Here is a 100146-nt window from a genome sequence, read left to right as displayed (position 1 = left end):
TCGAATAAATCTTTCCAATTCTTCCCACGTATGTTTACTATTTGAACGCATAAAAACTCCCCCAAAAGTAGTTTTACTTTTTCAGCGTCTACTTTAGGGGGAGCATATCAGAAGGTATTGATTTAATTTTTCAACTAATCTATATACATAAGTTACTGGATATCTAGTTGCTGGTGGATCTTCATCCTTGTATTGTTCAGCTAATTTTCTAGCTAGTTTAAGCGCATTTTGTTGTTTTTCATTTGATAACAGTCGATAAATTTCTTCACTGTTTTTTGTGTAAGTTATACTAAAATTTTGTTGAAATATTTTGTCTAATTTTTCAACATATTGATTTCTGTGAATACCTGTATTAAGATACTCAAAATGTAGTAAGTACCAAAGTTCAAATGACTCCACACTATATGCTAATTCAATGTCCTTGTTTTTTGCTAACCTACAGGCCTCATTGAAATTGGAATTGGGAAAGCTATCTTTATCAAATACACACCATACGGAATCATATTCTTGTTGATCCTTTTTATAAATAGCGTACTCTACTAAATCTATCGTATTACTCCCACGTCCATCAACTTCAACTTTTAAGTTAGAGACTGGAAATTTCTTAAAATAGTTGGGTTCCGTCTTTTCTCCTTCACAAACAATCAATATACTTTCGGTAACTTCTACAGTTTGAGTATCAATATCTCTAGAAATGCGAGAAAAGCGAGATTCTTTTGTGTCTGGCATTAGTCATCACCTAAATACATTTTATTTGAAATTTTTAGCAATGGAATTGCGCCAAATTTTCCTTGTAAATAATTTTTTTTAAAATTGACATCTTTCCTAATTATCTCACCATTTTTTCTATAATTAATTAATGAAGTTAGATGACTAGCCTCTTTAATATCCTTTTCGACAAACCAGATTTGATCTCTTCTTAAGATTTCATTGTCTAAAATTTCAGGATTATGACTACTGATGATTAATTGTGCATTTTTTTTATTTATATTAGAGTGAAATAAAGCAATTATGTAGTTAGTCATTAATGGATGTAATTGAGCATCCATCTCATCAAGAATCAAAACCCTTCCATTTTCCAAAGTATCTGCTATTGGACCAGCAATACGTAAAATTTCATTCGTACCACTTGATTCATTTAAATCTGAATCAAACATAATACTATCTACTACCTTTCCATGATCATCATAAATATTATGTTTTGTAAGTAACTGCATATCGTGTAACTTAATTTGTTCGATGATTTCCTCTGGAATATCCTGTTCACTGAGACTTTTAATTTCAAATTCCTTTTCATTTTCTTTTGTGTCCAAATCTATAATATTTATATCAGCTTCTTTTAGTATTCTTAATACTAAAGGAATTAGCGGGCTGTTACTGTTGACTAATTGCTTAGTGTAGTTAGCAGATCTAGAACCTAAGCATTGAAGAACATTTAATTGTTTTCTAAAATATTCCAGAATAAAATCTATAAATTCTGTATTTGTTTTAGCCAAAATTGTTATGAATAAGGTTTTTTCATTCTTAATTTTCCATTTTATTTTTGTTTCTTCAGCATCAAAATAAGTTTCATTTGTATAAATCAATTCTCCTTTTAATATAGTAAAAATCAACTCATTGTCTATAAACAATTGTTCAGAATTAAATTTTTCTCTTCCTACTCCAAATGAGTATCTTACTAATTTATCGTTTGATAAAAATAAAATCTCAAATGAAGAATCAATTTCTTTGTATTTGGGATTTAATTTAAAATAATTGTCCGAAAATTTATTGTCTGAATCATTAAAAGATCTCAAAACTGCTCTTCGCATAAACCGAATTGCTTCAAAAAGATTAGACTTCCCACTACCGTTCGCACCAAAAAGGCTAGCCGTTTTTAATACAGAGAAATCATTGTCAACTTTAAACATATTTTCTTTTAACTCTGAATATTTTTGTAAAGCTACCATACTAAATGTTTGCTCATCTCTAAATGATAAGAAGTTACTTACTTTAAATTCTATTAACATTCACAACCATCCTTTCTCGAGGTTTATTCTCGATTGCACCTCAAGATTAACATTTTTTAACTGCTATTTCAATCAAATGCCTCAAAAAACGTGAATTTTCCTCGAGATAACCAACATTGCTTCTATATTTATTTTTTTACTTTGCACGTAATGAAAATATTTATCTTCTATAATCGTAGTCATTTTGTAAGAAGCGATCTTCATTTTCTTTTTCAATTTGGTTTCTGTTATAGTTTATCTCATTTAAATAATCTTGCTTATTTTTGTTAAATAATTGAGAAAGATTGTAAAGTAAATTTTTGTTTTGATATCCTAATACTTTCAATTCATAATGCAAAGTATTTGATTTTTTATAAGACTCTTTAGGGAATGCAGAATTCATATTTCGTAATAACGCATTTCCCATCATGGCATTTAATTCTAATAATTTATTTTCTTTATAACTTTCTTTGCTTTCTCCATATATTTGTTTCCTAAACCTTTCTTCATCATCTAATCTTATTTCCAATTCTTTAAAACTGTTAGGGTCATTCCGATTAATAATTTCTTTTGTAATATCGTCAACACATGGTCGTTGCTTTTTCAATACGTTATTGTTGTATTTCCAAAGTCGACGATCTGCAGGAAGTTCATTCATTAATGTATTTATTTTTTTGATTGTTAAAATATCTTTTCCTAAATTTAATTCTTTAATTTGCTGATTTAATTCTAGTCTCATTAAATCATTGATACGATTTAGTTCATAGTTTCGATCGATCATTGAATTAATAAATTTGCTTTTGACTTGCTTCATGATTCGTTGAGGAACTTTTGCTTTTCGTTGACCAGCATATTTACCTGATTCAATAATAGGTCTACTCGATTCTTGCTCCACCACTGCAATATGTATATGAATATTGTCTGTGTTGTAATGAATAGCACCAACCCATTCCATCGTGTCGTTAAAATTCATTTGATCCTTGAATTCTTTCATTGATAATTTTGTCGCATTTTTTAAAGGTTCTTCATATAATTTTCCGTCATAAGCAAGCAAACCATTTTCTTTTAAAAAATTATTATCGAAACTAAATACTTGTTGCCACATAGGTGATTCGTTTTTTTGTGACTCAACAAAACTTTCTTTTATTTTTTTAATTTCATCTTTCGATAAACTCTGACTTCCTTCATTAAAAACATTGTTTGTTTTTAATGGATTCTCCATATACTGAATGTAAGTATCATTTTTAATAGAGTCCGATACTTTATTTAATTCCTCTATCTTCTCTTCCATTTTTGTATCTTCGCGATCCATGTAGTCAACATAAAATCCATAATTATTTGTACCACCAGTTGAATTTAAAATGACATTATTATGAAGAGAAAATTTATTTTTAAAAACAATGGCAGGACTACTCATCTAAATTTTCTTTCTCCTTTTGTTTTTTATTATAGGCGTTCATCTGATAGTGCTTCATTTGCTCGTCATATTTTTCTAAGGCTTGTGTATAGATAAGTGTTGGAGCATTTGAAATAAGTGCTGGAACATCAGCACTACTATTATCTAAATCATGCTTTAAGATATGATTATTTATCATGTCTAAGATTAATTGCGTATGCTTACTTGTGTAGCCAGTTCTTAATCTTAAAATGTTGAAACGCTCATTCATAACCGTTTCGTATTCCTCAAATTGTTGCTTCACTTGATTTGCAACATAATTTCCTACAACGTTTGAAATATTATTTGCGGTTGATACTTCTTTAAAATTTTCAACCAGATACTCTATTGCTTCTCGATATGAGTTATACCCTCTTTCCAATCTGATTTGATCTAATTCATTCCAAGTCTCCAGTTTCATCGGAATTGTCTTTTTTTTCATTCGATATTCCCCTCTCAACATCAACATGACTTAATATCAAATTTATTACTTGTGTGTTTCTATTAACTATTTCAATCAATGTATTTTGTCGGTCAGTATATTCTTTAATTGTACTTTGAAATTCATTTTGGGAAGCGTAATTTTCTAATGCTGCTACCATAAATTTATTAAATGAAGTTTCGGTTGAACTATGATACATTTCATTTAATTTAATGAAAACAAAATCAGGAACATTTCTTATTTTAATTTCTTTAGTCACACAATCACACCTTGATTATTTTAATCTTCATATAGCTGCTTTAATAGTTTGGTTATTGCTTCAGTATTTTCTTTTACAGCATTTATTAATTTTTTTTCATGTTTAATCATTCCTAATTTTAAATTTCCAGTTAGTTTATTTTCAATATGACTATCAATGACATGTAGTAAGTATGAATTAAGAGAGGGAAATTCACTTTCTTTCTGAAATTCTATTAACATACTTTTGTTAATCTCACTTATATTTCTTACTAAAATATTTCCTATTTGACTCAACTCCTTTTTGCTTTTTCTTTAAAATAATTCGCGACAGCGAATTCTCACAATCCCCCTGTATTTTAGGGAGATTGTGGTTAGAGCATAAGGGGGAATGATATCACTTGAAGTGATATACCTTGCAGAGCAAGGTTTCCTAATGGGGACAGAAAGTTTGTGAAGCAGTCTGAATAGACCGCCTTCTTAATCTTAAATTCTTTTGCATTCATCACGTATTAGGTGTATTACGCTGCCTGTTACACCGCCTTACACCACTAATAACACTGCCTCGAAATTTAATATTAATTCCTATATTTACCTTTTCTAACTCTCATTTCTTGAATTTTCATATTGAATTTTGAGTTCTTCATATTTTTTATTTAATAATTCTTCTCTTGCGAGTAACTCGTTTTGTTCAAATTTATTTTGTGTGTACGAGCTTTCCAACATAATAATTTGTTGTTCAATCGATCTAATCTTTTGATTGGTTTCATTAATTTGTTGTTCCGTTTGATACTCTTTTTCCACTTCGAGATCAGGAATATTTGTTTTCAAATCTTCAATTTCAATCAAAATGGTTTCCGCTTCTATTTCCTTTTCATCTAATCTTTGTCTCCGCAGAGTTTCGATTTCATAAAGTATTGACCTTAGTTCAACTTGATTATTATTAAAGACCATATCATCAGTTAACAAACTATATTTATCAGTCACTGCTAATCGATTAAACATTAACACTACTGGTTCATTACCGGATTCCGAAATGGATAAACGTAGTGCGGTCCATTCTTCTGGTATATTATGATAAACAATCTCTAAATACTCTGCACTTCCTTTATAAATATTCATCTTCATATCCTTTGATGAAGCTCCTCTTAGCTGTGAACTCACTTCAATATTAAGAGTATCTGTAACGCTAAATTGGTTAGAGTCAGTGTTCAAAATTAAGACTAACTGGTTTTCTTCTTCGTTCAATTTCTTATCCATTATCGAAAACTTTAAGTTACCAGTCGCATAGAGTTCATTTAATCTTGATTCTGAAACGACTTGAACTGGTTTAAAAATAATTCCAAAACCAATTAAAAGTAAAAATATAACAGATATAGAAATGACAAAACCTTTGTACATACTTGAGACATTTTGATTCAATGACTCTCTCATTAATTCTAATTTACTTACTTTTGAATGTTTATTTTGAGTCACAATTATTCAACTCCTTGTTGCGTTTTTAACTTTTCTATATCGGGACGAACGATAAAATCATAACCACGCATAGGGTGAATACCGATAGGATTTCCCGGTGTACTTGATTCTATTAATTGATTATCACCAATATACATTGCGACATGATACGTCGTAGGTTCTCCCCAAAATAATAAATCTCCAACTTGTAAATCAGATGAAGAAATTCGTTGTCCTGATGTTTTTTGAGGTTCAGTCCAATCTCCAATATCTACTCCGTAGGCGGTGTAATAAATCCATTGCATAAAACCAGAGCAGTCAAAGCCAACAATATTTGTTGCGTCTTGTACAGCTGGGTCATAAATTCCAACGGTAGGTCCTTCTTTTCCACCGCCACCCCATGAATAAGGAAGTCCTATTTGAGTCTTAGCAATTTCAACTAAATCTCCACCCGCTAAATTTGATTGAGTACCATTTTTAAATTTTCCAAATAAAATGCGATAGTTTGTTGTGGTTGCTGTCATTGATCCGCTAGCACCACTTAAAGCCATCTCCCTTATTTCATCTAAACTATATCCTAAATTCCACATCAGCATCGGGACGTAATGAAAGTTCCCACCATTCCAATAATAGTATGGAATGTTATAACTCATAGAAACATCATTAACATAGGGAGCTTGTTCCCTCGTTGTATTTCCTAAACTTGGCGCAACAACTGTCGCTGAATATTCTTTTGCAACTTCAATCGACCAATCTTGATCCGTCCGATTTAAATAATCTAAAAAAGCATGACCGAAGTTATAGCCAGCTACTGCTGCCCAAATACTTTTGCCATACTGATTTGTTTTATTTAATGTATTTTTAAAATGTTCTACTCCAATTTCGATAGATTGGTATTCATCTTGTATCGTATTCATTGCCCACCCTCTCGACTCCGAAGATTGGAAAATATCTTTTACGCCACCACCACCTGATTCATTTGCTAGAATACCTAAAAGAATTGGAAGATATTCAGTAGGTACTCCTTGTTTTTGCATTTCACTTTCAATGGCAGATTGCCAACTTAAAACAAGAAGTGTTAGTCGTGTATTACTTAAATCAATTGAACCAACCGAAGTATTATTTGAAGACATTGAGGTTGAAGACACCGTTCCTTCAATTCTTCCGTCAACTATTTCTGTGGGTAAAGCGTGATTCTTTTTGCGGACATTATCAGAGATATCATATCCAAATGCTTTCAAGGTACCCCAAAATAAACTTTTGAAGTCGTCATGATTGTTATAACCGTATGGATCATTTTGTGGTGAATATTTATCTAGATAATCTTTATAGCGAACTTGACCTGTATCAATATAATTGGTTCTTGCTAAATGAAAATATGATTCAATGCCTGTTTCTACAGTAGGGTAGTCTTGAAATGCTCCATATTTCGTATCAACACCTGGATAATTTGCTCCTTCGTACCATCGGATACAACCAAAGTTGAATTCCCCTCCACAACTTGAAATACCAAATGTAGTCTCTAAAGCTATTTGACCTAAAAATGCTCCAGTAGCTACACCGTAATAATCAGCATAACGTTTAATTTCATTTCCATATCCAATTAATTTGGATTGAGGATAATATGTACTTAAAAATGTATCTATGTATTCTCCTGTAACATAAGGTGGGTCTGCTGAATTAATATAAAAGTTATCGACCCAAGATTCATTCCAAACTGTCGTTACAATTGGACCTGCCTTTTCTTCCTTGCTAGTGTCATAGAGACTTGCGGTAGGTTGAGAAGTATTTCCATAGTTCCCGCCCCCAGAATCTTCACTTGTAAATATACCAATTCCAATAACAACAACCAAGAATAGGACAATAAATATACTAGCCAGTCCACCACTTATAAATAACCATTTAAAGACTGTTTTAGCTTTAATATTCATAGCTAACCCTCTTACCTATTTAATTGTTCTAAAGTCGTTATTTTACTGTTATTTTCGTCAAACTTAATTATATAAATATGTGTTACATTAATAACTTTGTCATTTTCTGTAATAATTCCATTTACTGTATATGTGATAGATAGTGGTGATACGACGTTAATTTCAAATGAAATATTTTCTACTTCTTTTGTGGTTTCTCTATTATTTTGTTGTTCGATCCTTTTAGCTTGTGCTAAAGCTTCAGCAACTTCTGGTGTTGTATATAATTCATAGTCTGCGGGATCTACAATTAAATCCTTATCAAGATTAAAGAAAAGTGTTATTAAATCTTGTCCTAACATTATTTGTTCTTCGAATGCATAAGTTATATCAATTTCATTGTAAAATTCTTCTGGTGGAATTGAGTCGGTTTCAGAGGCTTCCTCTGATAGTTCTAATCCGGAAGACATATCGTCAATTTCAGACTCTAAAACGATTTGTTCTATTATCGTCGTATCGATTGTTTGTCTATCGAAAAAAACAAAAATGGCTGAAATTACAACTACTAATACAATGGCGATAAACATTCCGTACTTAAATTTTCCTTGCATTCCTATGCTCCTTATTACTTAAAAATGACCTAATAGCATTTTCAGTCTCTTCTTTGTATATTTCCTCTACTTTATCTTGCAAAAAGTTTAAAAACTTTTCTAATTCTTTTTTATCTACTTCTACTAGCATATTTTCACCTCATATTTTTATAGAAAAAATACACCATCAATGTTTGATAAGATTTTCTTAATGTTTTATTAATCAGCTCTTTTACCACCACCGCCGAATAATTCTAATTCTCTATTGCTGGCTTCAACATTAAATTCGATATTTGTTCCTGAAAAACTAAGTAAGCAACGTCCTTGCGGATAGCGCGCTATACGTTCTACTTGTCCTGCTGTAACTTCATTATTTGAGAGTCGTTTCAAATGCTCTATATTTGCAGTCGAAATTTGAAAGTAAAATCTATATTGACTAAACGTATAGATTTCTCGTAACATTTCAGAAGCTTCACTTCGTATCACTTCTGGTGCTAAACTAGATAATGATTGAGTTGCTAACATAACACCAATAAACAGTTTCCGCCCTTCACGCTGCATAGTATTGATGAATTTAGTAAGTCGTGGGTTGTCTTGATTAATTAGATTATGACATTCATCGATAACTAGCATTGACCGCTTTATTTGGTCAAAGCTCACTTCTCGATTATTGTATTGTCTCACTTGTTCTTTGCCATGGTTAACTAAACTAGCCCAAAATAAATTTAAGGCATTAAATAATTGAGCATCAATAACAGTTTTATTATCCATAGCCATTAAATTATCAATATTGAAGAATAAAATTTGTTCGGTAATGACATCTCCTAATGATGTATATTGATTAAATAACTGACCGTATACGCTTACTAACTTGTCAAGCGTCAAATGTATCATCTCTAAGTTAGTGCGGACTGTAGCGGTGTTGTTTGGCTCGTTTAACATCGTTTCTACTGTTTGAAGGAACTCTTCTAACAATGGATAGTCTGAATTATGTCTCTGTGTGTAATTAGGTTTTTCTTCATCTTGATCATTCCAATAGTTTTGATACAGCCTATTTAAAGCTAATTCAAAAATTGCTAATTCTTCGTTAGTTACTGATGGTTTAATAATTCCATACCATGTCGCTATTTTACTTTTGTGTTGCGTAAAACTAGAGATTTCGTCAATTTCATTGGTTGTATTATTTAAGACCGTTGGGAAAACTTGAAAGATATTAATTGTTCCGCTACTACCATCTAAAGCGACGATCTTACCATCTAGATAGTCAATCACTTTAGTAAATTCACCAGATTTGTCAAATCCTCTTAAATGCGTTCCTTTTGCCCCCATATTAACTAATAGTTTCTTCATCAAAGTTGATTTGCCAGATCCCATTTGACCTAAGATGATTACATTATAATGTTGTCGATAAACCCCATCGAGTTCGAAACAATCAAAGAAGATATTTCCATTTGTTAAACTATATCCTAAATGCAATCCTCTGCGGTCATGTAAATAAACATGATTAGCAGGAAAGGTTAAAGCAATTTGAGAACTTGGAATATCTCTACCTACTCTTTTATTTGGAAGATAGGATTGGGAAGAGTGGTCTAAAAACATTGCTTGATACTCATGTTCTTGTTCCATCACTAAAACAGTTGCTCCGAATTGATTCTTCTCTAAATATTTTCTGACTTCAACAACTCTCTTTTCTAATTCTTGTTTGGTATCTGCATATAAAACGAGTCTCAATGTGAAATATTTCATTACTTCTTCGGTTCGTCTTAACGCTTTACCGAGATAATTTAAATCCACATATTCTTCTTGTGCAATTTCAGCGTCATATGCTTCTTTTTCTTCTATCATTCGATTGTATTGTTCTCTTATCGCTCGTTGAACTTTTTGTAATACTTCTCCTGATTCTTGATTGGCAATATCTGTAATCACAAAACTATTTTCTATATTATGTATCAATGCCTGCCATAAGCCTTCTGGTTGTGATGGATAGCGATAAAAATACAGGCTAGCCATATAGGCATTACCTGTTTGTGTCATATTATCCAAAAATCTTATGTTTCCTACTGGCTGAGTATCTAATATGAAGTCAACATCATAACCTTTTTCTTTTAGTAAACTTATGTTGATTTTCTCCACCGCCTTTTATTATAGCTATTGATATTATTAAATTGGATTTCTCTTATCTGAATTTCTTGTAACTAAGGTTAATTAAATATTTTGCTAGTTGGGTTATTAAACTTAAATAATATTGCTCTTTTCTTCTCTAAGGTAATTCGACTAACAGAAAGAGCCCCTTTATACTGCATAAAGTCATTTCTGCATTCTCTTAATTCTTCTAACGTATCAGCATAAATCATAAAGTAAAATTCTTTATTATAGTTATTATCTTGAAACCACTTCATTTCATAATAGGATTCCATCAATAGTTTTTTATGCTTTAAGTTTGTCGTTTGATTAATTAAATCCAAATAATATTTTTGTTGCAAACTCGTGTCTAGAGGACTATATAAAGTTACTAATTTAAATGGATAAACATACATTTTAACTAATGACTCATACTGATAAATAACATGCAATAAATCATCATTATCCATTCCTGCCATGTTGTATCCTTTCAATTCTAATATATCCATAAAGCCATCATTTAGCTGTAATACGTTATCTTCACCAACAATTGTTTTATATGGCAAGATATCTAATGTCGTTAAATTTTTTTGCCCTTTTACTTTTACATTCTTTTTTACTTTTGAAAAATGTTTTTTTCTTTTTGTCCCCTCTTTTTCCGGAATAAATTTCTTCTTAATTAATTCTTTTTCTTTCTTGCGAGTGTCAAATTTCAACTCTAGCGCACCCCCTTTAAAATCGACTTCTTGCTCTTTATCAGGAACTCAAAGACTTTAAATGTTATATTTTTGTGTAGTATCAAATATTGGCGCTTCTCGTTGGAGCTCTTCATCTTCATAGAACAATATTTCTTTTTTATTTACCATATGATAAATACTTTTATTTCTTTTAAATGCAAATGCTACTACTTGATAATTCCTTTTGAAAGGATTGTTTCTTGGCCTAATTACAGACCAAATAGCAATTATTGCAATTACTATTCCATATACAACTTTTAAAAAAAGATAGCCAAAAAGCTCGTGAGTTAATATAAAAATGGCCAACCCTAATAAAATCGCAAACAAGTCAGTAAAATATAGCCAAGATCCTATTTTAGCTTCAGGAGACAAAGTGGTAATTAATCTTCGATTATTCATTCTCATTTCCTTTCATTAAACTTCTTGCCAGCTTGGCAAGAAGTTACTATTTGTATCTATATATTTCTTTCATCCATCGCTTCACTTAATATTTCATTATGTTTACGTTGTTCTTCCATTCCTTTAATAGAGTTTGTATTTAATTGTTTTTCGCTCGTTTTTTGGTTTGGATGACTTCCTTGTGATGTTGTTGTGTCTTGTTGTGTGCTTTTCTCTGTTTTGAAATTTATGTTTGTAGAAGGAATCTGGTTCGGATTAACTATTTGGTTAGTTAAATTTCCTCTTGCTACTTCTTGGCCCACATTCGGCGCTATCGGTACATTTGGTGAGCTTCCGATTGAGCGTTTAGCTGATTGACTTAAATCAGTATCTTTACCTGATAAGGATTTACCGAGATCCGCTTGTAAATGTTGTTGACTGCTAAGAGGTTTTTCATCCTTAATTGAAGATTCTTTATCTTGTTTGTTACTGCCTAAGCCTACACCAAGGTTACTATTATTAGCCATTCCTGAATTTGCTTGCGTAGTAGGTTTTTGAATGTTAGGCACTGAATTAGAACCTCGTTGTTTATGTACTGATAAAGGTTCTTTTTCAGCTGATTTAACAGGTTGAGTGTTATTTGGTGTTGAGCCAGTATGTGACTCATTGCCACTCATAGTATGTTGAGTACCTAAAGGACTATTTCTCATTTCACTTTGAATTTCTTTATCTCGATCATTTGGAGAACCATTCGAACTTGATTTAGTTTGAGTCGAACTAGCATTAATTGCGTCATTATCACGTTTTAAGTTATTCATGCCTACACCTAAGTCCATAGCTTTAGAGCCGATACTCTTTCCAATGTTTCCTAATGTATTACCACCTTTACTCATACCAGTTATTGCACTTCCTGCTCCTTTTGCAACCCCGAACATTGCAAGACCTGTTGATTTAAGACCAGCGTCATTACCCGTCACTTCTTGAGCTATTTTTGGTCCATCAATTACACTGATTGCTAATGCAAATTGAATGATAATTTGCGTAAAGACTCCGATATCCAGCGAAACGAGAAATACTTGTGCGATATAATATGCCTTTAAGACCATTGATATCATAATCATAGATATAATCGCATTTTTAATATTATTCAAAATCATTTTTAATATTTTAGCGCCATTTAAATCACTAAAAGCAAAAAGTGGAAGGAGCGTTTGGTTATACACAATTTCAAACATTAACTGTACAAATTTAAAGGCTGTTAAAATATAAGCTAAGATTGAGGTTATAAGGAAAAAAACAATCACCCAACCATTAAAGACATAGCGGGAATAGTTTTGTTCAATCCCAATAAATAAGTAATCGTTAACTTTTTTTAGCGCCAATGAGCCTTCTGTCTGCATATGAACTTTATGTTCAATTGCCTTTTGAGCTACTTTATCGTTTAAATCATCTTTTTTGAGGGTTTCGTTAATATCTATATAGTGGATATTAGTTTCATTTATGTTTGCCTTCGCTTGTTTTGGTTCAACTCCATCATTTAAAACACGATACATATCTATCGTATTGCTATTTAATACCTCGTAAGCAAAACTGTTGTTTTGATCATTTGTTAAAAAGGACTCTGCGATTTGAATGCCTACCGTGGTTAAGTTTCCGATAATGAGTGTTCCTAAGAGTAGTGTTCCTAAACCAAGCAAAAAAGAGTCAAAGAGTGTTTTTATTCTCACTCTATCGTCATACATATAACGCAACCCCCATAGAACTAAAGCCAATGTTCCAATTGCCCAAGCAACTGTACTGTATGTTGTTAAAAATTGTTGCATATATTCATTTTGAAAGATTCCTGAAAAATCAAATACATCTAACACAATTTGCTGGACTGAATTTAAAAATTCCATCAGACCTTTTATAATCGTCCAAGCAATACTTCGGAATGGTGAAGTAAAGACATTATCTAACTGTAAATACTCTTTATAATCCATTAGTAATTGTAATTCTGGTTCGATTAGCCAACACCTATCCTTTCTAATGAATGGTTATGTTTTTCTACAAATTCTTCAAATTCTTTTGCATTACTTAATTGATTAAACTCAACAATTAAACTTGGCATTGAACCTAGTATTTGTTTCTTAATAATCTGGAATTCTTCTGTCTCATTGAAAGCTGGTTTACTTAGTTGTGCATGATACTGACTTTCTTTGAGAGGAAGAGGTTTTAGTTTTTCACCTACATTATTATTTGAACGAAATTTATTTTTAGTTATATCCGATAAAAAAGTTCTAAAATTTGATTTTATAGTGCCATCTAAAATATTATTTTTTATACTTAGTTCCTCAAAATCTGTTTTGAAAAAGAAATCTCCTAAATAATCATAGGCCATTTTGAAACGGTTCTCTCCGATATTTCGAATAGGGTTAGGTACTACATCTTCTCCGTTCTCACCTATTCTTTTTGACCTAATAACTACATTTTCTCCCTCTAATAAATTTTTTAGTTCGGATGGTCTCATCAAGTATCGGTCAATAACTGATTCTGAAATTGATTGATTTAAACTATATTTTTTTCCTGATCTACTTTTTTCAATCACTTCATATTTACCTAACATATCAGCAATTTTCTTATTCGTTTCTTCGCTAGTTGACGATAAATAATGAATTGTCATAATTTGTGATTCTACGAAACTACCTACTTCTGGACCATAAATCATTTTAAATTGTAAGAAATCCTGTACATAAAAGTTAAATAACATTCCTCTCCCTGCACCGACGGAAATCATAGACTCTAAGGATTTAATTTTAGGTAAATTGCCAAATTCATCTAACAGAAAGAATATTCGTTTTGGTAATCTATCGTTACTTTGGCTTGCAACAATCGAAAGATGATAATAGACTTGTTCAATCCATGTGGAAAAGATAATATTATTTGCGTTCGTATAGTCTGGCATAGTCAGAAAGATAACTTGTGGTTTTTCTTCTTGTGCTAATTTATCAAATGGCAGAGTATTTGCCGATAACAGAATCTCAATGTCAGGAGAGATAAATAGATTTAATTTTGAAATTGCAACAGCGACAATTGAACTTCTCATTGTTTTTTCAGAAGCCTTCACAGTTGTAAATTGCATTCTAGCTGGATTATCCATATCTAAATTTTCAAAATAAATATCCATTAACTGCGTTTCCTTTTTGGCAGTCTTTGTTAAAACTTCTAGAAATCGCAATACATTTGGTAAAGTAACATATTCTGGTTTATGATTTGATACATCAATATGCTTTCCTACTGATTCATGACATAAAGCTAATATCAAACCATTGACTAATGACATTGCAGCTTCTTCCCATAGAGGATCTTTACTTTTTGGATTATGGTAAAGACTATGCGTGAAGCTTTTTGTTAGCTCTACTGCTTTTCCAATCTTTCCATCTTGATAGTTTTTAGTAATAAGATCTAAAGGGTTATATTGAATCCCCTTGGTTGGATCAATTAGATTAAATATATGAACTTCATATCCTCTTACTTCTAACTCTAATTTTGTCATTTCTACGAGTTCATACTTAGCTGATGATATTATTAAATGTGGCTTTTCTTCACTTCTTGAAAGTAAATCAATATCAGGAAGTGTTTTTGTTTGTGATTTCCCACCTCTCGTCCTTGCTACGATCAACCCATGTGAGTCAGATGTATCAATGAACGCTTTATCATTGTTTCGGTGGATTAAAATACCGCCAGATCCTTCATAGTCTGGTACACTTAAACTTAAATCCTTCTTAGGAACATAATCTACTTTTTTATACGATACTTCTATTTCTTCTTTGGAGGCCCAATTTGAGCTTGCTTTGTTACCTTGTCTTAAATCGCCGAAATGAGTTTGATAAAATTCTCTAAACCTTAAAATAATAAAACCGAAAGTGATACTGAATAAAAGATAGAAGATAATAAATTTAATTGATGGTTTTATTAACCATAAAAATTGATTACTTAGTTCACCAGTTAAAATATTTGAAATGTTTTGTAAAAAGTTACCTAAAAAGTTTGAAGAAATATAAGCTAACAAAAACACGACCATTAAATTTTTTTTCTTATCTGTCATCATTTCACCTCTTTTTATCTACACTTTTAATAGTTAAATACTCTGTTTGATACCACCTTTTATAATCTTTTTCTATACTTGTTTCTGGGTCTGGTGGGTTCATACCGTAAAATTTCCAACCTAATTTCCATTGAAGTTTTGTAATTTCATAATGTGATGCATTTTCACTATCATCAAAGTTTCTTTCTCTATATATTTCAAAGTTTTCGGAAGAATTAGTTGAAATAATACCCGCTTGAAACAAGACCATCTTTGCGATATAGGCGGAACCAGCGTATATAATGTATCTTTGAAAATTATGTTCACTTTCTATATAAGCTTTTCCAATATATGCTTTCATTAATTTGCCCCCTTTAACTTCTTGCCAGTGTGGCAAGAAGTTATCTTTCAGGTTGGTACGCGATTTTCTTGGTTATTTTTTCATTATTAGGTTCATTTATTTTATTGAAGTCCTTTTTTTCTATTTCTTTATTTTTTTTAAGATTTATTAAATAATCGTCAATCCCTTGTGTAATCTCTACTGCAGTTTCAATTGTATCTTTCATTAAATCATATTTTTTCTCGTCACTAAGTGTCGTGCCGTAGCTTTTTATATACGATAGGCTACCTTCGGTATGTTCAACACCGTAAAATTGTAAGACTATCGAAGCGGTTGTTTCAGCTTGAACTTCTTTTTCTTCACTGGTTAATATGTTTCCCTTTTGATGTAATTGACTGTGAGCTAATTCATGAATCAATGTTGAAAAATAATTTTGGCTATCTAGTTGATTACTCATTGTAATGCTGTGAGTATTTGGAGTATAAAAACCATTTGCAATACCTTCTACTTTCTTATCAACAATGGGTACATTATTATTCTTGGCGAATTCCTTTGCACCTTGAATAAAGTTTTCATAAGTCCGATCAGAGTCAGATATTACTAATCGTTTAATAATTGTTGGATATTCTGTGATCGGTACGTTTGTTTGACTAATATCGAATACATGTCCGATTTTCGAACCGACATACTCATTTTTTATCGTTATTTTATTTTCTTTTATCAACTCTTTTTCTTGTGGCGTGGCTTCATAAATTGCGTACCAGTTTTTATTAGCTCTTTGAAATACTTTTTTTGTAACAGGTTGAAATATTTTTAATCCTTTCTCACCTTTATTCACACCATAACCTTTATTCTTCCAATCAGTGAAACTTGCTACAAAGGCAGAAGCAGGCATTTGATCGTAAATGAGAAGTTTATTATTGAAACTATACTGATAAAATTTTCTACTAAAAGTTACAAATTCAGCGATATTCTCTGGTTTTTCAATATACGCATTAACTTTTTCTTGAAGTTTCTCAGTAATTAATTTTAGTTCATTTTGTTTTTCTTCTTTTGTTTTTTTATTATAGGCCATTTGTTTTCACCTCAATTAATTCATATTCAATTGAAATGTTCGAGCTGTCTGCATTTTCATCAAAATATATTTTCTTGTTTGAGCTATCTATAAAAATAATTCGTTCATAATTTATAATGTTATTTAATAAGTTATTTGAGAAGTCTGTTTCACTAACTTTAACTAGCATGTCGCTATTTTCTAAAATTATTTTTAAAACATTTGGTTTTTCATACTCAACATATCCTGGTCTTTTCATAGTTACTCCTTTCAAAAAATACCACCTCGCTTTATGCAAAGTGGTATTTTTTATCTAATCTGTTATTCAGCTGATGTCTCAATAATTAATTGACTTGATTCTACTTCATAAATGATACTTTCTTCTGTTTCATTAAATGACTTTTCGTATAGGCTGAATTCGCCCTCTGTACCAACATATTCAAAGCCATTTTCAATGAAACCATCATGAATTTCCTGTTCTACTAAACTATCGACATTTTCAGTTTCTTCTGTGTCTTTACTTTCTTCAAAATCAGTTGCGTCTTGGGTTTCGTCTAGTGATTCTGTATCAGTTGTTTCTTCTACTTCTGCTGATAAGTCAGATTCATCTATTATGTTCACTTCTTCTGATTCTTCAAGTTCTATAACATCGTCCATCTCTTCTGCAACATCTAAGTCATTTTCTGTTTCCACTGGTAATTCAGTATCAATAGTTTCTTCTGTTTTATAGCTAAAAGATAACAAGAAATAAGCGTTTCCGTCTTTACCTATGGCTGTATGCACTTCATAGTTTTCGATGTCAGAATTACCGTCTTTTACTTCTTGTGCTTTTGCAATAGCTTCATCAAGTGAACTAAATCCATATTCAGGAGTATTAGGATTATATACTACTGTTTCATCAGGGTTTAAGTGTAATGAAGTTAATACGACATATTTTGTTACCCCATCACTATCAATAATTTCAACGACTTCATAACTATGCACTTGTGCATTTGACGCTTTGTAATTTGAAGCGTAATTTTCTGCTGATTCTAAAGTTGAAAACTTATAATCGTAATCATAGAAATAATTGACTCCGTAATACGGAGTGCCATCTGCTAACGAACCAGCGGTAAACACTTGATAATTAGTTGAAGCTTTAGGGAAATTACTTGAACACCACTCTAAAGCTTTTTCCATACTTTCAAAATATCCTTCTGGAATCGGCTCTACTTCAACTTCTGGTTCAGGCTCTGGTTGTGGTTCAGGAGTCGGATCTGGCTCTGGTTGAGGTTCTGGTTCTGGTTCTGGAGTCGGATCTGGGATGTTTGGTTCTTCTGGTTCTTCTGGTTCTTCTGGCTCTACTGGATCTGTGGGTTCTTCCGGTTCCGGTTCTGGTCTTTCTGGTTTTTCAGGCTCTGGTTCTTCTGGGTGAATACTTGAAATATCTTCTAGCGTTTCATCATCAGTGTCTTCATCAAGAATACTAGCGATGTCACTTAAGTTTTGATCTCTTTCTCTTTCAGCAGCTGCTTTATCCTCTAATTCAAACACAAGAGCAAATTCTCCTAAATCTTTAGTTGTAAATTCCACAATTTCGTTATTATTACTAAATTCTAGTGTTTTATAAGTTTTATCGTCTGTAAGAAATAGAATTTTATCTAGTTTACTATAATCTGTTTCTGAATTAATTGTAACTTCTGCGTTTACTTTCGTAACTAGGTTACCGTCTTTATCTGTAATTCGGATAATCAATAAATCAAATACGCTATCTTGGATAGCATTCGGAACACCTTTTAGTCTTTTTTCAATTTCTTCTCGGTCAGTAATGATTTCAATTTCTACCTTCTCGATATTCTCTGTTTGTTCTTCTGGAATTTTAACGACTACTCCATATTGTGAGTTCTCATAAACAGTATATGCGTCCATTGAGGTCACAATAGAAGATGATTCATTTGCTAATGCTGTAAGTATTTCAACGGGAGCAAGATTCATTCCTAATAAACTTAATGCGACCACTTTTGTTAAGGTTTTCTTCATTTTATATTTCCTCTCTGATTTTTGAATAATAACTTCTTGCCACCATGGCAAGAAGTTTGGTTAGAATAAATAGAAGAAATTATTTATTTCTTCTATTAGCTTTTCTTTCTGTTTATTTAAAGATTCAATTTCTTCTTCGCTAATCAAATCAACCTGCAATAACTGTTCTTCTATTGCTTCTATTTGTTGATTAGCTTCATCTAATAGATTAAAGTATTCAGTTACTCTAGGATTTTGTAAATAAACCTGTTCGCTTTTTGCTTCTTCAATTTTTCCATCTTTAATCATATTAATTAAGTTACGATTTTTTGCAGTTTCTATTTGTTCTGTTAGTTTTGAAACTTGCAATCTATCGTTAATTTCTTCTGCTTCATTAAGTAGATTGAGATTGATATATGCGACCGCTAATTGCGTTAACCTTTCGTCACTGTCAGCTTGATCTTTTAATTCTACTACTGTTTGAAATTCTTTCTTTAAATATGCTAAATCGAATTGTCCTTTTAAATATTCAGACTTTTCTTGTAAGAAAGTTTCTAAATATGGTATTCCATCAAGACCTAAGTAAAAGATTTCTCTTTCAATGTAAGGGTATTCTTGTGGATATTCTTGCAAAGCTTCTTCAAATCTTTTTTCTGATAACAACTGATCTAGGTAGGTTAAATCATAAGTACTTTCTTCGCTCAAACTAGCAACTTCGGTAATTTGACTACTCGTTTCAATATTTTCAGTTGCAAGTGTTTCTTCTGAATCACCCTTGAATAATTTATATCCAACAAATGCTAATAGTAAAATAGATATTGGTAATATAATCATTTTCAATACTTTTGATTTATTAAATATTATTGGATTTTTAAATTCCCTTTTTGCTTTAGGTTCTGACTCTGGTATTAGTGTTGCATTATACTGTTCTGCATAAATTTCTTGAAGGGCATTGATAAACATTTCAATTTCCTTTTTCTTACTTTCAAAATCCATATCATCTTTATGTAATTCAAAAAGTCTCTTTTCTAAATATATAAGATAATCAATCCCTTCCCCCTCTCCAAGTTTTATGGTGTCTGCGCTAATTTGTTGATTTTCATTCCAAATTAATACCGTTAAATCAGCTGTTTTTTGTTCACTTTTTATATCATTATCCAAATTTTTAATAAGTTCAACAGCTTCGTAAACTGAATATTTTTTTGAACGCTCAAACTTTTTGTTTAATTCCGAGCTACTACTTTTGAATTTAAAAAGCACTAATTCTCACCTTCCTATCCCCAACCCCCTGCTTGACTAGTAATATAACCAACTATACTAGCAGCTGTTATTACAATAATGTACCCACATACTACACGAATAAACCATTTCTTGATTTTTGAGGTATCTTCTTGCCCAGCAACCATGAACCAAACTCCTAGTCCTGCAAACATCATGACAGCTACACCAGATGCAATCGCAACAAATGTAGATGTTGCACTTGAAGTAAACCCATCAATAATACTATTAATACTACTTTGTCCTATAACCGGAACAATTTTTAAAAAGTTCATATGTAATTTGTCACTCCTTCTCTTTGTTCGTATCTTGAATAAGTAACCCAAAGTTTTCAGATACTATTTGCAAATGAATTTGATACCAGTATTCTTCTGGATTCAGTCCTTTTAACTCTAGAATTGTATTCGCATTTTTCTCCATTTGTTTCATATCAGTTTTTGAAACTGAAATTATTAAATCTGCCATTTGTACCTCCTTTGACTTCTTGCCACGCTGGCAAGAAGTCTATTTTGAGTTTTTTTATTCTTCTTCTTTCTGTTTCTTTAAGACTAAAGACAATCCGATTGTTAATAACACTATTGCAGTTGACAAACCAATAATTGAATTTTTCTCACCAGTATTCGGTAATTGTGGTCCGCTAGGAGTGACTGGTGGTGAAGAAATTGTTACGGTTTGTCTTTCATTGTCGATATCTTGATGTTCTACAATAATATCGCCTTTTTCACTTATCAATTCTTGGAAAACGACTAATGATGTATCCCAGAAGACTTCGCCATTTGGTAAGTTAAATGTCATAATTACTTCGCCATCTTTTGTTTCTGGTACAAGCTCAAGTGAAACTATTAATTGTTCTCCATCAACATAAATAGGTTCTCCAGTTGCTTTATCAACTAACCAACCATTTATTGTGTACTTTTTGCCAGGGATTAAATCGAAATATTTAATTAAGTCTTCGATTGTAAACGCACCACTACCAATAATGATTTTCTCACCATTAACCGTAGCGTCTGTTTCAATTCTAGGGTTATTTACAATGACTGTTTGTTTTTCATCTTCGATATCTCTGTGGAAGGCTAATTCTTGACCTTCTCTAATTAAATCTTCAAATACTACGATTTCTTTTCCGCGTAATAAATATGCAGGTATATCAAACTTGATTTCTACTGTTCCGTTAGCTTGCGTAGCAGTGAAAGTAAGAGTAGAACGAATTTCTTTTCCATCTACTAATAAAGGTTTGTTAGTAGCTTTATCCATTAAGATACCTTCCACTGTATATTTCTTGCCAATAATTAAATCTTGGTATGACACAGTATCGATGACCGTCGCAACCTGATTAGGGTCAGTTTCCTTTAATCCATCATCATATTTTGCTTCTGTCTGTAATAATAGTTTTGTTACTCTAACTGTTTGTCCTTGATCGTTAATATCTTTATGAGTCGCAATTTCTAATTCTTCATTTACTAATGATTCAAAAACAACGATTTCTTTGCCTTTTAAAGCTGACGCATTAAACACAAATTCTAAGTTTACGAAACCACTTGCTGTTTCAGCGATAAACTCTAATGTACTTGTTATGTTTTTTCCGTTGATTAATAGTTCTAAACCAGTGGATTTCTCCATTAAAACACCATTGATGACATATTTCTTTCCTACAACTAAGTTGTTATATGTTACTTTATCAACTAATGTGACTTCTTTTAATGGATCAACTAGTTTACCGCCATCTTTAGAGGTTGCTGTTGTTCCAATTTTAGGATCGTTAACGATGACAGTTTGTTTTTCATCTTCGATATCTCTGTGGAAGGCTAATTCTTGACCTTCTCTAATTAAATCTTCAAATACTACGATTTCTTTTCCACGCAATAAATGCGCTGGAATATCAAACGTAATTTCTATTGATCCGTTCACTTGTTTAGCAGTGAAAGTAAGAGTAGAACGAATTTCTTTTCCATCTACTAATAAAGGTTTGTTAGTAGCTTTATCCATTAAGATACCTTCTACTGTATATTTCTTGCCAATGATTAAATCTTGGTATGACACAGTATCAATGATTGTTACTTTTTCTAATGGATTAGTTTCCTTTAATCCATCTTCATACTTAGCTTCTGTTTGAAGTTTTGGTTTAGTGAATCGTACAGTTTGTCCTTTGTCGTTAATATCGGCATGGCTCGTCAATAGAGAACCTTCTCTGTATAAGTCTTCAAATACTATTACTTCTTTACCTTGTAAGGCAGAAGCATTGAGTTTAAATAACAAATCAATCACACCTGATGTTTTTTCAGCTTGAAATTTAATACTTGATGTGACTTCTTTACCATCTACCAACAATTTATTTACTGTGGCTTTATCTCTTAAATGTCCTACTATTTCATACCATTTGCCTACGATTAAATCTGTATAAGATACTGAATCCTTAATAACAACCTCTTCTAAAGCGTCTAGAACCTTATTACCATCTTCGTTATTTGTTGCTGTTGTCCCCAGTTTAGGGTTAGTGAATTTAACGGTTTGTCCTTTGTCGTTAATATCCGCGTGGCTTGCAACTAGTACTCCGTTTCTGAATAAATCTTCAAAAACGACTACTTCTTTACCTTGTAAGGCAGAAGCATTGAGTTTAAATAACAAATCAATCACACCTGATGTTTTTTCAGCTTGAAATTTAATACTTGATGTAACTTCTTTATCATCTACCAACAATTTATTTCCTGTGGCTTTATCTCTTAAATGTCCTACTATTTCATACCATTTGCCTACGATTAAATCTGTATAAGATACTGAATCCTTAATGACAACCTCTTCTAAAGCGTCTAGAACCTTACTACCATCTTCGTTATTTGTTGCTGAGGTTCCAATAGAAGGTGGTAAGTCAGCATTCAATAACGTAAGTACCAAATTAACAATTGTAGTATTTTGATCTTGATAGGCTAATTCGAAATCAACAGGAGTTGAATCTAATTGATAGCCTTTAGGTGCTGTTTTTTCAATTAATTTATAATGACCCAGTGCCAACAATTTTGTAAACGCTGTACCGTTTTTATCAGTCGTTACAGTATCAACAACATTTCCTAATGAATCTACAACATCAAATATAGCACCTTCTAAGCGTACATTTGTTTCGTGATCTTCTTTAACAATCTCTAAACGTCCTTGTGCTAAAGCATTGATAAATTCAACAATTGATTTTTGACCGTCTTTAATAATTGCTTGAACGGTTTCGGAAGAAATAATATAGCCTTTAGGTGCTGTTTTCTCACGAATAGTGTAAGTTCCTTCGGCTAAATCCTCAACCAGTAAAACACCTTTTGAATTTGTTTTTTGAGTTGCAACAACTTTACCTGTTGAATCAAGAATTTCAAATTCTGCTTCGGCTAATAAACTACCATCTTCACCTTTTTTAACTAATTCAAGCTCTCCATTACTAGGCAATATATTGAAGTTTAATAGAGCTCTTATCGGATCTAAAAAGTTTAAACTACTAAATGTTTGCTGTCCTGGACTCGTGTAAATCAAAGATACAGCATCAGGTAATTTTGATAAATCTGGTAAGAAATTATAGATACCACCAACTGCATTTTCACTTGCTGTTACTTTCAATTCATTAGCATTGATTTTTTCAAAACTGAATCCATTCCAAGTGGCTGGTATAATTAATTTATCAAATACATTGTATGTATCGTTTAAAGTAATAGACTCTCCTTTTTTTAGAGATACGTTACCGTTGTTCCAAGAAGGAGTAGATTTATGATTTGCGATTTTTGTATCAACTTGAGACTTCCAAGTCGAATAGGTATTATAATTTTCTGCTAAATAACCTTGTCCTGTATTTAGATTTACTCCTAATACTTCCCAAATATAAAGTTGAGTAAAAGCATAGTTTTGATTCGATAGTTGTTGTTTATATCCAAATTCAACTATTTGTTCGATTTTCAGTCTACTTGTTTTATCGATTTCAACTTTTCCACCGGCATCAGAAGGATAGAACGGGGCTAAGTTATCAAGTATGACGGTTTCGTCCGGAAATTCAGTACCTTCGTAGTATGTACCACCAATCCAAGAAGTCATCGGTTCAATACAAAATACGACATCACCATTGATAGATAAAACATATAAATCATCCCAATAATTTGTTAATTGTTCTCTACCGTAATATACAGTTCCTATTTTTGTGCCGGAAACATTGGTTAAAATGCCATTACTGGTGGTGCTGCTCATAACTTCGGCATATTTTCCGTCAGAACTTCTTACAAGTTTTAAGTTGTCTAAGGATATGTTAAATTGTTCAGAATATTTTTCTAATATTTCTTTATCTTTTTTATCTTGTTCTTCTTTAGCAATTTTATTAGCTTCCTCTGCTAACCTTGCTTCTTCTGCAAGTCTTTCTTCTTCCGCTAATCTTATTTCCTCTGCCTTTCTCGCTTCCTCTGCTAACCGTTGTTCCTCAGCCAAACGTTCGGCTTCAATTTTTTCAGCTTCCTCTGCTACTCTCTTTTCTTCGGAGATTCGCTGTTCCTCAGCTAATTTTTCTTCCTCTGCTTTTTTCGCTTCTTCGGCTAATCGTTCGGTTTCAGCTAGTTCAGCCTCATCTTTTAGCCTTAACTCTTCGGTTTCATCAACTAATGGATGTTCCTCGGTTATACTAACATCTTCATCGATAATCACTTCTAAATCAGCAACTTCTGGTGGTGATTCTACATTTTCAATCAATTCAGTTTCAATGATTGATTCACCTATTTCGTCGTTTGTTACAGCATTAACAGAATTAGGCATAAAAAATAGTCCTGAACTTAAAAGTGTCAGAACTAATGATTTTTTTATTTTATTGTATTTTTTCATTCTTTTATCCTTTCCTTGTTTAATTAGCAACGCTTTTTTCCATTTCAAACTATGGTGGTATTACTAAATATGTAATGTTTAACTCCATTTTTAACCTCCTAAATACAAAAACGACTTATAAAAAGTCGTTTAATTTGTTAATTTCCATAATAATAATCTACACCGTAATAGGGTGTGCCATTTTGTAGAAAACCAGCAGTGTAAACTTGATAATTGGTAGCCCCTTCTGGAAAGTTATATGCTCCCCAAGACAGGCCTTCGTCCATGGAAGCAAAGTATCCAACAGGTATTGAAGTTGGAGCGTTTGGATAAATTACCTCTGGTTGCGGAATAGGCTCTGGATCTGGTATGCTTTCTGGTTCTGGTTCGGGTTTAGATTCGAGTTTAGATTCTGGTTCTGGTTTTGGTTGAGGTGTTGTTACGTGGTTATTATTCTGATTTGATGAAGATACTTCTGTATAAGTTTCTCCATCACTATTCTTAGAACTACTCACTCCTTGTGAAACATTATTTTCTTCTTTTGTTGTTTCTACACTCTTATTTGTTTCTTCATTAGCGAAAAGGCTATTAAAGAATGCTGTTACTTTTGCTTGCTGCGTTTCGTTTGTAATATGAATAGTATCTGTTGTTTGAAGCATTATACTTTCAGCAGAAACAGTTTTACTACTTTGAAATATAAAAATTGTACTTAACAACATAATTCCTAGTGTTATTTTTTTCATTTTATAGTCACCACTCTTTTCTAGTTTAATATCTTAATTTTATGAAACATGGACTAGTTATCGGAATTGCGATTAAAAAAATCAATAATCGGAATTTCAATATGATCGTATCTTGAATCGATAGGTTTACCTTCGCGAGAATATCTCATTTTTAATCCTTTTATGAAGTATTTTGGATAATCTCCAATACTACTTATCCGTTCTTTTTGCTCACACCATTTTAGTTGTTCTTCGATTAACTTTAAATTTTGCAACTCATAGTGGTTTTCAAGTTCAAGTAATATTTTTTCTCTATCAGGTTTCAAGACTAAATTTTTTTTTAATAGTTTTTCAATCTCTTTTAATTCTTTTGTCATTGTAGGTAATAAAATTAAAGATTTATTTTTTTCTTTGTTATTAATAAATATATCTTCTTCTTCATCTTTGTCTTTATAGTAAATCTCTTTATTAGTTAATTTACTAAGTGTTGATTTTCGACTGTCCATTTTGGACTGTCCAAAATCAACATTTGAAGAAACGTCGCTATAATCATGTTTTTTGGACTGTTGATTTTCGACAGTCCAAAACCGACAGTCCAGCGTATCTTTATTATCTGCGAAAATATAATCCGTTAATTCTAAGTTGTTAAAGTTTTTTTGTTTCATGGATTTGTGATATAAAACAAAATTTTCATCAAAATTTTGCCATAATAACTCTTGAATTTCATCTAATTTAAATGGTTCAACGTTGTAAAAGTAACGGTATTCATAAGACTTACCTGTCCGCTTCCTAAATTGTATAATATAATTATTTTCTACTAACTCATCCCAAATACGGTCTATAACAGTACGTTTATTTTTCGGGAATCGCTTCTGCAATTCTGTCTTTCTTAGTATCCATGTATCAGGATAACTAGAAATATTAGCGATTAAGCCAATCGATTCTAAAGACAAATCTGTATTTTGCAGTAATTCTCTGGGTAAACTTTCGTAACCTTTATGCTTACTATATCGTTTTATGGTATCGCTCATGACATCACTCCCTATTAACTAAATAATTCAAACACAAAGTTCATCACCGTAAAGTAAAATTTTTCTGCTAGTTCAAATACAAAATCTGGTATTAATTCTAAAATAAAAGCAGAAATATTATTTGCCTGTTCAGGCTGGTAGGATGACATTCCCCAACCAATAATAAATAATAAAATTAACGTAAAAATCATAAAACTAATGATTCTTAACATATACATTATTATTTTGTATATGAGATATTGTTTAATGAACATGATTTTCACCTACTGTTAACTTAATAAAATCTACTATAAGACACTGCTCGATACCGTCATTAAATACGTTAATGAGTTCTATTTGTGGAATTTTTTTTTGACATTTTATTCCTCGCATTTTATTCCTCCAAAATATCATTTAGTAAAGATAAAAGTGCTCCCTATTTTTATGAAAAGGAGCTTCAAGATGGATTGTATCTTCTTTACATTCCATACAATAAACTGTTATTTCTTGAAATATTTCTTTTTTTTCACTGTTTCTTCGTGGGATTATCCTTTTGCAACCGCAAATTCGGCATAGTAGTTCTGCTGGATACGTCTTTCTTTTTATAATGTACATTGATTTAATCCTCTTAATTCTCTCTCTTTGTTTGATTGCGCTCAAAATAGATTCCTATGGACTCCTTAATGAGTGGAAGTAAGTATCCAGAAGCTAGTATTAATAGAGTACCTAGAATGAACAAAAACTTATCAGCTGTTGGAAATGAAGAATCAAATCCTAACAATAAAATAAAAAGAAGAAACAACGTTCCGATTACTCTTGAAAATAAAGCTAACAGGTTCGTTAAAGGAGTAATAAGCACCAACAGTATGTAAATACCATATAATACAACGTCTATAGTTATTTTAAGTATGAACACTATAAATTGAAACATTGCTTCCACTTCCTTTCGTTTAAAAACTTCTTGCCAGCGTGGCAAGAAGTTGAGGTTTGATTTAGTCATAGTTTGATAGTTAAATTTTTTAAAAGATTTCACCAAAATTTTCTATGAGTTTCATCTTTGAATTCTTCTGCTTCGATAAAGTCCATTTCTTTTTTACAGTTGTAGCAGTACATTGTCTTGATGTGAAATATTTCTCGCCTTCGTGTGAATGTTCTCGGCAGTTCCATTTTGCAACCGCACTCCTTACATAAAAAAGTTGAAATATAAGATCTCTGTTTCATATCTTCACCACTTATTCTATGACTGGATTTTTTAAGTACTTTAAGTCATTTAGAATTTCGAGAAAATCCTCAATGACATCATCATCTAGCGTAATATCCTTATTAACTAACGCATTTTTTACTTTACTTATTTCTGTTAATTTTTTTGGAGGTACTTTTGTTAAAATAGTCAAGATATCTGATTTAGTTATTTCATTATTATTCTTTTCTAATTCATTTAATGATTTTGCTTGATTAGTGGTAAGTTTGACGTTTTCACTTGCTATTATTTCTACTAAATTATTCTGATTGCTACTTGATAGCCCTGCAATCAATTCAGCAGTTGGTAATGAGAGTTCTCCTTCATCAAATTGATCCATAAGTTCAGGAACTAGCTTTGTTGTCTTGATATAGCGAGCAATAGTTCTGCTTGATTCTTTTTCTGTTTTTGCTATTTCTTCTAAAGCGTGTAGTTTGTTTTCCTTACGTTTTCCTTGTGATTTCAATGCTTCATTTCTCATTTTAAAGGCTTCTGCTTTTTCTCGATTGGATAATTCTTGTCTTTGAAGTAAGTTTGATTGAACTAAAATCAATTTGGCTTCATTGTCTGTGCAATCTTTAATAATTGCTGGAACATTTACTTCACCATTTAACTTCATAGCATTTAAGCGATTATGCCCAGAAAGTACCTGATACTTTCTACCTTCAATTGTTCTTACAATTAATGGATTTAAAAGACCGTTTTGTTTAATATCTTCCGAAAGTTCTTCTAATTTTTCTTTGGAATACATTTTAAAAGGCTGATTAGGGTATGGTTCAAGTTGTGAAATTGGAAGTAAAATAATGTTATTTAGTTCAGTATCTGGTTGGCCTAATCCAAACATCGATTCAATCGATAACATCACTTTTGCCCCCCTTTATTTGAGATTTCAGTTGCTAAATTTGCATAATCAATAGCTAATCGACTTTGATTCATTTGTTCAAGTGGAACTCTATCAGCATATGATTTTCTAGCTTCTGTCAGTTCTTTAATTTCAATAGATAGTAGTAAACCAGGATACATTTTTCGAAGCTTTTCTCTTACTTCTTTACTAATTTTTGTATGGTTAACTTTCGTATAAACAATTCCTTCAATTTTTAACTCTCTATTCAAACGTTTTTGAACCATCTTTACATATTCAAACAGTTGTTCTAATCCTTCAAATGCACCATAACTTGCTTCGACTGGAACGATAATGCTATCAACCGCTGTCAATACATTAATTAGCAACATGTTTAACGCAGGCATACAATCTATTAGTACATAATCGTAAAGTTCTCTGATTTTCAAGTTTGTTAAAATATCCGTCAAAATATATTCTCTTGCATTTGTCATTACAAGCTTTAACTCAATAGCAGATAGTGACAAATTAGTAGGGATATAGTGAAGTGTTTCGTTATACTTTTGAATTAAAGATTTTACATACTCTGTTTCTCCTACTATTTCTTGCCCTATGGCTTCCGAAATTGTAAGAACATGTTCTTCTCCTTCGAGATAGTTTGTTAAATTGTGTTGTGGATCAAAGTCTATTAGAAGTACCTTATATCCTTGTTTACTTAGCGAGTAGCCAAGATTCATAGTTGTCATTGTTTTACCAACGCCACCTTTTTGGTTGGCGATAGCAATTACTTTACCTAACTTCTTGTCACGCTGGCAAGAAGTTGCATTCTGTGTGTTTTCCATTTATTTACACGTCCTTTTATTTTTTCAAACAAAAAAAGACCTACTAATCATTTCGATTAGTAGATCTTGAAATTTATATTAATTATACATCAATTAACTATCGTAATATTTAACTCATTTATAATTAAAATATCATAGGTAATGTTGAAATAAACATACATGTTAAATTTACTATATATTATGTAAACCCATATAATATTTAAGATATTATCTGATTTATTTAATGATCAAATGCATCACTCTCTTCCTTTCACTTTATGTGCAATTCAAAAGACAATTTATCAAAAGCTGTTTAGTTGCTTAAGAAAAATTGTCTTAGACTAATTCTTGTTACTTATGCCGGTAATGCAATACATGTTCGTTATACTCCTCATTAAAGCCTACTTCTTTAAAACCTAGACTAATTAGCAGATGCTTCATTGGCTCGTTTCCTTGGACATAATCTGCTACTAATATGCGTTCTGGATAATTGTTTTCTGTATATTTAATAATTTCCTTTATAGCTTTTCTACCATATCCTTTGCCTTGGAATTGTTGGCCAATCATAATACGCCAGATCATGAATTCGTTGCTATCGGCTTCAATTTCATACAATACAAAGCCAACCACTTTATCATTCCAATATATAGCATTAGGAAATGAATCATTATTATTCCTATATAACCAACATTGTGCCAAAGAAAAGACATTATCGGACACCCATTTAGCAGCTTTTTGTTTTTCGGTTAGTTCTAATTGTATGACATTGTTAAAATTTGATTCATCTACTGCTTTTATCTTAAGCATTTTGTTCCTCCGTTTAATTCATTTTTATTTGATTGATTAGCTAAATTGAAGTGTTAAGCGAAAATGTTTAACGTATTTGTCTCATTAAATAACGCCGAACCATAAGAAAATCATCTTATGGTTCTAGTACGTGTGATTTATTCTTTTTATATGAAAGTGTTTTACATACACATCCATAATCTATGGTCATACTGTTACAATTCCAGAACACAAAGTTCCTTAAGCAAGTGCTTAAAGCCACCCATTCGCCAAACAACACTCCTACTCACCGTATGCTACTTAAAATTTTTCAAACTCCTTCTTTGCTAAAACAATTTTATATAATTTATCACCAAAGACAAATAAAACACTGCTCTTTACAATCACAGAACAGTGTTTTTCTAGTATTATTTATCTAATTGTTCGCTAGGGCTTTTTACTAAGAAATTCAGTAGTAAAGCACCGACAAAGCCACCAATTAACCAAGATAAAGCGTACATTAATGGATTCGTTACCCCACCAGCTAAGACCGCGAAAATACCACCGTGAGGTACAAAGCTGACACTTCCGAATACCATTGAGAGAGCACCTGCTACCCCACTACCAATGGCTAGTGAAGGGATAACACGTAATGGGTTAGAGGCAGCGAATGGAATTGCTCCTTCAGTAATGAAGGATGCTCCCATGACATAGTTAACGAGCGCACTGTTTCTTTGTTCAGGTGCCCATAAGTTTTTGTTGAAAGTTGCTGAGATGGCGATGGCTAGTGGCGGTACCATACCACCGACCATAACCGCAGCCATAACATCTGAACCCGCGCCATTAGAGGCTGTAACTAAGGCTGCTCCTGTAACATAAGCAGCCTTATTGATAGGTCCACCCATATCGATTGACATCATCGCTGCTACAACAAAGCCTAAAACCACGGATAATTCAGAGGGAATGCTTGTTAATAGGTTTTGAAGTCCTGTCATCACCGCGCCCATTGGGGCATTGACAACAAAGAACATTATTAGTCCCATAGCTAAGACACCTAGTACAGGGTATAGGAAGATCGGCTTCATACCTTCAATCGACTTCGGTAACCAGCTTAATCCTTTACGTAAGCACCATACTATTCCTCCCGCTAGGAAACCAGCCACTAAAGCACCTAAGAACCCTGATGCTTCAGCATTTTCAAAGATTCCTGCCCCACTGAAAGCTGATAAGGTAGAAGGATTTGCGAAGACCCCACCCATGAAACCAATTACCAAACCTGGACGGTCTGCAACAGATTGACCGATGAATCCTGCTAGAACAGGTAACATCATTCCAAATGATAGGCTCCCAATTGTATTTAATACATGAGCAATTTGGTTGTAAGAAGGATCTTCTGGATTAGATGAGTTAATTCCCCAGAAAAAAGACAAGGCAATAAGTATTCCACCTGCGACAACGAATGGTAACATATGAGAGACGCCATTCATTAAGTGCTTGTAAAATTGACGACCTAATGATTCATTCTCATCAGAATCTGAAGCCGTTGTGTGCTCTTCTCGGTTAGCGCGATAAATCTTGGCATCCGCTTTGGCTGCGCGTCCTACTAATTCATCGGCTTTATTAATTCCGTCAGCTACTTTCGTAATAATAACCGGCTTACCATCAAAACGAGCCATCTCAACCTGCTTGTCAGCTGCTACAATAATTGCAGTCGCCCTTTCGATATCAGCTGAAGTTAAGCGATTCCCAACACCTGTTTGTCCATTTGTTTCAACTTTAATATCATAACCAGCTTTTTTAGCTGCCTGATTCAATTTCTCTTCGGCCATATAAGTATGGGCAATTCCTGTTGGACATGCAGTTACTGCAAGTAAGTAAATATCTCCAGCAGTTTGAGCTTTTTCATCAATAGAAGATACTGCCGCTTGTACTTTTTCTTCTTCTTTTTCTGCTTCAAAGCTGGCAATAATATCCACAATTTCTTTTGATGTTTGGGCGTTCAATAAAGCTTCCTTAGCTTGAGGATTCATTAATATACTTGAGAGACTTGCTAGGGCTTGAAGATGTTCTCCACCCCCTTCAGGAGCAGCAATCATAAAGATTAACTTAGCTGGTAGCCCATCGAATGATGCCCACTCGACCCCTTCATTAGAACGTGCAAAGACGATTGCTGCTTGCTTAATGGAAGCATCTTGTGCATGAGGAATCGCAATCTCATCCCCGACACCCGTAGTCGATTGAGCCTCTCTCGCTTCTAATTTCTTAACGTAACTATCTACATCACTTACTCCACCGGCTTGTGCAAAACGCTCAGCGAGATAACGTAATGTACTTTTTTTGTCTGTGTTTTCTAGTGATAGATCCATCGCATCTTTGACGAATAACTCTGCTAATTTCATTATCTTAAACTCCAATCTTTGTAATTTTTATCTCATCTACTAATTGATTCACTGTATCTAACTGTGCAATACCTATTGAAAAAGCGGTGCTACTTCCGCAAGCTGCCCCTTGACGAAGGCTTGCTATATAATCTTGACTCTCTATATATTTGGCAGTAAATCCAGCAACCATAGAATCCCCTGCACCGACTGAATTAATCACTTGACCTTTAGGCACTGAAGATTGATAAATCTCTCCATGTTCTGTTAATAAGAAGGCGCCATCTCCACCCAATGAGATGATGACATTTCGTCCACCTCGCTGTTGCAATTCCCTAGCGTAATAAATCACTTCTTGGTGACTTTGAATTTCGACATTGAATATTTCAGCTAGTTCATGAATATTAGGTTTAATCAAGAACGGTTGATAGGCCAAACAAGCAGTTAATAAGTCTTTATTAGTATCCAGAACGAATCTAGCGCCTTTTTCCTTGCATAACTTAGCTATTTTAACATAATGGTCACTCGTCATACCGGGAGCTGTATTCCCTGCAAGAAAAACAACATCTTCCCCCGTAAGCTTAGAATCAAAATATTGGAAAAGTTGATCAATATCAGCCTGATGAATCACTGGTCCCTTCGCATTTATCTCCGTTTCCTCAGCTGCTTTCAGCTTGACATTAATACGTGTAATCGCATCAACCTCAACGAATTCTGGTTGTACGCCTTCCGTCAATAATTGTTGTCGAATAAATTCACCAGTAAAGCCACCTAGGAATCCGGTTGCAATATTGTCGTGACCAAGACGTTTAAGTAAGACAGACATATTAATCCCCTTACCTCCAGCTACATATTCATCTCGTTGGACACGGTTCAATTCACCTAAGGTCACATGATCTGTACTCATTACTAAGTCAACGGCTGGATTGAATGTAATTGTATATAACATGATTTATACTTCCTTTACTTTCGTTAATTTACTAAACTTCTCACGCACTCTATCCGTTAAGGTATTGGTTATAACCATTGCATCATCCAATTCAACAATCTTACAAAACGATACCTTATCAAACTTACTACTATCTGAGAGCATATAGACTTGGTTAGTTTGATTAATAGCCGTCTGTTTCACATGTGCTTCTTCACGATCGGGTGTCGTAAAACCATATTGACTATCAATTCCATTCGTTCCCATAAATGCTTTCGAGAAATGATATTGTTTCAATTGACTGACTGCATCCGCACCAATCATCGCACGTGTCTTTGGCTTAATGAAACCTCCAATGAGAATCGTCTCAATATTAAGGTCGCTTAAGTAAGTTGCAATCTCTAATCCATTGGTTACCACCGTAATATCTTCTGCTTCGATAAAAGGCAACATAAAAAAGGTTGTCGTTCCAGCATCAATATAGATAAAATCATTCACTTGAATTAATGAAGCCGCATACTTTCCGATACGTTCCTTCTCACTACGGTATTGTTCTGACTTTTCTTTGACACTTGGTTCGTAATCCACTGAGAATATCCGCTTAGCACCCCCATGAACTCTAACTAATTCACCCGCTTCTTCTAGTTGTGATAAATCACGTCTCACAGTTGACTCAGAAGCACCTGTTGCTTCAATAATCTCATAGAGTTTGACAATGACTTCTCGTTTGAGCAAATTTCTAATGGCTTGGTGCCGTTCTTCTGTAAGCATTCACATCACTTCCTTGAATAAAGAATACACCAAAAGCTACCACTAATCAATCACTTTCATTTATTTGTAACTAAAATCAATCAAATCCACTCAAAATGCAGATTTTGATCATATAAATAATTTGTTTCTTTTTGCAAATAGTGGTTGAACTAATTAATGGAAATCCTAAAAAAAGCTCGAAACACTTTAATATAAAGGTTTCAAGCAATGACTTAATTGTTACCCCACAGACCCTTCCATCTCAAAACTAATTAAACGATTCAATTCAACCGCATATACTAAAGGCAGCTCTTTTGAAACAGGTTCAACAAATCCCATGACAATCATTTCCGTAGCTTTTTGTTCACTTAGGCCTCTACTCATTAGGTAATAAAGTTGTTCTTCTGAAATTTTAGATACTTTTGCTTCATGTTCTAAATTAACATGCGAATTATGAATTTCATTATATGGAATCGTATCTGAAGTTGACTCTCCATCTAAAATAATAGTGTCACACTCAATATGGGAATCTGAATTGAGTGCATTCTTTGCAACATAAATTTGACCGCGATAATTTACAGATCCACCATCACGCGCTATTGACTTTGAAATAATGTTACTTGATGTATTTGGTGCAAGATGATAAATTTTTGTTCCCGTATCTTGTACTTGTCCTTTTCCTGCCATTGCCATCGTTGTCACTGTTCCTTTGGAACCTTGACCTTTTAAGAAAATACTTGGATATTTCATTGTTATTTTTGCACCGATGTTTCCGTCAATCCATTCAACCGTTGCACCTTCTTCAGCAACTGCTCTTTTTGTGACTAAATTATAAACATTATCGGACCAATTTTGAATGGTTGTATATCTACAATATGCATCCTTTTTAACAATAATCTCTACAGTTGCTGCATGTAAGGAGCTCGCTGAAAATGTAGGGGCTGTACAACCTTCAACGTAATTTACACTCGCCCCCTCTTCCACTACAATTAAAGTCCGTTCAAATTGCCCCATCGACGCTTCATTTATACGAAAATACATTTGAACGGGTACTTCTACACGGACATTTTTAGGGACATAAATAAAAGTTCCACCAGACCAAACGGCTGCATTTAAAGCGGCCAATTTATTATCATCATAAGGTACAAGCGTTCCAAAATATTCTTTAAAAATTTCTGGATATTCTTGTAATGCAGTATCTGTATCCATAAAAACAATTCCTAATTTTTCATATTCCGTTTTTAAGTTATGATAAACAACTTCAGATTCATATTGTGCACCCGTCCCTGCAAGATAAGCACGTTCGGCCTCTGGAATTCCTAGTCGATCAAATGTCTTTTTGATTTTTTCTGGTACTTCATCCCATGTACGTGCTGGTCCTGTAGATGGTTTTCTATAAAATGTATAATCGTCAAAATCAATATCTGATAAGTCAGCTCCCCATGTGGGCATTGGACGGTCTAAAAAATGTTTATAAGCTTTTAATCGATAGTTCAGCATCCATTCTGGTTCATTTTTTCTAGCTGAAATATCCCGAACAATCTCTTCAGATAAACCTTTCCCTGTATCATACAAAGATTCAATATCATCATGAAAACCATATTGGTATTCACTTCTAGTTGGTACATTTTCATGCATCTCTACGCTGACTCTCCTTCTAGCTTTATTCTTTTTCTACTTCCTCTATTCCTTCTTCTAATGCATGCCAAGATAGCGTTGCGCAACGAATTCTTGTGGGAAATTTAGATACACCCTGTAAATAAACAGCATCTTTCAAAGGTTTTATATCGATTTCTTCATTTCCTTTGACTAAATCATAAAATGTATTGATTAAGTTTTGGGCTTCAACCAAAGTTTTTCCCTTCATGATTTCTGTCATCATACTAGCACTAGCTATTGAAATCGCACATCCTTGTCCTTGAAAGCTAACATCTGTAATAACTCCACCTTCTAATTTGAATTGGACGAGGACTAGGTCTCCACAAGACGGATTAAACAGTTCGAATTCTCCAGTGGTATCTTCTAATGTTCTTTTATTGCTTGGATTTTTAGAATGCTCTTTTATCAACGTTCGATAGAGCATCTCTAAGCGTTTAGGTCTCATCCGTTGAAAAACTCCTTTGCATTTCTTAAAGCTTGTATCGTCTGATTAATTTCTTTTTTTGTATTATAAAAATATAAACTTATACGAGAAGTTGCGACAACATTTAACTGTCGCATTAAAAGCTGTCCACAATGATGCCCTGCTCTAATTGCGATCCCTTCTAAATCTAGAGCCGTCGATAAGTCATGAGGATGAATATCATCTAGATTGAATGAAATAACTCCTGATCGTTCACATAAATCATCAGGTCCATAGATTTTAAGGCCATCAATATCTAGCAAACTTTCATATAAATATTTAAATAAACTATCTTCATACGCTTTAATATTTTTCATACCTAATGTATTTAAGTAGTCAATAGCTGCTCCTAATCCAATTGCGCCCGAAATGTTCGGCGTTCCCGCTTCAAATTTCTTTGGAATTGCTGCCCAAGTACTTTTGTATTCTTGTACAAACTCAATCATTTCTCCACCAAATTCCGCTGGTTCAATTGCCTCTAACCATTGCATTTTTCCATATAGAACACCTATTCCAGTTGGCCCTAACATCTTATGTCCCGAAAACACATAAAAATCTACATCAAGTGCTTGAACATTTACTTCAAAATGAGGAACAGCTTGAGCTCCATCTACAATTACGATGGCCCCTTTTTCATTAGCAATTTTTGTCATTTCTTGAACTGGATTTATCGTACCTAAGATATTTGAAACATGAGTAAAAGCAACAATTTTTGTTCTAGTATTTAATTTTTTTCTATAGTCTTCTATATCTATTTTTCCGTCATTGGTTAATTGAACATAAACTAAATTAGCATTTTTTTCCTTTGCTAATTGTTGCCAAGGAATAATATTGGAATGGTGTTCCATATAGGTGAGTAAGATCTCATCACCCGCTTTGATTTTTGAAGCTAGACTTTTAGCTAAATAATTTAAGCTAGAAGTTGTACCTCTTGTAAAAATAATTTCTTCTTTTTGTTTAGCTCCGATAAATTTAGAAACTTTTTCGCGAACATCTTCATAGACTTGCGTAGCTTCTCCTGAAAGAGTGTGTACACCACGATAAACATTTGCATTATAGTTCTGATAGTAATTCGTTATTGCATCTATTACTTGTTTTGGCTTTTGAGTAGTCGCCGCATTGTCAAAATAAATTAATGATTGATCATTTATTTTCCGTTTTAAAATTGGAAAATCTTCACGTACGTTAGTCCAATCAATCGTCATATTTAGCCAACTTTCTTTCAATAGTATCGATTAATTCTTGTCGAACTTCTTCAATTGAAATTTCGGATAATACGATGCCTAAGAAACCACGAATCATTAACTTCTCAGCTTGTTTTTTCTCAAGTCCCCTACTCATTAAGTAATAGAGTTGTTCTTGATCCACTCGACTGACAGAAGCAGCATGACCGGCTTGTACCTCATATTCATCAATTAATAATATCGGATTAGCATCCGCCCTTGCTTCATCAGATAACATCAAGACACGTGATTTTTGTTGAGCATCACTATTTTTCGAATTTCTCAATATATTTCCGATACCATTAAAGCTTAGAGTTGATTTATCTAAAGCTACGCCATGTTGAAAAATATTTCCCTCAGTATTTCTACCAATATTTGTAATGTTGATATTTAATCCTTGGGTTTGGTTTTCATAAGTGATAGCAACTGTTTTTACATCTGAAGATGACCCTTGGCCATCTAGATTTACATACACATTTTCAATAACATTTCCGTCACTCATTGCACCTAATGCCCAATTGACAACCGCATCTTTACTTATTTTTGCAGTTCTTTGAATAAATGCTGTTGTATTCTTTCCAAACTGATCTAAAGCAGAATATTGAACGTTTGCTCCTGTGTCTGCTAGTATTTGAATAAATATATTTGCTTTAAAATCTACTTCGTTTTCTCTATTTATATATTTCTCAATGATTTCTACTGATGAGTTGGCTGTTGCATAAATCAATACTTGTCGATTAGAAATTTCGTTATTAAGAATAAAAGATAACTCAAGAGCCTTATTTGAATGATAATTTTCAGGAATGTAAATAAATAGACTATCTGTCAAGAATGCCATTGTGAAAGCATTAAATAAATTGTCGTTTTTGATAAAATCAGACTTCCTATAAATCTCTTTAAACAAATCTTTATGATTTGAAAAAGCTTGTTCAAAATCTAGAACTAATATCCCCTCGTCACTTTGAGAATGTCTTTGCTTTTCAATTGCAAAATTCCATTCATTAAATTGTTTTTGGACTATTGAAGCATTCCATAAATCCCAATTTGAGTAGTTAATACGCTCGATTTTTGGAAGATCCAATTCATCTATCGCCATAAGTGCATTGAGTCGATAGTTTAGTAGCCAGTCTGGTTCATTTAATTTCATAGAAAGGTTGCTTACTATTTTTTGGTGTTTGTCAAAAGTATTAATTTCTGTCATGTTCCCCTCCTCACTCTTCCATCGCAACATTTAATCCTAAGTCATCAGCAATTCCTTTATATCCTTCTTTTTCAAGTTGTTTTGCAAGGGAAGCATCGCCACTTTTTACGATACGTCCATCCATTACAATATGAACAAAATCAGGAATGACAAAATTTAATAGTCTTTGATAGTGTGTGATAATGATTGAACCAAAATCATCACCCCGCATTTCATTTATTCCTTTTGAAACGACTTGTAAAGCATCGATGTCTAATCCTGAATCAATTTCATCTAAAATAGCAAACTTTGGTTCAATCATTAATAACTGTAGAATTTCATTCCGCTTTTTCTCCCCACCAGAAAAACCTTCGTTTAAGTATCTTTCAGCCATTTCTTCCGGCATGTCTAAAATCGCCATTTTATTATCTAACTTTTCTATGAAATCTCTAATACTGATCTTATCCCCTTCATCACGTCGTGCATTAATTGATGCACGTAAAAATTCAGCATTAGTTACACCAGGAATTTCACTTGGGTACTGTACAGCTAGAAAAAGACCAGCACGAGCTCTTTCATCCACTTCTAACTCTAAAACATTCATACCATCAAACCAGATTTCTCCTTCCGTAATTTCAACGGATGGATGTCCCATAATAGCAGCTGCTAAGGTTGATTTTCCCGTGCCATTTGGTCCCATAATAGCGTGAATTTCACCTGTTTTTACAGTAAGATTGAAACCCTTTAAGATTTTTTTATCCTCAATTAAAACGTGTAAATTTTTGATTTCTAAAGTTGTCACTCTACATCCCTCTTATCTATTTATTTTGATTAAATTATTCAAACACAGTTGCCACATCAGCTATCATTTGTTTGTAAGCTTGAACACCACGATTACTTAAATACCATGAATCTGGAGTTAAATAATGAATCTGATTATTTTGATATGCTGTAATTTGTTGAATTAATGGATTTTTGTCAAAACTTGAAGCATTTGAGCTCCTATCATTTGTTGATATAGCAGTTGAACGTTCTAAAACAAAGATGACATTAGGATCTTGTTCAACAGTATATTCATATGAAATCTGCATTCCATGATTTGAGACCTAAATATTCTCATCAGTGACAATAAACCCAAAATCATCGTATACATGGCTAAAGAGTGGGCCATTACCAAAAACCGGTAATAATCCTTCATTGTACATCGGCATTATGGCTCTCATCCCAGATTCATCGGCTTTTAGGGTTAATTCATTTTATACTAGGTGTAAGTATATGATTTTCCGTCATTGTTTGGAAGGGAATAGTTGCAATACTAATGCAGATTGCAACTAGAAAATAAGCTGCTGAAAATCCCTAAAAATAACAAAACTGCAAGTATGACATAAGAATTATTTCTCCTTTTCATGAAAGTTCACCTCTCAATAATAGATAAATGAACAATGCACTACCAATTATTCTAACAATAACGCTTACCGGAATTTCATAAGGAAAAAGTATAATTCTTGATAAGATATCACACACTAAAATGAAAATAGCATCGTAATTTGTTACATAAAATAAATTATGTTTAAAGTAGTCGCCTTTAAACAAAGAAACCATATTAGGGATGATTATCCTAAGAACGGAATAGTCCCAACGGTTAATAAAACAACTGTTGCACCAAATGAAATAAAAAAAACACCAATAAATATAATCTTTCCATAGGTATCCCCTAATTGAATAACGAAATTTTTTCCTAAACCCATAACTGAAAAATAATATGCACCAATAATATTTCCAATCATAGACAGTAATGATAATAAAATTAGCTGATGATTATTAGAACTTATTAAAGAAAAATTGACTTGCAACCAAGCTAATATACTTTGTACTAAATCCCACTGTAATATAGGTTCCTAAAGATGAAATAATATTTCCAAACATAATACCAATAATTGGTACAACAATAGATTTTTAAGTCGAACTCAATATAAAAGAACGACAAAAATGAGCGTACCTACTATCGCAAAAACTAAAGCAAATGTCGCTCGGTTAAGGATCGATTCCTTTGGAAAAACAAAAATGATACCAAGAGGCCTAAACGAGCACTTTGCATTGTTCCAACAGTTGATAGAGATGTAAATTTGTTTTGTGTTAATTGTTGCATCAATAGTCCTGACAAGGCTAGTGTTGCTACTGCAAGTATTAAACTTATCGTTCGAGGCAATCGAGTAGTTACTATAATATTCCATTCTATTGAACTAGTTTGCAAAAAATCACCAATCGATAGTTTATTCACACCAACAAATATCGATAATATACTCAACAGCAAAAGAAGCAGAATGACGAGATTATTTTTCATGAATAATATTTTTATCATTATTTTCTCTACACTACTTTTTTAGATACAATATAGATTATACACTCCTTCACAATTAATATGAATTTGTTTCTCAATATAACTAATTTGTATTTTTTTAATTCCATATAACACTTCTACATTCATGTTATAAATAAATAATCTGTAAATGAATTATATTCAACACATAATATACATCAGTGAATTTTTTAGTAATTTAAGATATCTCTTCTTGATGTACTTTTTGTGCGGTTATGATGATTTAATAGATGTGAATAAATCCCATAAAGTTTTGTGGTTTTATGTTATGAGTATAAAAAAATACTAGCAATAAAAAAGAGCCACAAAGTGACTCAGAAGATATGATGTTGAAAGTTCTCCAGGTGTAATAGATGCCTCGAATTTATTACGTGATAAAAATGAGGACTTCCCTTTCATTATGTTTGGACATGGTGAAACAAAAAGGGCTCTTAAAGTAGATGATTATGTTTACAAAGATTATTATTTCGCTTTCTTTGATATTTATAAAGAATTAATTATAGGGCTAAGTTAATCATAATTCTAAATATGATATTTATTAATGAAGTTACCCTACTCTTTTATTAAAAAAATGTGCTAATGGATTCATTCCCCATTAGCACTTTTTTATTTGTTATTTAGTTTGACTGATTCTTAATAAATTCAGCAAGTTCTTCTGGTGTTGGTAAACCTTCATTATCAGAAATATGACTTACTTGAATAGCTCCAATTGCATTGGCTCTTTCTAAAATTTTATCAAGAGAAAGTCCTTCAATTAATCCTGTAACGACACCAACGGCAAAACCATCTCCAGCTCCTACAGTATCTACAATTTTATCCAGTTTAAATCCAGCAGATACTGTTTTATGAGTTACATCATTTTCCTTGGTATAAGCTAAACATCCATCCGAACCATTTTTGATAATAATTCCAGTAACACCATGACTTAAATAAAACTTCGCAATTTCATCTGGATTATTTGATCCTGTTAAGATTTCCCCTTCACTAATACCAGGTAATACATAGTCTGCGAGAAAGGCTATGTCATTGATCCCTTTGATCATTTTTTCAGTTGAACCCCATAAAACAGGTCTTAAATTAGGGTCAAATACGATTGTAATTTCTTTTTCTTTTGCACGTTCAATTAAGTTTTTAGCGAATCGATATGTTTCATCGTTAACTGCTAAAAATACGCCTGAAATATGCAATACATCTACATCATCTAAATTCACTTCGTTACTTAATTCAAAAGGTATTTTTGATGCAGCTGAATTTTTTCTCATATAAAATACTTCCGGGTCATTTTCAGTATCTTTTGCCTTTAATTGAAGTCCAGTTGGTGCACCGTCATAAAAACGACTATAGCTTGTGCCGATACCTTCTTTTTCTAGAAAAGCAGCAATATGTTTTCCAAATGGATCGTTACCTATTTGTGTCACATATTCAATGTCATGTCCTAAACGATTAACGCCAACCGACACATTAATTTCAGCACCTGCAATATACCTAGTATATGAATTAACAGATTCTAATGGACCTTCCTCATTTGCTACAAATAATGCCATTGGTTCTCCAACGGTTACAACTTTACCCATAATAAAACGCCTCCTAATTTTATATTATTTATTTCACTTTATGTTTACCGGTTAACTAACAGTTTAAAATATATCCATCAGAGGGAATCTCTAAGATGGATGTGAGATGGAATATAGATGTTTTCATTTTTATGACTTCCGCCTATAATATCCAATAATTCTTCTATTGCTTTTTTACCAATTAATTCAGGTTTTTGGCTTATAACAGTTAAAGCTGGTTCAATCACTTCTCCAATCATTAAGTCATCAAATCCACAAATGCCACAGTCTTTCGGAAATTTAAATTGATATTTACGTAATGATTTAATAATTTCTGATAAGATCGTACCGTTAGCTCCAAAAAAAACTGTTCGTTTTTCAAGAGGATTAAAGTTAGCCATAAAATCATTAATAAAGTTATTTTTATCTAATTTTTCTAATGGAATGAATTCTAATTGATTTTCAAATGCAACTTGTTTTAACGATTGATAACGTTCCAAACGTGGACTTACATCAAATATCGCTTCACTTACATGAATAATTCTTTCATAGCCTTTATGAACAATTTCCAAACCTAATTTTCGCGTCATTTCAAAGTTATCAGACATGATTGCTGGCCATAAATCACTATGGATGGTTCGATCAATTAAAACTATCGGAATATTCGTATCCACTAAGAATTGATATTGGTTTACATCCATGGTCACTGCTTGTAACATTAGGCCATCGATATTTTGGTCTAATAGTTTTAGTAGATTATTTCTTTCTTTTTCAATCGAATTATTCGAGGTCATAATCATCAATTGATAGTCAGTATTTGCCAATGATTCTTGCATGGCTTTAATCCAGTAACCAGAGTAAGGATTTTCAATGTCAGCAACGATCAATCCAAGTAAATAACTTTTCTTCGATTTAAGTGATTGAGCTTGACGATTTGGACGATAATTTAATTCTTCGATGACTGCTTTTATATGTTGTTTAGTTTCAATACTCATATTAGCAAAATGCCCATTTAAATAACGGGATATAGTTGTTTTAGAAACGCCAACTTTTTTAGCAACATCTTGAATCGTTATATCTTTTGACATATTTTCCTCCTTCATGGAAACCGGTTAACTAAATTGTAACGGTATTCATAAAATAAGTCAAACAAATATTTGATAATTATCATGATACCGCAAGAAAGCTTTATTCATTAAATGAATTATTTATTTGTAGTTAATTCTAAACCTTCTAGTTCCAATAATTTAATCTTTCTATCTATGCCACCTGCATAACCAGTCAGATCACCATTACTTCCAACGACACGATGGCAAGGTATAATAATAGATATAGGATTATGGCCTACAGCGCCCCCTACTGCCCTAGCTGAACTTGCACTTCCTATTGAATCATTGCTTAACTTTTCATTTATCTCTTTATATGTAATTAAGTGTCCAAAAGGAACCATCTTTAAATTATCTAGGACTCTTTTGCGATAAGCGGTTGTTTCAGGAGCTAAATTTAATTCTTCGATTGATGGATTATCTCCATTAAAATACAAATCTAGCCAGTTTTTAACCTTTAAAATGGTTTCATTTTCTTCTTCTTTAATTTCATTTAAATCATATCTAGCACCCATGTATTTTTGATCAGAAAACCATAATCCACGAATAAATGCATCTTCAACTAGTAAAATTATTTCACCTAATGGTGATTCGTATGTTGATTTATATAACATTTTGAAAGTCTCCTTTAATTATCTATACTATCCTAGCTATATAAACAAATATATCATATCAAACAATAGCAATTTCTAACACTATTAACTTATTAATAGAAATAAATAGATTTCCCTTACAATTTCTTTTTTTTATAATTTTAATTAATATCAAATTTAATAACGCTTTCAATTATTTGATGTTAAATCTAACTAAAAGAGGTGAGAAAGCAATTTTATATTTGTCTTTATTAAGCTATTAGGTTACAGATTAACATAAGAAAGATTAAATAACAAAAAAAGGGAGATATTTATTATGAAGAATCTTAAATGTCAACTGACATTTGTTGTTTTGCTCCTATTAACACTCTCTTTCAATACATACCAAACGGTTGTTGCAGCGACAAACGATGTAAGTGAATATTATGGACAATACGAACTTCAAGAAGAAGATTCGATAATCGATCGTATTATCATATCAGAAGACATGTTTTCTATCATTTTAAATAATGAAATTGCACCTGCAGATTATGTTGATAAGCATCATATGCAAAAATACCTTGATATCATTAACCGTGGTAATTTAACCGAATTATCCTTAAAAGATGAATATGAGTACGTTAAATTAGATTTTTATAAAGATTATGGGGTTCCAACCTTCCGAATCGATGTGATGAATCCAGTTTATTCAAACAATTCTACTTCATTGTTCGTTAGACACAATGAATTTGTCATTTGGAATTTTAATACCGAAACAACCGGTCAATTAGTTGATGAAAAACAATTTGTTTTTACATTAATGGAATAAATATGAATTCAAACAGGCAATGAGAATGATTGACTCATTGCCTGTTTTTTCTTAGATAAAAGAGCTGGATTCAATCACCTTCGCATGCTCCGATAATAATTCAACTAAAGTCCGATCATGGGTAATGATTAAAATCATTATCCCCTGCTCCTTTAATTGTAAAATTAATTCTGCAACCTTTGATACTGTTCGATCATCTAACGCTGAAGTCGGTTCATCAAAACATAATAAGCTAGGGTTCATCATCATTGCACGAGCAATCGCAACCCTTTGTTTTTGTCCCCCTGATAATTGACTTGGTTTAGCATTTTCCTTACCATCTAATCCCATTTGAACTAATAACGCATTAGCTCTTACAAATAAATTTTCTAATTGGTCGTATTTATTCGATAAAGGAGCCAATAGTAAATTTTCCATCACCGTTAAATGAGGGAATAGTTGATAGTCTTGGAATACCAAACTGATTTTTTGTTGATAATTTTTTATCATGGAAGCTGGTTGATATTGGCCATCTTTTACTAAAATTGCTTCATCTAGTTCAATGCTTCCAGTATCGACTGTTTCCAAATGGTTAATCATTCTTAATAAAGTTGTTTTTCCACTTCCAGACTCTCCCAAAACGATGGTAATTGCATTTCTAGTTACTTCAAAACTATAATCATGAATTATCTGATTATCCCCAAAACCTTTCGAAAGATTTCGCACGACTAAACTCATAGCTAACCACCTCAATTCGCAATTTTTTCTTCAATTTTTTGCAATAGCCAACTTGTAATGCCTGTAAACACCAAATAAATAACCCCAACATATAAAAATGGTAATAAACTAGCATTTTGATTAGCTAATGTACGCCCTGCTTTCAGTAACTCATCTAAACCTAAAATGTAAATCAGTGAGGTATCTTTAATTAAACTAATCACTTCATTTCCAACAGAAGGCAACACTATTTGCCATAATTGCGGTAATATAACTCGATTAAGTCCGGTCCAGGGGTCAATGGATAGAACTTTTATTGCTTCATATTGTCCATCTGGAATGGCATTAAGTCCACCACGAAAAATTTCAACAAAATAAGCCGCATAATTAATGATTAATGTTATTAAAGCAGATTCAAAACGACCTAGAACAATGCCGACAAAAGGTAAACCAAAAAAGACAAACATCATTTGTAATAATAAAGGAGTGCCTCTAAAAAGATACACATAGATTCGAATAATTCGTTTAAACCATAATGGCATTCGTTGTTCTAGTAAAGCCAAGACTAATGCCAATGGAATACTACCAATCAAAGTTAAAACAAAAAATTGGATGGTTATTTTAAATCCTTCAAATAACGGTTCAAACATATACAATGATTCAATCATTCGATCACTCCTTTTCAATCACATAAATACCTTATTCTGCTTCAATTTCTGTAAACCAATTTGATTTAATTTCCGCAAATCGTCCATCTTCAATCATTTCACTTAATATATCGTTAAATTCTTCAACAAAAGCGGCATCAGATTTACGAAAACCAACCCCATACTCTTCTTCACCAAAATTTTCTTCTAATATACGATAATTTGCACCATCACCTGATTGCTCTAAAAAGTAACTAGCTAATGTTTCATCTACTACGATAGCGTCAACACGACCATTATTTAGATCACTAAAAACTTCCACAAAAGTCGCATAAGTAACCGGATCGTTGCCTAAAGTATTAACAAACTCCTCATCAGCCAGAATTACTTCTAATGAAGCTGATTGCTCTTGCGTTGCTAATGATTTACCCATTAAATCTTCTTTTGATTGAATATCACTATCAGCTGCTACGATAATAATCTGACGATTTTCGATATATGGCATGGAGAATAAAACCACTTTTTCGCGCTCTTCCGTAATCGAATAACCATTCCAAATCATATCAATATTCCCCGTATTCAATTCCGTTTCTTTCATACTCCAATCAATCGGTTGAAAAGAATATTCAATCCCCATCTGACCAAATATCTCTGATGCTAACTCTAAATCAAACCCGACATATTCACCTGCTTCATTTTTAAAACCAAATGGTGCAAAGGTATCATCAAACCCAATCACCACAGGAACATCAGGATCTATCACCTTATTACTTTGAGCTAAAACATTAACTTGAGCCATTAAGAAAACCGCTAAAGACATTACTATAATTTTTATCATATTTTTCATTTTGAATTCCCCACTTTAATTTTGTTTTTGACAAAGTAACGGCCAACAGGAGGACGAAAAAACGCCCTTTAATTCCATCTAGGAATTAAAGGACGTCAAAACGTGGTTCCACCTTTATTCATGATAGCTTCACAACTACCATCTCATTCAGTTTACGTAAACTGTAGCGATAACGTAGCAAACGGTAATTAATATTTTGGATGCTGGCTGTGTCTTCATAGGCTACTCAGATTTGCTTTTCAGCTACCGCAAACTCTCTTGTCAAAATAGGTCCCTATCTCTTTGTCCCTCATCAAAAAAACAAAATTCAATTACTTAATTGAGAATATGATAAGTTATATGGTTTTAAATGTCAACATTTTTAATCTTATTTTAATATAAGTTGATTATCGACCGATTAAAACAGCACATTTAGCATTCCGAACGACATAATCAGTAATTGATCCCAAGGTCATCTTTTCTATACGACCTTTACCTGTTGCACCCATGACGATTAAATCAATGTCCCATCTTTCGATCAGATGTGTTGAAATTTCTTTACGTGGGTCGCCATAAACAATTTCTTTATTAATTGCAACACCGATACTATTGGCATATCTTTCTAGTGAAGCAAAAAATGTTTCTCGATTCTCCAGTAATGCATCATTTCTTTTTTCTTTTAAAACTCTAACTAAATAAACTTGGCTTTCTAATTCTTTAGCTAATTCTACCCCTTTTTTAAAAGCATCGATTGATTGTTGTGATCCATCTACAGGTATTAAAATATTATGATAAATATTTGCCATGCTTAAAACCTCCTTTTCATTGTAAGCGTAAACATTATTCTTGTTTATATTATAAAACAACTCTAGATTGAATAAAAGTAAAGTCGTTTATAGGAGCAAAAAAAATAACAGGAATAACTCCTGTTACTTATTTTTCTGGATAATTAATATAGTTTGCTAAGCGGTTTGCTAGATCAATGGGCGTTACATGTTCTAAAATTTCCGCTAACTGATGGACTTCCTCTTTTGTATAATTTAATTTGGTTTCTAAAAAATACTCCCAAATTTCATGCTTACGTATTAAATCAACGGCCATTTTTTCTCCTGCTGTAGTTAATGTTGCGCCATGATAAGGTCTGTAATCAACCAAATGTTCAGCGGATAATTTTGAAATCATTTCACTGACAGAAGGTGGAGCTATCCCAAGTCCCACAGCAATCGATTTATTAGAAACATACTCACCTTTTCCATTTTCATAAATAAACTTGATGTAATCTTCACGACTTTGAGACATCCTAACACCTCTCTTACTATTCTTTACATATTTTATCACGTTTTGATGCTTTAAACAAAATAGATATTTTTTAGGCGCGCCTATTGATTTGCGAATTCTTTTTGTTATAATGATTTTAGGTTAACCTAAAAAACTTTAATTGGAGGAAGACGATGAAATTAATTAAAGTACTGTCATTATTATTCTTGAGTCTAATCATATCCCCTTATTCAATTGCTTATGGACAAGAAAAACCAAATGTAACGGTAACAACGAGTTTTATTTACGACATAGTTAAAAAAATTACAGCTGACACAGTTTCAATTGAACTGATTATTCCAGCTGGAAGTGATCCCCATTTATATACCCCATTAGCTGGAGATTTGGACAAAATTTTAAATGCGGACATCATACTTTATCACGGCTTTCACTTCGAAGCGCAGATGGCAGAAGTATTAGCAGATTATGGCTATGCTGCTACTGAAAATTTTGATTCTGAAGCATTAATTTATGTTGATGGCGGACAAGATGTCGACCCCCATTATTGGTTTAATTTAGACTTATATAAACAGTCGGTTGAAGAGATAACTAGAGTTTTAACTGAAGAAATTCCAGAAAATCAAGAATTATATCATAATAATGCTCAACGTTATCTCGATGAATTAGATGAGCTAAACCAATGGGCAGAGGAGCGAGTAGGTGAATTAGCATTAGAAAATCGTATTTTAGTAACACCTCATGATGCCTTTACTTACTTTGCAGAAGCATTCGATTTTCAAGTTTATGCACCTCAAGGAATAAGTACACAATCTGAAGTTTCAAATGATCAAATTATTCAGACTGTGAACTTTGTTGTCGAAAACGAAGTCCCGGCCCTATTCATGGATACAACTTCCAATCCTCAAACCTTAAATAAATTAAAAGAGGGCATTGCAGAAAAAGGATTTGAAGTGGTGATTGTAGCTGGTCAAGGTTCAGAATTGTATTCAGATTCATTGGCTCCAATCGGACAAGAAAATGATAACTTTATTGAAATGTTTCAGCATAATGTGAACTTAATCATTGATAATCTAACAAAATAATCACTAATAACAATATTTAGAGAGGAATAATACAATGGATACCATTATTTCAATTAAAAATTTAACCGTTAATTATCAAGAAAACCGAGCTATTGATGCGATCACATTAAATATCCCTGCTAATGTCAGAACAGCTATCATTGGACCAAATGGGGCTGGAAAATCAACGCTTATAAAAGCAATCATGAATTTGATTCCGAATCAACATGACAAACTAACAATTTTCGGTCAAAATAGCAAAAGTGTACTCAAGCGCATCGCCTATATTCCACAAACAGCACAAGTTAATTGGAATTTTCCAACAACTGTTTATGATGTTATTTTAATGGGGATTAGTTCAAATCGATGGCTTTTTCAAACAATCTCACCTCTACAATATAAAAAAGTAAATCAAGCCATTCAACAAATGGAATTGGAAAATATTAAAAACCGCAACATCAATCAATTATCAGGTGGTCAAAAACAGCGTGTCTTTATCGCACGAGCGATTGCGCAAGATGCGGATTTATATTTATTAGACGAACCTTTAGCAGGTGTTGATATGCATAGTGAAAAATTAATTATGGATCAATTGCGTGAATTTCAACAAAATGGCAAGACTTCCATTACGGTTCACCATGATTTAAATACTGTCACAAATTATTTTGATTCCGTCATTTTATTAAATAAAACCCTTGTTGCCTATGGTCCAACTGCTACAATATTTACAGCAGAAAATATTAATAAAACTTTTTATGGATCTAAAGACATTATCCATCCCCTCCTTCAAGCTGAAAGGAGAAAATAGATAATGACATTTGATTATTTCTTTTGGGTAGTTGCTTTAGGAACTATGATATTAGGTTTTACTTCTGGTGTGATTGGGACAACCATTGTGATTGAAAGACAAAGTCAATTAGGCGATACCATTGGACATGCTGTTTATCCAGGCATCATCATCGCTTTTATGCTTTTTCAAACACGACAAACCCTTGTATTGTTACTGGGTGCATTATTGATTGGTTTACTAGCATTTTGGATTATCCAATGGATCCAAAAATATACATCATTTGCCTATGAAAGTATTCTAGCCCTTGTATTGTCTTCTTTTTTCAGTCTTGGACTACTTTTATATAGTATTGTGCAAAATAACCCGCAATTTCAAAGTGTCAATTTTGCCGGTTTAGATTCATATATAATGGGACAAGCTGCCTATTTAATGCGCTTTGATGTTATTATAATTGCTATATGCTGTGTTTTAATATTATTTATTTTTGTGCTCATGTATCCTAAAATTAAAATCATTTTATTTGATAAAGTTTTTGCTGAATCCATTGGTATTAATAGCCGTCAAATTAGCCAACTTCTTTTACTATTAAATTTGCTTTTAATTGTAGTTGGTTTACAGGCTGTAGGTGCAATTCTTATTAGTAGTATGCTGGTTTCACCCGCTGTAGCCGCTAGACAATGGACCAATAAATATCCTCAGATGATTATTTTGAGTGGAATCATTGGTATGATAGCCGCATTTGTTGGAACATTAATTAGTACAACTGTCCCAAAAATTGCAACAGGGCCCATGATTATCATTGTACTAACACTGATTAGTTTGTCTTCGATTGTTATTGCTCTTAGAAAGCATAAAAAAGGAGCTAGCTTATGATTCAAATATTATATGTTTTAATAATCGTTTCAATCGCAAATAGTTTGATTGGTAGCTTGTTGCTTTTACGTGAAAGTTTAATGACGGCTGATGCTATTTCACATACAATCTTGTTAGGTATTGTGCTAGCTTACCTAGTTACCCGAGATTTTTCTTCACCTTGGTTAATAATAGGAGCAGCAGCTTTTGGATTATTTACAGTCATTTCAATCGAAGGATTAACAAAAACTGGTTTAGTTGAAAACGATGCTTCAATCGGATTAATATTTCCCTTCTTTTTTTCTATTGCTGTTATAATCATTTCAAAATATTTCACCAATGTTCATTTAGACATTGATATGGTTCTTTTAGGACAAGTTGAATTAACGCCTTTAAAAAGAATTGACCTATTGGGTATCAGTCTCCCTCTTGCTTTTGTACAAGGATTAACGATTGCTCTAATTAACTTTTCATTTATTCTTATTTTCTATAAACCACTAAAAATACGCTTATTTGATCCCGTATTTGCTCAGTCAATTGGAATAAATATTAAATTACTTGATTTTATAGTGATGAGTCTTGTGTCATTAACAGCTGTTATATCGTTTGAGAGCATCGGGTCTATTCTTGTTACTGCATTAATGGCTGCTCCAACGATGACAGCTCGCTTAGTTACGTCACGATTTGCTAGTTTCATTGGCGTTTCTATTGTATTTGGTATTATTAATACTCTTATCGGTTACAACTTAGCTGTTTTTTTAAACACATCCATTTCTTCGATGATTGCAGTAACCGCCTTTATCCTATTTCTAATTGTACTATTTCTTAAAAAATCAACTCTTAAAATCAATCCATTAAGTCAAAACTAATTCCAGAAATATTTATAAAAAAAAACCATAATCATTCACTTAAAAAGGGAGAATGATTATGGTTAATTATTGACAAGAAATTATTCAAATTTACCTGCAACAGGTAAAACTTCTAAGAATGCTGTATCATGCGGTGAATCGTTGGTAAAGATTTCGCTAGCATCTGTACCAGCGGTTACTTGACCTTGGTGTTCGCCACCTTCCCAAGCATCAAAGTTTGTCACATCATAAACTGTACCATCTACAGCAATATAAGCTGGCTTACCATCTTGACCATTAAAGCTTGCTAATTCTTCTTCTGAGAATACAAAATCAATATGACGACCGACAACTTTTAAGCTGGCTAATAGTTCATCTTCATGTGGAGACTGGTCTGAAAATGCTTCTGTAGCATCTGTACCCGCTTTAACCCCATTATGTTCGCCACCTTCCCATGAACCGATATCTGTCATATCATAAACTGTTCCTCTGACAGCGACTAAGATAGGAAGATCTTCATTTTCACCGTTGAAATTAGCTAATAAATCATTAGAAATTTCCCAATCACCGTAAATACCTACGCGTTCTAATCCCGCTAACAAATCTTGAGCATGTGGTGATGCGACAAAATCAGCTGAAGCATCTGTTCCTGCTTTAGCTCCATTATGTTCGCCGCCTTCCCAAGCTTCATTGTCAGTGACATCATACACATACCCAAATACAGCAACATATGCAGGATTTCCATCTTGACCATTAGCAGCTAATAGGTCTGCTTTTGTAATAATGTCTAATCCTTCAGCATCATCTGCAGTAGACTCAGCTTCTTCTTGAGCATCTGTTTCTTCAGTACTTGCTTCTTCATCAGTAGTTTCTTCTGATTCATCTACCACTTCCTCTGTAGATTCTTCCGTATCATCTTGTGCATTCGCATAATAAGGCGAATAAGCTATTAGTGACAAAGCACTCATCGAAACTAAAAGATATTTAATTAATGATTTTTTCAAATGTAACATCTCCTTTTCTATCATTCTATTCTAATAATAAGTGATAGCCATTTTAAATTCAAAGAATTCGCTCAAATGACGAAACTAATCCCAAGCTGGAACAGAAGTTCCATTAGATTCTTCTTTTATAATATCTTTTACCGCATCTGTTTGATATAACTCAACTAAACGCTTATAAACGTCATTATCCTTATCTTCAGTTCTAACTACAATCACATTGATATATGGATTTTCACCTGCAATCGCTTCTTCAACAGCCAATGCTTGGTCAATCGTTAAGCCGGCATTTGAAGCAACACCAGAGTTAACGGCAGCAAAGGTCACATCCGCTAAAGTAGCAGGAATGTTGGTTGCACCTAATTCTATAATTTCAATATCTACCAAATAATTGGTAATATCTTTAATCGTTGGCGTTAATTCTGCATCTGGATCCAACTCAATAAAACCATGCTTTTCTAATAATTTTAATGAACGTCCTCCATTGGTTGTATCATCAGGAATTGCTACCTTCGCCCCATCTTCAACCTCTGATAAATCTTTAATATTATCTGAATATATCGCTAGTGGAGCAAAAACTGTTTCACCAATAACGGTTAAATCATAATCAAACTCTTCAATTTCTTTTTCTAAATAAATATGATGTTGAAAAGCATTAATCTCAATCTCACCTTCAGCTAAAGCACGATTAGGCAAAGGATAACTATCAAAATACAGTAATTCTAAATTAATCCCCTCTTTGGCTGCTTCTTCCTTAATATGATTCCAAACTTTTGAATCGGAACCTGTTAAGCCGATTCGCACATTGATCTCTTCTTGAGCATGAATATTCGTCCCAAATACAGAAAATACAGCAATCAAACTAACAACTAAAGTCAAAATAATTTTTTTCATAATAAATATCTCCTTAAATGTCATATTATTAGTGAGTCGTAATCGCAATAATGAAATCGCCAATTAGTTGAATGATTAAAACAAAAATCAAAATTAATAAAATACAAACGATCATAATATCATTGTAATATCTTTGGTATCCATATCGTAAAACAAAAGATCCAATACCGCCTGCTCCAACTGCTCCTCCCATAGCGGTTAAGCCCAAAAGGCTGATAGCTGTAATTGTTGTTGACCTTGCAATGGAAGGGATGGATTCTGGTAAATATATTCTGAATATAATGCCAAGATTTGAAACCCCCATGGCTTGTGCTGCTTCAATTAACCCTGGATCAATTGATGATAAGGCTAAGTCGATTTGACGTGTAAAAAAAGGCACACATCCCAAGACTAAGGGGAATATGGCACCTCTTACCCCAATGGAAGTGCCAGCAATGGCTCGGGTAAAAGGAATCATAAAGGCAATCAAAATGATAAATGGGATTGAACGAAAAATATTGACAAAGAAATCAATGCTGTTATTTATTAGGCGGTTAGGGGTTATGCCGTTGGGTTTTGTAATAACGAAAATAACGCCGAAAAATATGCCTAAGACAAAGGAAATAATCCCTGCAATTCCAAACATTTGCAATGTTTCGATAATACTTTTTATAAATTCATCCCAAAAATCAAACAAATTAGGCGCTAATTCTTGTAATGTTGTCGACATTTTTTAAAACCTCCACTCGTATTTGTTGGTTTGAAAGAAATTCGAGAGCTTGATTCTGCATCATTGGATCGCCGTCTAAAATAACAACTAAGCTACCAATAACGGTTTCCTGTACGACATCTACGTTGGCAAATATAATGCTAGCCTTGACATTAAATCGCTGCGAAGCTTCAGAAATTAAGGCTTCTTTTGTATTCCTTCCATAAAAATCAAAGCGAATGATGCGTTGGTTAGCTTCCAAGTTAACAATTTCTGAATTGTTTTGGAGTAATTCATCAATCTTAGATGTGTTATTGACACTATTAATGAAATCTTTTGTAATAGCTTCTCTTGGATTAACAAAAACATCTAAGACAGAACCTTTTTCTACTACGTAACCGTCGTCCATAATAGCAACTTTATTACAGATTGATTTAACGACTTGCATTTCATGCGTAATAATCACAATCGTTAAATTGAGCTTTTTATTTAAATCTTTCAATAGAGTTAAGATCGATTGCGTTGTTTGTGGATCTAACGCCGAAGTCGCTTCATCACACAGTAAAATGCTTGGATCATTTGCTAAAGCACGGGCTATAGCCACTCATTGTTTTTGCCCACCCGATAACTGTGATGGATAAGCTTTGGCTTTATCTGCTAAACCTACTAATTTAAGGAGGTCTTCGACTTTTTGTCGAATCTCTTTTTTAGTAAATTGTTGATATTGTAAAGGAAATGCCACATTATCAAAAACAGTTCGTGCATTCAACAAATTAAAATGCTGAAAAATCATTCCGATTTTATGGCGTTTTTGTCGTAGTTGCTTTTCTGGAAATACCATGAGGTCTTCTCCATCTACAATGATCTGACCCGTTTCCGGTCGCTCCAACAGATTCATACAGCGAACTAAAGTACTCTTTCCAGCACCACTGTAGCCAATAATCCCGTAAATATCGCCTGTTTCAATTTTTAAATTAACCTTTTGAACCGCGGTGACTGTCCCCTGCTTAGTTGAAAAGGTTTTACTCACATTTATTAATTCAATCATAATGCTTCTCCCGCTACTTGTTTATCTAATTGGCTTTGGTGCTCAGTTTTAATACTTTCTAGCAAGTCTTTGTCAGTAATTAAATCGTAAGCTGTTTTAGCTAATACATTCGCCCCTAATTGAATGGAAGCCAAACCTTTTTCACTTCGAGCCGCTTCTTTAAATTCAATACTATGACCTGCAATATATTCATCGGAAATACTAATGTGTGGTTGAATCGTAGGAACAACTTGACTAATATTTCCAACATCCGTTGAACCAGCACCCTTTTCTAATTTGTTCGCTTCGACTTCGTGTCCATAACTACGTAAATGTTTGGCATAAATAGCATCAAAACTAGGAGTTGGAATAGTATTATCGACACTATTTTGAAAAAGTCCAAATTTGTATGTTGCTCCTGTTGCTAAGGCCGCTGCCTTAACAATATTTTCAAATTTTTGATATAAGTCATTTAAAGTAGTTCGATTCGCGGCACGTAAGTAAAAGCGTGCACTAGCATAGTCAGGTACCACATTGGCAACATCTCCACCATGAGTAATCACACCATGAATACGAACATCGTCTGTTAAGTGCTGACGTAGTGCATTCGCATTATTATAGACTGATATAATTGCATCTAAAGCATTGATTCCTTTTTCTGGCGCTCCTGAAGCATGTGAGGCTTTACCAAAAAACTCTACGTCTACCGGATCATTGGCTAGAGATAAGCCTGTTAAACCGTTTTTGTAGCCTGGATGCACACATAGAGCAGCATCAACATCATCTAAAAAGCCTTCTCTTACAAAACTTCCTTTAGCACTCCCATTTTCGCCACCTTCTTCACCAGGTGTCCCATAAACCCGAACTTCTCCACCAATTTCATCAATTACATTTTTTAACGCTACGGCTGCTAATGATGAAGTTGTTCCAAACAAATTATGGCCACAAGCATGCCCAATACCGGGTAAAGCATCATATTCTGCTAGAAAGACAATCGTTGGTCCTTCTTTATCACTTTTATAACGTGCATCAAAACCTGTTCGATGTCCAGCAACATCAACTTTGACGTCAAAACCTTCTCTTTTCAGTTGATTAGAAAGAGTTTCACAGGCAAAAAACTCATAATTGCTCACTTCTGGTTTATCGTGTATGGCCAGTGCTAATCCTTGATATTCTTCTAAACGATCTGCAACTATATTTTCAATTTTTTCATAATGACTCATTAATATTCCCCTTTTAATAAATAATTTTTTCAATAAAAAAAGTCCCTTTGTGAACAATACAAAGTATTGCAATTCACAAAGGGACGAAAATATTTCCGTGTTACCACCCAAATTTATGTTGTTCTCACAAACAACACCTCAACAGTTCCTATGAAACCTGGCAATATAACGGTTGCGACCGACTAATAGGCGTTAACCTATTAGTAACTCCGAGCTCATCTTCATTTATTTTCACAATGCCCTTTCTCACCATTGGGGGGCTCTCTTATCTGTTTTGATAAACTACTCTTCTCTTCAAAGTAATAAAGTTATATTTAATTGTTAATGTGATTATAAGGGGTAAAAATTAGAATGTCAACAGTTAAAATTAAAAATTCTCATTTCAATCTAATATATGACTGTAGATATTTATTTTATCGCTATTTCCAAATATTTATTTGTTTTTTTTGGGCTTGGGATTCAGCTTTTCGTAATTCTGGTTCTTTCGAGACATTTGGCGGATTTAAATAGCGGACTGTCGCTAATCCATCCGCAACGAGAGCTTCGTTAACAAAAATATCATCGGCATAAACATAGGCTAAAGCACGATTATAATTGTCTGTAAATGGTCCAACATCAAATTCTAAATAAATTTGATCTGCTTGTGTCAAATAGTCAAGATTTGCTTCTAAGGCTTCTTCAGCATATGGATCTGGATTTCCCGTATCATAATTCATTTCAGGTGTATCAATAATCAAATAGCGAACGTTAATTTCATGACCATTTACTGAAACAACAATCGTATCACCATCTCTAGCCGATACGAATTCAGCTGGAATCTTTTGTTCTTTTGGTAAAACATTATAATTAGATCCATCAAATGCTACAGGAGTGCTTATTTCTGTTTGATTGTTTTGAACGGATGTATCTTCTAAATCGTTAATCCCAAAATAGCCAAAAATGATTAATAAAACAATTAAAATGCTATTACGTGGATTCGTTCGAATGTATTGTAAAATTTGACGGTAGAAATTTGCATTTTTTTGTTTCACATAATCCCCCTAACTTGATTGATTTTACGCAGTGATATTTATTAACGTAAATGTGTTTCAGTATATTCGCGGTTATGTTCGGTCAAGGCATTGATAAGGGTGTCATAGGTAGCTTTAATCGCCGATTGGTCGGTAACAGTAAATTGAACATTTTCATCTGTATTTTCTATATTGTTAATCAAGGTTTCTTCATCGACGACTTCGTCATTCCAAAAAATGGTATCTTCATTAACAGTTAAATGAATCGTTTCTATCGCATTTTCATCATTTATTTCAGTTGAAGAAATATTGGTTGTTTCTTCACCGTTGTTATTTGAACCAAATAAACCATCCTGTCCGAAAAGACCTAGTTCATTCCCACCAAAACCAATCAATCCAATTAAAAGTATCCCTATTCCTGCTGTTTTTAAAGTGTTATTCGATTTCTTTTCTCTTGACATAAAAAATCTCCTTATTCTGGATTACTTAATTCACCATCAATGATTTCTTCACGATAGACAATCGTTTGGTCAAATTCCTTATCCAATGCTGTTATCGCATTGACCATATTTAAATAATCTTGATAGTAAATCGTATCATTATTATAACTAAAGTTGACGATAATAACATCTTCTTCGAATCGTTCCACTTGTTGGATTAACCAAGTTGACAGATCCACCGTATCAGACTTTAATGATAAGTAATCATCTTCTCCGATTGCAAAAATATTATTATTTGTTGGATCCGTTGGATAGACGATATTTATCTTACCAATCGATTCTTGAAATGTCCTTAACCAGGCTTCTTCAGATTGGTTCGTTGGTAGTTGGTTTCGTTCAAGTTGTGAAACTTCATCTTGTAATGCAGTGATCGTTTCTTGTGTTGTTGTATTTTGTGTCGTTAAAATCATAAAAAGCAAAATCAAAACGACATCTAATAATGGCGTTAAGTCGATGGTCATTTCATGCTTAAACATTCAAAATACCACCCTCATCTGAAAGAGAAAGGTCTCTAGCTTCACGGGCATCTTTTCGCAGTAAATAAGTATTAATTTTTTGATTCGATTCTTCAACACGTGCCTGGAGGATACCATTTAATGCTTTAAAGACGATAGCAAAAACAATTCCCCAAAAAGTTGACGTCAATGCCATAAAGAAAAGTTCAGTTTCCATTGTTCCAACCATTGGAATTAGAGAAATAACCGTTCCTAATAATCCCATTAGAGGGAAAATGGCACAAATATTATTGAACATAATATAAAGGGCATTGACATCTTTTAACTTATCAAGGATTTGGTGCTCGCCTTTTGCATCTAAGTAGTAATCCAAATGGTGGTTGAGTTGATCACGCGTGGTCGTTCCAAGAGCTAAATTGGCTTTTGGTTCTAAAATTTTCAATAATTGTTTACTTGAGTTTAGGCATTTTGCATATAAAAATGCTGTTCCGATAGCAATTAAAATAATGATAAAATCAAATTTAAAAAAGTTATCCATTATTGGTTGCAATAAATTCAAATTCATTCATCCTCTATGTGGTTTCTGATGAATTTATCATACCATTTTTTATTATTATCCACTAATAATATTTATTTTGATTACAGAAGATAACCATTTCGTCTGATATAAGTTTTCTTTGCATAGTTGATTAATCCAAGGTATAAAACTACAAGTGCAGCCATCCATGACCAGAATGTTAAAGGTAGTGCAGTTAGGTTAATATGTTCACCAAGTATGGTATAAGGTAAACTGCTACCAAAAACTAAAGCCAGACTGGTAATGAGTATAAAAATATTGGATGGCTTTGACTCTAAATAAGATTGTTTTTCGGTACGCAATCCGTATAGGACTAATGTTTGTGACCATAGTGAGAATACAAACCAGCCTGATTGGAATAAGGTCGCAAATTGCTCTTGTTGAACCGTTGCTAATTGTGTAAAGTTACCAGCTAAAACGGATGGATTAATAAAGAAATATAAGGCAATAAATATCAAGATATCGAAAATTGAACTAACTGGTCCAAACCAAACCATGAAACGACTGATTGAATCAGCTTTCCATTTTTTAGGCTCATAGAGATAGTCTGAATCCATGACATCCCAAGGAATAACCATGCATGAAATATCATAAATTAAGTTAAGGGTTAGTAGTTGAATTGGTAACATTGGTAAAAATGGTAGGAAAATCGATGCTAATAGGACTGAGAAAATATTTCCAAAATTTGAACTTGTTGTAATCTTGATATATTTCATAATGTTCCCAAAAACAATGCGTCCAGAAATGATACCTTGCTCTAATACCATTAAATCTTTTTCAAGCAAAATAATATCAGCGGACTCCTTGGCAATATCGACGGCATTGTCGACTGAAATACCAACATCTGCCATCCGCATTGCAGGCGCATCGTTAATACCATCTCCCATAAAACCAACCACATGTCCATTTCCTTTCAATGTTTCAACTAGTGTCGCTTTTTGACGTGGACTTAATTTCACGAAAACATTGCATGATTCAACGGCTTCTTTTAATTGATTGGCTGACATCTGCTCTATTTCATCACCGCTTATATAATAGTCAGCATTAATGCCTACTTGTTTGCAGACAGCTTGTGTCACAAGAGCATTATCACCGGTTAACACTTTTACATTCACTTGATGTTCCTTTAAAGCTTTTATTGCTTCAATGGTAGATGCTTTTGGTGGATCAAGAAAAGCTAAATAGCCGATTAATACCATTTCACTCTCATCTTTAATTGAAAACTCATCGATGACTGATGGATTATTTTTTTGCGCAACACCGACAACACGGAATCCTTCACCGTTTAATTTTTCAACATTTTTAAGAATTTTTTCTTTCATCGCTTCATCAAGTTCTACAACATTTCCTTTGTAATCTACAAAGCTTGATATTGAAAGCATTTCTTCGATAGCACCTTTTGTAATCATTTGTGTTTTTCCGCTTGGATCTTCAACAACAACACTCATTCTGCGACGAACAAAATCAAATGGAATTTCATCTACTTTTTCAAATTTAAATGAAGCAATATCTAATTCTTTTTCAGCTGCTTCAATCACCGCATGGTCCATTAAATTTTTTAAGCCTGTTTGATAGTAGCTATTGAGATATGCATGACGTAATACCCGTTTATCACTTTCACCTTCGAGATTTAAATGATATTCCAATACAATTTTATCTTGAGTTAACGTCCCTGTCTTATCGGTACACAAAACATCTATCGCTCCGAAATTTTGGATAGCATTTAAATTTTTAACAATAGTGCCTTCTTCTGCCATTGTCTTTGATCCTTTGACAAGGTTTGAAGTCACAATGAGGGGCAACATTTCTGGAGTTAACCCAACTGCGATGGATAAACCAAATAGAATTGCTTGTAACCAATCACCCTTTGAAAAGCCATTAATCAGGATAACTAAAATGGCCATCACAATCATAAAACGAACTAACAGCATGGATGTTTTATTAATCCCGATTTCAAAATTAGTTAGAGGTTGTTTGCTAGCCACATCTTCAGCAATTTGTCCAAACAAAGTCGTCTTTCCAGTTGCTATCACGATACCTTGTGCAGAACCACTAATGACATTACTCCCCATAAAAGCAATATTTTCAATACTAGTCGTTGATTCATTTTTAACTACTTTCGGATGGGCTTTTTTCTCAACTGGGTAACTTTCTCCCGTCAGCGATGCTTGTGAAATAAATAAATCTTTCGTATTGGTCAAACGCATATCCGCTGGAATCATATCTCCCGCTGATAATTGAACTCTATCACCAAGGACAACATCATTTATTGGTATTTCACTGAATTGCCCATTTCTTAATACGGATGTTGTAACATTTACCATTGATTGTAACTTTTCACTTGCTTGATTGGATTGAATCGATTGAATTAACGTCATTGTTCCACTAATAAAGACTAAGGCTAAAATAATGATCACGGTAAACAGATCCTTTTCGCCAGCAGGAACAAACCAAAATTCTGTTATAAAAGAAATAACGGCCAATACTAATAAAATCAAGGTAAAAGGTGTGAAATAGGCTTTTAAAAGCTCAAATATAAATGGTTGTTTTTTACCGCTTTCGATATGATTAGATCCAAATTCTTCTCTTATTTTCTCTACTTGTTCATTAGTATAACCTTCATGTGTTAAATCAAATTTTTCTTTTAATTGTTCATTCGTTAAACGTGCGATTTCATTGTAATTCATTGTAATTTTTTTCATTTTATTCGCCCTTCTTTCCCCAAAAGAATTTTAGTAAAAACCATGCAATACTCATAAAAAAAATGAATTCCATTGTGAATTGCATAATATTTCCTCCTTTTTGGGAAACAGAGCTAAATTAAAGTCTTGAATACAAATAGACAATAACGGCTCAAATTTCCCAACTTATTTTGTAAATAATAACTTCGACAACTATCGTCCATTTGTATTCAACCTCCTTTTAAATGTTTAATTAATACGATCTGAGTCATTTGAATGTTGCATGTTACCTTTTTATCAACTGCGTCACCTCCAGATATTTATTTGTAAAACAAAATAGAGCCCTCACAAAAAGTGAGGACTCTAAAAATAGGCACAAAAAAAATATTTGTGATTTCATCGTGGAGTTTCAGCACTATACAACGTAAAAAACAATAATGTTTTTAGCTATTTTGGGAAAAGCCTTAGCTCGATCAATTCCTGTCCTACCCATTCCTGTCTCTCGACATTTTTGGGCAATAGCCTATGTTTGCATAGGAGCCTCACCTAACAAATCTTATTCAGTTTTACTATACTATTATAACATCTAAATATAAGCTGTCAACCTTAAAGTGTAAATAAATTGCCAAACTAGCAAAATCAAATAAAAAATCTACCCAAACAAAATTTGGGTAGATCGAAAGGAAAGGCTATAAAATTATTCAGCAGATTCTTCTGTGCTCTCTTCTTCAACCGTTTCTTCTGTTGATTCAGTAGCATCAGTAGATTCTTCTGTTGTATCATCTGTACTTTCTGTTTCTTCGGTAGCTTCTTCACCAACGAAAGTAATTTCATATGAATCAAAACGTAATTCTGGGTTAACCTTAACCACTAATTCTTCTAACGTTCCGTCTTCCGTAGCTTCTTCATCTCTCCAAGTGTAAGTTGTTACAACACCATCAGATAAGTGAACAAATTGTTGTAAAACAGGTAAACCTAATCTTTCAACAAGTTGCGAATCGAAACCATCTACACTCGATAATTCAACAACTTCTTCTTCAGTAATATCTAATGGTTCATAGTTTGAAGGAATATGGTGTTCAATTTCTAAGTTAGCTAATTCCATACCATTACCTTCATCATAAAATTGAATTGTCAATGTTGTTACATTTAATGGTTCAGCAGAGATATAGCGATGGAATTCACTGCTTCCTGTTTCAGACACTTCTGAAGCAGCATTTTCGCCCACAAATTCATTGAATTGCTCAAGGGTGATTTTTTCACCGTTTGTAGCAGCATCACGCATTGCTAAAATTAAATCATTAGAAATCGTTGATACTTCTTCATATGAATATAAGTTTTCTTCAGGGACATCTTTCAATAATACAATTTTTTCAGTTAATTCTTCTTCAGTAAATGGATTGTCTTCACCAATAGCGAAAAGATCCGTTGGTTCTGTTTCTTCAGTTGCTTCAGACTCAGTCTCTGTTTCAACAGCTTCAGATTCTTCTGTTACTTCTTCACTTACAGATTCTTCTGTTGTTACTTCTTCTGATTCATCTTCTTGTGCAGCAATTGGGAAAGCCGCTAATTGGCTTAATAAGACTGCACCACTTAATAGAGTTAATAATTTTTTGTTTTTCATAACTTAAAAACTTCCTCTCTTAGTAATTTCAATCGTAAAAGTTTATCGATTGAATTATAAGAAGTGTAGCATGAAGATTTTCAAAGTTTAAATTAAACGCTCTTCCAACCAGCGAATAATATTATTTATTAATAGCTATAATCCAGCCATCATGCACATTAATCATCATTCAACATCATATTTGATTATAAAATGATATAAGTATATTAAAAAATAAAAAATAAATATCAGCTATAAAACTAGTCAATCACTGCATGATAGATATTAACAATGTCATTTTTGTCTCTTGTTCCTTCGATTTGTATCGATTCAAATAATTGAATTTGTGGCAGTTGGTCAATTAGATTAATCAGTGCTTGATTAGGATAATAGAAAATTATTTCGATTTCACGAGGATCTTCACAAATAGAATCGAGAATATTTTCAAAAATTTTCTTTACAATTCTTAATGAAAAAGGATTAAAGAAATAAAAAATCGTATCCTCAGCTTGAATTTGATACTCTTCCGCATAACCTTGGTAAATGGTGAAGTCTTGTTCAGAATGGGGATATTTATTTGAATAGTTTTTTAGGTTTTCGTTTAATTCAGAAAAGCTGGTTGGATTGAGCTCAATGCCTACAACACGCTGATTAAATTGGTGATGCAAATAAAACAAGACACGTCCTTTGCCACATCCAAAATCAATAAAACGACCGGTTGTCCTCAAAGCATACTTTTTAAATAATTCATCTAACACATAATAATCGGTTGATTCCGTTTGGAAATTTTCAGGGTAGTCTTTAGCTGATAATCGATTGACTCCAGTAGTATGTATTCCTAATTTTTTATCTCTAATTTTATTATAAAACATCGCTCTCACCTATTATTGATAAAATGAAAGCAGTAAATGGAAACCATCTACTGCTAGTGAAATGTTTTTATTAATTGTTTTGACGATTTTGTTCGATTTTTTGTCTATCTTCTTCAATATTGAAAGCATCGATTTCCCAGTGAATCACAAAGGTCAGAACAATTCTGAGTACGACAACGAAACCTAAAATAAATAACTCATTCAAGTCTCGAACTATTACGGTTTTAATGATCTCTGCCCCAAGTTTAAATTCCAGAGCTAAAGACATCGCTTCTCCAAGTGTTAGCTTAACCGCATGATTATTTAAGTCAAACTTACTTAAAATAAAGAACCAGATAGCTTTAATACTACCATAAGCGATAATTATAATACCTGTAATTTCCAAGAAATGAATAACTAGTGGCGCAAAAGAATGCTCGACAAAACCAAATAGAGTGTCCATAATATCTCCTTCGTAATCATAATCCATATTTGATTGTACCATAGAAAATAATAATATCAATCAAATGATTATTTTCCGGTGTATATTGTTAAATGTTAACAAATTTAGTAATAGGTTTCCCTTTATTATCATAAGTATAACTTCTTGCAGCATTAATATCGCCCATGGCTACGATAATTCGATCCCTTCTAGGTTCAGGCAACTCATCAAATAAAAATCCATCATTTTTCGATAAATTATATTTTTTTCTTTAATCATCAATTTGACCTTGTTTCATTTGCCTATAAGTAGTTTTAGGTAATTGCTCTTCAATCTCCCGTTCAACAATTTTATAAATGTAATCACGATGCCCATATTCAATTCTTGTAACTTGCCCATTAGGCTTTTCTTTAAATTTTTCAGGTTGATATTCATGCAATTCCCACCATGCTTTTATGGCAGAAACAGCATCATCATAGGATTTAAACGTCCCATGTTGCTTCAATTCACCGTTTAATTTATTTTCCCAAAATACAGTATAAACTTTTTTTGTCATTCATATCCGCCCTCTTTCTATAATTCATCCCAATAGCTACTTAAGACATCCACCGAATAGAGCGATTCAATCTCTGCTTGCACTTTATCTAAAATCGACCGTGCCAATTGACGACTATTCGACACACAAGCCATCTCAATGGTTGTTTTATTATGCATATCCAGATCATCTACTTCAGAAATTGCGATATGATATTTATTTCGCATACGATCAATGATGCTTTTCACCGTCTGCCGCTTATCTTTTAGTGAAAAACTATCATGAATGCTATACTGAATTTCACAGACAACAACCGCCATATTCCTTCCTTTCTAATGGAAAAAGACTACACCAATTTGCTTTTGGCTAGCCTCTTTTCATTGCTTGATAATTGCCTTCTCTATATAATAAATATACCTAAAGCTATAAAGAACATCAATGAAAACGCTTGTGAAAAGGAGAGTTGATATGTGTGGTCGATTTTATTTAGATGCCTATCATGACAAAGTGAAAGAGTTTTTAGATATTGTGAGAGAAAAATTTCCTGACCAAAACATTGCGACCGAAGAAGTTTTTCCTTCCAGTACAATTTTAACCCTTGGCTTCAACAAAGAAAAAACGGTCAGCCCCGGCTACACCAAGTGGGGGTTCAGCAACCCACGCAACAAGCAACTCCTCATTAATGCACGTGCTGAAACCGTCACTGAAAAACCAACCTTTAAAGACCCTTTTAATAAATACCGCTGCGTATTTCCTATGAGCGGCTATTATGAATGGGATAAAAATAAACAAAAGCATTTTATCCACACTGATGAAATAATTTATGCTGCCGGCTTTTTCCGCCGACAAGATGATAACTTCGAGTCGATTATTCTAACACAAGATGCTATTCCTGAAATTCAATCAATTCATCATCGTATGCCAGTCTTCATTCCTGAGTCTGCCGTCTTTCAATGGATTGCCGATAGTCATTTTGCCGAAGATTATTTGAAAAACGAAGCTTCAAAGTTACCGTTTGAATTTAGTTCGGCTGTCCAGGATTAGTGAGTGTTTGAGTGCTGATTAGGCAGTTTGGTTGCCTTGGTTTGTCAGTTTAGGGGCTAAATAGACAGTTGGGGTAGCTTGATTCGAGTCAAGTCCATAAAATTGTGTAAATTGAATAAGTTGAGCTTCTGACGTATAAATGTCTATTTTGTGTCAGAATAGCACTGGATCAGACGAAACCTTGCTTATTATTCGTCTGATTAGCCTTGGTTCAGACGAAAAGTCGCCTGTTATTCGTCAGATCAATCCTGGATCAGACGAAAAGTTGCCTGTTATTCGTCAGATCAACCCTAGATCAGACGAAAAGTTGCCTGTTATTCGTCTAATCAGTCTGGGTTCCTCAACTGTCAGGTCTTTTAACTGTAAGTTTAGGACCTAAATAGATTATTCAAGAGCGTTGATTTGTCTGTTTAGCTAATCTCACTATACAAAAAAACAACCCCCACCCTAACGACAGTACAAACAATTGTTAGAGTGGATGTTTTTGATATTTAGCACAGATTTACTTTTCGATTTCTATGCCTTTCATTTTGGCGATATTTAATGCTCTTAATTTTGAGGTCTTCTTATAAAGATGTTCTTGCATTTTCTCCAGAATCTGGTCGAGCATATCGATCGCTTCAATCACAAAATCACCTTTATTTAACATAACACAATCGGCTCGTGCAGATTCAGCCGCATCTGTTAACTCAGAACGTGTTGGAATACCTTTGTTGATCATATTGGCTAGCACTTCTGTACCCCAAACAACAGGAATACTGGCCGCTTCACATAACCATAAAATTTCGTGTTGCAATTCAGTCAGATGAATATAACCACTTTCAACCGCAAGGTCACCCCGCGCAATCATGATACTAAATGGATTTTTACTTGAAGCTGTCATAATAATTTCAGGAAGATTTTCAATGGCTTGGACGGTTTCAATTTTAGCCAAAAGCGCTTTTTCATTAGCCTTATCTCCTAAATGCTTTTTCAATTCATTTTGGATTTCAATGATATCTTGACCATGACGTACAAAAGAGCATGCAATAATATCTGCGTGAGCACTGGCAAATTTAATATCATTGCGGTCTTTATCTGATAAGATATTGACTTCGAATTGCGTTTTTGGAAAATTAAGGCCTTTTTCAGCTTTTAAGCGGACTGATTTTCCTTTCACTTTGGTCACTAAAAGATGAATAGCATGTTCATCCACTTTTTCAACCACTGTTTCTATTGAGCCATCATCAATTAATACAGGGTCATTGACTTTGACTGCTTGGATAATTTCTTCAACATCAAAACCAGCGACGACATTGGCTTCATTCATTTCAGGTAATTGATTATAGTCACTGGTCAAAATCAAACGATCATCCACTCTTAATTTAGGATTTTTTAAACGTGTAAAAATCCAATCTGTCCTAATTTTTGGTCCAGCAATATCAAGCATAATTTTAACTTCTTGATTAAGTTCGTCTGCCGCTTCACGTATTATTTCAATCATTTGCGACCATTCTTCTTCGGTATCATGGGCACAATTAATTCGCGCCACATTCATCCCCGCTTCAATCAAGGAACGGACATATTCGCGATCATACGCAGCTTCAGTCGGCATGGTTACCATAATACGGCCATGACGATTATTAGGTTCTACCCCAAAATGGTGTTCAATATTTTCATGTAACTGCTTCTCCCCCACCACAAAAGACTCATTGCTAGGAAAACTAATGTCTGTTTCTCTATTTGCTAATAGCGATAAATTAAATATCACTGCTTCCAAGCTGCTCATCGTTTTAGACTCAAGTCTTCCTAAGGATGATAAACCTAAAGGTACCAATTGTTCCTGAATTTTGCGAATATCATGATTGCGTAATGCTAAATAGTAACTAAAGTTTTTAGCACTTTCTAAAAAGGACTCTAGTTCAATATGCTTTTCCCAATGTTTAAAATATTGAAGTCCTGTGTGTTCAACATCATTATACAATTCGATTAATTCATCTAAAACTTGATTAACACTTATTGATTCAATCATCTTTTATACCAACTCCTAAAGTGTATGATACTTATAATATGACAGATATTTATTGAAATGACAAATTTATCATTAATAAAATCATATATCTATAAAATATAAAAAAGTACTTTCAAGATAATAAGATCTTTAAAAGTACTTTTAGCATATTTATTCTAAACCTACACGTTTAAAAATGGTATCCACATTTTTTAAATGATACATCGGATCAAATAATTCATCTAATTCCTCTTTGGATAAAATAGTATTAATACTTTCATCCGCATGCACTAAATCAATAAATGACTTTTGTTCATCCCAGGCAATTTTTGTGAGTGGCTGAACCGAATCATAAGCTGATTCTCTAGTTAAGCCTTTATCGATTAATTTTAGCATTACTCTTTGTGAATAAATAAGTCCAAATGTTTTATCCATATTAGCGAGCATATTTTCTGGCAATACAGTTAGCTCATCAATAATTTTCGCAAAGCGGTTTAATTGGTAATTTAATAGAGTTGTGATGTCGGGTAACATAATCCGTTCAGCTGAAGAATGTGAAATATCTCTTTCATGCCACAAAGACACATTTTCATAAGCAGGAATCATATATCCTCGTATAATCCGAGCGAGACCTGTCACATTTTCACTACCAATGGGATTCCGTTTATGTGGCATAGCCGATGACCCTTTTTGACCAGCAGCAAAAAATTCTTCCACTTCACGCGTTTCTGATTTTTGTAAGGCTCTAATTTCGGCCGCAAAACGTTCAACTGAAGTCGCAATTAAAGCCATGGTTGCGATATAATTTGCATGCAAGTCACGTGGTAAAACTTGTGTGGAAATATCTTGCGGTCTAATTCCAAGCGTTTCACAAACATAAGCCTCAACTTCAGGCGGTGTATTAGCAAAAGTCCCGACCGCACCGGAAATTTTTCCTGCTTCAACTTCTTCACTGGCTAGAGCAAAACGTTTTTGATGGCGTTTAAGTTCGGCATAAAAACCTGCTAATTTTAAGCCAAATGTAGTTGGTTCTGCATGAACACCATGGGTTCGTCCAATTTGAATGGTATATTTATGTTCAATCGCTTTTTTTCCAACTACTTCAATCAGATGATTCAGATCATTTTTTATTATTGTATTGACTTGTTTTAATTGATAGCCGTATGCTGTATCCACTACATCGGTACTGGTTAAACCATAGTGAATCCATTTACTCTCATTACCTAAACTTTCGCTGACACAACGTGTAAAAGCAACAACATCGTGACGTGTTTCAGCTTCTAATTCTTCAATGCGCTCAACTGTAAAAGTTGCATTTTCACGGATAAGGTCCACATCTGATTGTGGAATTTCTCCTAAATTGGCCCAAGCTTGACAAGCTTCAATCTCAACGGCTAGCCAGCTGTCATATTTTGTTTGTAACGACCAAATATCGCGCATTTCTGGTCGTGTATATCGTTCAATTGTCATAGTGTCTCCTTTAAAAATAAATAATTTTGGTAAAATACTATTTACTTCTTTTCCTGATTAGAAGTATCAAGATATTTATTCGTTAATGATATTGATGTCCCTTTTGAGTAACCTTCGCTATAAGAAAGACTTTCTTTATTGGATTCAGGTATTTTAAAAGATAAAGAGCCTTTAACCTCTTTTTGAAAAGCATCTTGAACATCTTGTGGTGTTAACATCATTAAGGCAAACTCATCATTTTCAGCTTGCATTTCTGCTCTTTGGTCGATAAATTTTTGATCTAAACCGTCCATAAAGCCTTGATAATAAGCTCTTCTGATTTGGTTAGAATCATTTCTTTGATTGGATTTTTTATCTGTTAAGTCTTTTAGATGTTGGCTTGCATGATACCGCATTGCTTGACTGGCTAAATGATAAACTTCATAAGCTAATTCAACATCTTCAGGGTAACCCATTAATACAATTTTCCGTTGAATACTTGTTTGATGCGGCAGCCGATTACTTTGGATATAAAACATCACGCGGAAATTTTCAGCAATGATGCGCACTAATATTTTCTCCCACCAATATAGACGCTTATATACTGACAGTGATTTAACAATAATTTTCTGTTCACCATGTTCATTAACGTCATTTTGTGAAATTTTGTATTTTAACATCAGCTTTTGTGCCATTAATAAGGCAGTTTGACTTTCTTCATCGTTATTACCATCTTCTGCTAATGATAATAAATTTTTAATTTTATCAATAATTTTATCGTTTGACGACATTTATTCACCTTCTTTATAACTTCGCCGCTGTTTCGATAATAGCTAACATGTCTTCAGGTAATTCACTCGTATATTGTACCATTTCTTGGCTGTCCGGATGTGTGAATTTTAAACTTTTAGCATGTAGCCATTGCCCATTGTCTAATAGTGACAAAGGATTTTTCGTAGATTTTTGAACGCCCCTTTGATAAATAGGATCGCCCACAATTGGATGACCAATATATTCTAGGTGTACTCTAATCTGATGTGTGCGGCCTGTTTCTAGATTTAACTCAACTAAACTGGTATTCTCATACCGTTCAACTACTTTAAAATGAGTAATAGCCTCTTTTCCCTCGATATGGGCTGACCAACGTAAGCGGTCATGAGTATCTCGTTTCAAAGGAACATCGATGGTACCTTCATCGACTTTAACAACCCCGTGGACTAATGCAACATATGTTCTAGCCATACTGTGGTTAATTAACTGGTCGCTTAATTTTTGATGCGTTTGATTATCTTTTGCTATAACAATTAAACCAGAAGTATCTTTATCAATCCGATGAACGATTCCAGGACGATAAATATGACTGCCGTTTGACAAATTATTTTTTCCTAAATAAAAAATTAAGGCATTTACTAAGGTGCCATTGGGATGACCTTTTGAGGGATGAACGACCATGTTTTTCGGTTTATTAACCACTAATAAATAACTATCTTCATGAACAATATTTAATGGAATTTCTTCCCCATGCAATTCAATAATTTCATCATCTAGTATTTCAGCTGTCGGTATCACATAATTGATGATTTCATCACCTTTTAACTGGAAATTGGATTTTTCAACTTTGTTATTGACTAAAACTTGCCCGTCTTTGATTAACTTTTGAATACTAGATCGGCTCTCATCAATAATTTGCGATAGTACTGTATCTAAGCGACCTGTTTCGCCAGCTAGTTGTATTGATTTAGTATTGTTATTTATCATAGTATTGTGTCACCTTCTTCGTGAAATAAAATAATTAATATGATCATGATTACACCAATCGTTAGCGCAATATCAGCTATATTAAAAATCGGGAAATTAATAAAGCTTAAACGAAACATATCGACTACATAATTGAACCGAATGCGGTCGATGAAATTCCCCAATGTACCGCCTAGTAATAAACCTAATGCTATTAGAAGAAAATTACCTTTAAAACGATTTTTATAGATTAAATACACTAAGTAGACTATCATTATTAACGTTACAATATAAAACAACCACATTTGACCGGAGAAGATACCCCAGCCTGCCCCGTCATTTCTAATATGATAAAAATCAAAGAAGCCATCTATTAAAGGCATCGATTCATAGAGAGCTAGATGGTGTATAACCCAGTTTTTTATATATTGATCTAGCAAAATGATAAAAAAAGCAGTAAAAAAGCTAAGAATCATGATATTCTCCTTGTTAAAGTGCAATGTTTTTATGTATAATCCTTGTATGAATAATAACTTATATTATATACTAATTTTGATGTAATATGAAATTTTAATTTTAGTACAATGTACTAACAGAAGGAGTCCCTATGAAGTCAATTTCTAAAATTGTTGGATTACTATTATTATCATTTGTTTTAATTGCATGTGATAATTCTGTAAATCGAGCAGACAATACAATCGGTTTGATTCATGAAAAAGTTACCATGATTATTAATGAGTTAGACCAAATTCAAACATATGAAAGTAATTTACAAGCAGATTTTGAGTCAACGCTTAAAGATGCCAATGATGATTTAAGCATTTTTAATAATTCAGATACTTTAATCGCACAGAATATACAAAAACGCAAAGAACATGTTGAAGCATTAAAAGTTCAAGTTGATGAGTTAGTTGAACTCACCCCTGAGCTAGAAACATTAATGGATGCTGAAGTGTTACCTACTTCGCAATTCCAACAAGTCAACCAAATGATTGATCAACTTGCGAACGATATTAACTATTATATCGATAATTATGAATCAAATTTAGAGTTAGAATCCATGACCTTTAAATCCATTGGTCATCCAGAGACAGAATATCAATCATTTTTTGGCGTATTTGACAATATTAATAAAATTAGTACCTATAATTTGATGAACTTAGATAAAGTTTTAGGACAATTTGAACCTATGAACGCTTTACTCATCAATATAAAAGTCTTTTTAGTAAATCTACAAGAATCAATGGAGTAATTTTGCAGGTGCCAATTAAGTGAGGATAATTATGACAAAATCAAAATTTAAAAAATTAGTTTACGCAGTTAGTCTGTTAACTGTCAGTACAGTGCTACTAGTTGCTTGCAATCAAAAACCAAAAGAAACAAATGAACCTACTTCTCAATATTATGTTTTACCGGAAGTAACTGTTCAATATGATGACGCAGCTGTCCAAGAGTTTAATTCACGTCGCAATCAAGGACAAACTAATCGCTATGAAAGCTTAGTGATTCCTAATCAAATGCTTTTAAGACGACCAGATAATTTACCTTCATCGCTCTTTTATGATAGTGGTATCGAAATAGCTTATCCAGAAGATGGTGTTAAAGGTATTTATTTAACCGCTGAAAATGTAGCATCAACTGAAGATTTTGATTATTTAGTTGATCTTATTAATCGTACTGATTTAAATGCGATGGTAATTGACTTTAAAGATGACTATGGCAATATCATTTCAGTTAACGAATCAGATAATCCAATTGTTCAAGCCAATACTAGTGAATATCTCGATTTAAGAGAGACTTTAAAGATATTAGAAGAAAATAATATCTATCCTATCGCACGTATTGTTACATTTAAGGATTATTTATATGCAACAGACTATCCAGAACATAGTTTCCATGATGCTGTTACAGGTGAAATTTGGGAAGATGGGAATGGCGCTCGATTTATTAACCCATTCTCACAAGAAGTTTGGGATTACACGATTGATGTAGCCATTGAAGCGGCTAAAATGGGATTCAAAGATATTCAATTTGACTATGTTCGCTTCCCAGAAGGATTCGAAACATTTGAAGAAACATTAGATTACGATATTGGTCGTTTTAGTACATATGTCTCAGAAGATCCGGAACATTATGGTGAAGAACGTGTTACAGCCATTACACAATTTTTAGCCTATGCAAAAGAACAATTAGCACCTTATGGTGTCAATATCAGTGCTGACGTCTTTGGTTATACTGCTGTTGCAGGTAATAGTCCGGACGTTCGCGGTATAGGACAAAACTTTTCCCAAATGGCTGAAGAAGTAGATGCCATTTCATCTATGATTTACCCTTCACACTGGGGAACAGAATTCTTTGGTATCTTATATCCAGATTTACATCCATTTGAGACAATTGATGAATACATGTTCTCTGAAGAGTTAGCTTTACAAAATGTTCAGAATGATGTCATTACCCGTCCATGGTTACAAGATTTTACGGATTATTATTCAAATCCGGATGGAGCTTGGCAAGAATATGGACCATATGAAGTTCAAGAACAAATCGATGCACTTTTAAAACATGATGTCCACGAATTTTTACTATGGAATGCTGCTGGTATTTACAATGAAGGTGTCGATTATGCACCTGAGCAAATAACAACACGATAAAATAATTAAGACAAAAGAAAAACTGATTTAGACACTTTTAAATATGTGTCTAAATCAGTTTTTTGTTAACTAAATACGATTAACTCATCAGTATCCACCCAAACAACTTGTTCAAAGTCTAATAAAACTAAACCAGCTCGATTGACTGGCGATTGTGTGGCCGATATTAAGGCTTCTCGATATAAACTTAACTGAAATCGATAACGGGCTTTGACTGATTCAATTTGTTCGTCTTTACTTAATTTATCCAAAGGACGAAAACGATCGGTTTTATAATCGATTAAAAACAAACTACCATCTTCAGTTTTCAAATAGCTATCAATCACCCCATGAATCAGCAATTGATCATCTGCTAATTCTTTTATCTCAAGATCATCTAATTGCTGACTAAATATTGTTTTAGCGGCTATTAGCATTGAAAAAGCTTTTTCGCGGTTCAGTTGCTGAGGATTATCAATCATTAGTTGTCCCAGATCTGAGTGTAAAAACCAAATTATTTTATCCATTAATAAATGTTCAACATGCTCTTGGCTAATTAATTGAGCAGCCACAAATTCATTCACTTGTTGTGTTAATATCTCAGAATAATTTGTGACATTTTGAAAGCGTGAGAAATCAATCTGTTGTAAGATAAAGTGCATATAAGTCCCAATATCAGCATAGGAAATAGACTCTTGCTGCATAAATAAAGGTGCTTCAAAAGTATCAGAAGTATATCGAATACCGTGAATCTGTTCAATTTGTTCAACTTCATCAACTTCTTCTATATCAGCAGGAATATGAAGTATTGAATTCATACTGCGGTCTGTAAAGTGACTTAATTTTTCTATTCTAGGTTCTTCATATAAACGTTTTAATTCTGAAACAGACTGATAACTGGAAGTATGCGCAGCTAATTGATAGGGATATTCCGATTCCATCATTTGTCTTATATGTTGAACCACTTCAGAGTCGTTTCTTACTTCCTTATTTTTTAATTGACTGATAAAATGTTGACGCCATTTTTGTTCCATTTCAAAATCATTTTGTAATTGCTCACTGGGCATGGCCATTTGAATTTGATTTTGGCTAAAGTATTGAAGATCAATTTGATTTAAATCAAAATTTGAAATGGAATCATCTGACTGTTTGATTGCCATGGCTTGTAATATCCAATCCAACCAACTCTGTGCTTTTTGTCTTTCGTGAGTGGCAATAGTTAATTGATTTGGAGCTGTAATATTTCTTACTTCATCTTGTAATTGCTCTACTTTTTCTTGAGAAGTGACTGTTCCAATCATAATCAATTTTTGTTCGCAACGTGTTAATGCCACATATAATTTACGCATTTCTTCTGCTTTCAATTGATTTGTTTTTTCTATTTTTAATGCCTGTTTGACTAGCGATTGATATTTAGTCATTGTTTGATAGTCGTGCAAATCGATCCCTAATCCATAGTTTTTGGAAGCAATATACCGCTTATGGTTGACATCCGTCAAATTAAATTTTTTCCCCATATTCAATAAGTATACGAGTGGAAATTCTAAACCTTTACTAGCATGCACTGTCATAATTCGAACAAAATTTTGGTTTCCATCTAATAATACAGGTTCAGCTAAATCGTTCTCTCTTTGAATGACTTTTTCAATATAATTAACAAATCCAAAAACACCTTTATAAGACGTCTTTTGAAATTGGGCAGCACGTTCATAAAAAGCATGTAAATTAATTTGCCTTTGTGAGCCATTCGTCAATCCCACAACATAATCCAAATAATTTGTTTCTTGATAGATTGTCCAAATCAATTCGACTAAAGACACCGTTTGTGATAAATGCTGCCAATGATTTAACTGTTTTAAAAAGACAATTAACTTCGAATAAATATCCCTTTCAATATTCGTAGGATTTTTAATCGATGAGAAATTTTCAACATAATGGACTACTGCTTGATAATATGCCCCATAAGGATGTGAAATACGAATCTGACTTAATTCTTCATCCGATAAATTAACAAAAAATGACCGTAAAATAGCAACTAATGGCAAGTCTTGAACAGGATTATCGATAATTTTTAATAAGGCAATCATCAGTCTGATTTCTTGTCGTTGAAAGAAACTTTCAACTTTTTGAGCATATAAAGGGATGCCGTAGGATTCAAAAACCTGTTGAACCGTTAAAAATGGGAATTTTGTCGATGTTAGTATAACAATATCAGAATATTCTAGCGGTCTTTGTTTAACATTTTTGTTTTCCTTATCAAACACTAGAAACCTATTCACAATTTTTTCTTGAATATTTTGAGCTAAAATATGGGCCTCCGCTTCAATACTCTTATCAAATATTTCTTCTTCAGCAAATGATTCGATTTCTTCATCAACAAAGCCTTCTTCATCTTGGTCGCCATCCTTTACATTTAACAACAACTCAATGTTAAAAGCCTCATCAGGTGGATTTGGTAGGAAACTTGTATTCCCTACTTTTAAGGCTTCATTGTAGCCATAATTCATTTCACCAAAATCTTCCGTCATCAAACGTTCAAAAATGAAATTTGAAAACTCAAGAATTTCAGCGCGTGAACGATAGTTTTTACCTAATATAATTAATTCATTTTCATCCTCAGTTTGATATGCGTGATATTTATTTAAAAACAAACTAGGTTCAGCCATTCTAAAACCATAAATTGACTGTTTGACATCGCCTACCATGAATAAATTACTGGCTTGATTGGTGTCTTCCCTTGATAAGCTCGTTAAAATAGCAGCTTGAATATCGTTGATATCCTGATATTCATCGACTAAAATTTCCTTAAATAATTTTTGATAATATTTTGCTGCAACACTGGCTTCTCTTTTTTGACTTTCCTGATTAAAGGGCATCAAAATATCTAAGGTCAAGTGTTCTAAATCATTATAATCAATAACATTAGATTCTGATTTTTTAATATCTAAACAATCTTGAAACATTTGTGTCAGTTGACTCAATTGATAAATTATTCCATGAACTTGCTCTTCAACAGCCAGACTTTGTTCGAAGTTATACGGAAAAATAGTCATAATTTGTTTGCTAACTTGGTCTTTGGCCTTATCTCGAAGCTGTTTCATCTCATTAATTGCTTCATAATCTTCATTTTTCTTGCTGTTACTTTTCCAACGACCAAAACTTAAACCAGCCATAGTTTGATATAGTTTCTCGATTGAATTTTCATTAATCATTTCAAGTATTAATCTTAATTGTTCTTTTTCCTCTCGAATTGTCGCTTCATAATCATCAATCGATTTTTGACTTAAAGTTAGTAAAATAGATTCTGCTTGTTCTAACAAAGCATAACTGCTCATAGCAGCGGTATTTATTTGAGCTTTAATGGTTTTTTGGAATAATTCTGTTTTTGCAAAAGTAGCTAAATTTGAGTTTGCCTCAACCATGTCGCTAAGCCAGCGCTTGGGTTCTGTATGTGAACTCGCAAATAAATATAGTTCTTTGACAACATTAAATAAACCACTGTCACTGCGTGAATTTGAAAAACGAGCTAATAAATTTAATAAATCTTCCGACGAAATCGTAGCGGATAATTCAGCGCTTTCCTCTGTCCAAATGCGATTAACGACTTCTGTCCAGGCTTCCTCATACAGCAACTCTTTTTGGGTCTCATCCGTTAATAATTCAAAATTTGGATTAAAGTCAATAAGATAGAAAAACTGTTGGATTACTTGCAAACAAAAACTGTGTAATGTCCGAATATGAGCGTTGGGTAATTTATTTAATTGATCTAATAAATATCGCTTCAATTCACCATCCATAGTATTAGAAACTGCTGTTTTCAAGCTAGATTCCATTCGACTTTTCATTTCATTCGCGGCTAATTCTGTAAATGTTACAACTAATAATTCATCGATAGAGGCATAACTATCTTGTATGTGGTATAAAATACGCTCAATTAAGACTTTTGTTTTACCAGAACCAGCAGAGGCAGACACCAGAATATTTGATCCTACCGTATGGATTGCTTGCCATTGCTCATCATTATATATTGATTGGCTTGGCTTGATAGGTATTTTACGCATCGTATCCCTCCTCTATTAATTGTTGTTTAATGGTATCAAATAATTTATCTTTCGTTAGGTTTTTATTGCGATAAACATTGTAATGAATGGTTGAATCAAAGCCACTAATCGCCCGATATTCTGCTTGTAGAGACAAGGTGTAAGCATCGTCTTTAAATGGCTGCAAGGTTATTTTACCTGACATAATTTCTTCCCCTGCTTTTGTAATTAAATAATGGGTATATTGGCTGAGAAGCTTAAATTCGTCTGCTGTAATAACACTCGAGTTTTTACTATAATCTCCACTTTTAAGTAGAGATGCAGGATATAGTTGACTCGTCTTCTTTTCGCTCAATAATGGTTCCACCTGGTCTAATATTTGCGAATCAACGGTTAAAAAGCCTTTAAAACGGTTATCTTCCATAAGTTTTTCCGTCATCAAATCAGCATTATTTTGCAACTGGAAACTCTCATTCGTTGCTTTTTGATATTGCTGCTTCATAATTGTATGATAAAAAGCCCCTAACGGCTCATGTCCTTGAAAATTATGTAAAGCGATATTTAAGTAAGTAAGGATTTGTAAATCTGTCCCATAATAAATATCTAAAGGATTAAAGTCTTTCTTACCTGATTTATAGTCAACAATTTGTAAATAAGACCTTTGATCATTGATTTGAATTAGGTCAATCCGATCAATTTTCCCACTGATACTTAATCGTGTTCCATTTGATAATTGATATTCAAAGCCTTTAAGTGGTTGATTGATACCAAAGGTTGCTTCTGTTGTTAGTATCTCCATGGGAATTCTTCGTTGCTGCATTTGTGCTACTTGGGTAAATTGATACAGTGTACGATTGATTTGTTGTTGAATCGCTTCAAAACGAGGTTGACTTTTTAATAAGTTAAAACGATTGTCATCAGCCATTGAAGCTAAAGTTTGTAAATAGACTTGTTCAAATTCAGTTGGAGTTAAGTCAGACAACAACATATTTTTCTGATTTAAATCCGTCATCAAACGATCTAAAAATTCATGCATATAATCACCTGTTTTGGCAGGCGTTAATTGAAATTGTTCCCGTTCTCGTAAACGTAAACCATAGGTTAGGAAATGACTGAAAGGATCTTTATAATATTGTTCCAGCTTAGAAATCGACAAATTAATTTGTTGTCCATATAAGGCTTTGGCTGTATCTGCTTCGATATAGTCTGGTAATGGATTGCCAAATAAGATAGCTTGTAAAATTTGAAATAAAGGCCGATTTTGACCTTGTAAATGCTTGGAATGGTAGGTTTCAATAGTATGTATTAAACTCAGCAAAGCCGATGATACAGGGGTTTTATCCTGCATATGATAACGAACCATCGAAATGGCAGGTGTTAACTGAATTGGATAACGACCAAAATCACTTGAATGAATACTTGCTTGACTAAAGTAATTTGTCTGCGAATCAAAAGTAGTCATTGGAATCTTAAATTCTCTTTGTAATTCTTTTAAATGGGCTGCCAATTCTAGCTGTTGATCATTGACATTACTCGCATAGCTTATATACAGTTGGTCAGTTGCATTTAAAAGTAATTGATGGATAAGCAATAACTCTAAATGACTTTGCTTTTGTACATTGTCCGTTAAATATTGATAAATTTCTAAATTTTCTTGCAATTTATGTCTGTTTTCTGAGGTTAATAAAGAATCATTTTCTTGATATTGTGGCAGAACCTGATGATTAGCCCCAATAATAAAACAAATTTTAGCTGGTTGAACTTGTGGACTGACCATATTGGTAATGGTCACTTGATCCATTGTAGGCGGAATAATATGGTAGTTCCCTTCATTTAAACCTGCCATAATCAATTCAGTAAATACATCAAAGCTAACCTTTTCCTTGCCATAAAGTTGATGAAACTCATTTAAAGTGTCAACCAATACTTGCCAAACTTGTTCATGCTGACGTGAAGCTTCTATATCCCCAGCTTCTATTGACTGATCACGTAAAAAGATCAAACGGTCTTTAACCCCACTCTTTTCAATTAATTGATATAACCATCGTGCTCCTTCTTCACCGGTAAAGCTATTTTTCCATTGCTGAAGTGGTTGTGCAATCGTCTCTACCATCCAAGTTCTTAAAGAATGAGTTAATGCCCCAATCGTTAACTTTGTTTTTTCTCCTACTACATTTTCATATAAGATATCTTCTTGATCAAAAGACCATTTAAAATTTAAATCGGTAAATCGATAACTCAAATAGCCATTAGCTAAAATGGTATTTTCTAATAAATACTTTTGATGTTGAAACTCTTCAATTTCTTGATTCGTCCACATTAATTCATCATCTGTTGCTTTATTTGGATAATATAGGTCAGACTTTAAGACATACATTAAATCGTTAAATTGCCAATTATAACGTTTTAAATTTAGTACTGATTCAATCCACAACATTAAAGGATGCTGATCCATCAATGACCGATGATCAAAGAAATAAGGGATTTCATTCATTTTAAAATAAGGTCCAACAATATCTTGATACCGATCCATATCACGGGCAACCACTAAAATATCATGATAGCGATAACCCATTTTATGAACTAAATAATGTATTTGATTACTTAAATGTCTGATTTCTGTTTGTGGACAATCTGATTGCCAATAAAAGACATTTTCTATTTCAATCATCGAATTTTCTGAGCTTGTAGTCTGATCTTGATTGATTTCCTTAAAATGCTTAGCTAGTCGCAAAATATCTTTACGATAATTATAGTAAGGTCCTTGAATTTCCCAATATTCATCCACCTCTAATTGCAAGAATCCAGCCATTTCTTTCATTTGTAAGTAGGTATTTTTTGGCACTTGACTGATAGGCAACCATTGTTGATTAAATAAATCTTCCTCATTTAATGGCAAGGTTACCCACACTTGCGTAAAGGAACGAACCATCTCCATAATTAAAGCCATTTGTTGTGCATCAAAAAAGTAAAAATGATCAATAAATACATAGTGATTGTCAAACGTTGGGCCATTTCGTAACAATTGGATCAAATCGTCATATGATTGGTAATTAGCTAATTCAAGCCCTTCAATCGCTTCAATATAAGCTTGGTACAATAAAGCAATTTCTCTTAATCGCTGTGCTTCAACATCATATTCTTCATCTATTTCAACAGCAAAATCACTATTTAATTCCATCGAATAAATATCTTCTGCTAAAATTCGGCCTTCATATAACTCTTCAAACAAGGCTAACAACTTTTCGATGAAACCTTGATAATTAATTTGATTACGGTACACAATCAACTCTTCTTGTTTGGCTTGTAAGATTTGTCGAATTAACATACTTAAACCAACTTTAGTTAATTGTGTCTTTGCTTTTAAATTGGCTGGCAACATAAACCATGCTAATCGCGTAAAACTCATTACTTGAATATCAAGCATAGCCTGCTTATCTGTTTGTAAAAAGTCTTTCATTTCATTTAAAAGCAAAGTTTCCATATCAAATTTTACGTGTTCAGGCACAATAAAATAAATAATCGCCGCTGGATTCTTTTCTTTAATCTCTAATATTTTCCTGCTTAAAACACGTTTTTTGTTGGCACTTAAATCACCTAAAACAAATTGTAAAGCCATAGGTATCTCCTTTACATTGTGTGACAATTAAGAAAACTGAAAAAAGACAAGTCGATTAGCTTTGCTAAAATCTCCATGGCATTTTTCAGTTACAACTAATTAAAGACCATTAATTGTTTATATTGCGTTTGATAATTTCAATAATGACTTCTGTTGCTTTTACCATTGATTCAACGGCAACAAATTCGTAGCGACCATGCATATTTTCGCCACCTGCAAAAATATTTGGTGTTGGTACACCCATAAAGCTAATTTTAGACCCATCAGTACCACCACGAATAGGTACGATGATTGGTTCGATTCCTAAAGCTTCCATGGCAGCATGTGCTAATTCAACGGATGCCATATCATTTTGAATAATATCCGCCATATTATAATATTGGTCAAATAATTCAAGTTCAATAGGTTGGCTTGGGTATTTACTATTAATATCATTGACGATTTCTTCAACAAAAGCTTTACGTTTTTCAAATGAGTCACGGTCAAAATCACGGATAATCATGCTTAGTGTTACATGATCTACCGTCCCTTCTACATCACCAATGTGGTAAAAACCTTCACGCCCTTCCGTTTCTTCAGGCACCTCGTTTGCAGGTAAGTGATTAATGAAATCATTCATAATGGTAATCGCATTAATCATTTTTCCTTTAGCTGTTCCAGGGTGAATATTTTTACCAGTAATCGTTAAGTTTGCTGCCGCTGCATTAAAGGATTCATATTCAAGTTCACCTACTGGACCACCGTCCATCGTATAAGCAAATTTTGCATCGAAATGGTCAACATCAAAATGATCCGCTCCACGTCCGATTTCCTCATCTGGACCAAAGGCGACTCTTACTTTTCCATGTTCTATTTCCGGATGATTTATTAAATACTCCATTGCAGTAACAATCTCAGCAATCCCTGATTTATCATCTGCACCTAAAAGAGTTGTCCCATCTGTTGTTATTAAGGTTTGACTAACATATGGAAGCATATTAGGAAAATCAGCTGTTTTCATTACAATGCCTTCAGCTTCATTTAAGACAATATCTTTACCATCATAGTTTTCAACGATTTGTGGTTGGACATTTTCTGAATTGAAATCAGCGGTATCAACATGTGCGATAAAACCAATGGTAGGCACATCTTTATCTGTATTTGCAGGTAAAGTTGCTGTAACAAATGCATTTTTCTCATTAAATTCTACTTCTTCCATCCCTATTTCTTTCAACTCTTCTTCTAAGAGTCTTAATAAGTCTAATTGAATCGCTGTTGAAGGAATGGTTTGTTGACGGACATCTGATCGTGTATTAATTTTTGCATAGCGAATTAAGCGTTCTTGTGTTTTTTCAAAAAAGTTCATTATATTTGCTCCTCTTTTTATATATAAGTAAATGGATTCGTGTTTTCTTGACTGGCAACGATTTCTAAGTTCCACTCATTTTTAACATTTAAATCTTCTAATAACGCAGCCATTTTCTCGATAAAAATAGCTTCTACATAATGGCCCACATCAATGGTCATCATATCCATTTCATAACAATCTTGCCCATTATGAAAAGTAATATCCCCTGTTAAATAAATATCTGCACCCTGCTTATAGCCTAATTCTGCAAATTCTGAACCAGACCCTCCAACCAAAGCGATGGTCTCATAGGATTCCTTTGCTTCTTTTTCAATCACGGTTAAATGGTTGGTTTTCAATCTTTCTTTTATTAAATTAAAAATCGCTTCTCTTTCCAAGGGCGCTTTTAGTTTGCCAATTCGACCAAGTTGTTCACCAATAGGTTCATCTTCTGAAAATCCTTTTATATCCGTTAGATCCAGTGCTTGGGCTAACCAATCATTCATCCCATTTTCAGCTTTATCCAAGTTTGTGTGTAAAGCAAAGATATTTATTTGATGTTGGATAATTCTTGCATACATATTGATTTGTGGGTTTTCTAAATTAAATTTTCGGATTGGATTAAAAATGGGAGGATGATGTACGATAATTGTGTCTACTTGATTAAATATGGCCTCCTCAACAATGTTTGGACGAACATCTAAAGCAACTAACACTTTTTTGACATTATTGGTTTTGCTTCCAAAATGAAGGCCAACATTATCAAATGATTCTGCTAATTCAGCTGGATAACGCTCATCAAGTGCATCCATAATATGTCTTAATTCAATTGCCATCGGCTAACACCTCTTCTATTAATTGAATGCTGTGCTTCAGTGCCTCTTCTTTTTCAGTATTGATTTGTTTTGACTGTCTCACAGAAGATAAAACTCGATTTAAATTTTGTAATTCATGCTGCCACTTACTATAAAATTCTTCAGTTGCTTGTTTTAAATTAAATGGACCAAACATCAATTCTTTTTCAGATAAAGGATCCACTTGGTCTACTTTTTTAACCACTATTATTTCGTATAGTCGATTTTGATCTTCTACGATTGTTTCAGCTAAAATTTGAAATTGCTGTTGATTTAAAAATGTTCGAAGATTTTGTTCAGATGTATTTGCTTGTAAAACTAGAATGGTGTTTCGTTTAACTTTATGCAAATTCTTTTCAAGGATATCTCTGATTAAATTACCGCCCATACCACAAATACTGATGGTATTAATGTGATCCTTGTCATGAATGACATCCAATCCATCGCCTAGACGTACATCAATGATTGATTCCATTTGATGAAGTTTGACTTCTCTTTGGGCAGACTGAAACGGCCCAATGACGACTTCACCAGCAATCGCATAGTCAATGATGTTGTTGAGGACGAGATGAACCGGTAAATAACCATGATCACTTCCAATATCGGCTAAGCGTATTGGAACATTAGCATACTGCTTTATATAGTTTGCAACACGGGCTAGGCGTAAAGATAACTGCTCTGCTTTCATACTTTCCTCCTTTGTAACCATGAATCTATTGTATCAAAAAAGAATGACCTAAAGAACAAATTTTGTGATTAATTCCATTTAAAAAACGAACTATCAAAAGCTGATAGTTCGTTAGAAACAGTGATAATTATTTTAAAATTTTATTCTAAGAAGTCTTTAAGTTGTTTTGAACGGCTTGGATGTCTTAACTTTCTAAGAGCCTTAGCTTCGATTTGACGGATACGTTCACGCGTTACGCCAAATACTTTACCCACTTGCTCAAGTGTACGGATATTACCGTCATCTAAACCAAAACGTAGACGTAAGACATTTTCTTCACGGTCAGTCAATGTATCCAATACATCTTCTAATTGTTCACGCAATAAAGCTGAAGAAGTATAAACTTCTGGACTCATGGCACCTTCATCTTCGATAAAGTCGCCTAAATGTGAATCGTCTTCTTCACCAATTGGCGTTTCTAGAGAAACAGGTTCTTGGGCAATTTTTAAGATTTCACGAACTTTTTCTGTTGGTAAATCCATTTCTGCTCCAATTTCTTCTGGAGTAGGTTCTCTGCCTAAATCTTGTAATAGTTGACGTTGCACGCGAACGAGTTTATTAATGGTTTCAACCATATGTACAGGAATACGAATGGTACGTGCTTGGTCGGCAATCGCACGTGTAATGGCTTGGCGAATCCACCAAGTTGCATAAGTTGAGAATTTAAAACCTTTTGTATGGTCAAATTTTTCAACAGCTTTCATTAAGCCCATGTTACCTTCTTGAATTAAATCAAGGAATTGCATACCACGTCCAACATAACGCTTTGCAATGGAAACAACTAGTCGTAAGTTGGCCTCAGCTAGCTCTTGTTTGGCTAATTCATCACCATCTAAAATACGAATCGCAAGTTCAATTTCTTCTTCACCTGTTAATAAAGAAACACGACCAATTTCTTTTAGATACATTCTTACAGGGTCACTAACTTTTATTTTGGAAGCCGCTACTTTAGATGCACTAGAGTCATCAGCTTCTACAAGTGGTTTTTCTTCTGCACGAACCATTTGTTGCTTCGTTGGTCCACCATCATCACCAACAACTGCAACTCCACTATCTTCCACTTCTTGAATTAATTTATCCATCGCATCCGCATCTAAATCATATGGACTTGCAATTACTTTGGTTAATTCATCATAATGAATTTGTCCTAATGGTTTCTTTTCAGCAATTAATTGTTTGGTTGCTGTTTCTAAACTGACGGTTAGTTCTTGTTTAGTTGTTTCATTTTTCTTTTCTTCTTCATTTTGTAAATTTAAATCATCTTTTGTTTTAGCCATAAAACGTCTCCCCCTATGATTTTGATTTAAGTTGACGTGTCAATTGCATAATTTTAATTGCGAGTGCATTAGATTCATTGATTTTTTGTTCTTTGCGAAAGATCAACATTTGCTCTTTGAGTTCATCGATTTCTAAATAGACAAATTCTTCACGAATAGCATTTAAACAATCATCCATAATACCATCAGAATAAGACAATGGATCTTTTTCCCAAATAATAGTTGTTAAAAAATGATTCATTTTTGGACTTGTAATTTGACTAACCACATCTGTTAATGGAATTGGATAGCCTAAATCATAATAAAAATGCTGCAGTTCAAAATATAATTGTTGGGATTGTTCATGGTAAAAGATTAATTCTTCATCCATTCTTTCAACATATTGCCAAGCTTCATGATTATAAATTAAGCAAGCTAATACAATTTTTTCGGCTTGAAAGGCTCTTTGTGATTGAATATCAAGCGTTGTATTTATTTGCGTTTCGACTTGAATCGGTTCAGCTAAAGGCGTACGTTTTGACTCATTTGTTTGCTTTTGTTGATTGACATATTTCGCCTTAGCTAATTGTTCTTTAACAACGGCCTCACTTAAATTAAATTCTTGGACTAAATTATTTAATCGCAACTGCTGTTCAATAGGTGATTGAATCGCAGCAATTAACTTAATTAACGCTTCAATATACCAGGCTAACTCTTGTTGATTAGACAGGTCATACTGTTTGTGTAAATAATTCATTTGGAATTCATAAGCATTGAGAGCTTGATTGATTAGTTTTTGAAATGAATCACTACCATGTTGTTTAATCCACTCATCTGGATCTAGTTTTTGTGGGATCATTAAGCTTTTAAAAGTATGATCAGCAAAACCCAGACTCATTTCAAAAGCACGAGCAGTCGCTTTTTGACCAGCATCATCTCCGTCAAACACAAAAATAATTTCTTTTGCTAACTTCGTTAATTGTTTTAAATGTGATTCAGTTAAACTCGTTCCCATTGTGGCAATACTATTATTAAAGCCAGCTTGATCTAAGGCAATAACGTCCATAAATCCTTCACAAATGAGCGCTTGATTACTTTGTCTAATAGCAAGTCTGGCGCGATCAAAATTAAACATTAACTGATTTTTTTGAAAGATGGATGTTTCTGGTGAATTCAAATATTTAGCAGATGGATTGGATGTATTCTCTGAAAAAACCCTTCCTGAAAATGCAACGACTTTCCCCTGTGTATTGCGCAAGGGAAATATTAGACGCCCACGAAAGCGATCAACTAATTGGTTGTTGCTTTCTGAAAAATAGAAAATTCCACTGTCGATTAATTCATCGTCTTTAAAATTTTCATTTTTTAAAAACTGTAACAATAGTTGACTATTATTAGGCGCATAGCCAATAGCAAAATCCTCAATCGCTTGTTGACTTAAGTTACGTTTTAATAAATATTCTAATGCCTCTTCACCATTCACAGTATTATTTAAATAATACTGATAAAATTGAGCTGTTTTTTCATGAATATTGTAAAAAACTTGATCTGTCTGTAATTGCTTATTCGACATATCATCGGATTGAAAATAAGCGTCTACCGAAATATTAGACATTTCAGCAGCCTTCTTTACGGCTTGCGGAAAGCTAATCCCTTCAATTTCTTGTAAAAAGCCAAAGACATTTCCACCACGACCACACGAAAAACATTTAAAAATTTGTTTTTGACTTTGGACTGAAAAAGAAGGATTACGGTCTTCATGAAAAGGACAGGAAGCCGTGTAACTATTCCCTCTTTTGGTTAATTGAACATATTGATTAATAACATCTACAATATCCGTTTTTTGGCGAATTTCTTGGATGACTTCGTCAGGAATAATTTGCAATAGAAATCACCTCTTTTTTATCTTATGCAGTGGATTTTGGCTTAGCAAAGTATAAGAAAGTTGCTCCAATAATAAATTGTACAATAATTGCAAATAAACCATTTAATGAATTACCCGTTGTTTGTGAAACAATCCCCAAGATGGTAGTTCCAATAACTGAACTAAACTTACCAAATATATTGTAAAAACCAAAGAATTGGTTAGTTTTATCTTTAGGAATTAATTGTCCAAAATAAGAACGGCTGAGCGCTTGAATCCCACCTTGTGCTGACCCAACTAAAATACCTAAGACGATAAAGTCAGTGAATGAATTAATGCCTAGAGCCATTACACAAATAACAACATAGGTTGCGATACCAAAGAATAACATCGCACGGTTTCCAAAACGTTTAGCTAAAACCCCATAAATAATCGAACATGGGAAAGCCACGATTTGAACAATTAATAACATAATAATTAATTGATCTTGTGAAAAACCTAAATCAGTCCCTACTGATGTTGCCATACGAATAATGGTACCAACCCCATCAATGTAAAAGAAATAACCAATTAAAAATAAATATATATGAGGATAATTTTTTAATTCACCCAGACTATTTTTTAAAGAATTCATCGTTGTCGAAAAGATATTTTCTGTGCGTTCCAAATAGTGAACTTGATTCACATTTTTCCAATAAGGAATCGTAAAAACAAACCACCAAACGGCTGTCATAACAAATCCAATATTAACGGTCGTCGTTGCACTAAAGATATTGGTTAATTGGAAGACCATAAAAATCAAAAACGGTATAACACTACCAATATAACCAAAGCCATAACCAGCGGAGCTAACAAGATCTAAACGTTCATGCGTTGTAGCATCTAGTAAAGAGCTATCATAAAAAATATTTGCAACGCCAAAACCAATGGCCGAAAGGACATATAGAACTAGAAGAAAAGACCAATTTCCTACAGGAACAAATATCATGGTTAAAACAGACACGATTCCCATCAAGGTACCAATTGTAAATAAAGGCTTCCGAACACCTCTATAATCGGCACTTGTTCCTAAAAATGGGGCTAAAACCCCAACAAGTACCGTTCCAATTGAATTGGCGTAACTAAGATAAGCAGTTGAATCAGCTGGATCAATTCCAGCAGCATCGGTCATACTTTTATAAAAGATTGGAAAAATAGCTGTCGTAATCATTAATGAATATACAGAATTTGCCCAATCTTGTAAAATCCAACTCCACTCTACCGTAGAAAATCTATCTTTTAACGTTTTGAACATTGCTATCTCCTTAAGTTAAGATATTTTTAATCAATTTGCGATGCTTCAATCGCATCTGAAATAATTTCCCAAATTATTTCGCTACCTTCTCCCGTTTCAGAAGAAAACGGAAATAACGCATCGATTGTATCTAATTCTAAATCTTTTTTGAAGACATTCAAATGACGTTGCCACTGACTTTTTTTCACTTTATCTGATTTTGTTAGAATAATTCCATAAGGAATATCCAATGCTTCTATGAAATCTTTCATCGTAATATCTAATTCTGTTGGTGGATGACGAAAATCCATCAACAGAAAGACAATATTTAAATTCTCTCGTTGACTTAAATATTTCTCAATCATTTTACTCCAAGACGCCCTTTGTGTCTTAGCAACACGAGCATAACCATAACCGGGTACGTCAACAAAACGAAACTGATGATTAATATTATAAAAGTTTAAGGTTTGCGTCTTACCAGGTTGCCCAGATGTTCGGGCAAGTCCTTTGCGATTAATCATTTTATTAATAAAGGAAGATTTACCAACATTCGAACGTCCGGCTAAGGCAACTTCAAAAACATTATCTGGAGGATATTGACTAGGGTTTACTGCACTTGTAACGAGTTCAGCATGTGTTACTTGCATCCAATCACCTCACTATGAAATTTTTAGATTATCTTGATCATAATAATTTGGTGTTTCTACACCATTAACATTTTCTTTTGTTATGACGACTTTAGATATATCGTAGCGACTAGGAACTTCATACATTACATCAAGCATCACTTCTTCAATAATTGAACGTAAACCACGTGCACCTGTCTCACGGCTTAAAGCTTTTTCAGCAATCGCTTCTAAGGCATCTTCTGTAAATTCAAGTTCAATATTGTCGATTTCAAACAATTTTTGATATTGTTTTACTAAGGCATTTTTTGGTTGAGTTAAGATGCGAATTAAATCGTCTTTAGTTAGTTTTTCTAGAGATGCCATAACTGGTAAACGTCCAATAAATTCAGGAATTAAACCAAATTTCAATAAGTCTTCTGGTGAAATTTGTTGCATAATACTTTTCGACTCATCTAATTTACCTTTAGAACCACCAAAACCAATTACCTTGCTACCTAAACGTTCTTTTACAATCGTTTCTATGCCATCAAATGCTCCACCAACAATAAATAAAATTTGCGAAGTATCTAATTTTAGAAACTCTTGATTTGGATGTTTTCTGCCACCTTTTGGAGGAATATTAGCTTCAGTTCCTTCTAAAATCTTTAATAAAGCTTGCTGTACACCTTCACCACTTACATCACGTGTAATCGAAACATTTTCAGTTTTACGTGAAATCTTATCAATCTCATCAATGTAAACAATACCATGTTGAGCAACTTCTAAATCGTAATCTGCAGCTTGAACTAACTTAAGTAAAATATTTTCGACATCTTCACCAACATAACCAGCTTCAGTTAAGGTTGTTGCATCTGCAATAGCAAATGGAACATTTAAGATACGTGCTAGAGTTTGTGCTAAAAATGTTTTACCCGATCCAGTTGGACCAATCAATAAAATATTACTTTTTTGAAGTTCTATATCAGAATCATTATCCATTTGATTAATTCTTTTATAATGATTATAAACGGAAACTGCTAATGACTTTTTAGCTTCTGTTTGACCAATGACATATTCATTTAGTAAATTCATAATTTCACTTGGTTTAAGAATTTCAACTGGACTGTGCATTCTTTCTGTTTTCATTTCTTCATCAATGATGGATTTACATAATTCCACACATTCATCACATATATATACATCAGGTCCGGCAATTATTTTGTTAACTTCATCCTGTGATTTTCCACAAAATGAGCAAAAATAGTCATTTGACCTTTGGTTAATATTTCGAGCCATTTGACTACCTCCCTCTCATCTAATATTCATACGATAAAAAGGGATGCAATTGTCTACATTTATCAGTGCGTGACATTTGCAATCCCTCAATTTCATATGTGCTAATTTTATTATAATTAAATTTCTTCTACTGAGTCAATGATTAAGCTCATTGCTTTTTTCATTTTAATATCTGAAGTTAACATATCATTTGAAACAACATTACGAACTTGTTCGATGTCCATTCCATATTGCTCAGATAATTCTTTAACTTCATTTTCAATTTCATGCTCATCCACTTGAATATCTTCAGCTTTCACAATAGCTTCTAATACTAAGTTTGTTTTAGTTCTTAAATCTGCTTCTTCACCAAATTGATCATGTAAATCAGCTTCAGTTGTACCAGTAATTTGGTAATACATGTTTTCATCAATACCTTGACGACGTAAGTTATTTAAGAAGTGATCCATTTGACGGTGAATTTCTTCGTGTACCATTTCGTATGGTAAATCAACGATTTCTGCATTTTCAACTGCTTGACGTAATGCTAAATCATCAATAATTTCTTTTGCTGCTTTATCTTTTTGGTCTTGTAATTGAACTCTGATTTTATTTTCTAATTCAGCTAATGTTTCAACTTCATCATCAGCATCTTTAGCAAATTCATCATCTAATTCTGGAACTTCTTTAGCTTTAACTTCGTGTACCGTTACTCTAAAGACTACAGCTTCACCTTTTAAGTCTTCTGCATGGTAATCTTCTGGGAAAGTAACATTAACATCTACTTCATCTCCAGCAGAAGCTCCCACTAATTGTTCTTCAAAACCAGGAATAAATGAATTTGATCCTAATTCTAATGAATGATTGTCAGCTGTTCCACCTTCGAACTGTTCTTCACCTTTAAAGCCTTTATAGTCAATAACAACTGTATCGCCTAATTCAGCAGCTTCTTCTTTAACAACTAATTCAGCAAGTCTTTGACGTTTGCTTTCAATTTCGTTTTGTACATCTTCATCTGTAACTTCACGATCTTGTTTTTCAACTTGAAGTCCTTTATATTCGCCTAATTTAACTTCTGGTTTTAAAGTTACTTTTGCTGTTAATACCCAAGGTTTGTTTCTTTCTACTGATTCAACATCAAATTGAGGTTGAGTCACAACATCAAGACCTGTTTCTTCAATTGCTTTTGTATAAGCATCTGGTAAAACCATATTCAAGGCATCATCATAAAGAGCCTCTTCACCATATACATTATTAAAAATTTGACGTGGCACTTTACCTTTTCTAAAACCTGGTACAGATAAGTTCTTTTGTACTTTTTTAAATGCTTTATCTAAAGCTTTCTTAACTTCTTCAACTGGTACTTCAAAAGTTAATATACCTTCATTGGTTGATTGTTTTTCAAAATTCGCTGTCATATTGATATGACCTCCAAACTATGATTTATATTTGCATACTTAAATATTATAGCTTAAAATGATAGAGTTGTAAACAAAAAACGCGTTGATTCAACTTTTTAGAACTGTATTTCAAAAAAATTCCTTAAATAACTCTTGCTTAATGCATTTTTGTGATATTTATTTTAAACTTAAAAAGAAAAAACATTTTTTTAATAATAAATATCTCCATCTTTATTTAATAAATTCACACTTTTATCTATAATTGTTCACTACTTTTACTATATTCATTACGAATCTTTCGATATAATGAAGTTGAGGAGAGATTTTATGGTAAAATATCCATCAGGTCATTCACCTATTCAAAAAAGTGATCGCAATAATAAAAGCTATAAAACAAATTATGCGGGTCGAGGAATGTCCTTAGAAGAAAAAATAAATCAAAGCAATCAATATTATTTAACAAAAGAAATGGCTGTTATTCATAAAAAACCTACTCCCATTCAAGTTGTGCAAGTAGACTATCCTCATAGAAGCGCCGTTAAAATAACAGAAGCTTATTATCGACAAGCTTCAACGACTGACTATAATGGGGTTTATAAAGGTAAATATATTGATTTTGAAGCTAAAGAAACAAAAAATAAAACGAGCTTTCCTTTGAATAATTTACCTGAACACCAACGCAATCATATGTCAGCTTGCAATAGACAAGGTGGTATCGCTTTTTTATTAATTTCATTTCATAGCAAAAATGAAATCTTTTTAATTCCTTATGAACGAATTGAAAGTTATTTACAAAAAACAAGCAAAAAAAGTCTTACTTATGCATTTATACAAAAAAATGGTTATCTTTGTCCTACAGGCGTCTTCCCTATGCTTGATTATTTAAAAGCATTGGATATTTATTTAGACGAATTAGAACAATGAAACTGAAAGGAAGATGCTTATGGCAACTGGAAGTCGTGTTGAACGAAAAAAATATGAAAAGAAAAATCGTAGACGTAATAAATCCAATCGTTCGTCAGGCTCTAATAAAAAGAAAATAATTAAAAGAATTTTAATTGTCCTGATATCTCTAGCTTTTCTAGTCATTATTGGTGGTGCAGGCTTGTTCGGCTACTATGCCATGGGAGCCCCTACTGTGACGATGGAAGATTTAAGAGGACAAATTTCAAGTAAGATTTTCGATAATGAAGGCAATCTGGTTTTAGAGTTAGGCGGTCAATCTCGTGATTTACTTGAAGCAGATGAAATTCCTCAAGTATTTGAAGATGCTGTTTTAGCCATTGAAGATAGTCGTTTCTATAATCATCTCGGTGTGGACCCTATCCGTATTGTTGGTTCATTTTTAGCCAACTTACGTGCAGGTGAAATTACCCAAGGTGGAAGTACGATCACTCAGCAATTAATTAAGTTATCTGTCTTCTCAACAGATTTCCAAGATCAAACTTATGAACGTAAGGCTCAAGAAGCCTGGTTGGCACTTCAACTAGAGCAAGAATTAACCAAAGAAGAAATTTTAGCTTTATACTTAAATAAAGTTTTTTATTCTAACAACACTTATGGAGCAAAAACTGCAGCGAGAAATTTCTTTGGAAAAGATATTCAAAATATTAACTTGTCCGAAGCTGCCCTACTCGCTGGACTTCCCCAAGCCCCTTCAGACTACGATCCCTATAGTGATCCTGAAGCAGCTAAGGAAAGACGTGATTTAGTTTTAGCTGTTATGTTAGATGATGGCTTAATCAGTCAACAAGAACATGACGAGGCTGTAGCTCAATCAATCGAATCTATGTTAGTTCCTTTAGATATTGATAAAGGTGAAGCGCCGGAATTTATATTAAATGGTTATATTGATGTTGTCGCCCAAGAAGTACAAGATCGAATGAATATAAATATTTATACCGATGGCGTTGAAGTTTATACGAATTTAGATATGGATGCTCAAACACACATTTATGATTTAGTGAATAATAATCCAGGTATTGGTTTTACAGATGATAAAATGCAAACAGCTGTTGCAGTGGTAGATGTCGATACCGGCGGACTGATTGCTGTTATTGGTGGGCGTAAATTAGAAGTAGCGCTTGGTTTAAACCGGGCTAATAGTTTAAACCGCAGTATTGGGTCAACAATGAAACCTTTATCTGCTTATGGACCGGCAATTGAATATTTAAATTATTCTACAGCTACAATGGTTGTTGATGAAGATATTGATTATACGGATGGTTCTCCAATTAATAACTTTGATATGGATTATAAAGGAAAAATGTCGATTCGCGAAGCCCTAGCAGGTTCTAGAAATATTCCTGCACTTAAAATGCTTCAAGCGGTCGGCCTTGATAATGCTTATGCTTTTTTACAAAAGTTGAATATAAACATTTTAAACAATAATCAGCGCGTCTTAGTTGAATCCAATGCCATTGGTGGAGATGTGACTCCGATTCAATTAGCTGCTGCCTATGCCGCCATTTCAAATTATGGTAAATATAATGAACCTAATACAGTTATTCGTGTGGTAACATCAAGTGGCACAGTTGAAGATTTTGATGTTCAAAGTCGTCAAGCAATGAAAGAATCAACCGCCTATATGTTAGTAGATATTTTAAAAGGTGTCCCTGGTGAGTTTGCTTCTGCTGCTCAAATTGATGGTTTAAATCATGCAGGAAAAACTGGAACAACGAATTATTCAGATGATCAACTCAATCAGTTAGGCTTAAGTCCGTCTGAATATGCTGCTCCAGATGGATGGTTTGCAGGTATGACCCCACAATATGCCATGGTTTCTTGGGTAGGCTATGATAATATGACGGAACCAGGTAACTATTTGACCTTAGAGGAAACTAGGATTCCACAAAGTATTTATCGTGAAACAATGACCTACTTAATGCAAAATGTTCCAAATACAGATTGGGTTATGCCAGACAACTTACGTCGTGTTGAAATTGAAAAATATACGGATCCAGTTAGTTTACCCGGACCTTATACACCGACCGAAATGCGTTCAGAGGAGTTATTTATTGTCGGGACAGAACCAACTACTCAATCGCTTGCTTACGGACGTTATTTAGATAGTCCTGCAAGTTTTGATGCAAATTATATTGATGATTCACAAAGCATTTATGCTTATTGGGCTGGAAACCTAGATGGTAGTTCACAATATGAATTATCATTAAATGGTACCGTGCTTTATACGGGTACAGGAACAGAATTTGTGATTCCAGCTGCCAATGATGGTGAATACGTCCTACGCCTTAGAAAAGTTGAAGGTAATAGTTCTTCTGATACTTTAGTCATAACCTTAACCTTGACAACAGAAACGCCTATTGTAGAACCAGAGGAAAGTAGTGAAGAAAGTATTCCCGAAAGCAGTAATGAAAGCCAACCGATAGATGAAAGCCAACCGATAGATGAAAGTCAGCCAGGAGAAAATCCTCCACCAACTGACAACCAACCTCCGGTCGAATCAGAATCAACACCATAGTTATAGAAAAAGCGAGCATATTCCATTAATTTGGAAATGCTCGCTTTTTGATTTGTACTTATTCTCGATTTCTCGAGTCATAGCGTAAAATAGGAATTTCAATATCATCGTATTGACTGGTATCAATCGTTTGATTTTTCATTTGTTGTTTTTGGTTAAATTGCTCAATTTGCTTTTCAGCTTCGATAGCCGTACGAATACTGCGTTTTTGCCAATTCAACAAAATAGCATCAATATATTTGAAACTTAAAGCTTGGTTCAAAACAGCTTGTTTTAATGCTAATTTAATAAGTTCATCCGGATATTTATCCACCCGCATCCAATTACTTAGAACTTCCAATTCAATGGGTGATAGTACGCGTCCAAATTCTTTTTCAAAATAAGCTACTAATGAGGTATCCTCTTCTTCTTCATGTTCAACTTTTGTTTTAACTTCTGGTTGGAAGAAGACCGCATCAAGCTTTTCAAATAAAGGTCGTAAAGTATAATGGTCTGACTGCTTACCATTATGATCGGGTACAAGTTCAATGGCTAAATAGTCCTTATCCATTAAATTATTTAGATGTTCAAATATCTTTTGTTGGCTCCAACCTAAAGAAATTGACATGTGATCAATTTGATTAGAATTTTGAGCATAGGAAATTTGAGTCATTAAATACAAAATAAGAACAAACTCATCACCACTAACATTTAATTTGTGAAATTGATTCAGTAAAATATTGGGAACCATTGAGTGACCGGACTTCATCCAATCATAAATTGTACTTTTCATCTTAAACTCCTTTGTTGCTTCATCAGAAAAGGAACAACTGAAATCAATTGTTCCTCAAAATCAAAATTCTAATATTATGGATAAATACGGTTTAGTAAACGTGGGAATGGAGATGATTCACGGATATGTTCGGTACCACTTATCCAAGTTACAGCTCTTTCTAAACCAATACCAAATCCAGAGTGAGGGACACTTCCATATTTACGTAAATCTAAATACCATTCATACGGCTCTAAATCTAAACCAAAATCGATAATGTTTTGTTTTAATGTTTCGTAATCATCTTCACGCTCAGAACCACCAATAATTTCTCCATAACCTTCTGGAGCAATCATGTCAGCACATAAGACTGTTCTTGGATCCGCTGGATTAACCTTCATGTAGAATGGCTTAATCGTTTTAGGATAATTAACAATAAATATCGGTTGTTCATATTGAGATGCGATAAAGGTTTCATGTGGAGAACCAAAATCATCGCCCCACTCTACATCATCAAAACCATTTTTTTGTAGTAGTTCAATTGCGTCAGTATATTCAATACGTGGATAAGGTAATTGGGTATATTTTCCCAATAAGTCTACATCACGATTAAGTGTTTTTAGGGCCATTTGACAGTTATCAATGACTGATTGAACTAAATGAGCTACATATTTTTCTTGAACTTCTAGCGATTGTTCATGATTATAATTAGCCATTTCAGGTTCCATCATCCAGAATTCAATTAAATGACGTCTGGTTTTAGATTTTTCAGCTCTAAATGTTGGACCAAATGTAAACACCTTACCAAATGCCATGGCTGCAGCTTCAGCATATAATTGACCACTTTGTGATAAATAAGCTTCTTCATCAAAATATTCCGTATGGAATAATTCAGTCGTATTTTCAGGTGCACTAGAAGTTAAAATAGGTGAATCAATCTTCATAAAACCTTCTTGGCGCATAAATTGATAAGTCGCATAAATAATTTCATCACGAATTGTCATAATGGCATGTTGTTTACTTGAACGTAACCATAAATGACGGTGATCCATTAAAAAGTCGGTTCCGTGTTCTTTTGGTGTAATCGGATAATCATGACTTTCACCGATCACTTCGATGTCTTTAACTAAAAGTTCATAACCTAAACTGCTGCGATCATCAACTTGAACAACTCCCGTTAGACGAATACTTGTTTCTTGTGATAGATTTTTAGCTGTTTCAAAAACTTCTTCTGTAACATCATTTTTTACGACAATACCTTGAAAATAAGTATGTCCATCACGTAACTGTAAGAAAGCTATTTTCCCACTACTTCTTTTATTGGTAACCCATGCAAAAATCTCTACTTCTTGATCAACATAATTGGCTGCTTGTTGCATTGTAATTGTATCCATAAATCCTCCTAAATATTCTCAATTGTTTGTATCCATGTGCCATCACTGGCATTTAGATAGTAATAAGTTAATGTTCCGTTTGTATTACGTAATGTAACTTCCCAAACAGGATTCATCTCCATTTTACCTAATCGAGCCTGAATAATTTCTGCTTCACCAAGGTCTGATAGTGTCAGTTCTTTAGCCTGTGGCTCAGAGATGATTTCATCATAAGTATAATAATCAGTATCGCCACCCTCTTGACTGATAATGGCATAACGATGAACGCCATCCGTATCAATAAATTCAGTACTGAAATACGTTTCATCAAAGGTAACCCAGTAAAATTCATTTACCTGATCAACTGGATAATCAGCCTCAATAATTGCTATAGCTTCATCTTCAGCTTGGTAAATACTAGCTTGACTTTCCATAAAAAGCCAAAATAGGCCAACGAGTATGACTAATAGGATGACGCTAATGGTCGTCACTGTTTTTCGACTCAAGCAATTAGCCTCCTTTTTTAAATCTATTATCTATAATACAGCAATTTTAACTTTTAGTCATCGTAAATTAAAAAATTTATCCAAGGGTTTAAATTATTTCTCAATTCATAAGAATAATATTTAGTGAATACACGATCATCGAATAAATAAAGCTGGTCAACGGTCGGATTAACAGCTAATTGTAACACAAGATCATTTAAACGTGATTGCATTAAAGGTAAATGTAACTGATTAAATTCGAGATGGCTATCCCAACGATTATACTTTGCCAATGCATTCAATATAGGAACATTCGGATTAGCAAAAGGTAGGCGTTGTATAAGAATCGTCCGCTTAGTTTTTATATCATTCATTTGAAAACTATAGCAATTAGAAAAAGTTAAAATCAAAATACTTTTTTCCATCTCTTCTTGCCGGCGTAATACACGATTTAAACTCCCGTTAATTCCAGGACATAAAACACCATAAAGTTCCGTTAAGATTTTCGATTTCTTAATCATTTCATAGGTTAACTCTTTAGCTTTTTGATTAGCAGCTAATATGATGATCCGGTTTTCTAGCTGATCAGAAAAATCTGTTAAAAAATCCACTTGTTGTTTAATCGCAATCGTGTCATCTGTTAACCAATCTTGTTCTGTATTATTATCTAGCGTAAAATCAGTCGTATTAATATAACCAACAGGAAGTTTTATATCAATACTTTGCTCTATTTGATTCGGCAATTGTAGAGGTTGGAAATGATTATTTTTTAACCATTGATAAGACCCTGATTTTTGTTTATATTGATAGAATCGACGGCTAAATAAATACACTTCCTGCTTTGGATTTTCATTAAATGGATTTTCAATAAACAATGGTCTCGCAATCAACTCAATATTATGCACAAAATGATTCGAAAATTGACCTTTTACGATTAAATATTGGTCGGAATCTTGATAAACAAAAGTTAGTATAAGCTGAATTAAACGCTGTAAACGATAGTCAGTGACTACTCTAGCCTGTTTTAATAGATGATCAATACTTAAAGCGATCGCTTTAAGTTCATTTAAAAAACAGCCGATATTTAATTCAAAGATTAAGGAATCGCTTAGAAAATATTCATAAGAATGCTTTGTACTTTTAACCTCATCACTTTTATCAATATAATTTTTCAATACTTCATTTAATTCATAAAAAATATCCATTAAACGATTGAG

The 100146-nt window shown here is 33.2% G+C and carries 94 protein-coding genes, 1 pseudogene, 1 riboswitch and 1 other annotated feature (1 of these 97 running past the window's edge); of the genes and pseudogenes, 11 read left to right on the top strand and 84 right to left on the bottom strand.

Annotation, left to right across the window (positions count from 1 at the left end; genetic code table 11):
- Positions 1 to 93: 93 nt before the first annotated feature.
- The 44 genes from ACTQ54_RS05100 to ACTQ54_RS04885 all read right to left on the bottom strand — a co-directional run bounded on the left by ACTQ54_RS05100 (position 94) and on the right by ACTQ54_RS04885 (position 44474).
- Positions 94 to 729, bottom strand: coding sequence for an RloB family protein (locus ACTQ54_RS05100; RefSeq protein ID WP_441755080.1), 636 nt, complete (start codon positions 727 to 729; stop codon positions 94 to 96).
- Positions 729 to 2009, bottom strand: coding sequence for an AAA family ATPase (locus ACTQ54_RS05095; RefSeq protein WP_441755079.1), 1281 nt, complete (start codon positions 2007 to 2009; stop codon positions 729 to 731). The genes ACTQ54_RS05100 and ACTQ54_RS05095 overlap by 1 nt, the downstream gene beginning before the upstream one ends.
- Positions 2010 to 2169: 160 nt before the next feature.
- Positions 2170 to 3405: a MobP2 family relaxase gene (gene mobP2, locus ACTQ54_RS05090; protein ID WP_441755078.1), complete on the bottom strand. Its 1236-nt coding sequence runs from the start codon at positions 3403 to 3405 to the stop codon at positions 2170 to 2172.
- A complete protein-coding gene (locus tag ACTQ54_RS05085) occupies positions 3398 to 3865 on the bottom strand; it encodes a hypothetical protein (RefSeq protein ID WP_441755077.1) in 468 nt (155 codons plus the stop codon). The genes mobP2 and ACTQ54_RS05085 overlap by 8 nt, the downstream gene beginning before the upstream one ends.
- Positions 3822 to 4124, bottom strand: a complete 303-nt coding sequence (locus tag ACTQ54_RS05080; protein WP_441755076.1) for a hypothetical protein — start codon at positions 4122 to 4124, stop codon at positions 3822 to 3824. Before ACTQ54_RS05080 ends, ACTQ54_RS05085 begins: the two co-directional genes overlap by 44 nt.
- 20 nt (positions 4125 to 4144) lie before the next feature.
- Positions 4145 to 4399 (bottom strand): hypothetical protein, encoded by a 255-nt coding sequence (locus ACTQ54_RS05075; protein WP_441755075.1) that lies wholly within the window; start codon positions 4397 to 4399, stop codon positions 4145 to 4147.
- Between the two features lie 303 nt (positions 4400 to 4702).
- The gene (locus ACTQ54_RS05070) at positions 4703 to 5578 is read right to left on the bottom strand and encodes a hypothetical protein (protein ID WP_441755074.1); all 876 of its coding nucleotides are present in this window, start codon (positions 5576 to 5578) and stop codon (positions 4703 to 4705) included.
- A 2-nt stretch (positions 5579 to 5580) separates the two neighbouring features.
- On the bottom strand, positions 5581 to 7488 hold the full coding sequence (locus ACTQ54_RS05065) for a bifunctional lytic transglycosylase/C40 family peptidase (RefSeq protein WP_441755073.1): 1908 nt from the start codon (positions 7486 to 7488) through the stop codon (positions 5581 to 5583).
- Between the two features lie 11 nt (positions 7489 to 7499).
- Positions 7500 to 8078 carry a hypothetical protein gene (locus ACTQ54_RS05060; RefSeq protein ID WP_441755072.1) on the bottom strand — a complete coding sequence of 193 codons (579 nt, stop codon included), beginning with the start codon at positions 8076 to 8078 and terminating at the stop codon, positions 7500 to 7502.
- Positions 8062 to 8208 (bottom strand): hypothetical protein, encoded by a 147-nt coding sequence (locus tag ACTQ54_RS05055; protein WP_441755071.1) that lies wholly within the window; start codon positions 8206 to 8208, stop codon positions 8062 to 8064. Before ACTQ54_RS05055 ends, ACTQ54_RS05060 begins: the two co-directional genes overlap by 17 nt.
- A gap of 68 nt (positions 8209 to 8276) precedes the next feature.
- Positions 8277 to 10100 carry a VirB4 family type IV secretion system protein gene (locus ACTQ54_RS05050; protein ID WP_441755070.1) on the bottom strand — a complete coding sequence of 608 codons (1824 nt, stop codon included), beginning with the start codon at positions 10098 to 10100 and terminating at the stop codon, positions 8277 to 8279.
- 158 nt (positions 10101 to 10258) lie between these two features.
- Positions 10259 to 10894: a hypothetical protein gene (locus ACTQ54_RS05045; protein ID WP_441755069.1), complete on the bottom strand. Its 636-nt coding sequence runs from the start codon at positions 10892 to 10894 to the stop codon at positions 10259 to 10261.
- A gap of 57 nt (positions 10895 to 10951) precedes the next feature.
- On the bottom strand, positions 10952 to 11314 hold the full coding sequence (locus ACTQ54_RS05040) for a DUF5592 family protein (RefSeq protein ID WP_441755068.1): 363 nt from the start codon (positions 11312 to 11314) through the stop codon (positions 10952 to 10954).
- Between the two features lie 56 nt (positions 11315 to 11370).
- Complete coding sequence (locus tag ACTQ54_RS05035) at positions 11371 to 13275, bottom strand: pLS20_p028 family conjugation system transmembrane protein (protein WP_441755067.1); 1905 nt, start codon at positions 13273 to 13275, stop codon at positions 11371 to 11373.
- A gap of 23 nt (positions 13276 to 13298) precedes the next feature.
- The gene (locus ACTQ54_RS05030; protein ID WP_441755066.1) at positions 13299 to 15380 is read right to left on the bottom strand and encodes a VirD4-like conjugal transfer protein, CD1115 family; all 2082 of its coding nucleotides are present in this window, start codon (positions 15378 to 15380) and stop codon (positions 13299 to 13301) included.
- Between the two features lie 4 nt (positions 15381 to 15384).
- Positions 15385 to 15720 carry a hypothetical protein gene (locus ACTQ54_RS05025; RefSeq protein WP_441755065.1) on the bottom strand — a complete coding sequence of 112 codons (336 nt, stop codon included), beginning with the start codon at positions 15718 to 15720 and terminating at the stop codon, positions 15385 to 15387.
- 40 nt (positions 15721 to 15760) lie between these two features.
- Positions 15761 to 16774, bottom strand: a complete 1014-nt coding sequence (locus tag ACTQ54_RS05020; protein WP_441755064.1) for an ArdC-like ssDNA-binding domain-containing protein — start codon at positions 16772 to 16774, stop codon at positions 15761 to 15763.
- Positions 16764 to 17012 (bottom strand): hypothetical protein, encoded by a 249-nt coding sequence (locus ACTQ54_RS05015; RefSeq protein WP_441755063.1) that lies wholly within the window; start codon positions 17010 to 17012, stop codon positions 16764 to 16766. The genes ACTQ54_RS05020 and ACTQ54_RS05015 overlap by 11 nt, the downstream gene beginning before the upstream one ends.
- Positions 17013 to 17074: 62 nt before the next feature.
- On the bottom strand, positions 17075 to 18772 hold the full coding sequence (locus tag ACTQ54_RS05010) for a hypothetical protein (RefSeq protein ID WP_441755062.1): 1698 nt from the start codon (positions 18770 to 18772) through the stop codon (positions 17075 to 17077).
- Positions 18773 to 18832: 60 nt separating this feature from the next.
- Positions 18833 to 20011 (bottom strand): hypothetical protein, encoded by a 1179-nt coding sequence (locus tag ACTQ54_RS05005; protein ID WP_441755061.1) that lies wholly within the window; start codon positions 20009 to 20011, stop codon positions 18833 to 18835.
- A 14-nt stretch (positions 20012 to 20025) separates the two neighbouring features.
- Positions 20026 to 20304 carry a hypothetical protein gene (locus ACTQ54_RS05000; protein ID WP_441755060.1) on the bottom strand — a complete coding sequence of 93 codons (279 nt, stop codon included), beginning with the start codon at positions 20302 to 20304 and terminating at the stop codon, positions 20026 to 20028.
- 10 nt (positions 20305 to 20314) lie between these two features.
- Positions 20315 to 20494 carry a hypothetical protein gene (locus tag ACTQ54_RS04995; protein WP_441755059.1) on the bottom strand — a complete coding sequence of 60 codons (180 nt, stop codon included), beginning with the start codon at positions 20492 to 20494 and terminating at the stop codon, positions 20315 to 20317.
- Between the two features lie 54 nt (positions 20495 to 20548).
- On the bottom strand, positions 20549 to 24862 hold the full coding sequence (locus tag ACTQ54_RS04990) for a VaFE repeat-containing surface-anchored protein (protein ID WP_441755058.1): 4314 nt from the start codon (positions 24860 to 24862) through the stop codon (positions 20549 to 20551).
- 137 nt (positions 24863 to 24999) lie between these two features.
- A complete protein-coding gene (locus ACTQ54_RS04985) occupies positions 25000 to 25584 on the bottom strand; it encodes a hypothetical protein (RefSeq protein WP_441755057.1) in 585 nt (194 codons plus the stop codon).
- Between the two features lie 53 nt (positions 25585 to 25637).
- Positions 25638 to 26594 carry a hypothetical protein gene (locus ACTQ54_RS04980; RefSeq protein ID WP_441755056.1) on the bottom strand — a complete coding sequence of 319 codons (957 nt, stop codon included), beginning with the start codon at positions 26592 to 26594 and terminating at the stop codon, positions 25638 to 25640.
- A 14-nt stretch (positions 26595 to 26608) separates the two neighbouring features.
- The gene (locus tag ACTQ54_RS04975) at positions 26609 to 26848 is read right to left on the bottom strand and encodes a hypothetical protein (RefSeq protein ID WP_441755055.1); all 240 of its coding nucleotides are present in this window, start codon (positions 26846 to 26848) and stop codon (positions 26609 to 26611) included.
- A gap of 957 nt (positions 26849 to 27805) precedes the next feature.
- Positions 27806 to 28675 (bottom strand): ParB/RepB/Spo0J family partition protein, encoded by an 870-nt coding sequence (locus ACTQ54_RS04970; RefSeq protein ID WP_441755054.1) that lies wholly within the window; start codon positions 28673 to 28675, stop codon positions 27806 to 27808.
- Entirely contained in the window at positions 28675 to 29496 is an 822-nt protein-coding gene (locus ACTQ54_RS04965; protein WP_441755053.1) for a ParA family protein, read from the bottom strand. The genes ACTQ54_RS04970 and ACTQ54_RS04965 overlap by 1 nt, the downstream gene beginning before the upstream one ends.
- Before the next feature lie 330 nt (positions 29497 to 29826).
- Positions 29827 to 30282 carry a GNAT family N-acetyltransferase gene (locus ACTQ54_RS04960; RefSeq protein ID WP_441755052.1) on the bottom strand — a complete coding sequence of 152 codons (456 nt, stop codon included), beginning with the start codon at positions 30280 to 30282 and terminating at the stop codon, positions 29827 to 29829.
- A gap of 386 nt (positions 30283 to 30668) precedes the next feature.
- On the bottom strand, positions 30669 to 32639 hold the full coding sequence (locus ACTQ54_RS04955) for a PTS fructose transporter subunit IIABC (protein WP_441755051.1): 1971 nt from the start codon (positions 32637 to 32639) through the stop codon (positions 30669 to 30671).
- A 4-nt stretch (positions 32640 to 32643) separates the two neighbouring features.
- The gene (gene pfkB, locus ACTQ54_RS04950) at positions 32644 to 33567 is read right to left on the bottom strand and encodes a 1-phosphofructokinase (protein WP_441755050.1); all 924 of its coding nucleotides are present in this window, start codon (positions 33565 to 33567) and stop codon (positions 32644 to 32646) included.
- A gap of 3 nt (positions 33568 to 33570) precedes the next feature.
- A complete protein-coding gene (locus ACTQ54_RS04945) occupies positions 33571 to 34317 on the bottom strand; it encodes a DeoR/GlpR family DNA-binding transcription regulator (protein ID WP_441755049.1) in 747 nt (248 codons plus the stop codon).
- A 219-nt stretch (positions 34318 to 34536) separates the two neighbouring features.
- Positions 34537 to 35934, bottom strand: coding sequence for a Fe-S cluster assembly protein SufB (gene sufB, locus ACTQ54_RS04940; protein ID WP_441755048.1), 1398 nt, complete (start codon positions 35932 to 35934; stop codon positions 34537 to 34539).
- A 25-nt stretch (positions 35935 to 35959) separates the two neighbouring features.
- Positions 35960 to 36400: a Fe-S cluster assembly sulfur transfer protein SufU gene (gene sufU, locus ACTQ54_RS04935; protein WP_441755047.1), complete on the bottom strand. Its 441-nt coding sequence runs from the start codon at positions 36398 to 36400 to the stop codon at positions 35960 to 35962.
- Positions 36397 to 37623, bottom strand: coding sequence for a cysteine desulfurase (locus ACTQ54_RS04930; protein WP_441755046.1), 1227 nt, complete (start codon positions 37621 to 37623; stop codon positions 36397 to 36399). Before ACTQ54_RS04930 ends, sufU begins: the two co-directional genes overlap by 4 nt.
- Complete coding sequence (gene sufD / locus ACTQ54_RS04925) at positions 37613 to 38842, bottom strand: Fe-S cluster assembly protein SufD (RefSeq protein WP_441755045.1); 1230 nt, start codon at positions 38840 to 38842, stop codon at positions 37613 to 37615. Before sufD ends, ACTQ54_RS04930 begins: the two co-directional genes overlap by 11 nt.
- A 10-nt stretch (positions 38843 to 38852) precedes the next feature.
- On the bottom strand, positions 38853 to 39623 hold the full coding sequence (gene sufC / locus ACTQ54_RS04920) for a Fe-S cluster assembly ATPase SufC (protein ID WP_441755044.1): 771 nt from the start codon (positions 39621 to 39623) through the stop codon (positions 38853 to 38855).
- Positions 39624 to 39657: 34 nt separating this feature from the next.
- Positions 39658 to 39912 (bottom strand): ABC transporter substrate-binding protein, encoded by a 255-nt coding sequence (locus ACTQ54_RS04915; protein ID WP_441755043.1) that lies wholly within the window; start codon positions 39910 to 39912, stop codon positions 39658 to 39660.
- A 313-nt stretch (positions 39913 to 40225) separates the two neighbouring features.
- Positions 40226 to 40423, bottom strand: a complete 198-nt coding sequence (locus tag ACTQ54_RS04910; protein WP_441755042.1) for an iron chelate uptake ABC transporter family permease subunit — start codon at positions 40421 to 40423, stop codon at positions 40226 to 40228.
- Positions 40424 to 40434: 11 nt separating this feature from the next.
- A complete protein-coding gene (locus ACTQ54_RS04905; RefSeq protein WP_441755041.1) occupies positions 40435 to 40608 on the bottom strand; it encodes a hypothetical protein in 174 nt (57 codons plus the stop codon).
- 227 nt (positions 40609 to 40835) lie between these two features.
- Complete coding sequence (locus ACTQ54_RS04900) at positions 40836 to 41165, bottom strand: iron chelate uptake ABC transporter family permease subunit (protein WP_441755084.1); 330 nt, start codon at positions 41163 to 41165, stop codon at positions 40836 to 40838.
- Between the two features lie 653 nt (positions 41166 to 41818).
- Positions 41819 to 42775: a sugar kinase gene (locus tag ACTQ54_RS04895; protein ID WP_441755040.1), complete on the bottom strand. Its 957-nt coding sequence runs from the start codon at positions 42773 to 42775 to the stop codon at positions 41819 to 41821.
- Positions 42776 to 42852: 77 nt separating this feature from the next.
- Complete coding sequence (locus tag ACTQ54_RS04890; RefSeq protein ID WP_441755039.1) at positions 42853 to 43842, bottom strand: LacI family DNA-binding transcriptional regulator; 990 nt, start codon at positions 43840 to 43842, stop codon at positions 42853 to 42855.
- Positions 43843 to 43958: 116 nt separating this feature from the next.
- Positions 43959 to 44474 (bottom strand): methylated-DNA--[protein]-cysteine S-methyltransferase, encoded by a 516-nt coding sequence (locus ACTQ54_RS04885; RefSeq protein ID WP_441755038.1) that lies wholly within the window; start codon positions 44472 to 44474, stop codon positions 43959 to 43961.
- A 295-nt stretch (positions 44475 to 44769) separates the two neighbouring features.
- On the opposite strand from ACTQ54_RS04885, the gene ACTQ54_RS04880 reads away from it, so the two are divergent.
- Positions 44770 to 45261, top strand: a complete 492-nt coding sequence (locus ACTQ54_RS04880; RefSeq protein ID WP_441755037.1) for a hypothetical protein — start codon at positions 44770 to 44772, stop codon at positions 45259 to 45261.
- A gap of 51 nt (positions 45262 to 45312) precedes the next feature.
- Here the strand turns inward: ACTQ54_RS04880 and ACTQ54_RS04875 are convergent, their stop codons facing one another.
- The 5 genes from ACTQ54_RS04875 to ACTQ54_RS04855 all read right to left on the bottom strand — a co-directional run bounded on the left by ACTQ54_RS04875 (position 45313) and on the right by ACTQ54_RS04855 (position 48729).
- The gene (locus ACTQ54_RS04875; RefSeq protein ID WP_441755036.1) at positions 45313 to 45978 is read right to left on the bottom strand and encodes an ATP-binding cassette domain-containing protein; all 666 of its coding nucleotides are present in this window, start codon (positions 45976 to 45978) and stop codon (positions 45313 to 45315) included.
- Positions 45979 to 45989: 11 nt separating this feature from the next.
- Positions 45990 to 46625: an amino acid ABC transporter permease gene (locus tag ACTQ54_RS04870; protein ID WP_441755035.1), complete on the bottom strand. Its 636-nt coding sequence runs from the start codon at positions 46623 to 46625 to the stop codon at positions 45990 to 45992.
- A 31-nt stretch (positions 46626 to 46656) separates the two neighbouring features.
- A complete protein-coding gene (locus ACTQ54_RS04865; protein ID WP_441755034.1) occupies positions 46657 to 47451 on the bottom strand; it encodes an amino acid ABC transporter substrate-binding protein in 795 nt (264 codons plus the stop codon).
- 386 nt (positions 47452 to 47837) lie between these two features.
- Positions 47838 to 48236 (bottom strand): universal stress protein, encoded by a 399-nt coding sequence (locus ACTQ54_RS04860; RefSeq protein ID WP_441755033.1) that lies wholly within the window; start codon positions 48234 to 48236, stop codon positions 47838 to 47840.
- A 127-nt stretch (positions 48237 to 48363) separates the two neighbouring features.
- The gene (locus ACTQ54_RS04855) at positions 48364 to 48729 is read right to left on the bottom strand and encodes a metal-dependent transcriptional regulator (protein WP_441755032.1); all 366 of its coding nucleotides are present in this window, start codon (positions 48727 to 48729) and stop codon (positions 48364 to 48366) included.
- 152 nt (positions 48730 to 48881) lie between these two features.
- Here ACTQ54_RS04855 and ACTQ54_RS04850 point away from each other — a divergent pair, with 152 nt between their 5' ends.
- The 4 genes from ACTQ54_RS04850 to ACTQ54_RS04835 are packed head-to-tail and all read left to right on the top strand — an operon-like array spanning position 48882 to position 52280.
- Entirely contained in the window at positions 48882 to 49790 is a 909-nt protein-coding gene (locus tag ACTQ54_RS04850) for a metal ABC transporter solute-binding protein, Zn/Mn family (protein WP_441755031.1), read from the top strand.
- A gap of 34 nt (positions 49791 to 49824) precedes the next feature.
- Positions 49825 to 50577, top strand: a complete 753-nt coding sequence (locus ACTQ54_RS04845) for a metal ABC transporter ATP-binding protein (RefSeq protein WP_441755030.1) — start codon at positions 49825 to 49827, stop codon at positions 50575 to 50577.
- Positions 50578 to 50580: 3 nt separating this feature from the next.
- Complete coding sequence (locus tag ACTQ54_RS04840) at positions 50581 to 51432, top strand: metal ABC transporter permease (protein ID WP_441755029.1); 852 nt, start codon at positions 50581 to 50583, stop codon at positions 51430 to 51432.
- The gene (locus ACTQ54_RS04835; RefSeq protein ID WP_441755028.1) at positions 51429 to 52280 is read left to right on the top strand and encodes a metal ABC transporter permease; all 852 of its coding nucleotides are present in this window, start codon (positions 51429 to 51431) and stop codon (positions 52278 to 52280) included. The genes ACTQ54_RS04840 and ACTQ54_RS04835 overlap by 4 nt, the downstream gene beginning before the upstream one ends.
- An 80-nt stretch (positions 52281 to 52360) precedes the next feature.
- Here the strand turns inward: ACTQ54_RS04835 and ACTQ54_RS04830 are convergent, their stop codons facing one another.
- The 15 genes and pseudogenes from ACTQ54_RS04830 to ACTQ54_RS04760 form a co-directional block, all read right to left on the bottom strand.
- Complete coding sequence (locus ACTQ54_RS04830) at positions 52361 to 53263, bottom strand: cytochrome b5 domain-containing protein (RefSeq protein WP_441755027.1); 903 nt, start codon at positions 53261 to 53263, stop codon at positions 52361 to 52363.
- 84 nt (positions 53264 to 53347) lie between these two features.
- Positions 53348 to 54154 carry a MetQ/NlpA family ABC transporter substrate-binding protein gene (locus tag ACTQ54_RS04825; RefSeq protein WP_441755026.1) on the bottom strand — a complete coding sequence of 269 codons (807 nt, stop codon included), beginning with the start codon at positions 54152 to 54154 and terminating at the stop codon, positions 53348 to 53350.
- Between the two features lie 28 nt (positions 54155 to 54182).
- Positions 54183 to 54863 carry a methionine ABC transporter permease gene (locus tag ACTQ54_RS04820; protein ID WP_441755025.1) on the bottom strand — a complete coding sequence of 227 codons (681 nt, stop codon included), beginning with the start codon at positions 54861 to 54863 and terminating at the stop codon, positions 54183 to 54185.
- A pseudogene (locus tag ACTQ54_RS04815) lies at positions 54832 to 55890 on the bottom strand (methionine ABC transporter ATP-binding protein). Before ACTQ54_RS04815 ends, ACTQ54_RS04820 begins: the two are co-directional and overlap by 32 nt.
- Entirely contained in the window at positions 55887 to 57092 is a 1206-nt protein-coding gene (locus tag ACTQ54_RS04810; RefSeq protein ID WP_441755024.1) for a M20 family metallopeptidase, read from the bottom strand. Before ACTQ54_RS04810 ends, ACTQ54_RS04815 begins: the two are co-directional and overlap by 4 nt.
- 76 nt (positions 57093 to 57168) lie before the next feature.
- Positions 57169 to 57399: a binding site (T-box leader), on the bottom strand.
- Between the two features lie 112 nt (positions 57400 to 57511).
- Complete coding sequence (locus ACTQ54_RS04805) at positions 57512 to 58123, bottom strand: thermonuclease family protein (protein ID WP_441755023.1); 612 nt, start codon at positions 58121 to 58123, stop codon at positions 57512 to 57514.
- Between the two features lie 41 nt (positions 58124 to 58164).
- Complete coding sequence (locus ACTQ54_RS04800; protein ID WP_441755022.1) at positions 58165 to 58563, bottom strand: hypothetical protein; 399 nt, start codon at positions 58561 to 58563, stop codon at positions 58165 to 58167.
- A gap of 11 nt (positions 58564 to 58574) precedes the next feature.
- Positions 58575 to 59078, bottom strand: coding sequence for a hypothetical protein (locus ACTQ54_RS04795; RefSeq protein ID WP_441755021.1), 504 nt, complete (start codon positions 59076 to 59078; stop codon positions 58575 to 58577).
- Positions 59071 to 59616: a MotA/TolQ/ExbB proton channel family protein gene (locus tag ACTQ54_RS04790; protein WP_441755020.1), complete on the bottom strand. Its 546-nt coding sequence runs from the start codon at positions 59614 to 59616 to the stop codon at positions 59071 to 59073. The genes ACTQ54_RS04795 and ACTQ54_RS04790 overlap by 8 nt, the downstream gene beginning before the upstream one ends.
- Positions 59617 to 59696: 80 nt before the next feature.
- A complete protein-coding gene (gene mgtA / locus ACTQ54_RS04785; protein WP_441755019.1) occupies positions 59697 to 62336 on the bottom strand; it encodes a magnesium-translocating P-type ATPase in 2640 nt (879 codons plus the stop codon).
- A gap of 366 nt (positions 62337 to 62702) precedes the next feature.
- Positions 62703 to 62876, bottom strand: a riboswitch (M-box (ykoK) riboswitch).
- A 136-nt stretch (positions 62877 to 63012) separates the two neighbouring features.
- Positions 63013 to 63939 (bottom strand): hypothetical protein, encoded by a 927-nt coding sequence (locus tag ACTQ54_RS04780; protein WP_441755018.1) that lies wholly within the window; start codon positions 63937 to 63939, stop codon positions 63013 to 63015.
- A gap of 239 nt (positions 63940 to 64178) precedes the next feature.
- On the bottom strand, positions 64179 to 64790 hold the full coding sequence (locus ACTQ54_RS04775; RefSeq protein WP_441755017.1) for a methyltransferase domain-containing protein: 612 nt from the start codon (positions 64788 to 64790) through the stop codon (positions 64179 to 64181).
- A 70-nt stretch (positions 64791 to 64860) separates the two neighbouring features.
- The gene (locus ACTQ54_RS04770; RefSeq protein WP_441755016.1) at positions 64861 to 65232 is read right to left on the bottom strand and encodes a DUF1622 domain-containing protein; all 372 of its coding nucleotides are present in this window, start codon (positions 65230 to 65232) and stop codon (positions 64861 to 64863) included.
- Positions 65233 to 65482: 250 nt separating this feature from the next.
- Positions 65483 to 65767 (bottom strand): hypothetical protein, encoded by a 285-nt coding sequence (locus tag ACTQ54_RS04765; protein WP_441755015.1) that lies wholly within the window; start codon positions 65765 to 65767, stop codon positions 65483 to 65485.
- Positions 65768 to 65784: 17 nt separating this feature from the next.
- Positions 65785 to 66066: a DUF503 domain-containing protein gene (locus ACTQ54_RS04760; protein ID WP_441755014.1), complete on the bottom strand. Its 282-nt coding sequence runs from the start codon at positions 66064 to 66066 to the stop codon at positions 65785 to 65787.
- Positions 66067 to 66214: 148 nt separating this feature from the next.
- Here ACTQ54_RS04760 and ACTQ54_RS04755 point away from each other — a divergent pair, with 148 nt between their 5' ends.
- Positions 66215 to 66790 carry an SOS response-associated peptidase gene (locus tag ACTQ54_RS04755; RefSeq protein ID WP_441755013.1) on the top strand — a complete coding sequence of 192 codons (576 nt, stop codon included), beginning with the start codon at positions 66215 to 66217 and terminating at the stop codon, positions 66788 to 66790.
- 148 nt (positions 66791 to 66938) lie between these two features.
- Complete coding sequence (locus ACTQ54_RS04750) at positions 66939 to 67169, top strand: hypothetical protein (protein WP_441755012.1); 231 nt, start codon at positions 66939 to 66941, stop codon at positions 67167 to 67169.
- Positions 67170 to 67292: 123 nt separating this feature from the next.
- On the opposite strand, the gene ACTQ54_RS04745 is transcribed toward ACTQ54_RS04750, so the two are convergent.
- From ACTQ54_RS04745 to lspA, 5 genes are all read right to left on the bottom strand, one after another.
- Entirely contained in the window at positions 67293 to 68801 is a 1509-nt protein-coding gene (locus ACTQ54_RS04745; RefSeq protein WP_441755011.1) for a pyruvate kinase, read from the bottom strand.
- A 150-nt stretch (positions 68802 to 68951) separates the two neighbouring features.
- A complete protein-coding gene (gene purB, locus ACTQ54_RS04740) occupies positions 68952 to 70250 on the bottom strand; it encodes an adenylosuccinate lyase (RefSeq protein WP_441755010.1) in 1299 nt (432 codons plus the stop codon).
- A gap of 41 nt (positions 70251 to 70291) precedes the next feature.
- Complete coding sequence (locus ACTQ54_RS04735) at positions 70292 to 71020, bottom strand: DUF2786 domain-containing protein (protein ID WP_441755009.1); 729 nt, start codon at positions 71018 to 71020, stop codon at positions 70292 to 70294.
- A 13-nt stretch (positions 71021 to 71033) separates the two neighbouring features.
- On the bottom strand, positions 71034 to 71987 hold the full coding sequence (locus tag ACTQ54_RS04730; RefSeq protein WP_441755008.1) for an RluA family pseudouridine synthase: 954 nt from the start codon (positions 71985 to 71987) through the stop codon (positions 71034 to 71036).
- Positions 71984 to 72442, bottom strand: coding sequence for a signal peptidase II (gene lspA / locus ACTQ54_RS04725; protein ID WP_441755007.1), 459 nt, complete (start codon positions 72440 to 72442; stop codon positions 71984 to 71986). Before lspA ends, ACTQ54_RS04730 begins: the two co-directional genes overlap by 4 nt.
- Before the next feature lie 131 nt (positions 72443 to 72573).
- Between lspA and ACTQ54_RS04720 the strand changes: the two genes are divergently transcribed.
- Positions 72574 to 73218 (top strand): YkyA family protein, encoded by a 645-nt coding sequence (locus ACTQ54_RS04720; RefSeq protein ID WP_441755006.1) that lies wholly within the window; start codon positions 72574 to 72576, stop codon positions 73216 to 73218.
- Positions 73219 to 73249: 31 nt separating this feature from the next.
- Positions 73250 to 74617, top strand: a complete 1368-nt coding sequence (locus tag ACTQ54_RS04715; RefSeq protein WP_441755005.1) for a putative glycoside hydrolase — start codon at positions 73250 to 73252, stop codon at positions 74615 to 74617.
- Between the two features lie 65 nt (positions 74618 to 74682).
- Here the strand turns inward: ACTQ54_RS04715 and addA are convergent, their stop codons facing one another.
- The 11 genes from addA to tig all read right to left on the bottom strand — a co-directional run bounded on the left by addA (position 74683) and on the right by tig (position 92857).
- Entirely contained in the window at positions 74683 to 78657 is a 3975-nt protein-coding gene (addA, locus tag ACTQ54_RS04710) for a helicase-exonuclease AddAB subunit AddA (protein ID WP_441755004.1), read from the bottom strand.
- The gene (locus ACTQ54_RS04705; RefSeq protein WP_441755003.1) at positions 78650 to 82255 is read right to left on the bottom strand and encodes a PD-(D/E)XK nuclease family protein; all 3606 of its coding nucleotides are present in this window, start codon (positions 82253 to 82255) and stop codon (positions 78650 to 78652) included. The genes addA and ACTQ54_RS04705 overlap by 8 nt, the downstream gene beginning before the upstream one ends.
- A gap of 109 nt (positions 82256 to 82364) precedes the next feature.
- On the bottom strand, positions 82365 to 83600 hold the full coding sequence (gene pepT, locus ACTQ54_RS04700) for a peptidase T (RefSeq protein WP_441755002.1): 1236 nt from the start codon (positions 83598 to 83600) through the stop codon (positions 82365 to 82367).
- A 17-nt stretch (positions 83601 to 83617) separates the two neighbouring features.
- Positions 83618 to 84418: a Nif3-like dinuclear metal center hexameric protein gene (locus ACTQ54_RS04695; protein WP_441755001.1), complete on the bottom strand. Its 801-nt coding sequence runs from the start codon at positions 84416 to 84418 to the stop codon at positions 83618 to 83620.
- Positions 84408 to 85124: a tRNA (adenine(22)-N(1))-methyltransferase gene (locus tag ACTQ54_RS04690; RefSeq protein ID WP_441755000.1), complete on the bottom strand. Its 717-nt coding sequence runs from the start codon at positions 85122 to 85124 to the stop codon at positions 84408 to 84410. Before ACTQ54_RS04690 ends, ACTQ54_RS04695 begins: the two co-directional genes overlap by 11 nt.
- A 140-nt stretch (positions 85125 to 85264) precedes the next feature.
- Positions 85265 to 86440, bottom strand: a complete 1176-nt coding sequence (gene rpoD / locus ACTQ54_RS04685; protein ID WP_441754999.1) for an RNA polymerase sigma factor RpoD — start codon at positions 86438 to 86440, stop codon at positions 85265 to 85267.
- Between the two features lie 13 nt (positions 86441 to 86453).
- Positions 86454 to 88304 (bottom strand): DNA primase, encoded by a 1851-nt coding sequence (dnaG, locus tag ACTQ54_RS04680; RefSeq protein WP_441754998.1) that lies wholly within the window; start codon positions 88302 to 88304, stop codon positions 86454 to 86456.
- Positions 88305 to 88326: 22 nt separating this feature from the next.
- Complete coding sequence (locus ACTQ54_RS04675) at positions 88327 to 89577, bottom strand: MFS transporter (protein WP_441754997.1); 1251 nt, start codon at positions 89575 to 89577, stop codon at positions 88327 to 88329.
- A gap of 26 nt (positions 89578 to 89603) precedes the next feature.
- On the bottom strand, positions 89604 to 90203 hold the full coding sequence (gene yihA, locus ACTQ54_RS04670; RefSeq protein ID WP_441754996.1) for a ribosome biogenesis GTP-binding protein YihA/YsxC: 600 nt from the start codon (positions 90201 to 90203) through the stop codon (positions 89604 to 89606).
- Positions 90204 to 90215: 12 nt separating this feature from the next.
- Positions 90216 to 91460, bottom strand: a complete 1245-nt coding sequence (gene clpX / locus ACTQ54_RS04665; RefSeq protein ID WP_441754995.1) for an ATP-dependent Clp protease ATP-binding subunit ClpX — start codon at positions 91458 to 91460, stop codon at positions 90216 to 90218.
- Positions 91461 to 91576: 116 nt separating this feature from the next.
- Positions 91577 to 92857 carry a trigger factor gene (gene tig, locus ACTQ54_RS04660; protein WP_441754994.1) on the bottom strand — a complete coding sequence of 427 codons (1281 nt, stop codon included), beginning with the start codon at positions 92855 to 92857 and terminating at the stop codon, positions 91577 to 91579.
- A gap of 309 nt (positions 92858 to 93166) precedes the next feature.
- Between tig and recU the strand changes: the two genes are divergently transcribed.
- Together recU and ACTQ54_RS04650 are read left to right on the top strand one after the other, a co-directional pair.
- The gene (gene recU / locus ACTQ54_RS04655) at positions 93167 to 93763 is read left to right on the top strand and encodes a Holliday junction resolvase RecU (RefSeq protein ID WP_441754993.1); all 597 of its coding nucleotides are present in this window, start codon (positions 93167 to 93169) and stop codon (positions 93761 to 93763) included.
- A 19-nt stretch (positions 93764 to 93782) separates the two neighbouring features.
- Positions 93783 to 96320 carry a transglycosylase domain-containing protein gene (locus ACTQ54_RS04650; protein WP_441754992.1) on the top strand — a complete coding sequence of 846 codons (2538 nt, stop codon included), beginning with the start codon at positions 93783 to 93785 and terminating at the stop codon, positions 96318 to 96320.
- A 58-nt stretch (positions 96321 to 96378) separates the two neighbouring features.
- Here the strand turns inward: ACTQ54_RS04650 and ACTQ54_RS04645 are convergent, their stop codons facing one another.
- The 4 genes from ACTQ54_RS04645 to ACTQ54_RS04630 form a co-directional block, all read right to left on the bottom strand.
- Positions 96379 to 97092, bottom strand: coding sequence for a DnaD domain-containing protein (locus tag ACTQ54_RS04645; RefSeq protein WP_441754991.1), 714 nt, complete (start codon positions 97090 to 97092; stop codon positions 96379 to 96381).
- A gap of 74 nt (positions 97093 to 97166) precedes the next feature.
- Positions 97167 to 98465 (bottom strand): asparagine--tRNA ligase, encoded by a 1299-nt coding sequence (asnS, locus tag ACTQ54_RS04640; protein WP_441754990.1) that lies wholly within the window; start codon positions 98463 to 98465, stop codon positions 97167 to 97169.
- Positions 98466 to 98473: 8 nt separating this feature from the next.
- Positions 98474 to 98950 (bottom strand): hypothetical protein, encoded by a 477-nt coding sequence (locus tag ACTQ54_RS04635; protein WP_441754989.1) that lies wholly within the window; start codon positions 98948 to 98950, stop codon positions 98474 to 98476.
- 53 nt (positions 98951 to 99003) lie between these two features.
- On the bottom strand, positions 99004 to 100146 hold the end of the coding sequence (locus ACTQ54_RS04630) for an exonuclease domain-containing protein (protein ID WP_441754988.1). It continues 1380 nt past the right edge of the window; the window shows 1143 of its 2523 coding nt (coding positions 1381-2523); the start codon falls outside the window, past its right edge; its stop codon occupies positions 99004 to 99006.

This window comes from Fundicoccus sp. Sow4_H7 (assembly GCF_052115865.1).
Classification (GTDB): domain Bacteria; phylum Bacillota; class Bacilli; order Lactobacillales; family Aerococcaceae; genus Fundicoccus_A.
This window is presented reverse-complemented; position numbering and strand designations above follow the sequence as displayed.

Bases quoted from the DNA above. Each gene is read 5' to 3' on its own strand.
- ACTQ54_RS05100 (WP_441755080.1), bottom strand. From the start codon at position 729: ATGCCAGACACAAAAGAATCTCGCTTTTCTCGCATTTCTAGAGATATT.
- ACTQ54_RS05095 (WP_441755079.1), bottom strand. From the start codon at position 2,009: ATGTTAATAGAATTTAAAGTAAGTAACTTCTTATCATTTAGAGATGAG.
- mobP2 (WP_441755078.1), bottom strand. From the start codon at position 3,405: ATGAGTAGTCCTGCCATTGTTTTTAAAAATAAATTTTCTCTTCATAAT.
- ACTQ54_RS05085 (WP_441755077.1), bottom strand. From the start codon at position 3,865: ATGAAAAAAAAGACAATTCCGATGAAACTGGAGACTTGGAATGAATTA.
- ACTQ54_RS05065 (WP_441755073.1), bottom strand. From the start codon at position 7,488: ATGAATATTAAAGCTAAAACAGTCTTTAAATGGTTATTTATAAGTGGT.
- ACTQ54_RS05060 (WP_441755072.1), bottom strand. From the start codon at position 8,078: ATGCAAGGAAAATTTAAGTACGGAATGTTTATCGCCATTGTATTAGTA.
- ACTQ54_RS05055 (WP_441755071.1), bottom strand. From the start codon at position 8,208: ATGCTAGTAGAAGTAGATAAAAAAGAATTAGAAAAGTTTTTAAACTTT.
- ACTQ54_RS05040 (WP_441755068.1), bottom strand. From the start codon at position 11,314: ATGAATAATCGAAGATTAATTACCACTTTGTCTCCTGAAGCTAAAATA.
- ACTQ54_RS05035 (WP_441755067.1), bottom strand. From the start codon at position 13,275: ATGGATTATAAAGAGTATTTACAGTTAGATAATGTCTTTACTTCACCA.
- ACTQ54_RS05030 (WP_441755066.1), bottom strand. From the start codon at position 15,380: ATGACAGATAAGAAAAAAAATTTAATGGTCGTGTTTTTGTTAGCTTAT.
- ACTQ54_RS05025 (WP_441755065.1), bottom strand. From the start codon at position 15,720: ATGAAAGCATATATTGGAAAAGCTTATATAGAAAGTGAACATAATTTT.
- ACTQ54_RS05020 (WP_441755064.1), bottom strand. From the start codon at position 16,774: ATGGCCTATAATAAAAAAACAAAAGAAGAAAAACAAAATGAACTAAAA.
- ACTQ54_RS05015 (WP_441755063.1), bottom strand. From the start codon at position 17,012: ATGAAAAGACCAGGATATGTTGAGTATGAAAAACCAAATGTTTTAAAA.
- ACTQ54_RS05010 (WP_441755062.1), bottom strand. From the start codon at position 18,772: ATGAAGAAAACCTTAACAAAAGTGGTCGCATTAAGTTTATTAGGAATG.
- ACTQ54_RS05000 (WP_441755060.1), bottom strand. From the start codon at position 20,304: ATGAACTTTTTAAAAATTGTTCCGGTTATAGGACAAAGTAGTATTAAT.
- ACTQ54_RS04995 (WP_441755059.1), bottom strand. From the start codon at position 20,494: ATGGCAGATTTAATAATTTCAGTTTCAAAAACTGATATGAAACAAATG.
- ACTQ54_RS04990 (WP_441755058.1), bottom strand. From the start codon at position 24,862: ATGAAAAAATACAATAAAATAAAAAAATCATTAGTTCTGACACTTTTA.
- ACTQ54_RS04985 (WP_441755057.1), bottom strand. From the start codon at position 25,584: ATGAAAAAAATAACACTAGGAATTATGTTGTTAAGTACAATTTTTATA.
- ACTQ54_RS04980 (WP_441755056.1), bottom strand. From the start codon at position 26,594: ATGAGCGATACCATAAAACGATATAGTAAGCATAAAGGTTACGAAAGT.
- ACTQ54_RS04975 (WP_441755055.1), bottom strand. From the start codon at position 26,848: ATGTTCATTAAACAATATCTCATATACAAAATAATAATGTATATGTTA.
- ACTQ54_RS04970 (WP_441755054.1), bottom strand. From the start codon at position 28,675: ATGTTATCGATTGAATCGATGTTTGGATTAGGCCAACCAGATACTGAA.
- ACTQ54_RS04965 (WP_441755053.1), bottom strand. From the start codon at position 29,496: ATGGAAAACACACAGAATGCAACTTCTTGCCAGCGTGACAAGAAGTTA.
- ACTQ54_RS04960 (WP_441755052.1), bottom strand. From the start codon at position 30,282: ATGCTTAAGATAAAAGCAGTAGATGAATCAAATTTTAACAATGTCATA.
- ACTQ54_RS04955 (WP_441755051.1), bottom strand. From the start codon at position 32,639: ATGAAATTAGCAGAGTTATTCGTCAAAGATGCGATGGATCTATCACTA.
- pfkB (WP_441755050.1), bottom strand. From the start codon at position 33,567: ATGTTATATACAATTACATTCAATCCAGCCGTTGACTTAGTAATGAGT.
- ACTQ54_RS04945 (WP_441755049.1), bottom strand. From the start codon at position 34,317: ATGCTTACAGAAGAACGGCACCAAGCCATTAGAAATTTGCTCAAACGA.
- sufB (WP_441755048.1), bottom strand. From the start codon at position 35,934: ATGCATGAAAATGTACCAACTAGAAGTGAATACCAATATGGTTTTCAT.
- sufU (WP_441755047.1), bottom strand. From the start codon at position 36,400: ATGAGACCTAAACGCTTAGAGATGCTCTATCGAACGTTGATAAAAGAG.
- ACTQ54_RS04930 (WP_441755046.1), bottom strand. From the start codon at position 37,623: ATGACGATTGATTGGACTAACGTACGTGAAGATTTTCCAATTTTAAAA.
- sufD (WP_441755045.1), bottom strand. From the start codon at position 38,842: ATGACAGAAATTAATACTTTTGACAAACACCAAAAAATAGTAAGCAAC.
- ACTQ54_RS04915 (WP_441755043.1), bottom strand. From the start codon at position 39,912: ATGCAGATTTCATATGAATATACTGTTGAACAAGATCCTAATGTCATC.
- ACTQ54_RS04910 (WP_441755042.1), bottom strand. From the start codon at position 40,423: ATGGTTTCTTTGTTTAAAGGCGACTACTTTAAACATAATTTATTTTAT.
- ACTQ54_RS04905 (WP_441755041.1), bottom strand. From the start codon at position 40,608: ATGATTGGAAATATTATTGGTGCATATTATTTTTCAGTTATGGGTTTA.
- ACTQ54_RS04900 (WP_441755084.1), bottom strand. From the start codon at position 41,165: ATGAAAAATAATCTCGTCATTCTGCTTCTTTTGCTGTTGAGTATATTA.
- ACTQ54_RS04895 (WP_441755040.1), bottom strand. From the start codon at position 42,775: ATGGGTAAAGTTGTAACCGTTGGAGAACCAATGGCATTATTTGTAGCA.
- ACTQ54_RS04890 (WP_441755039.1), bottom strand. From the start codon at position 43,842: ATGTCAAAAGATATAACGATTCAAGATGTTGCTAAAAAAGTTGGCGTT.
- ACTQ54_RS04885 (WP_441755038.1), bottom strand. From the start codon at position 44,474: ATGTTATATAAATCAACATACGAATCACCATTAGGTGAAATAATTTTA.
- ACTQ54_RS04880 (WP_441755037.1), top strand. From the start codon at position 44,770: ATGAAGAATCTTAAATGTCAACTGACATTTGTTGTTTTGCTCCTATTA.
- ACTQ54_RS04875 (WP_441755036.1), bottom strand. From the start codon at position 45,978: ATGAGTTTAGTCGTGCGAAATCTTTCGAAAGGTTTTGGGGATAATCAG.
- ACTQ54_RS04870 (WP_441755035.1), bottom strand. From the start codon at position 46,625: ATGATTGAATCATTGTATATGTTTGAACCGTTATTTGAAGGATTTAAA.
- ACTQ54_RS04865 (WP_441755034.1), bottom strand. From the start codon at position 47,451: ATGAAAAATATGATAAAAATTATAGTAATGTCTTTAGCGGTTTTCTTA.
- ACTQ54_RS04860 (WP_441755033.1), bottom strand. From the start codon at position 48,236: ATGGCAAATATTTATCATAATATTTTAATACCTGTAGATGGATCACAA.
- ACTQ54_RS04855 (WP_441755032.1), bottom strand. From the start codon at position 48,729: ATGTCTCAAAGTCGTGAAGATTACATCAAGTTTATTTATGAAAATGGA.
- ACTQ54_RS04850 (WP_441755031.1), top strand. From the start codon at position 48,882: ATGAAATTAATTAAAGTACTGTCATTATTATTCTTGAGTCTAATCATA.
- ACTQ54_RS04845 (WP_441755030.1), top strand. From the start codon at position 49,825: ATGGATACCATTATTTCAATTAAAAATTTAACCGTTAATTATCAAGAA.
- ACTQ54_RS04840 (WP_441755029.1), top strand. From the start codon at position 50,581: ATGACATTTGATTATTTCTTTTGGGTAGTTGCTTTAGGAACTATGATA.
- ACTQ54_RS04835 (WP_441755028.1), top strand. From the start codon at position 51,429: ATGATTCAAATATTATATGTTTTAATAATCGTTTCAATCGCAAATAGT.
- ACTQ54_RS04825 (WP_441755026.1), bottom strand. From the start codon at position 54,154: ATGAAAAAAATTATTTTGACTTTAGTTGTTAGTTTGATTGCTGTATTT.
- ACTQ54_RS04820 (WP_441755025.1), bottom strand. From the start codon at position 54,863: ATGTCGACAACATTACAAGAATTAGCGCCTAATTTGTTTGATTTTTGG.
- ACTQ54_RS04810 (WP_441755024.1), bottom strand. From the start codon at position 57,092: ATGAGTCATTATGAAAAAATTGAAAATATAGTTGCAGATCGTTTAGAA.
- ACTQ54_RS04800 (WP_441755022.1), bottom strand. From the start codon at position 58,563: ATGTCAAGAGAAAAGAAATCGAATAACACTTTAAAAACAGCAGGAATA.
- ACTQ54_RS04795 (WP_441755021.1), bottom strand. From the start codon at position 59,078: ATGTTTAAGCATGAAATGACCATCGACTTAACGCCATTATTAGATGTC.
- mgtA (WP_441755019.1), bottom strand. From the start codon at position 62,336: ATGAAAAAAATTACAATGAATTACAATGAAATCGCACGTTTAACGAAT.
- ACTQ54_RS04780 (WP_441755018.1), bottom strand. From the start codon at position 63,939: ATGAAAAACAAAAAATTATTAACTCTATTAAGTGGTGCAGTCTTATTA.
- ACTQ54_RS04775 (WP_441755017.1), bottom strand. From the start codon at position 64,790: ATGTTTTATAATAAAATTAGAGATAAAAAATTAGGAATACATACTACT.
- ACTQ54_RS04770 (WP_441755016.1), bottom strand. From the start codon at position 65,232: ATGGACACTCTATTTGGTTTTGTCGAGCATTCTTTTGCGCCACTAGTT.
- ACTQ54_RS04765 (WP_441755015.1), bottom strand. From the start codon at position 65,767: ATGACAAAAAAAGTTTATACTGTATTTTGGGAAAATAAATTAAACGGT.
- ACTQ54_RS04760 (WP_441755014.1), bottom strand. From the start codon at position 66,066: ATGGCGGTTGTTGTCTGTGAAATTCAGTATAGCATTCATGATAGTTTT.
- ACTQ54_RS04755 (WP_441755013.1), top strand. From the start codon at position 66,215: ATGTGTGGTCGATTTTATTTAGATGCCTATCATGACAAAGTGAAAGAG.
- ACTQ54_RS04745 (WP_441755011.1), bottom strand. From the start codon at position 68,801: ATGATTGAATCAATAAGTGTTAATCAAGTTTTAGATGAATTAATCGAA.
- purB (WP_441755010.1), bottom strand. From the start codon at position 70,250: ATGACAATTGAACGATATACACGACCAGAAATGCGCGATATTTGGTCG.
- ACTQ54_RS04735 (WP_441755009.1), bottom strand. From the start codon at position 71,020: ATGTCGTCAAACGATAAAATTATTGATAAAATTAAAAATTTATTATCA.
- ACTQ54_RS04730 (WP_441755008.1), bottom strand. From the start codon at position 71,987: ATGATAAATAACAATACTAAATCAATACAACTAGCTGGCGAAACAGGT.
- lspA (WP_441755007.1), bottom strand. From the start codon at position 72,442: ATGATTCTTAGCTTTTTTACTGCTTTTTTTATCATTTTGCTAGATCAA.
- ACTQ54_RS04720 (WP_441755006.1), top strand. From the start codon at position 72,574: ATGAAGTCAATTTCTAAAATTGTTGGATTACTATTATTATCATTTGTT.
- ACTQ54_RS04715 (WP_441755005.1), top strand. From the start codon at position 73,250: ATGACAAAATCAAAATTTAAAAAATTAGTTTACGCAGTTAGTCTGTTA.
- addA (WP_441755004.1), bottom strand. From the start codon at position 78,657: ATGCGTAAAATACCTATCAAGCCAAGCCAATCAATATATAATGATGAG.
- ACTQ54_RS04705 (WP_441755003.1), bottom strand. From the start codon at position 82,255: ATGGCTTTACAATTTGTTTTAGGTGATTTAAGTGCCAACAAAAAACGT.
- pepT (WP_441755002.1), bottom strand. From the start codon at position 83,600: ATGAACTTTTTTGAAAAAACACAAGAACGCTTAATTCGCTATGCAAAA.
- ACTQ54_RS04695 (WP_441755001.1), bottom strand. From the start codon at position 84,418: ATGGCAATTGAATTAAGACATATTATGGATGCACTTGATGAGCGTTAT.
- ACTQ54_RS04690 (WP_441755000.1), bottom strand. From the start codon at position 85,124: ATGAAAGCAGAGCAGTTATCTTTACGCCTAGCCCGTGTTGCAAACTAT.
- rpoD (WP_441754999.1), bottom strand. From the start codon at position 86,440: ATGGCTAAAACAAAAGATGATTTAAATTTACAAAATGAAGAAGAAAAG.
- ACTQ54_RS04675 (WP_441754997.1), bottom strand. From the start codon at position 89,577: ATGTTCAAAACGTTAAAAGATAGATTTTCTACGGTAGAGTGGAGTTGG.
- yihA (WP_441754996.1), bottom strand. From the start codon at position 90,203: ATGCAAGTAACACATGCTGAACTCGTTACAAGTGCAGTAAACCCTAGT.
- clpX (WP_441754995.1), bottom strand. From the start codon at position 91,460: ATGGCTCGAAATATTAACCAAAGGTCAAATGACTATTTTTGCTCATTT.
- tig (WP_441754994.1), bottom strand. From the start codon at position 92,857: ATGACAGCGAATTTTGAAAAACAATCAACCAATGAAGGTATATTAACT.
- recU (WP_441754993.1), top strand. From the start codon at position 93,167: ATGGTAAAATATCCATCAGGTCATTCACCTATTCAAAAAAGTGATCGC.
- ACTQ54_RS04650 (WP_441754992.1), top strand. From the start codon at position 93,783: ATGGCAACTGGAAGTCGTGTTGAACGAAAAAAATATGAAAAGAAAAAT.
- ACTQ54_RS04645 (WP_441754991.1), bottom strand. From the start codon at position 97,092: ATGAAAAGTACAATTTATGATTGGATGAAGTCCGGTCACTCAATGGTT.
- asnS (WP_441754990.1), bottom strand. From the start codon at position 98,465: ATGGATACAATTACAATGCAACAAGCAGCCAATTATGTTGATCAAGAA.